The 115,343-nt window shown below is 38.2% G+C and carries 111 protein-coding genes and 2 pseudogenes (1 of these 113 running past the window's edge); 33 read left to right on the top strand and 80 right to left on the bottom strand.

The annotated features are described in order from the left end of the window. Positions 1–103, top strand: partial view of a 1,4-dihydroxy-6-naphtoate synthase gene (locus tag BrL25_RS13250; protein ID WP_018673529.1) — the 3' portion only. Its footprint begins 755 nt before the window's first position; the window shows 103 of its 858 coding nt (coding positions 756–858); the start codon falls outside the window, past its left edge; its stop codon occupies positions 101–103. A 205-nt stretch (positions 104–308) separates the two neighbouring features. Next, on the top strand, positions 309–869 hold the full coding sequence (locus tag BrL25_RS13245) for a metal-dependent hydrolase (RefSeq protein WP_018673528.1): 561 nt from the start codon (positions 309–311) through the stop codon (positions 867–869). A gap of 143 nt (positions 870–1,012) precedes the next feature. On the opposite strand, the gene BrL25_RS13240 is transcribed toward BrL25_RS13245, so the two are convergent. From BrL25_RS13240 to BrL25_RS13140, 21 genes are all read right to left on the bottom strand, one after another. Next, positions 1,013–1,705, bottom strand: a complete 693-nt coding sequence (locus BrL25_RS13240; protein ID WP_018673527.1) for a M24 family metallopeptidase — start codon at positions 1,703–1,705, stop codon at positions 1,013–1,015. Between the two features lie 461 nt (positions 1,706–2,166). Then, positions 2,167–3,522, bottom strand: coding sequence for a class I adenylate-forming enzyme family protein (locus BrL25_RS13235; RefSeq protein ID WP_018673526.1), 1,356 nt, complete (start codon positions 3,520–3,522; stop codon positions 2,167–2,169). A 25-nt stretch (positions 3,523–3,547) separates the two neighbouring features. Then, complete coding sequence (locus BrL25_RS13230; protein ID WP_018673525.1) at positions 3,548–4,696, bottom strand: cysteine peptidase family C39 domain-containing protein; 1,149 nt, start codon at positions 4,694–4,696, stop codon at positions 3,548–3,550. 31 nt (positions 4,697–4,727) lie between these two features. Next, complete coding sequence (locus tag BrL25_RS13225; RefSeq protein ID WP_018673524.1) at positions 4,728–5,297, bottom strand: hypothetical protein; 570 nt, start codon at positions 5,295–5,297, stop codon at positions 4,728–4,730. 32 nt (positions 5,298–5,329) lie between these two features. Further along, on the bottom strand, positions 5,330–6,292 hold the full coding sequence (locus tag BrL25_RS13220) for a hypothetical protein (protein WP_018673523.1): 963 nt from the start codon (positions 6,290–6,292) through the stop codon (positions 5,330–5,332). A 69-nt stretch (positions 6,293–6,361) separates the two neighbouring features. After that, on the bottom strand, positions 6,362–8,074 hold the full coding sequence (locus BrL25_RS13215; RefSeq protein WP_018673522.1) for a thiamine pyrophosphate-binding protein: 1,713 nt from the start codon (positions 8,072–8,074) through the stop codon (positions 6,362–6,364). A gap of 35 nt (positions 8,075–8,109) precedes the next feature. After that, positions 8,110–9,300, bottom strand: a complete 1,191-nt coding sequence (locus tag BrL25_RS13210) for an aldehyde dehydrogenase family protein (RefSeq protein WP_018673521.1) — start codon at positions 9,298–9,300, stop codon at positions 8,110–8,112. A 40-nt stretch (positions 9,301–9,340) separates the two neighbouring features. Next, entirely contained in the window at positions 9,341–10,456 is a 1,116-nt protein-coding gene (locus BrL25_RS13205; RefSeq protein WP_018673520.1) for a class-II aminoacyl-tRNA synthetase family protein, read from the bottom strand. Further along, a complete protein-coding gene (locus BrL25_RS13200; RefSeq protein WP_018673519.1) occupies positions 10,456–10,719 on the bottom strand; it encodes a phosphopantetheine-binding protein in 264 nt (87 codons plus the stop codon). Before BrL25_RS13200 ends, BrL25_RS13205 begins: the two co-directional genes overlap by 1 nt. 19 nt (positions 10,720–10,738) lie before the next feature. Beyond that, a complete protein-coding gene (locus BrL25_RS13195; RefSeq protein WP_018673518.1) occupies positions 10,739–11,746 on the bottom strand; it encodes a MupA/Atu3671 family FMN-dependent luciferase-like monooxygenase in 1,008 nt (335 codons plus the stop codon). 25 nt (positions 11,747–11,771) lie between these two features. Continuing rightward, positions 11,772–12,584 carry an ABC transporter permease gene (locus BrL25_RS13190; protein WP_018673517.1) on the bottom strand — a complete coding sequence of 271 codons (813 nt, stop codon included), beginning with the start codon at positions 12,582–12,584 and terminating at the stop codon, positions 11,772–11,774. A 2-nt stretch (positions 12,585–12,586) separates the two neighbouring features. After that, positions 12,587–13,408 carry an ABC transporter permease gene (locus BrL25_RS13185; protein WP_018673516.1) on the bottom strand — a complete coding sequence of 274 codons (822 nt, stop codon included), beginning with the start codon at positions 13,406–13,408 and terminating at the stop codon, positions 12,587–12,589. Next, positions 13,386–14,387 (bottom strand): ABC transporter ATP-binding protein, encoded by a 1,002-nt coding sequence (locus BrL25_RS13180; RefSeq protein ID WP_018673515.1) that lies wholly within the window; start codon positions 14,385–14,387, stop codon positions 13,386–13,388. Before BrL25_RS13180 ends, BrL25_RS13185 begins: the two co-directional genes overlap by 23 nt. Before the next feature lie 60 nt (positions 14,388–14,447). Beyond that, positions 14,448–15,590 carry a beta-ketoacyl synthase N-terminal-like domain-containing protein gene (locus BrL25_RS13175; protein ID WP_018673514.1) on the bottom strand — a complete coding sequence of 381 codons (1,143 nt, stop codon included), beginning with the start codon at positions 15,588–15,590 and terminating at the stop codon, positions 14,448–14,450. A 180-nt stretch (positions 15,591–15,770) separates the two neighbouring features. Further along, the gene (locus tag BrL25_RS13170; protein ID WP_236848040.1) at positions 15,771–16,349 is read right to left on the bottom strand and encodes a beta-ketoacyl synthase N-terminal-like domain-containing protein; all 579 of its coding nucleotides are present in this window, start codon (positions 16,347–16,349) and stop codon (positions 15,771–15,773) included. Positions 16,350–16,686: 337 nt separating this feature from the next. Further along, complete coding sequence (locus BrL25_RS13165; RefSeq protein WP_018673512.1) at positions 16,687–17,562, bottom strand: radical SAM/SPASM domain-containing protein; 876 nt, start codon at positions 17,560–17,562, stop codon at positions 16,687–16,689. A 380-nt stretch (positions 17,563–17,942) separates the two neighbouring features. Beyond that, positions 17,943–18,908, bottom strand: coding sequence for a helix-turn-helix transcriptional regulator (locus BrL25_RS13160; protein ID WP_018673511.1), 966 nt, complete (start codon positions 18,906–18,908; stop codon positions 17,943–17,945). A 244-nt stretch (positions 18,909–19,152) separates the two neighbouring features. After that, the gene (locus BrL25_RS13155; RefSeq protein ID WP_018673510.1) at positions 19,153–20,889 is read right to left on the bottom strand and encodes an ABC transporter ATP-binding protein; all 1,737 of its coding nucleotides are present in this window, start codon (positions 20,887–20,889) and stop codon (positions 19,153–19,155) included. Beyond that, the gene (locus tag BrL25_RS13150; RefSeq protein WP_018673509.1) at positions 20,858–22,723 is read right to left on the bottom strand and encodes an ABC transporter ATP-binding protein; all 1,866 of its coding nucleotides are present in this window, start codon (positions 22,721–22,723) and stop codon (positions 20,858–20,860) included. The genes BrL25_RS13155 and BrL25_RS13150 overlap by 32 nt, the downstream gene beginning before the upstream one ends. Positions 22,724–22,911: 188 nt before the next feature. Then, positions 22,912–23,571: a class I SAM-dependent methyltransferase gene (locus BrL25_RS13145; protein ID WP_018673508.1), complete on the bottom strand. Its 660-nt coding sequence runs from the start codon at positions 23,569–23,571 to the stop codon at positions 22,912–22,914. Positions 23,572–23,789: 218 nt separating this feature from the next. Then, positions 23,790–24,605: an aminoglycoside adenylyltransferase domain-containing protein gene (locus BrL25_RS13140; protein ID WP_018673507.1), complete on the bottom strand. Its 816-nt coding sequence runs from the start codon at positions 24,603–24,605 to the stop codon at positions 23,790–23,792. Between the two features lie 228 nt (positions 24,606–24,833). Here BrL25_RS13140 and BrL25_RS13135 point away from each other — a divergent pair, with 228 nt between their 5' ends. Further along, on the top strand, positions 24,834–25,385 hold the full coding sequence (locus BrL25_RS13135; RefSeq protein ID WP_018673506.1) for a hypothetical protein: 552 nt from the start codon (positions 24,834–24,836) through the stop codon (positions 25,383–25,385). A gap of 344 nt (positions 25,386–25,729) precedes the next feature. Continuing rightward, entirely contained in the window at positions 25,730–26,098 is a 369-nt protein-coding gene (locus tag BrL25_RS13130) for a LysR family transcriptional regulator substrate-binding protein (protein ID WP_018673505.1), read from the top strand. Here BrL25_RS13130 and BrL25_RS25680 read toward each other — a convergent pair. The 5 genes from BrL25_RS25680 to BrL25_RS13110 form a co-directional block, all read right to left on the bottom strand. Continuing rightward, positions 26,085–26,261, bottom strand: a complete 177-nt coding sequence (locus tag BrL25_RS25680) for a hypothetical protein (RefSeq protein WP_018673504.1) — start codon at positions 26,259–26,261, stop codon at positions 26,085–26,087. The genes BrL25_RS13130 and BrL25_RS25680 overlap by 14 nt on opposite strands. A gap of 211 nt (positions 26,262–26,472) precedes the next feature. Further along, entirely contained in the window at positions 26,473–27,453 is a 981-nt protein-coding gene (locus BrL25_RS13125) for an ABC transporter substrate-binding protein (RefSeq protein ID WP_018673503.1), read from the bottom strand. Positions 27,454–27,655: 202 nt separating this feature from the next. After that, positions 27,656–28,291, bottom strand: a complete 636-nt coding sequence (locus tag BrL25_RS13120; RefSeq protein WP_018673502.1) for a restriction endonuclease — start codon at positions 28,289–28,291, stop codon at positions 27,656–27,658. 285 nt (positions 28,292–28,576) lie between these two features. Further along, complete coding sequence (locus tag BrL25_RS13115) at positions 28,577–29,398, bottom strand: hypothetical protein (RefSeq protein ID WP_236848039.1); 822 nt, start codon at positions 29,396–29,398, stop codon at positions 28,577–28,579. Positions 29,399–29,791: 393 nt separating this feature from the next. Next, positions 29,792–31,762, bottom strand: coding sequence for a methyl-accepting chemotaxis protein (locus tag BrL25_RS13110; RefSeq protein WP_018673500.1), 1,971 nt, complete (start codon positions 31,760–31,762; stop codon positions 29,792–29,794). A gap of 426 nt (positions 31,763–32,188) precedes the next feature. Between BrL25_RS13110 and BrL25_RS13105 the strand changes: the two genes are divergently transcribed. Next, on the top strand, positions 32,189–32,557 hold the full coding sequence (locus BrL25_RS13105; RefSeq protein WP_018673499.1) for a YybH family protein: 369 nt from the start codon (positions 32,189–32,191) through the stop codon (positions 32,555–32,557). A gap of 30 nt (positions 32,558–32,587) precedes the next feature. Here BrL25_RS13105 and BrL25_RS13100 read toward each other — a convergent pair whose 3' ends face one another. The 4 genes from BrL25_RS13100 to BrL25_RS13080 all read right to left on the bottom strand — a co-directional run bounded on the left by BrL25_RS13100 (position 32,588) and on the right by BrL25_RS13080 (position 34,845). Beyond that, positions 32,588–33,142 carry a GNAT family N-acetyltransferase gene (locus BrL25_RS13100; RefSeq protein WP_018673498.1) on the bottom strand — a complete coding sequence of 185 codons (555 nt, stop codon included), beginning with the start codon at positions 33,140–33,142 and terminating at the stop codon, positions 32,588–32,590. Positions 33,143–33,176: 34 nt separating this feature from the next. After that, entirely contained in the window at positions 33,177–33,800 is a 624-nt protein-coding gene (locus BrL25_RS13095; RefSeq protein ID WP_018673497.1) for a TetR/AcrR family transcriptional regulator, read from the bottom strand. Between the two features lie 224 nt (positions 33,801–34,024). Continuing rightward, positions 34,025–34,351: a hypothetical protein gene (locus tag BrL25_RS13085; RefSeq protein ID WP_018673495.1), complete on the bottom strand. Its 327-nt coding sequence runs from the start codon at positions 34,349–34,351 to the stop codon at positions 34,025–34,027. Between the two features lie 23 nt (positions 34,352–34,374). Next, the gene (locus BrL25_RS13080) at positions 34,375–34,845 is read right to left on the bottom strand and encodes a hypothetical protein (RefSeq protein ID WP_018673494.1); all 471 of its coding nucleotides are present in this window, start codon (positions 34,843–34,845) and stop codon (positions 34,375–34,377) included. A 1,073-nt stretch (positions 34,846–35,918) separates the two neighbouring features. Here BrL25_RS13080 and BrL25_RS13075 point away from each other — a divergent pair. Together BrL25_RS13075 and BrL25_RS13065 are read left to right on the top strand one after the other, a co-directional pair. Then, positions 35,919–36,491: a hypothetical protein gene (locus BrL25_RS13075; protein ID WP_018673493.1), complete on the top strand. Its 573-nt coding sequence runs from the start codon at positions 35,919–35,921 to the stop codon at positions 36,489–36,491. An 818-nt stretch (positions 36,492–37,309) separates the two neighbouring features. Beyond that, positions 37,310–37,666 carry an MmcQ/YjbR family DNA-binding protein gene (locus BrL25_RS13065; RefSeq protein WP_018673491.1) on the top strand — a complete coding sequence of 119 codons (357 nt, stop codon included), beginning with the start codon at positions 37,310–37,312 and terminating at the stop codon, positions 37,664–37,666. A gap of 60 nt (positions 37,667–37,726) precedes the next feature. Here BrL25_RS13065 and BrL25_RS13060 read toward each other — a convergent pair whose 3' ends face one another. Continuing rightward, a complete protein-coding gene (locus tag BrL25_RS13060; protein WP_018673490.1) occupies positions 37,727–38,830 on the bottom strand; it encodes a hypothetical protein in 1,104 nt (367 codons plus the stop codon). Beyond that, complete coding sequence (locus tag BrL25_RS13055) at positions 38,814–39,347, bottom strand: RNA polymerase sigma factor (protein WP_018673489.1); 534 nt, start codon at positions 39,345–39,347, stop codon at positions 38,814–38,816. The genes BrL25_RS13060 and BrL25_RS13055 overlap by 17 nt, the downstream gene beginning before the upstream one ends. Before the next feature lie 556 nt (positions 39,348–39,903). On the opposite strand from BrL25_RS13055, the gene BrL25_RS13050 reads away from it, so the two are divergent. Next, positions 39,904–40,647 (top strand): suppressor of fused domain protein, encoded by a 744-nt coding sequence (locus BrL25_RS13050; RefSeq protein WP_018673488.1) that lies wholly within the window; start codon positions 39,904–39,906, stop codon positions 40,645–40,647. A gap of 186 nt (positions 40,648–40,833) precedes the next feature. On the opposite strand, the gene BrL25_RS13045 is transcribed toward BrL25_RS13050, so the two are convergent. Next, positions 40,834–41,712, bottom strand: a complete 879-nt coding sequence (locus tag BrL25_RS13045; RefSeq protein WP_236848038.1) for an IS3 family transposase — start codon at positions 41,710–41,712, stop codon at positions 40,834–40,836. Next, positions 41,709–42,017 carry a transposase gene (locus BrL25_RS13040; RefSeq protein ID WP_099327224.1) on the bottom strand — a complete coding sequence of 103 codons (309 nt, stop codon included), beginning with the start codon at positions 42,015–42,017 and terminating at the stop codon, positions 41,709–41,711. Before BrL25_RS13040 ends, BrL25_RS13045 begins: the two co-directional genes overlap by 4 nt. A 245-nt stretch (positions 42,018–42,262) precedes the next feature. Between BrL25_RS13040 and BrL25_RS25165 the strand changes: the two genes are divergently transcribed. Beyond that, the gene (locus BrL25_RS25165; protein ID WP_018674135.1) at positions 42,263–42,406 is read left to right on the top strand and encodes a hypothetical protein; all 144 of its coding nucleotides are present in this window, start codon (positions 42,263–42,265) and stop codon (positions 42,404–42,406) included. Between the two features lie 490 nt (positions 42,407–42,896). On the opposite strand, the gene BrL25_RS13035 is transcribed toward BrL25_RS25165, so the two are convergent. After that, complete coding sequence (locus BrL25_RS13035; RefSeq protein ID WP_018674134.1) at positions 42,897–43,328, bottom strand: hypothetical protein; 432 nt, start codon at positions 43,326–43,328, stop codon at positions 42,897–42,899. A 46-nt stretch (positions 43,329–43,374) separates the two neighbouring features. On the opposite strand from BrL25_RS13035, the gene BrL25_RS13030 reads away from it, so the two are divergent. After that, positions 43,375–44,169: a hypothetical protein gene (locus BrL25_RS13030; RefSeq protein ID WP_018674133.1), complete on the top strand. Its 795-nt coding sequence runs from the start codon at positions 43,375–43,377 to the stop codon at positions 44,167–44,169. A gap of 804 nt (positions 44,170–44,973) precedes the next feature. Here BrL25_RS13030 and BrL25_RS13020 read toward each other — a convergent pair. From BrL25_RS13020 to BrL25_RS12980, 9 genes are all read right to left on the bottom strand, one after another. Beyond that, the gene (locus BrL25_RS13020) at positions 44,974–45,993 is read right to left on the bottom strand and encodes a restriction endonuclease (RefSeq protein ID WP_018674131.1); all 1,020 of its coding nucleotides are present in this window, start codon (positions 45,991–45,993) and stop codon (positions 44,974–44,976) included. A 1,590-nt stretch (positions 45,994–47,583) separates the two neighbouring features. After that, positions 47,584–47,835: a hypothetical protein gene (locus tag BrL25_RS13015; protein ID WP_018674129.1), complete on the bottom strand. Its 252-nt coding sequence runs from the start codon at positions 47,833–47,835 to the stop codon at positions 47,584–47,586. A gap of 21 nt (positions 47,836–47,856) precedes the next feature. Then, the gene (locus BrL25_RS13010; RefSeq protein ID WP_018674128.1) at positions 47,857–48,267 is read right to left on the bottom strand and encodes a hypothetical protein; all 411 of its coding nucleotides are present in this window, start codon (positions 48,265–48,267) and stop codon (positions 47,857–47,859) included. 640 nt (positions 48,268–48,907) lie between these two features. Then, positions 48,908–50,746 (bottom strand): DUF2357 domain-containing protein, encoded by a 1,839-nt coding sequence (locus BrL25_RS13005; protein ID WP_018674127.1) that lies wholly within the window; start codon positions 50,744–50,746, stop codon positions 48,908–48,910. A 56-nt stretch (positions 50,747–50,802) separates the two neighbouring features. Then, positions 50,803–52,629 (bottom strand): McrB family protein, encoded by a 1,827-nt coding sequence (locus BrL25_RS13000; protein WP_018674126.1) that lies wholly within the window; start codon positions 52,627–52,629, stop codon positions 50,803–50,805. Positions 52,630–52,632: 3 nt separating this feature from the next. Next, on the bottom strand, positions 52,633–53,826 hold the full coding sequence (locus BrL25_RS12995) for a DNA adenine methylase (protein WP_018674125.1): 1,194 nt from the start codon (positions 53,824–53,826) through the stop codon (positions 52,633–52,635). Positions 53,827–54,567: 741 nt separating this feature from the next. After that, the gene (locus tag BrL25_RS12990; RefSeq protein ID WP_018674124.1) at positions 54,568–55,779 is read right to left on the bottom strand and encodes a macrolide family glycosyltransferase; all 1,212 of its coding nucleotides are present in this window, start codon (positions 55,777–55,779) and stop codon (positions 54,568–54,570) included. Between the two features lie 159 nt (positions 55,780–55,938). Continuing rightward, positions 55,939–56,067, bottom strand: coding sequence for a hypothetical protein (locus BrL25_RS25675; RefSeq protein WP_018674123.1), 129 nt, complete (start codon positions 56,065–56,067; stop codon positions 55,939–55,941). A gap of 518 nt (positions 56,068–56,585) precedes the next feature. Then, positions 56,586–56,900, bottom strand: a complete 315-nt coding sequence (locus tag BrL25_RS12980; protein WP_018674121.1) for a YolD-like family protein — start codon at positions 56,898–56,900, stop codon at positions 56,586–56,588. A 230-nt stretch (positions 56,901–57,130) separates the two neighbouring features. On the opposite strand from BrL25_RS12980, the gene BrL25_RS12975 reads away from it, so the two are divergent. Beyond that, positions 57,131–57,925, top strand: coding sequence for a hypothetical protein (locus BrL25_RS12975; RefSeq protein ID WP_018674120.1), 795 nt, complete (start codon positions 57,131–57,133; stop codon positions 57,923–57,925). 384 nt (positions 57,926–58,309) lie between these two features. Here BrL25_RS12975 and BrL25_RS12970 read toward each other — a convergent pair whose 3' ends face one another. Beyond that, positions 58,310–58,657, bottom strand: a complete 348-nt coding sequence (locus BrL25_RS12970) for a hypothetical protein (protein ID WP_018674119.1) — start codon at positions 58,655–58,657, stop codon at positions 58,310–58,312. Positions 58,658–58,712: 55 nt separating this feature from the next. On the opposite strand from BrL25_RS12970, the gene BrL25_RS25670 reads away from it, so the two are divergent. The 4 genes from BrL25_RS25670 (at position 58,713) to BrL25_RS12960 (ending at position 61,546) form a co-directional block, all read left to right on the top strand. Next, on the top strand, positions 58,713–58,991 hold the full coding sequence (locus tag BrL25_RS25670; RefSeq protein WP_018674118.1) for a hypothetical protein: 279 nt from the start codon (positions 58,713–58,715) through the stop codon (positions 58,989–58,991). Then, positions 58,988–59,146, top strand: a complete 159-nt coding sequence (locus BrL25_RS26535) for a tyrosine-type recombinase/integrase (RefSeq protein ID WP_018674117.1) — start codon at positions 58,988–58,990, stop codon at positions 59,144–59,146. Before BrL25_RS25670 ends, BrL25_RS26535 begins: the two co-directional genes overlap by 4 nt. Positions 59,147–59,242: 96 nt before the next feature. Further along, complete coding sequence (locus tag BrL25_RS25660; protein ID WP_236847658.1) at positions 59,243–59,563, top strand: tyrosine-type recombinase/integrase; 321 nt, start codon at positions 59,243–59,245, stop codon at positions 59,561–59,563. Between the two features lie 453 nt (positions 59,564–60,016). Then, positions 60,017–61,546 (top strand): thiol-activated cytolysin family protein, encoded by a 1,530-nt coding sequence (locus BrL25_RS12960; protein WP_018674116.1) that lies wholly within the window; start codon positions 60,017–60,019, stop codon positions 61,544–61,546. A gap of 465 nt (positions 61,547–62,011) precedes the next feature. On the opposite strand, the gene BrL25_RS12955 is transcribed toward BrL25_RS12960, so the two are convergent. The 4 genes from BrL25_RS12955 to BrL25_RS12940 all read right to left on the bottom strand — a co-directional run bounded on the left by BrL25_RS12955 (position 62,012) and on the right by BrL25_RS12940 (position 67,046). Continuing rightward, complete coding sequence (locus tag BrL25_RS12955) at positions 62,012–63,265, bottom strand: TOPRIM nucleotidyl transferase/hydrolase domain-containing protein (RefSeq protein ID WP_018674114.1); 1,254 nt, start codon at positions 63,263–63,265, stop codon at positions 62,012–62,014. Beyond that, positions 63,262–64,617: a hypothetical protein gene (locus tag BrL25_RS12950; protein ID WP_018674113.1), complete on the bottom strand. Its 1,356-nt coding sequence runs from the start codon at positions 64,615–64,617 to the stop codon at positions 63,262–63,264. The genes BrL25_RS12955 and BrL25_RS12950 overlap by 4 nt, the downstream gene beginning before the upstream one ends. A gap of 95 nt (positions 64,618–64,712) precedes the next feature. After that, the gene (locus BrL25_RS25655) at positions 64,713–66,071 is read right to left on the bottom strand and encodes an SEC-C metal-binding domain-containing protein (RefSeq protein ID WP_018674112.1); all 1,359 of its coding nucleotides are present in this window, start codon (positions 66,069–66,071) and stop codon (positions 64,713–64,715) included. A 78-nt stretch (positions 66,072–66,149) separates the two neighbouring features. Continuing rightward, a complete protein-coding gene (locus tag BrL25_RS12940; RefSeq protein WP_099327251.1) occupies positions 66,150–67,046 on the bottom strand; it encodes a hypothetical protein in 897 nt (298 codons plus the stop codon). 391 nt (positions 67,047–67,437) lie between these two features. Here BrL25_RS12940 and BrL25_RS12935 point away from each other — a divergent pair, with 391 nt between their 5' ends. The 5 genes and pseudogenes from BrL25_RS12935 (at position 67,438) to BrL25_RS12915 (ending at position 72,051) form a co-directional block, all read left to right on the top strand. Continuing rightward, entirely contained in the window at positions 67,438–67,704 is a 267-nt protein-coding gene (locus BrL25_RS12935; RefSeq protein ID WP_018674110.1) for a hypothetical protein, read from the top strand. After that, complete coding sequence (locus BrL25_RS12930; RefSeq protein ID WP_018674109.1) at positions 67,701–67,997, top strand: hypothetical protein; 297 nt, start codon at positions 67,701–67,703, stop codon at positions 67,995–67,997. Before BrL25_RS12935 ends, BrL25_RS12930 begins: the two co-directional genes overlap by 4 nt. A gap of 106 nt (positions 67,998–68,103) precedes the next feature. Next, complete coding sequence (locus tag BrL25_RS12925) at positions 68,104–68,763, top strand: helix-turn-helix domain-containing protein (RefSeq protein ID WP_018674108.1); 660 nt, start codon at positions 68,104–68,106, stop codon at positions 68,761–68,763. A gap of 675 nt (positions 68,764–69,438) precedes the next feature. Next, positions 69,439–70,225 (top strand): annotated as a pseudogene (locus tag BrL25_RS12920) (recombinase family protein). Between the two features lie 299 nt (positions 70,226–70,524). Beyond that, positions 70,525–72,051 (top strand): recombinase family protein, encoded by a 1,527-nt coding sequence (locus tag BrL25_RS12915; RefSeq protein ID WP_018674106.1) that lies wholly within the window; start codon positions 70,525–70,527, stop codon positions 72,049–72,051. 238 nt (positions 72,052–72,289) lie between these two features. Here BrL25_RS12915 and BrL25_RS12910 read toward each other — a convergent pair whose 3' ends face one another. Both BrL25_RS12910 and BrL25_RS12905 read right to left on the bottom strand, forming a co-directional pair. Next, complete coding sequence (locus tag BrL25_RS12910; protein WP_018674105.1) at positions 72,290–72,511, bottom strand: DUF7667 family protein; 222 nt, start codon at positions 72,509–72,511, stop codon at positions 72,290–72,292. A gap of 77 nt (positions 72,512–72,588) precedes the next feature. Then, complete coding sequence (locus BrL25_RS12905; protein ID WP_018674104.1) at positions 72,589–72,786, bottom strand: helix-turn-helix transcriptional regulator; 198 nt, start codon at positions 72,784–72,786, stop codon at positions 72,589–72,591. Positions 72,787–73,207: 421 nt separating this feature from the next. Between BrL25_RS12905 and BrL25_RS12895 the strand changes: the two genes are divergently transcribed. Continuing rightward, the gene (locus BrL25_RS12895; RefSeq protein WP_018674102.1) at positions 73,208–73,801 is read left to right on the top strand and encodes a M23 family metallopeptidase; all 594 of its coding nucleotides are present in this window, start codon (positions 73,208–73,210) and stop codon (positions 73,799–73,801) included. Between the two features lie 640 nt (positions 73,802–74,441). On the opposite strand, the gene BrL25_RS12885 is transcribed toward BrL25_RS12895, so the two are convergent. Beyond that, positions 74,442–75,164 (bottom strand): geobacillin-26 family protein, encoded by a 723-nt coding sequence (locus BrL25_RS12885; protein WP_018674100.1) that lies wholly within the window; start codon positions 75,162–75,164, stop codon positions 74,442–74,444. Positions 75,165–75,270: 106 nt separating this feature from the next. On the opposite strand from BrL25_RS12885, the gene BrL25_RS12880 reads away from it, so the two are divergent. Then, a complete protein-coding gene (locus BrL25_RS12880; RefSeq protein ID WP_081621659.1) occupies positions 75,271–75,384 on the top strand; it encodes a helix-turn-helix domain-containing protein in 114 nt (37 codons plus the stop codon). 123 nt (positions 75,385–75,507) lie between these two features. Here BrL25_RS12880 and BrL25_RS12875 read toward each other — a convergent pair whose 3' ends face one another. Next, positions 75,508–75,846: a YolD-like family protein gene (locus BrL25_RS12875; RefSeq protein WP_018674099.1), complete on the bottom strand. Its 339-nt coding sequence runs from the start codon at positions 75,844–75,846 to the stop codon at positions 75,508–75,510. 311 nt (positions 75,847–76,157) lie between these two features. Here BrL25_RS12875 and BrL25_RS12870 point away from each other — a divergent pair, with 311 nt between their 5' ends. Further along, entirely contained in the window at positions 76,158–77,378 is a 1,221-nt protein-coding gene (locus BrL25_RS12870; protein ID WP_018674098.1) for a Kelch repeat-containing protein, read from the top strand. Positions 77,379–77,745: 367 nt separating this feature from the next. Here the strand turns inward: BrL25_RS12870 and BrL25_RS12865 are convergent, their stop codons facing one another. The 4 genes from BrL25_RS12865 to BrL25_RS12850 all read right to left on the bottom strand — a co-directional run bounded on the left by BrL25_RS12865 (position 77,746) and on the right by BrL25_RS12850 (position 80,999). Then, positions 77,746–77,997 carry a hypothetical protein gene (locus BrL25_RS12865; RefSeq protein ID WP_018674097.1) on the bottom strand — a complete coding sequence of 84 codons (252 nt, stop codon included), beginning with the start codon at positions 77,995–77,997 and terminating at the stop codon, positions 77,746–77,748. A gap of 13 nt (positions 77,998–78,010) precedes the next feature. Continuing rightward, on the bottom strand, positions 78,011–78,697 hold the full coding sequence (locus tag BrL25_RS12860) for a hypothetical protein (RefSeq protein ID WP_018674096.1): 687 nt from the start codon (positions 78,695–78,697) through the stop codon (positions 78,011–78,013). A 186-nt stretch (positions 78,698–78,883) separates the two neighbouring features. Beyond that, positions 78,884–79,555: a DNA-methyltransferase gene (locus tag BrL25_RS12855; protein ID WP_051088631.1), complete on the bottom strand. Its 672-nt coding sequence runs from the start codon at positions 79,553–79,555 to the stop codon at positions 78,884–78,886. A 254-nt stretch (positions 79,556–79,809) separates the two neighbouring features. Then, positions 79,810–80,999, bottom strand: a protein-coding gene (locus tag BrL25_RS12850) for an IS3 family transposase (RefSeq protein ID WP_099327250.1) whose coding sequence is annotated in 2 segments (ribosomal slippage) — positions 79,810–80,711 and positions 80,711–80,999 — 1,191 coding nt in all. Because the reading frame shifts where the segments join, the coding sequence is not laid out codon by codon here. 199 nt (positions 81,000–81,198) lie between these two features. Between BrL25_RS12850 and BrL25_RS12845 the strand changes: the two are divergent. Continuing rightward, positions 81,199–81,818 (top strand): annotated as a pseudogene (locus BrL25_RS12845) (site-specific integrase). Positions 81,819–82,075: 257 nt separating this feature from the next. On the opposite strand, the gene BrL25_RS12840 reads toward BrL25_RS12845, so the two are convergent. Both BrL25_RS12840 and BrL25_RS12835 read right to left on the bottom strand, forming a co-directional pair. Then, positions 82,076–83,509 (bottom strand): DNA sulfur modification protein DndB, encoded by a 1,434-nt coding sequence (locus BrL25_RS12840; RefSeq protein ID WP_018673670.1) that lies wholly within the window; start codon positions 83,507–83,509, stop codon positions 82,076–82,078. Between the two features lie 561 nt (positions 83,510–84,070). Next, entirely contained in the window at positions 84,071–84,796 is a 726-nt protein-coding gene (locus BrL25_RS12835; RefSeq protein ID WP_018673669.1) for a S24 family peptidase, read from the bottom strand. A gap of 143 nt (positions 84,797–84,939) precedes the next feature. Between BrL25_RS12835 and BrL25_RS24800 the strand changes: the two genes are divergently transcribed. From BrL25_RS24800 to BrL25_RS12805, 7 genes are all read left to right on the top strand, one after another. Further along, on the top strand, positions 84,940–85,080 hold the full coding sequence (locus BrL25_RS24800) for a hypothetical protein (RefSeq protein WP_018673668.1): 141 nt from the start codon (positions 84,940–84,942) through the stop codon (positions 85,078–85,080). A 232-nt stretch (positions 85,081–85,312) separates the two neighbouring features. Next, on the top strand, positions 85,313–86,413 hold the full coding sequence (locus tag BrL25_RS12830) for a hypothetical protein (RefSeq protein ID WP_018673667.1): 1,101 nt from the start codon (positions 85,313–85,315) through the stop codon (positions 86,411–86,413). Further along, positions 86,403–86,618, top strand: coding sequence for a helix-turn-helix domain-containing protein (locus BrL25_RS12825; protein WP_018673666.1), 216 nt, complete (start codon positions 86,403–86,405; stop codon positions 86,616–86,618). The genes BrL25_RS12830 and BrL25_RS12825 overlap by 11 nt, the downstream gene beginning before the upstream one ends. Continuing rightward, positions 86,615–87,760 carry a tyrosine-type recombinase/integrase gene (locus tag BrL25_RS12820; protein WP_018673665.1) on the top strand — a complete coding sequence of 382 codons (1,146 nt, stop codon included), beginning with the start codon at positions 86,615–86,617 and terminating at the stop codon, positions 87,758–87,760. The genes BrL25_RS12825 and BrL25_RS12820 overlap by 4 nt, the downstream gene beginning before the upstream one ends. Positions 87,761–87,805: 45 nt before the next feature. Next, a complete protein-coding gene (locus BrL25_RS12815; RefSeq protein WP_018673664.1) occupies positions 87,806–88,228 on the top strand; it encodes a hypothetical protein in 423 nt (140 codons plus the stop codon). Positions 88,229–88,255: 27 nt separating this feature from the next. Then, positions 88,256–88,555: a hypothetical protein gene (locus BrL25_RS12810; protein ID WP_018673663.1), complete on the top strand. Its 300-nt coding sequence runs from the start codon at positions 88,256–88,258 to the stop codon at positions 88,553–88,555. Positions 88,556–88,569: 14 nt separating this feature from the next. Then, positions 88,570–88,758, top strand: coding sequence for a hypothetical protein (locus BrL25_RS12805; protein WP_018673662.1), 189 nt, complete (start codon positions 88,570–88,572; stop codon positions 88,756–88,758). Between the two features lie 122 nt (positions 88,759–88,880). Here BrL25_RS12805 and rlmD read toward each other — a convergent pair whose 3' ends face one another. Both rlmD and BrL25_RS12795 read right to left on the bottom strand, forming a co-directional pair. Then, complete coding sequence (rlmD, locus tag BrL25_RS12800) at positions 88,881–90,521, bottom strand: 23S rRNA (uracil(1939)-C(5))-methyltransferase RlmD (protein ID WP_018673661.1); 1,641 nt, start codon at positions 90,519–90,521, stop codon at positions 88,881–88,883. 35 nt (positions 90,522–90,556) lie between these two features. Next, positions 90,557–91,447, bottom strand: coding sequence for a diacylglycerol kinase (locus BrL25_RS12795; RefSeq protein WP_018673660.1), 891 nt, complete (start codon positions 91,445–91,447; stop codon positions 90,557–90,559). Between the two features lie 183 nt (positions 91,448–91,630). On the opposite strand from BrL25_RS12795, the gene BrL25_RS12790 reads away from it, so the two are divergent. Continuing rightward, positions 91,631–92,596: an ROK family glucokinase gene (locus tag BrL25_RS12790; protein ID WP_018673659.1), complete on the top strand. Its 966-nt coding sequence runs from the start codon at positions 91,631–91,633 to the stop codon at positions 92,594–92,596. 141 nt (positions 92,597–92,737) lie between these two features. Here the strand turns inward: BrL25_RS12790 and BrL25_RS12785 are convergent, their stop codons facing one another. From BrL25_RS12785 to BrL25_RS12735, 11 genes are all read right to left on the bottom strand, one after another. After that, complete coding sequence (locus tag BrL25_RS12785) at positions 92,738–93,922, bottom strand: ABC transporter permease (protein ID WP_018673658.1); 1,185 nt, start codon at positions 93,920–93,922, stop codon at positions 92,738–92,740. Beyond that, positions 93,915–94,649 carry an ABC transporter ATP-binding protein gene (locus BrL25_RS12780; RefSeq protein WP_018673657.1) on the bottom strand — a complete coding sequence of 245 codons (735 nt, stop codon included), beginning with the start codon at positions 94,647–94,649 and terminating at the stop codon, positions 93,915–93,917. The genes BrL25_RS12785 and BrL25_RS12780 overlap by 8 nt, the downstream gene beginning before the upstream one ends. A gap of 249 nt (positions 94,650–94,898) precedes the next feature. Further along, positions 94,899–95,648, bottom strand: a complete 750-nt coding sequence (locus BrL25_RS12775; protein WP_018673656.1) for a sirohydrochlorin chelatase — start codon at positions 95,646–95,648, stop codon at positions 94,899–94,901. Positions 95,649–95,868: 220 nt separating this feature from the next. Next, positions 95,869–96,213, bottom strand: a complete 345-nt coding sequence (locus BrL25_RS12770; protein ID WP_018673655.1) for a hypothetical protein — start codon at positions 96,211–96,213, stop codon at positions 95,869–95,871. Positions 96,214–96,531: 318 nt separating this feature from the next. Next, complete coding sequence (locus BrL25_RS12765; RefSeq protein WP_018673654.1) at positions 96,532–97,515, bottom strand: ABC transporter ATP-binding protein; 984 nt, start codon at positions 97,513–97,515, stop codon at positions 96,532–96,534. Positions 97,516–97,540: 25 nt separating this feature from the next. Beyond that, entirely contained in the window at positions 97,541–98,329 is a 789-nt protein-coding gene (locus tag BrL25_RS12760) for an ABC transporter permease (protein ID WP_018673653.1), read from the bottom strand. Between the two features lie 11 nt (positions 98,330–98,340). Further along, positions 98,341–99,120, bottom strand: coding sequence for an ABC transporter permease (locus BrL25_RS12755; protein ID WP_018673652.1), 780 nt, complete (start codon positions 99,118–99,120; stop codon positions 98,341–98,343). Positions 99,121–99,305: 185 nt separating this feature from the next. Further along, positions 99,306–100,586, bottom strand: a complete 1,281-nt coding sequence (locus BrL25_RS12750; RefSeq protein WP_018673651.1) for an ArsB/NhaD family transporter — start codon at positions 100,584–100,586, stop codon at positions 99,306–99,308. 219 nt (positions 100,587–100,805) lie between these two features. Beyond that, positions 100,806–102,323, bottom strand: coding sequence for an HlyD family efflux transporter periplasmic adaptor subunit (locus tag BrL25_RS12745; protein WP_018673650.1), 1,518 nt, complete (start codon positions 102,321–102,323; stop codon positions 100,806–100,808). 85 nt (positions 102,324–102,408) lie between these two features. Next, positions 102,409–103,875: an ABC transporter permease gene (locus BrL25_RS12740; protein WP_018673649.1), complete on the bottom strand. Its 1,467-nt coding sequence runs from the start codon at positions 103,873–103,875 to the stop codon at positions 102,409–102,411. Between the two features lie 119 nt (positions 103,876–103,994). Beyond that, positions 103,995–104,678, bottom strand: a complete 684-nt coding sequence (locus BrL25_RS12735; RefSeq protein WP_018673648.1) for an ABC transporter ATP-binding protein — start codon at positions 104,676–104,678, stop codon at positions 103,995–103,997. Between the two features lie 452 nt (positions 104,679–105,130). Here BrL25_RS12735 and BrL25_RS12730 point away from each other — a divergent pair, with 452 nt between their 5' ends. Continuing rightward, positions 105,131–106,348, top strand: a complete 1,218-nt coding sequence (locus BrL25_RS12730; protein ID WP_018673647.1) for an MFS transporter — start codon at positions 105,131–105,133, stop codon at positions 106,346–106,348. Positions 106,349–106,435: 87 nt separating this feature from the next. On the opposite strand, the gene gatB is transcribed toward BrL25_RS12730, so the two are convergent. From gatB to BrL25_RS12690, 8 genes are all read right to left on the bottom strand, one after another. After that, positions 106,436–107,875: an Asp-tRNA(Asn)/Glu-tRNA(Gln) amidotransferase subunit GatB gene (gene gatB, locus BrL25_RS12725; RefSeq protein ID WP_018673646.1), complete on the bottom strand. Its 1,440-nt coding sequence runs from the start codon at positions 107,873–107,875 to the stop codon at positions 106,436–106,438. A 1-nt stretch (position 107,876) separates the two neighbouring features. After that, positions 107,877–109,355, bottom strand: coding sequence for an Asp-tRNA(Asn)/Glu-tRNA(Gln) amidotransferase subunit GatA (gatA, locus tag BrL25_RS12720; RefSeq protein WP_018673645.1), 1,479 nt, complete (start codon positions 109,353–109,355; stop codon positions 107,877–107,879). A gap of 20 nt (positions 109,356–109,375) precedes the next feature. After that, entirely contained in the window at positions 109,376–109,666 is a 291-nt protein-coding gene (gatC, locus tag BrL25_RS12715; protein ID WP_003335653.1) for an Asp-tRNA(Asn)/Glu-tRNA(Gln) amidotransferase subunit GatC, read from the bottom strand. 207 nt (positions 109,667–109,873) lie between these two features. After that, positions 109,874–110,743 (bottom strand): DegV family protein, encoded by an 870-nt coding sequence (locus tag BrL25_RS12710; protein ID WP_035312276.1) that lies wholly within the window; start codon positions 110,741–110,743, stop codon positions 109,874–109,876. 204 nt (positions 110,744–110,947) lie between these two features. Then, complete coding sequence (locus BrL25_RS12705) at positions 110,948–111,496, bottom strand: RNA polymerase sigma factor (RefSeq protein WP_004432758.1); 549 nt, start codon at positions 111,494–111,496, stop codon at positions 110,948–110,950. Between the two features lie 165 nt (positions 111,497–111,661). Beyond that, positions 111,662–112,351 (bottom strand): GNAT family N-acetyltransferase, encoded by a 690-nt coding sequence (locus tag BrL25_RS12700; RefSeq protein ID WP_018673643.1) that lies wholly within the window; start codon positions 112,349–112,351, stop codon positions 111,662–111,664. 244 nt (positions 112,352–112,595) lie between these two features. Beyond that, entirely contained in the window at positions 112,596–113,441 is an 846-nt protein-coding gene (asd, locus tag BrL25_RS12695) for an archaetidylserine decarboxylase (protein WP_018673642.1), read from the bottom strand. Between the two features lie 88 nt (positions 113,442–113,529). Then, complete coding sequence (locus tag BrL25_RS12690; protein WP_018673641.1) at positions 113,530–115,023, bottom strand: methyl-accepting chemotaxis protein; 1,494 nt, start codon at positions 115,021–115,023, stop codon at positions 113,530–113,532. Positions 115,024–115,343: the final 320 nt, after the last annotated feature.

Genomic DNA, 115,343 nt, shown 5'->3' with positions numbered 1-115,343 from the left:
TGCTGATCTGGGGGAAGATGGCTATGCTGCCGTGACTGCTCTCTTAAGTCGAGCTGCACAAGAAGGACTTGTACCGGAGTTTGATCTGAAGTTATTGCGATAATCGGTTCTCTTACCTAAGTAAAAAATGCTTATTCCTTTAAAAAGTAAATTATTTCAAGAAAGACTGCCCACCTGCAAAGAAATATGATAGTATTAAAAAAGAGAACAAAAGTTCTCTTTTTTAATACGAAGGCTATTCAAAGAGCGGTATCATCTGTCGTACGAGTCATTCCCTCTTTGTTTACAGCAAAAAGAGGGGGGGCATCTTGAAGTATAAAACACATATTGCTTTTTCAACGTTGGCTGGTGTATGTGTAGCGAAGTTTTTGGATATTCCATTCCAAACAGACTATGTGATAGGACTAGCTGTGGGAAGCTTATTGCCCGACATTGACCATCCAAAATCTTACATAGGTAAAAAACTCTCCAAAACATCGCGGATAATGAGTAAAACAGTAGGACATCGCGGACTGACACACTCTCTGCCTTTTTGGCTTTGTTTATTCGCCCTCGGATTCTTTATGAAAGAGAATGTATTTTTAGGCTTGTGGATTGGGTATCTCTTTCATATCGTAGGGGACCTATTAACAGTCGCCGGAGTACCGCTGTTCTATCCCTTTAGTAAAGCTAGAATAAAATTACCTCTAGCTTTTAAAACAGGAGGTCCCGTAGAAAAAGTCGTATTTATCGCTTGCCTTCTGCTCATTGTTGTATCAATGGATGCAAGCATGTTTGCTGAGCTAAGCAGGTCTTTATCCATTCAACTGCAATCCTTATTGAAAATGGTGTCAGAGCTAATCCATTCGTTGCTGGCGAATGAATTGTAATCCCTTACCTGTACGTGCATTTTTGTGGTACAAGCGTAACAAAAAAGAGCGCCTCATTTTTCGTACGCTCTTTTTTGTTATTTTCTTATCGAAAGCTCATTCATTCTTGGCTTATTTTGTTATAAAGTCCAGCCGCTCCAAGGTTATTCGACTGTTAATAACTGCTCAAAAAAACCTCCGATCTCACGCTCACGATCGATAAAATGCACCTCTAAGATCCAATCTCGCGGTCTACCATCCTTATCAGTCTCTCTCATTTCAATATTGTTATCAGCATGAATGTAATTCTCTACTTCATCCCCTTGAATTCGCTCATGCGGGAATTCCCCTATTAGATGACCAGCGTGTGGGCCTCCATATTCCCATCCATACTGCTCAGCGAGACAACACATAAATTCGAACAGCTCACTTCCGGTAATATTTGGTCTTGATAGAAAAAAGTCTTTACCATCCTGCCAAGCCTGAGCAATATCATCACGTAGCTTTATCTTATATGGATCATTTCCAAGCACGTATGTCCGACCAAAATCAGCTTCCCATTCTTCAAAAATCGGGCCAAAATCAAGAAAGATAATATCTTCCTCAGAAATCATTAAGTCCGGTGGATTTTCACGATAAGGGTACAGCGTATTTTTACCCGCTCTTACAATCCGTTTATGCCAATACTTTTTGATTCCATACATTTGAAAGGCCAATTCATAAATTTCTTTATTAACCTGCTTTTCAGTTACTCCACTTCGCAATATTCTCTTCTCTTCTACCTGTTTGAATAATTCCTCTGCTTTTCTTTCCGCTTCACGTAATCCTACATGTCTCTCTTCTGGTGAACGTTGCACAGCTCCTACACCTCTTTCTATCATAATAGAGTAATTGCATAAGCATTATGGCTATTTCACTGAAACAAATCGTAAACAAAGCCCCTGTAATGTAGCGATAATATTTTGTTCAATATGATCATCAATTTCTACGTTCTGTCGTGCAAAAGGAAGTAAAGGTTCATACTTGCCAATCAATACTGAATAGTAGGACTTTTGAATCGGAAGCAACCAATCCAATAGTTACAAAAATTCCGATTAATATATTCAATTTTTCATTTCAAAACCTCAACTCAGATATAATGATTGTAAAAGATTGTTTTTTCTTTTTCTATAGCATTATACTGTTTTCTTACTTATTATCAGATCAAAACGAAAAAAAACAAACTCCTCTAATGTCAGTAGCATAAGAGGGGTTTGTCGATAGTCTGAACCGTCATTTCTCCATGAATGACGTCCCAGTTCCTTTTCCTTACAAGTGTCTACACGAAACTTCCTTGACCAAATCGGACTTCTGCTATCGCTTGTAGTTGATTTCGATCCGTCTTTCCGTTAGCTAGGACCGGTAAATCAGGAATCATTTCATAAAAACTCGGTCGGGAAGGCTCGTCTACTCTATCTTTTACAAATAGGTCTATATCTCTTTTCGTAAGAGACTCATCACCCACCACAAAAGCACACAATCGATTGCCACGTGTTGGATGGGGAATTCCCACAACAGCTACGTCTCTTATTCCATCGTGTTCTCTTATGGTTCTTTCTACATATTCTGGGCTGACATTATATCCATTGACAATAATGATATTCTTTTTTCTTCCCAAAATAGTCACGTACCCTTGCTCATCTCTGATTGCCATATCACCAGTAGACAGCCATCCATCGTTAAGCATCGAGGCATCTACTTGTCCATCGGCATAATACCCTAACATTATAGAAGGGCTTCGAACCCACAACTCTCTATCCTCAGAAAAGCGAATTTCCGTTCCAACAAGTGGTTTGCCAACCGTTCCGTAACAATAATCATAAGGGCGATTCAGTGATACATTAGGACCTGCTTCCGTTAATCCGTAACCATCCAATATGGGAACACCTGTCATCTTCACCCACTGTTGAACGAAGGCATGGGTAAGTAAATCGCCTCCACATCCCCATCCCTTTACTCCTATATCTACAATCCCTCTCTGCTCTTTTAATAGATAAGGAAGCATAGATTGATAAAAGAAAGGAGCGCTTTCTACCCACCCAACCTTCTGTTCCTGTAGCACGGTAAGTATAGATCGAGGACGTAAATTAGCAGGAATGACCAAATCCATGCTATTTTGTTCCAAAACTCCCACAATACTTAATCCATATGCTCCCCAAAGTGGCAATGTGAAAAGAAGTCGTTCCCCCTCCTTATACTTGAATACTTGTGTCGTCTCGCGTTTCTGATATTCAATTCCCTCTTTACTCCATGCTACATATTTAGGTATCCCTACAGTAGAGCCTGAGGTTCTGCAAATGAGGGCGGTGTTACTAGGCATATCCCTTTCCTTTACCAAGGATAATCTCTCAATTTGTATCTTGTAATGATCGCTCGTATAGCACACATAGTCAGCTCGAACTATCTCCAGCTGTTTGTCTAATTCGGCTACCTTTCCTAGCATGACAGGAACCGCTTGTAGTTCTTTGCATGCATAATAGGAAATTAACCAAGAGATGGGCTCATGAATAGCGATTGCAACCAAATGACCCGCAGAAACTCCCAGACGATTCATACTAACCATAAGCTGTTCTATTTCTTGTTTAATAAGGGCTGTATAGGATGTACTGCCAACAAAAACCTCATAATTAATCAAGCCGCTTCTTCCCTTCCTTGGGAGATCATATTTGGATTGTTTTTATGGGTTCTACTAAGGAAATATGAGAATGTCTGTGAAGAAATTCAATAAAAAATTGATTCTCTTGCATCCCCACCTGCTCTACTGACTCAATTGTTGTTGTTAAAAACTTTTTAAGTGGCGACTGTCGCATAATATGCTTCATCAGACCAATGTTGGTAACTTCCCATCGTTTTACAATCTTCTCAAACTGGGCCAATTCCTCCTCATAAACAGAACCGTATAGCATTACCAAATCTTTAAGCAAATCCAGATAGTAGTAGCGCATCAGTTTTATTTCCAGAACAGCTTGGCCATAATCAGAAAGATGACCTCCATTCAGTTGATCATCATATTTATAGGAGCTCAAATCCTCTACTAGCTGATTAATTGCGCTTCTTCCAAAGTAATGTGTGTCGTTACCTTCTCGAACGATGAGCCCCCGAGTATACTCAAAAGCAACTGTAACAGCTACACTCTCCATCAGTTTCATTACGTCACTCTTACCTATTTTGCAAATTTCATGGAGCTGTAGCATTTGAAACTCTTTTTTACCCTGTACTTTCGTATTTTTTTCTAATTGTTTAATAGCCCGATCTCCACGCCAGCAGGCTTCAAAGTCTTGAAGCTGTATACTCCCAACATAATCTCCTGGGACACCATCATAAATCAATGCCTTTTGCTCATCTATCCCATATACAGATATCCAATGCTTAGTAATTCCGGGGTGAAGACTATTGTAATCCATCAGATACTTATCACTATGATAATATTCGCTGTAAGGCAGGTGAAAATATGTAGCACCAATCAATGAAAGATGTTTATTTTGAATATTATGAAGAATAGCCAGCTTCCCTTCCTCATAGGTTCTAAACGACATGTTCTCTATTTTATAGCCCATATGCTCTGGACTGACTCCATAGCCCAGCTTACTTAAACGGAAAGAATCTATATATTCATCCCATAAACCATATCTCATGTTAATTACATCTTTTTTCTTAGAATAAACCGTTACGCTATACATCTCTATATTGGGATGTAAGCTAAGAAAGCTAGTCATTCCCTCATGCCTTAATCGCTCATGCAGGATGACGTGAAGGCAAATGGAATAATACGGAGCTTTCCTTTCTGGTTCAAATGGTCGTATTTTCATTGCTGTACGCTTCCTTTCCAACGTGTAGGCTCTATACGTTACACAGGGTAAGAGCAATTACAATCAGATATGGATTTCTTGGTAGTATGACTTGCTTGATGTGCTCTGAATGTCGAAGAGCTACTTTCTGCAACCAAATGGTTCTTGGGAGTTCAGTAAGAATCATGTTCTCTACATAATAGGGTAGAGACATTGCTATCTGTTCTCCAAACAGTGGTGTTCCAGTTTTATACTGTTTCCAGTTAGTTAAACCAAATCGCGCCTCTTCCTCCATTCCATCCACATATTGAATTGTAAATTTATCCTGATAATCGCCAAACAATGAAAAACCTAGGAAAGCTAAGGTTTGAAAGGAATTTGGAGCGTTTACTTCAATGATTTGGCCATCACAACTTATAACATCATTATCAACCGTTTCAGTTAATGGGAAGGCAAAAGGAATTCCTTGGTATGAAATTACTTCATCGCTTGGAAATATCTCTCCCGGAATGCTACTGTGTACATGATCCAACTGAGCATCCAGCGTTGGGTCTTGGTTTGATACTCCCTTTGCATTGAAAACGGATGCCAAACCAATTATATGTGCCTCTGTCATACTCATTGTTCAAGCACCTCAATCGCTTTTCTATCAGTCTAGAAATAGGTAGTTAACTTTTCATAAACTTCTTTTTCTTTTTCAATGATTTTATCGACCCAATCAATCTGTTTTTGGAAAGTAGTGCTTCCCGTAACCTTCGCCTTAATCAAATAATTTCGAAACACAGCCCACATATTTACTGTCTCTTCTACTAAAGTAATAAGTGCTGGATCTATCTCGTTGCGTACAGGGCTTGTTTGGTCTTGATCTGCATATAAAACAAACTCTAGAAAACCATCCCGATAGTTTATTACTCGTTTTAACATGTCAAATATTTTATCCAGATGAATTCCTAAATCTTTCCCATGCAATATCATATCCTGCTGACAAGCAAGCAATGCTTTTTGTCCGCTGAGATAGCCCTCATATCCAGGATCAGTACCAGTAATTTTGTCACAAACGGACCTAAATTGCTGTTGAAGCAATTCCTCGCTGATTTGTAAGGATGGTTCGGTCAATGTAAAGCTGTACCTACCTTCTACTTCATAGGCTTGCTTGGTAGGTTCGATCGGGAACCAATCTGAAAATTCATATGGCCACAAATCTGTTATATAAAAAAGCTTAGATGCCGAATCATAATCTTGAATTAAAACAAAATGAGAGAAGATTTCCATATCTGTATACCATGGAAAGAATCTACCATCCACAACAGTAAAAAGCTGTCGATTTTGACTGATAGTTTCTTTGACCACATCCAATAGCTCACGCTTTTCGTAATGAAGAAATTCTGCCTTGTAAATTTTTTGTAACGTACCAGGAAAAGGTATCAATACCTCTTCCTTTGCTGCTGTGAAATCATCAATGCTTCGATAATAAAATCCCCATCTGTCGGACAGTAGCCAATGATACGGCACTCCAAATCCTTGAATATAAGAACAAATGAGATACTCTAAGCAATCTAAAAATTCCTTTCGCTTGTTATACATGACTGGATGGTGTGTCGGAATAGCCAGATTCATGGGATTCCTCCTAGCTTATTTGGACATCTACATACATTGTTTCCATTCGAACGCTCCCATGAGACATACTTATTGTTCTTTGTCTCCATATTGCATCATCACTGTAATTGGCAAGTCTTGATCCCAGTTAACCACTAATTCTAGCAAAGCAATCTTATTTTGTTCTGTATACAGCCTTGCTTCTTTTAATGCCTCTTGGTATTCATTTGACGTAGTCAATTTTTTATAATAACCGCCAACCGATTGAGCCAAAGCAGCATAGTTTAGCTCTATTTGAAAGCAACAGCCTATTTCCATTTCACTCATGCTTTGCTGAAATCTTGGCCAAGAAAATCCACCATTATTTATCACTATAAAAGTGATACCCAATTGATGCTCGACAGCACTACCCACAGCTGAGTATCCCATTTCAAACGAACCATCCCCGAGTAAGGCAATAACATGTGCTTTTCTATCAGCAATCTTCGCTCCTAAGGATATGCCCATCGGTAAACCCAAGGCTGTTTGTTCACCGGGAACAACTGTACGACTGGGCGGAGCAACCGTATAAACAGGATACGAATATCCCCACATATCATGTAAACCATTATCCTGAACCAAAACGACATGCTCTCCAAATTCATGCTCGATTCCCTTTAGCATACTTCTTACAGGTGCCTTTATGTCTTCTATTTCTGCCCAAACTGACAGAGCTTCTTGTTTTACTTCCTGCATTCTTTTTATCCACTCATTTTTGCTATTGGTACCACAATCCATATTCTCGCATGACATTCGCCATAAGTTTTGCAGAGAAAGCTGGGCATCCCCAAGTAGCCTGTAATCGGCATGAACCGAACGCTCTAGCGACTCATAATGGCAATCAATATGTACAAAGCATGTATTTGATAGGGCTTCCTTCCAACCCATCAAAGCTGTTTCCTCTAATTGAGTTCCAATCGCTATAATCATATCTGCTTCGAAAAGGAGCTTCTTGATTTGTGGTAACGTATACAGCCCTACATTTCCAAAAGCATAAGGATGTCTCTCATCTACGATTCCTCTTCCAGATGCTGTAGTAAAGATGGCTAATCCATGTGCCTCTGCTAAGGAGATTGTTAATTCAGACACGAATGGACGATGTTGACATCCCCCTCCTAACAGGATGATAGGACGTTTTGCTTTCGTTAGCTGATTGAATACATTACGCATACTTTGTTCTTCTGGCTGAGAAAAAATAGGGCCTTGCTCATCAAGGTTCTTTTTATCAGCAGAGAACGATCCACTACCTAGCTCCTCCCATGTGAGATCATCTGGAATTTCAAGATAGACTGGACCCGGTTTTCCATTAACAGCTACAAAAACAGCTCGTCGCAAAGCCCAAATGGCTTTCTCTGGATGCTCCACACGATAGCACCATTTCGTCACAGGTTGCATCATAGCAATAGAGTTGGTTTCTTGAAAGGCTCCTTCACCGCGCATGTTCCGTGCTGTGGCATTTGAGATAACTATTAGGGGTACAGCAGCAGAATATGCCTCTAATACACCCATTATGCAGTTTGCAATTCCAGGTCCCGGACTGGTAACTAGCACCGCTGGATTCCCTGACACCTGAGCATGTCCCATTGCCATTCCAACCGCTATCCGCTGGTCGCGTGCCGTGAAAATATGTAGTCCCTCTTTTTTATATGCGGATTCAATTAACCCTGCACCATCTCCCACCATACCAAACAGTTTGGTTATGCCTTGCTCTACAAGTACACTCGCATAAGCATCCCAGATCGTCAGACTTTTTATTGCCTCCATTACTTCACATCCTTCTATCGTTATGGATTATGTAGTTATTTTCTACCAAATACGGCTGATACTTCTTTGGAGATTAAAAGAGGACGACTAGTAAAATTTCCTTGGTGACACACATAATTCGCTTGTAAACCATAGCCACCAAACGGATGATTTCCATTTTCAATATCATATAAGCTCAAATTCTCTGAAACGATATGGGTAGAGCGTAATTTTTCTACTAGCTCTGGCACTCCAAAAACAGAGGCTCCAAGAGTACTCTCTACACGTTCAGGCGCATGTAACCAATCCACTACCTCTTGTTCATCTCGATAGGTTACAACATGAAAGATTGGGCAGAAAAACTCAATAACCTCACCAATTTTTTCAAGGGGGGACACGACAACAGTCGGCTCTACATAATTTATGGACAAATCCACTGCTCCACCATAAACAATACGGTCTTTCATTTGTGTGAGATAATCCTGTGCCTGCTCGGACAATCCCTCGTAAAATAACGGAGCAATTACATTCCCCGGTACATTTCGTTTACCAATCTGCAATTCTTTAATCTCCTGAATCAATGTAGCTAGAAAACGCTCTTTCATGTTCTCGTGGACAAAATAAACGTTGGGGCACATACAATCCTGTCCCGAATTATAGACACGAGCAGCTACAGCTCGCTTGGAAGCATCTTCTATATTTGCTTTTTCTCCAATGATAAATGGATTAATTCCAGCTCCGAAATACAAGAACAAAGCTTGTGGATATGTTTGTTGTACCTTCAAACTATTTTCATAATTCCCAGTAAAGACAACTACATCTGATTGCCCTGCCTGTTCTCTAAATTTCCGTTGGGAGATGGGGAGTAGTTGGGATGGTATATCTGCCTGCTTCATCAAGAAATCATGAAGCTTTACCATTGTAGATAAAGCCTTTGTAGAGGGTCTGATCAAGATTTCCTTGCAAAATAAACTTGGGATAGCGGCATATAACACGTAGGAGTACAACAAAACATTTGATGAATGATAAACTGCAATTCGATCAATAGTAGGGGGATTGTAACGCTCCACTTCCTCTTCAGCTCCAAGCAAAGTCGCGATGGAAGATTCGATCTCAGCCTCAGCACTATCATAAGTAGCAATCTCCGTCAAAATATCTAGCAGCTCTACTTTGTTCGTTCGAATTCCTGAGATAAGCTTGTCCAATCGTTTTAATTGCACGTCTCTTTCCTTTGTAGCAAAAATCATAAGTAGTAAGCCTCCTTCTATTTATCAACAGTAAAAAAATTTATATATCCAAAATTTCTCTTATCTGAATAGGCCATTCTTGAAGTTGAGTACCATACACAACCAGCAAGGCATATACCCATCGGTCAATCCCAAAAGCTACGCAACCTGAATGCAATATCGAACCATTTGGTTCCGTAATACCAAACTCTTTACATAGCGTGTCTTTCACATTATTAAAGGAAGCAATTGAAAAGCTACCTGTGTCAGTTGAAATAATCAGCTCATATTTCATGTGAGCCATCAACTGATACTGACTTTTCTCAGCGTGATGAGGAAAATAAAAAGGATCATGTGCCGTCTCTACATAACCACTAAATCCTAATTTAACAAATAATTTCCATATTAAATCTAAAAAAAAGGACCTGGTTTCCTCTACAAAGGATTCATTTCCCATAAAAACAAACTCTCTCATTCTAAAATTATGAAGTCGATGTTTTCCCAGACGCCATGGAGCCTCATGCCGGAAACAAACCCCTTCTGTACTAAGTAACAATGGTTCATGCAAAGTCTGATTGGAATACTCCTCATAGCAATGAAAACATAGAGCTGGCGAAAGAAGATGCTCACTGCAACGAATATGTTCTTCATAGTTATCTGTTTGACCAACCTGATTAAGCACTTCATACTCATGAGGAAATTCGGCAACCACATATAGGTTTTGTGGAAAGTTTTTCACATACTGACATTTTTCCAGTGTCTGTCTTGGAATTAAAGAAGAATAAATTCTCGCCCTTGCCTGTTTAGATACTGCGTATTCCGTAAAAAGGCGCTGTAATGCCTCATACAGAGTAACGGCAGACTCTTTTCGAACCAACTCTGAAAACTCTGCTAGCATTTCTTCCTCATTGACTCGTACTTTTGTGATGTCTCCATCGGTCTTTCGAATGATTCGATTAGGAAAAGATCGGATACTCTTTTGTTCCTCTATCATGGTTTGAATAACCTGATCAATATGTGTTTCTTTACTTTTGTCGACGATGTCAATTTCAATTTGCTTTGTTTCAGGATAGAAGGAACAATGGGAAATCCCCTCAAGACTATACATTAATTTCGAAGTAATCGCTTCTGCTTGCGATTGAGAGAGGGTTCCAGCTACATGATACTGTTTTTTCATTAGCACTCACTCTTTTCTGTATAAACTACTTGCTCTGATTGTCGTTCATTAATTAAACCAGTTATTTTCTCCAGAGTTCGAAAATTTGCCAGTAAGAGATCTTCCTCACTGAACTCCAGATCAAATGCTTGCTCTAGTGCAACTATTAAGCGAATCGTAGTCATGGAGTCTAAACCCATTTTGGTTAGGTCATCACATTCAGCAATAGGTTCCTTGATCTCAAGCATGTCTTGTAGGATGGTACGTATCGTAGCTTCTGTCATTTCCTTTCATTCCCTTTCATTAAATGATTTGGACGTTCGCCTCTTTTACAAGCGAATGCAAACGTTCCAAGCTCTCCATGATCTTCTGTCTTTCTAATCCAAAGTCAACCAGCGCTGCAACCTGCGTGACACCTATCTCCTCTAGCTTCTTCAATACAGTCGTACAAGTCTCTGGGGTACCTAGCAGGGAATAATGAGGAGAATACTTCTTAAGCATCATCGTTTTCGCAATCTCTTCTTCTCGTTTACTTTCATAATGGGGGGTAGCCTCTGCCAATGACAGGAAAGCGTGCTGGTACTCATAAAAGGCATTCTTTACGATCTGTTCTACCGCTTTTAGATCATGATCCAGATAGGTATGAAGCAAAATGGTTACATCTTTGTCTTCTACGCTATGACCTCCATCGCGTAATCCAGCATGATACAGCTCAATCTTCTGCTTTACATCATTCATATCATTAAAAATAAAATGAGTTAACAAATGGTATCCACGTTTCCCAGCTTCATAACAAGTCTCTTTTGAAGAAGCTACGGTTACATAAATCGGGATTTGTTCCTGGTAGGGTTTGGGATATATTGTTATATCTGTTTCTCGGTCATTCCAAAGGTTTTCAATCCTTTCCATTCCCTCCCACATTCGTTCTTTTCGATGATCGAAATGCTCTGGATTTTCTTTAAAATCGTTGGGATTCCAGCCAGAAGCAAAGGAAATGCTTACTCTCCCCTTTGACAATTGATCCACCATTGCCCATTCTTCTGCAATTCGAATGGGCGAATGGAGAGGCAATATGACACTTCCTACCTGAATGCGCAGTTTCTTTGTTTCCCTTGCTACAGCCGCGGCAAAAACGGATGGACTAGGAAATAACCCACCAAAGGTATGATAGTGCCTCTCAGGAAACCAGACACCATACCAGCCATGCTCCTCCGCAAATTGGATTACTTCGAATAAAAATTCATAGTGATCCTGCATGTTTTGGGCTGTAGAATCATTCAAATTCGAAAAGAAGCTAACTGAGAATTTCATTACTGTTCCACCTCTCTATGAAAACTCAACTGCTTGCACTTGAATAATTCCGAACTGCTGCCTTCCACAATACCCGAGTCAAAAGCAACAATGCTAGTGGAGCAAGGATACCCCACATCATATTCGCTGTGCTTAATTGATTTAAGAGATACAATGGTCCGAAGTTGCTCGCTAAAAATAACGGAATAATGTAAATACCAATGGTCTGGATTGTCTTACTATAGATTCTCGCTGGCATATGCCCAAATTCCCAAATGTCATTGCTCAAGTCATTCACAGCGGATGTTTTAATAAACCAAAACGAAAAGAGATGCGGGATCAACATGACCGTATAACTAATTACAATTCCTCCGATTAAAAATAGGACGTAGCCTGCGATATTGGCCAAACTAACCTCAATTCCTAATCGACTCCATCCCATCACCAGTAGCACACCTCCGACTACTAAGTTGGGAATCGCCAAGCCGAAGTCTATATATCTCATTGTAGTAAGGAATTGTAGAGATATTGGTTTTGTAATATATAAATCGAGTTTTCCTTCGTGTATATAATCCTCTGAGATTTTGAAAAAGTTAACGACGAAAAGGCTTACGTATACCCCTGTCACCAACATAAATGTTCCTGAGAACAATAGAATGGAATCTCTGCTTAATCCTTCAATAATCAAACCCGACTGGTATATGACGAAGATATAAATCAACTTGGATAATACAAAACCACTCTCCACAATGACCCCGACAAAAAAATTAAAACGATATTCCATTTGGGCCATCAGACAATTTTTACAGAAGAGATAGTAAATTTTTAATATTTTTTTCAATTCTTTAACCCATGCCATGTTTATCCACCTATAGCGATATATTTTTTAATACCGATACCCCATAACAATTTGGAGAGAAGAGCAAAAGCCACAATCCAGAATACTTGTAGACCCATACCTGTCACTAGTTCCATCCCCTGGTACTTTCCAATAAGTACATCTACTGGATAATTTACCGTATATTTAAATGGCAAATAGTTCAGAAAAGAAAGAATCGTATCATCAAAGACATCCAGTGGAAAAATCCCCCCACTTAAAATCACAAGCAAAATTTTCGGAGCTTCAAATATATAAGAAACATTCTCAAGCCAAAAGGCTATGGTAGTAATACTAAAGAAGATAAAGAAGTTTAATACGAGAGCAAGTAAAAGTGTAATGAGAAAATAACCGATATTAACCAAGTTAATTTCTACTTGAATCAGCCTATTTAAGATGAACAAAATGAGAAAGATTAAAATAAAGCTGACAACAATATATATGAGTTTAGAACCAAGAAACGAATAGATTTTGTAAGGAAGATATCCAATTGGTCTAATTATAAATTTGTTAAGCCCACCCTCCTTTATATCTTCCGCTACATCATACTCAAAACCAGCTTGAATGATCTTGGCTGTCACTGCTGCAATCAGTGTATATGTAATCATCTCCCGATAGGTGTACCCAAAAACGGTAGCACCGGGACTTTGACTATCAAAAATAGCTGTCCATAAGTAGGTTAATATAGTGATGGAGAATACACTTCCCACAATTCCCAAAACAAAATTAGCTCGATATTCAACTGCTGACTGTATGCCTAATTGAAAGGTATGAATATATTTCCTAAAACTGCGCAACCTTCTCATTTTTCTCATCCTTCTTATACAAAATCGTAATACTATCTTCGATGGGGATATCCTCTACATTAATGTCACTTACAGGCAAATGATCTAGTATCAACTTGGAGTTTTGCTTTAAGGACTCGCGATCCAGCTCAATCAAACTTTCAAATTCATTGTGTTCTCTCACAATCCCGTAAGCCTCTACAGCTGATTGTTGAACAGGAGAGGAAAATTGAATTTTAATGAGCTTCTTCTGGTTCAGCAATTCATTTACTTTGTTTAAGTTGCCATCATAGACAATCTTTCCTTGATTGATAATAATAGCTCGTTTGCAAAGGTCTTCTACGTCTTTCATGTAATGCGTTGTCAGGATGATCGTAGCTTTCGTCTCTTCATTGTAATACTTCAGAAATTTACGAATGCTTTTCTGAGAGATAAGGTCTAATCCAATGGTAGGCTCGTCCAAGAAAATAACCTTAGGTCGATGAATTAAGGCAGCCACCAATTCTAGCTTCATTCTCTCCCCCAAGGAAAGTCTTCTCACTTGTACATCCAAAACGTCCTTGACATCAAGTAACTCTGTTAGCTCCTCCAATGTTTTTTGATACTCGCGGTCCTCTACTTCATAAATGAATTTATTTAAATATAGGGATTCATTAGCGGGTAGATCCCACCATAGCTGACTTTTTTGCCCCATAACGATAGAAAAATTCATTTTAAATTCCTTCTTACGCTCCCATGGAACATAACCCATCACGGTTGCTTCTCCACTTGTTGGATGCAAGATGCCCGATAAAATTTTCAGGGTTGTTGTTTTTCCAGCACCGTTTGGTCCAAGAAAAGCCATCATCTCTCCCTCATCAATATCAAATGAAATCTTCTGTACCGCTTCCTTGATCAGCTTTTCCCGATGGAACAGATTTTTAATAGAATTGAGTAACCCAACTTCCTTTCTATAATAAGCATACTCTTTCTGTAGATTTGAAACGTGTATAAAACTCATACTTTCTCCTACTTTCCGACACTATCGTATAAATTTTTTATCATCATACATTCTCCATGCTCATTGTTGCTCACGGTTTGCTGAAGTGACTACCATCGACACATAATTTCCGCAGAAGCCAAAACTATTGATAAGCACAGATTCTACTGTTGCCTTCATACTGTGTCCGATTACTGCATGAACAGGACAAGCCCGATCGAGGTTTATCAAACCAATAGTTGGTGGGATTACTTTCATTTGCAAAGAAATGATTCCTGAAGCCAATCCCATTACCCCTGAACAGCGTAACAAATGTCCAATAGCACCTTTATGGGAGCTAACTGGGATCATATTCCCCTCTTGTATAGCCTCCACAATGCCCACTGCCTCAACAAGATCACCTTGTGGTGTACCTGTTGCATGGGCCTGAATGCAATCGACTTTTTTACACTTTGCTTCCTCTAGCGCCTCACGCATCGTTTGTATCGTACTTTCTTTATCCAGCTCAACCATATTTGTTTCATATCCACTAACAATATGACTAATTCCATCTATCCATGCTAGTGGCTTTTTCCCACGATCTTGCAGGCTTTCCTCTGACTCAAGTAAGATGATTCCTGCCCCTTCTCCTACTAAAATTCCATTACGATCTTTGTCGAAGGGACGTGCTGCCTCTGTCGAAATAGCCTTAACAATATCGAGCGAAGCATATTCATATTCATTTAACAACTCTGCTCGTGCAATCATTACCATATCGAGCTGTCCCTGTGAGACAAGGCTTTTTGCCATTGCGATCGCAGAACTAATGGAAGAACACGCTGCTGATACACGTAATACGGGTGTTTGCTCACGCCATCCAAAAGGGAGGAACTCTAAAGGGTCTTTTACCCAGACCTCTGCCCTTTCTCCAATTGCAGATGAAGAATCCCCACACACAACTGGTAAAATAATAGCTTTTTTGCAGCCACGCCACGTCTCTAGTTTGCACTCTGCTTGTTCCACTGCCTCTTGTAAGGCTTTGTTCAACCAAAATTCCGCTATTGATTCCTCTAATTTGTCGCTTTGAAAGTCAACTTGTCCACCTACTTGGGATCGAAAACCTTGAGCATCAAATCTGGTTAAAGAGGTAAGCGCACTTTTCCCAGAAAGCAGACCTTTAGAAAACAGCTCAAAACCGAATCCATAAGGAGAAACGATACCCAGACCAGCGATACCTACTCTCATTCCCTGCTCCCCCCTATGATTTGGTAAAGTAAATTGCCCAGTTGTCATGATCGACATAACCAAACCGTGGCGATGAATTCTCTGATTCAAGCCAGACCATTGCCTGCTCTAGCTTACTTCCGTATAAACTGTCATTTCCCGGATGCCCAAATGTCCAATCTGCTAGTTTTCCGACTGGTACTATCCCCCTAGGGTAGACTCTTTCATTAACGCCGCAACACTAATACTTCCAACAAAATCGTCTGTTAAGGAAGGCTCCCGATCTATATCAACTACTATCATTAAATCAGTACGATTTTCCCTTATCAGATTGTACGCCCAGCCTAAACCACTCAAGCCACCATACTGATCAGTCAATGTTGCAGAGGGCCCTTTAAAATTGAATTGCAGGGTAACAAGTGCAGTTGGAGAGCTTGAATCGATAGCTAAGCTCTGATGCGGTCTGATTCTTCTGCGCGGTTGATGAAAAGCATTTAGATAAGAATCAATTTCTATAGAGACAGCATTAGGCACATTCATAATGACTCCTCTTCGATCTGGCTCTGGTAAAAGATTTTTCTGTTCTAATAAAGAAACAACATAAGCGACAGATTCCAGAAGAAACGGTGTCAATTTTTGATGAATTTTAAACGGTTTTTGTGTATGTATTGAAGTGAAAGCTGTATCATCTATTTTGCCAAACCATTTATTCGAGCTTATTTGTTCTTTATCTATCAAGAAATGATATCCGGTCACAACTGTAATCGATTCCCTATCCATCGGCTTAACCTCTCTATATTTTTTGAATAAATGGTATTATTTACTAAATTGTTTACATGTTATCACGATATTTTTTAAAAAACAAGTTACTATAATTGTATATTTTTTGTACATTTTATATATTTTTCAATAAATTTCGGAAAATATATTGACTTTTTTTATCAATTCAACTCGCAATTCCACTCTCGTTCTATTCCGGACACTATTAAGAGTAAGTAAGGTTTCGCTAATTCCATATTTTATAAATTTTATGTAACAACAAAAAAGAACACCTATAAAATGACAGGTGTTCCTTGGTGTTACTTCTACATATAGTCTCCATAATCAATGATATACACTATGCACCAAATCGCTTTCTATATCCACATTTCCTACATAATTCCTCGACAGCTTCCCTTCTAGAAAATCCATCAAAAAGATTATTTGCTCTCTCACTCTCTACGATTTCAGAGAAAGGTGTAGTTTGGACATTTCCCAAATTAATCACACCTTCTCCATCCAAACAGCACGGTACAACCGTTCCATCCACAAGGATTCCAGCTTGACTACGAAGGGCATGGCAAAAGCCTTTTCCATCATCTTCGGGTGCGTGCAAACTCGGCCATTCAAATTCATGATCCTGATTGAGATAAATCCGTTCAGCAATCTTGACTCCGCTTCCAGGAGCCACTTTTTCTTCAATTTTATAGTTTAAATGAAATTCCTTTTCCAATACCTCTAAGGTCTCTCTGTTTCTATTCCTTTGAAGGTTCGTTGCGTTATCTTGATCCAGATTCCAGAGACGAAAGGATATGATCACGTTATGCTCGGCCGCCTCTCGAACAAAGGATAGAATGTTAGATAAATAGTTATCACGATCAACGGAACCTTCATGACCATCAAAGCTATGCAACGAGAAGTTCATTTGACGCAAGGCTGGCTTGCCCAGTAGCTTGATACGATTCTTTTGAATAAGGGTTCCGTTTGTCGTGATGTTGACCTTAAATCCCTTCTCATGGCTCACATCCAGCAATTCATCAATTTTAGGATGAAGGAGCGGTTCTCCCTTCACATGTAGATAGATATGCTTCGTGTGTGGTTTAATTTGGTCCAAAATAGTAGTAAACGTGTCTAGCTTAATAAACCTAGCTTGTCGACCTGTTTGTGGACAAAAGCTACAGGCAAGATTGCAAACACTAGTAATCTCAATGTATACCTTTTTAAATGTCTTCAAGACTTGTTCCTCATTCCATCTATTCTATAAAGAAGTGATTTTTATTTTTCCATTTATCCTACTTGTCACATGGACAAATCTAATATTCGATACCTTCTTACCTTCGCTTATTATACATGAAAACTCAAGGATGATTTCAATTTGAGATTTTCGTTGTGATAGATCGATATTTTTTTAGAAAGGTTGTATACATTTGTGCCCTTCATACGTAAATAGTACAGAAAGGAGTAGAAAATGAACAATAACAACTGAAAGGCGTATCATACGCGAGAGCAATTGTTTTAGATGCATCAGGATAAACATGAATGACCGCCTTAGCTGATCACCAGGCGGTCATTTTCACATTAAAACTCATGTATATGACATGTCTAAAATCCCATTTACTTTAAAGCATTCTTGCCATATTGACTGGGATTAACCCCATATGTCTTACGAAATAAAGAAGCAAAATGACTAAAATTATGATAGCCCACGAGCGATGAAGCTTGGCTGACACTAATGCTATTATTCTCCAATAATATCCTTGCCTTTTCCATCCGTTGCTGTCTTACAAATTCAAATACAGTCATACCAAACACTTCTTTAAATCCAATTTTTAGCTTGTAATCATTAAGTTGAATAAGTCTCGATAGGGCGAGCAGGCTGGGGGGCTGTCCCAGCATATTGACTAAAATATCCCTAGCTAAGTAAATTCGATCAATATCGTCTTTTTTTAAACTAGTGCTCTTTTTGACCTGCCCAATTTCCATTTCATAGATAAATAATGCCAGAAGCTCTAATGTTTTTCCTTCCATATAAAGCCGCTTAGCTGAACCGCTGTACGAACAATTACGTAATTGCTGTAACAAAACCTGCATTTTAGGACGAATCGTATCCTGAAGGTGGAAGAAGGGTTGGTCAAACCTAACCTCTACATTTTGAAAAAGATTGCCCCATAGCTTTGCATCCATACGTAGCTCCAAGTGAGTAAAACGTTTTTCCTTGCTATGTTCAGCATGAAATTTGGTATCGTTTAAGTAGACGAGCTGAGCACTGCCTGTTTCCGTTACAATATCCTTATTTTGTCCATCAACCGAGAAATACCCTCCTCCATCTATCGTAAAAGCAAGCTCAAGATGAGGATAACGGATGCCTACATCAAATGAAACGTCCTCATATAAAACCATATCGCTGATCTGCAATTCCATGCCATCACGAAGCTGAATGCAACTGAAATGGCCTTCGCCAAGATGAGACGGTATCCTTCCGTAATGCTCAAATGACTCTACAGGTGAGTGACCCAGAATTTTATTCAGGACATTCTCATTAAAATCTGTAAACTCTGTATTTTCAGCTCGAACAATCATTTTCTCCCCTCCTATCTGTATATACAAGGGTTGTGATATATGGCTATATTTATTGATAATAATTCTCATTTATGAGTAGTTTATCACATCATGGCTATGTATGTATGCCATAAAATGTTGATATCCCACATGTTTTATAGATAAATAAGACCTGAGGGTATGATCTCCTCAGGTCTTGGCTTTCATCTTTACGAATGAAAGATATATGAAATACACAGAACTGCCCGATCTTCAACTAGTTTACTTAATTGGATACTCCCCATCCACGAGCTTCTTGTTGCAATCTCCACATTCGGGCATACAATCCATCTACCCCTAGGAGTTCGTCATGTTTTCCCTGTTCCCTGATCTGTCCGTTCTCCAACACAATGATTTGGCTTGCTGTTTTCACTGTTTTTAGACGATGGGCAATCGCAATTACAGTTCTACCCCTCACAAGTTGGTCAATCGCTTTTTGAATCTCTGCCTCATTTTCAGGATCTAGTGATGCAGTCGCCTCATCTAATAATACGATGGGGGCATTTTTTAAAATAGCTCGTGCAATTGGAATCCGCTGCTTTTCGCCGCCTGAAAGCGTACTTCCCCCCTCTCCAACCAACGTATCATATCCCTGTGGCAGCTTGGAGATAAAATCATGGCAGCAAGCAAGTCTAGCCGCTTCCTCAATCTCATGCTGGGATGCATCATTCTTGCCAAATCTAATGTTATTTGCAATGGTATCTTGGAACAGATACACATCCTGAAACACCATAGATACCTTGCGTAGCAACTCCTCAGGGTTCATACGGCGGATATCCTCGCCTCCCATGCTAACTGCCCCCTGATCAGGATCGTAAAAGCGAGCAATCAAGCGAAGAACCGTACTTTTCCCACTTCCTGATGGCCCGACCAATGCGGTGAACGAGCCTGCTTTCATGCGTAAGCTTACGTCACTTAGCACAGCTTTATCCTGATAACCAAATGTAACGTTATGTAATTCAACATCGTGGCTCTCTGGTGGCTGAAGTTCTCCAGACATAATTGGTTCGTTTAACAATTGTACAATGCGTTCTCCAGCCTGCTCGTGATAACGAAATTCCGCATAATTGACAAGCGCAGCTGTTAAAGGATCGAAAATCCGTGTACCAACGATTAAGAAGGTAACAAATGTCATGAGATCAAGACTGCCCCCAAGTAATAGATGAACGCCTACAATCACCATCACAGTAAGTCCAGCTCGTAAGCATGCAATCGCACTTAGTACAATCGGTCCAAGCAATCCCTCAATGAGGAGACTGCGCTTCATCAACTCTTTACATGAGTTCTCCAGACGTACAAATTTCTCACCAGTCAAATTATAAGCTTTAATCACCCGGATCCCATTCAGATATTCTTGCAACCGATTAGCCGCATCTATCTTGGCTCGCATATGCTGACTGCCAAGCTTTCGCTGTAATCCAGATGTCATGAATACCAGAGCGATCGCTACCGGAAACACCAAAAACATAGCGGTAGCCATACGCCAGTCTAAGAAGGACAACCCGATCAAGGCAAGTAAAGGCATAATGAGTGCGCCGATCATCTGTGGGACAACGTGCGAAATCCCGTGCTCCACTAATGAAATATCCCCCATCATCATGTTGGCAAGGTCCCCTGGATCACGTTTGTTTAAAAATCCAAGTGATAGTTTTCTCACATGTTCTGCCAACCTTGTTCTGCCATCCACCGCTGCGTTATAAGCTCCACGAAATTGTGCTCGGTATGCCGGAAGCTCACACAGATATAAGAAGACAATAGACACTCCCAGACCTGCGCATACCCACCATAGCCTTACAAAGTCCATTTCTATACCCGAGCTAGTAAAAGGTTGGAAGATCAGACGAGCTGCTTCCACCAATAGTATGAAAGGCAAAATTCCCACTACATTAGCCATTGTGGTATAGATAACTGGCTTAATCAGCGTTCTAGGATTACCCACTGTGATGTTGTGCAACATGCTCATGACCTATGATCCCCTCCTCTTCCATTCCGATTTGCCAGTGCTCCGCGTCTGTATACGTATGCCACATCCGATTGTACAACCCTTTAGAAGCCAATAATTCGGCATGTTTTCCACATTCCGAAATACGCCCTTCATGTAGCACGATAATTTGATCAGCATCTTGAATGGTAGACAATCGATGAGCGATCACAATAACTGTTTTTCCCTTAATCAGTTCTTTGAGGGCAAGCTGCATTTCATATTCATTCTCAGGATCAGCAAAAGCAGTCGCTTCATCTAACACAAGTACAGGAGCGTTTTTTAGAATCGCTCTGGCCACGGCAATACGTTGCTCCTCTCCTCCAGATAAGTACACGCCCCCTTCTCCGATCAATGTATCGTAACCATTGGGAAGCTTGCTGATAAAATCATGACACTGCGCCGCCCGGGCTGCTGCAATCACCAGCTCTGGAGATGCATCGGGGCTTCCGACTGCAATATTATTAAATACTGTATCGTAGAACAAAAAGGTCTCCTGAAACACAAACGCCACCGTATTCATCAAGTCCTTCACAGCTATTTCTCTAATATCCACCCCGCCAATTCGGATCGTTCCCCCCGTTACATCCCAAAAGCGTGGTACCAGATTGGCGACCGTTGACTTACCAGCACCCGAAGGACCAACTAAAGCCGTCACTTGATTCTGCTTAGCTGTAAAGGAAATCTGTGAGAGTATTTCGTCACCGGCAGTAAGGGTAGAAGAGCTGTTACTAGATTTTTCACGGGATGGATACGAAAAGCAAACGTTATCAAACTGGATATCAAATGTGCGAGGCTTTTTCGGATTTTCAGGCTCTGGGATTGGCTTTTCTGCGAATATCTGATCAATTCGCTCAACCCCCTCACCTATTTCCCGCAATGTTGAAGTCAAATACATCATTTTAAACATGGAAGAAGAAATTCCAGGGGCCATCACTAAAAAAAACAACAAAGTAGAAGCAAATGCTATACTTTCTGGCTGCCCACTTAGTAGAAAAACTCCGACTGGCAGAAAAAATGCTGCAAAGGAGCCTAGTGTCACCTTGAAGATCAAGAATCCCTTTTCCACCTGATTTGTAACATTCACACAATAATCACGGTAGAGAATCATATCTACATGAAACTTGCGGAACGAATGCACAGTCTGTCCAAAAACCTTGATAGCTGGCATCCCCCTCACGTATTGAACGGCCGATCCATTCATCCTCTCCAGTGAATCGTAATAAAGCTTGATACTATCTTTCATTTTTGGTCCAGTCATGAGAAATAACTGGGCACCAAATCCAATTAAAATAGGTATCATGCAAGCAATCGCAAGCCAAATATTGAGGTAAAACATGACAACGATCATCAGAATCGTAGTAACCAGCACGTGGACTAAATCAGGTAGCTGATGAGCGATAAATGTTTCTACCTTTTCTACATTCTGCTCCAGCGTCTTTTTGACAGCACCTGTAGTTGTTCCGTTCAACCAGCCCAGTGGCAATTTTCCAATATGGGAAGCGAGACGAACACGCAAACCGTACAAAATGCGAAATGCCGCAAGATGCGAAGCCATTCCCCCTGCATACATTGTTACTAGACTCACAAGAAGGCCAAGTAAGGCAATAACACCCCAACGAATCATATAGTCACCGTTGGACAAGGCAGGGTTGGCAGCATACTCCAATAATTCCTTTAGAATAAAATAAACCGACGCATAGGGCACCAGCATACTAATTGCGCTCACTGAAGAGAGCGCAGCCGAGACGATTAATAATCCACGCTTTTCGTCCGCAATTTCAAGCAGTCGAGGAACTCCCGTTTTTTGCTTCACTCGATTCCCTCCCTTCTTCTTTTTGCCAAAATGAAATGAATCATGTACCGTTACATGACAATGATAGCTGTTCGACTACATTTTCTCTGCCACTTGCGGGTGAAAGGCAACCACTTGACGGATTTTTTTCCATTGTAAAAAAATAACCACCGAACAAGCGCGAGAAAACACAAAAAACCCGCCATTACTTAGGCGGGTTTTCTTGCAGAGTAAGCACGAAGTGAACCTGCTCTTGTCTTGAAATCACCTATTGGTCGAACCTCTTCAAACCCGGTGTCTTCAAGGAGTTCAGGAATCACATCTGTAACATGATCTGCTGTAGTCTCAAAGCCATCTAATAGCTGCACGGTAAAAAACGCTGCTCTCATTACTACATTATGAGGCTTACCAAAGTCAATAATGTGTACTTCTCCACCCGGACGCAGGGTTCGCAGTAATTCGTGTATCGTGTTACGTTTCATCTCCCGAGTAAGATGATGGAAGAACAGACTAGAAAAAGCGTGGTCGAGGTGATTATCTTCAAAGGGGAGCTCAAACGACATTCCCTGTTGAAACGTAAGAGCTACTTGATGTTCCTCTGCCTTATTTTTAGCTATTGATAGTATGTTAGGATCGGCATCTAGTCCAATTACCTCTGCCTCTGGCTGTGCTTGTTTGAGCATAAGAGTTAAGGTACCTGTTCCGCAGGCTAAATCCAAAATACGCTGCTCTGGCATCAGGTTAGCTTGATTTACAAGATGTCCTTTGAATGCCTCTTCCTTCATTCCCCACAACGCAGGGTCATAAAGGCGGGTCAACCAATGAAATTTTAAAGCCGGAATATAGCTTTGATTTCCTGTGCTTTTCATCTATTCTCTTCCCCTTCCACCTGGAATTTCCATCCCAATGCTTACAAGCAAGTTGCGAAAAGCACATAGTAGCAAACCGACAACTTATTACTTAAAAGTATGGTAGAAAACCAACGGAGCGAATTATACATAATCTAGGAAGTGACTAATCTGTTGGAAATATTTTCATAATTAAATGATAGTGATAATCATTATCCTTGTCAATATTCTATTCCGTCCTATAATTCCAAATGACTATCATTAGTAAAAAAATGCAGATTACAAAAAGTAATCATGTATGCTATAAAATTTCTTGCTTCTTGTGCTCTCTTTACTCTGGAAGAAAAATGCGATGCTCCATTTTCTCTGTTACGAATTCTCAAGGATTCTTTGAGAAGTAGGTGCCATTCAGCAGGAAGGACTTGCAGTGCATACTCTACCGCTTTCCCTTTCGCAATAATCTCTTGATACTTTAGCGTGTAATATATGCGGCACAATGTCACTACAGCGTCCTCAATCCATTCATCAAACAAGAAGTAAATACGACTTTTCCCTTTTTTTGCCCAATATTCATTTATGTTATAATTCATTGTCTCCTTAACATCCTGCCATTCTGTAGCAATCCCTAAGTCATCTACCCTTTTCCCCACAATCGTTATTCCATGATGCTTTAATGTCCACCATGTCACATGATTAATATCCCAGTGCCCCTCTTTTTTAAAAACCCCACTAGCACAGCATGGGTAAGGCTGTAAGGATTTATTATCCCGTCCGATGTCCTCAAGGTTGATATACATGCCGTCTAATTTCTTTGCAAGTGAGTTATCCTTCTTTAGCTTATGATGTAGCTTCCTTATTATTGCAATCTCTTCATTCGTTAAGCTTCTTTTAACGATTGTAATAAAGTCTATATCACTTTTATACTCGTCAAATGCTGACAAAGCGATCGAACCATAGAGATAAATCCCATCTATAGCATCAGGTAATTCCGACATTAATAAGTCACTATATTCTTGTAATAAGGGGCTAACCTTGTTCGGTATTTTTACATCCATAGTAGAATCCTCATTTCCTTTTAAGTACCTGCTAACTAATATACCAAATATTTGTAATATTCATCTCTATTATGTTACATTTATAAGATAAAAAAATCCCATTAAAAAGGAGTTCTCATATGATACCGAATAATAAGTAACGTGTTGTCTTTTTCTTTAAAGCGCGATCACCACCTTCATATCCACTCATTTTATTGTTATTAAAATGAAAATATGGAGGAATACACAATGAGTAAACCAGAAATGAATGTTGCTTTAGTCTGCGGGCCTGATTCTGATATGGATACACAAGCGATCCGAGCTACTTTGGAGTATTTTGGTGTAAGAGTCTTTACGTATTGGGTAGGTAGACCGAATGATTTCACTGCTATCTTATCAGGTGAGGACTTATACCCGAATACTGACATGATTATTCTCAACTTCCACGGAGATGAAGGGAAATTCATCATGCCGGAGCTAGGAGAGGACGTGTATGATGCAGATGAGCTGCCTGGCAACTTTGGTCCAGAAGAAATTTCCCGCTTTGCCAGATTGGAAGGAAAAATCATTGTTGCCAATGGATGCTCTCTGGGCAATCCTGAACTGGCAAAAACATTCCTACAATGTGGTTGTCAAGCGTATATTGGCCCAAATGACTATCCAGATGGAAATGCTGCACTGCTATTTGTTTTGCGATTCTTCTATGAGGTAATTCAAAACAAGAAAAGTATCCAAGAAGCATTCCAGTTAAGTAAAGCAATGGATGAAAACATGGCGATGTATCAAATCTATGAAAACTGATAGCTGAGCAACAAAACAAATGAATATAGCATTTAAAAAGCCCTGATCTACTTCAGGGTTTTTTACGTCTACGAATCGTTCTTTGCAGATAAAAGAATCTGGGGATTTAATGACATATAGACAAGCTCTGGGGCTTTACTACCGATTGGCCAAATGTAAACCAACGTCGCTGGATGCTTCTTAAGATACTCTTGTGTAGATTTCTGTACCGACATCCCCGCTTGTAAGCGACATCCATTCCTAATAAAAAACCTCTGAGAATAATCCCAGAGGCACACATGTTTATTTGATGCTTCATTCTTCGAGCACGTTGAGTAAACCAAGACTACTTACTATTGGCAAGGATGATTTCTAAGTTTCACCAAAAATATCCAAAAATTGAGTTTATTTTCTTCGAAGGTACGTACGATGAGATCATAGAATGGTTAGAGACCGGGGTCATTGATATCGGATTTGTTGTTCATCAACACCTTGATCCAAAGCTACATGTTGTCCCCTTAATAAGAGATCCGATGGTAGTCGCCTTTCCAAAGGGAATCTATCGAGCTCAGGTCGAGGATATTTTTAAGCAGGCAAAGATCACACCCATGATTCGCTTTAAAGTGCATGACTATAACACCGTAGCAAATATGGTGCAAGAGGAGCTTGGAATTACAATAGGTCCGGAATTATTTCTTAAAAACCAGCAAAAAATTCGTGTCAGACCTCTTTAGCAAATGCATTGGCGTTGTGTAGCATTAGCTTGCCCTTCCATTCAGTGTGCATCTCCAGCAGTTCAAGCCTTTCTTGGGGTTGCACAGGGAGCATTTGAAAAGTAAGCAGGTTCATTACATCATCAAAAGGACGTAGCCTATTTGGCTCGCCCCTCTTTTTCATAGCTCGAATCTTCCAACCGTAATAGCAAAGCTACAGGATCACTTCTTTCATTGTTATAGATTTATAAATTTACATTATGGAGGAAAAAATATGGCGGTCTACCAAAATAAGAAACACCCCACCTACTGATATTATCCCTACAGGTGGGGGTGTGTTCGAGTCAGCAAGATAAAATGGTATCCTGCTCTGTATATAAGAAAGCGTCGAAAAGCTACTTTTTATTCTCCTTGCTTCTTTCAAGTAGCATGTCAACGATTAGATCAATTTGTCCAGTAATGGCAATTGGATCATAACGATAAAACGTATCAAAGTCGTTATAGAATAACGTATTGTTTTTAGATGCCTTTAGGTTTTTCCAAACCGCTGAAGACTGTAATTGCTTTAATGCTTCTCCCTTATTCTGAGGATCATAAGTGGTCAAGAACATGTAATCCGCAGCATATTGTGGTAGCATCTCCATGGACAGCTTTAACGTCTGCTCCTCTGCTTTATTCTTAGCATGTGGCATTTTCAGCTTCAGTGCGTTGTAGATTGCTTGTCCACCTCGACCAGCGTTGTCTCCGAAGATCCACAGTTCACCCTTATCCGTCAGTTCATAAAGTCCAAAGGTAGCATTCTCGTCAATAACACCCTTTAACTTCTCACGACCCTCCGCTGCCTTTTTATCAAAAGCAGCGATAAACTCCTCTGCTTTTTCCTTTTCTCCTGCAATGTCACCAAACAGTCTTACCGTTTCATAGATGTTAGTGGCAGTACCATATGGAATGTGCAAAGTAGGAACTATTTTTGACAAAGCTTCATAGTTTTCGTCCTTCATAACAACAATTAAATCAGGCTTTAGCTGCAATGTTTTCTCTGTACTAATAGGCTCTCCGATATCAGTAGCCCCTTTTAGCAGGTCAGTTAAAAATGGATTTTTGAAAGTAGTTGGTTCAACACCAACAACATTTGCCCCTACAGAAAGCAATTCACCACCATAAAAATCAGTAACGATTCGTTTCGGTTTTACGGGAATCCTCACAATTCCTTTCTTTGTTTCAAAGCTACGCATTCCCTCAGCAGCAGTTGTTTCCTTTTCCTTTGGTGTAGGAGCACCACTGTTTGGACTGCTCGTTCCACCACAAGCAGTCATCAGGACAGACAGCACAATAATCATGGTTGTTATGAAGAAGAATGTTTTTTTCTTTAACATGAAATCTCCCCTATATGTATTTACAAGGATTTTTTTGATAATGATTCTCATTTTCGTAGTAAATGTATCAGACAACGTAATCTGGTGTCAATATGCAAAGTTACTGAATATCAAAACCGTTTGAAAGCCTTCAATAACAAAAAAGCTACTCTTTTAGCAAGTAGCTTTTTTGAACATCTTCATTATTAGGTTTGCCTGTAAACTATATCCCACGTATTAACTTCTCGGCCTTTTTATCCTTCTTCATTTCTCGATTTGAATCTGCATAATCAGTCCATGAATCCAAAATTACTCTTGGCTCTGCCTCAATCAAATCCTTTGCTTTTTCTACATTTCCTTGTTTGAAAGCTTCGATAATAGAGATTAAATCAGTACGATCTAACAATTTTACATTATTAATTCCAGCCAAGGTCTCACATGAATCCGTATATGTAGATGTTGCAATCAGAATTGACTTCTTCGCTTTATAGAATCTCATAGAGGAATATACCTCTTGTACACCACTAATTCCTACTAAGTTATCAATCCTATATCGTTTCGCTTGTATTACATTACGAACCCCAGAACGATCTGTAAAAACAAGGTCAGCCCCAAAATCTCTGCTCCCCACTGTTTTATAAACCTCTTTATAGCCTAATGCATGAAACAGTCTATACAAATATATCTCAAATTCTGAGCCATCAAGCATTTTATCTATATCATGGATATCTATAGACAATGGATCAATATCATTTGTTATTTGTCTCGTATTTGGAGATTTTTTGGGGAAACTCCCGAATTTCAGAAATATTGCAACACCTATAATCAGAATCAAAAGCAAGAAAAAAATCAATTCCATCTCGTATTCTCCTATCAATGATTTTTCATACTTAACTATAAGAAGTACCTGCGATCTGCTTCGAGGACTAGTATGCATCCACCAATAATCCCCATTTTAACCCTTGATTATTATATAACAATTGTAAAAATAAGTAACTTAAAAAAGAAAAGCACCTCAATGAGATGCTTTTCATCGTATATACATACCTACAGCCGTACCACAGCAACTATTACAATGCCGTGACAAACAGTCTGGCAGTGTTGTTCTGGCTCCTAGTGAATGCAGGTCATTTCATTCTATAAATTATTCATTCTCCGTAACTTTAGAAATAAAGTCTCCTGATGCAAATGTTACATCATTTGGTCCGATTTTTTTATGCTTCCATTTCGACTTATTCGTTACTTTCACCTTGTCTCCTACTTTATAGGTGTGAGCCTCCGTAAAGGTAACATCAACTATCTCCGTTTTTCCTTCATTGTTTTTGTATTCTACTGTAGCATAACCAAAATCACTATCTGAATCTGTGACCGTTCCGATTATAAAGTCTTCCGCTTCTTTCTCAGCAACTTTAGAAATAAAGTCTCCTGATGCTAACGTTACATCATTTGGTCCGATTTTTTTATGCTCCCATTTCGACTTATTCGTTACTTTCACTTTGTCTCCTACTTTATAGGAGTGAGCTTCCGAAAAGATAACATCAACTGTCTCTGTTTTCCCTTCGTTGTTTTTGTATTCTACTGTAGCATAACCAAAATCACTATCTGAATCTGTAACCGTTCCGATTATAAAGTCTTCCGCTTTATTCTCAGTACCTTTAGAACTATATGAAGAATATATATCAACTGAATCGCCTATATTTATATTTTTAAGCACATTAGCAGGCACATTTTCAGTAAAGATTGTAAGCCCCTGATTTGTTTTTTCAGTAACAATTCCTGTATACTTCTCTCTTTGCTGTTCGAAAAGAGTTTGTTGTGAATTACCTTCTGCAACGGAAAGACTCGAAGGGATAGCTGCATTCGCTGTTATAACCTCTAACCCTGGAAGATTCGCCCCCAATAAGGCTCCGACACTTAATACGCCTGTTAAAACTAGCTTTTTCATAGTTGCATCTTCTCCATTCATTAATTTTTTGCTAGATCTAGTCAAATTTTCATCTAATTTCCTCGAGGTTGTAATAATTATAGTTACACATTGTTTTTTAAGTCAACAAAAAAAACCTTACACTTTTGTAAGGGAAAAATGAATATATAGACACAGATATATATAGTTCATTCTTATTGATACATAACTTTCGCTTCTACGCTTTCTTACTATTTCTTCAAAAATTCCCTAAAAGCATACTCCATTTTCCCTATAGAAAATCCCCTCCTAGTCAATACAGCAAGGTGTTTTGCTTCTTACTGTCTACTAAGAGGGGAGAATATCAGAAACGATCTATCACTACTTCTCCACCCTCATAGGTGATAGCTACAAATGACTGGCTTTCTCCGTTTTGTATTTCGCCAGATCGTTCCCCTAGATTTTAAACTTTGCCAATAATCCCTGAAGCTCCTCAGCCATACCTGCCAAGGAAGCGGCTGCATGGGTGATTTCCTCCATTGTCGCAAGCTGTTCCTCCGTTGATGCAGAAACCTCCTGCGTGCTTGATGCCGCTGTTTCTGCGACCTCCGTAATCATTTCCATGGAACTAACCATGTCCTTCGATCCCTCTGACAATTGTTTAATCGCTGCTGTGACCTCCTGAATTTGGGCTGTCACCTGCTCTACAGTTACTTGAATCAGTTCGAAGGAATCTCCAGCCGTATTAATCAGGTTGATCCCCTCTTCCGCTTCTTGGGTGGCCAAATCCATCGAATGGACAGCTTGATTCGTCTCCTCCTGAATGCTCATAATCAGCTTATCCACTTGTTCAGCCGAATGAGTCGATTGCTCTGCTAATAATCGGACTTCATTCGCAACAACAGCGAATCCCCGACCATGCTCGCCTGCTCGTGCTGCTTCAATAGCTGCATTTAATGCTAACAGATTGGTTTGCGTAGCGATATTTGCGATAACGTCAACAATTTTACCGATTTCCTCGGAACGCTCACCCAAGCCTTTAATGACGCCTGCCACCTTTTTAACTGTATGATTAATGGAACTCATCTGTTCTACTGCTGTCTGAATCGAATGACTGCCTTCTGTTGCTTTAACAGATGCTTCAATCGCTTTAGCTGTTACCTCTTCAGAATGGGAGGCCATTTGCTCTACACCCAGTGACATACGTTGTACAGTTTCCGTGGTCTCTTCTACGCTATGAAATTGCTTTTCGACCCCCGTGGCTAATAATTGAATGGTCGTGCTGATTTGCTCTGTTGCTTTACTTGTTTGATCTGCATTTGCAGTTAACTCTTCAGCCGAAGCGGCAACCTGATCTGCACTAAAACCTACCTGACCAATGAGAGTGCGAAGATTGGTCTGCATCTGTTGAAACGATTGAGATAGCATTCCAATCTCATCCTCCCCGTTCACGCTGATCGTTTCAGTCAGATCCCCTTCACTAATTTTGCGGGAGGCTTTTATTAATCTCTTCAGCGGATTGGTAATGGAAAGAATGACGAAGATCATCAAAATTGTACCTGCCAATAAAGCCGCTACGATAACGACTAGGGTTCGGGTAAAGATAGGCTGAACTGTCTCTTGAATCTCTGCGGAAAACATCAGACCAGCTATCTTCCAGCCCGTTACTTTATTCGTTTCATACGAGATGAATTCATTTGTTTCATCTAGCTCGATCTGACCTGACTTCTTCGCAAATAGCTCCTCTTCCCACTTCTCCTTAAAATCAGTTCCGCTTTTTATCGTGGGATGAACCAAATATTTGCCTGTTTGATCCACGATAAATGCGTAGCCCTTTTGCCCAATTTTAACCTGCTGAACTACCTTTGCGATATTATCTAAATTCAAATTCATCGCTACTACTCCGGAATTATCCTCAAGTGTTCTCGCAATGGTTACGACCACCTTGCCCGTCGATGCCGATACATAGGGCTCTGTAATAATCGTTTGCCCTTTCTTTGCTATTGCATCTTGATACCAAGGTCTATTTCTTGGATCATAGTCCTCAGTCATCTTCTGAACAGGCTCTTGAATCATCACTCCCTCTTTGGTCCCAACATACACACTAACCAATTCAGGATGAAGGGCATAATATTCTTTCAATCTTTCTCTTATGGGAGCTTGAGCTCCCCCTTGTAAAAACGGTTCGGTTATTTGCTTGGAAAAGTATGTGATATCATGGATTTTTGGATCAATCGTATCGTTGATAATCTGATCCAGCATATTTACGCTTCTTACACCAAAGTTGTTAATTTCCTCACGCATTTTGTCTGCTGCAATTTCATAAGACATCAAACCAATTACAATACTTGGAATGATTAAAATGATTGCAAAGGAAAAAATTAATTTCCTTCTAATCGTCAAAGTTAACCTGAATTTCCATCCCATATTATAATTTTCCTCTCCATGCGTTTTTTCGTTGTGTAATGTTTATCGGATAAAATTTTCACTGAGAATATAGCAGTTACATATTTTTTATTATGGTAATTAATGCCAAGCACAAAACCTTACAATTTCAGGCATTAACGGGTTTTTTAGCCGGTAAATAGAATGAAAGAAATGAGCGAATTTTATAGGTTGATTTTAAGGAAACGATACGATATAATTTTAATTAATATAATATTCAGATAATTAATAAGGTGGTCATTATGAAAATTCAAGCGAAAAAAGTAGAGCAAGTTTCTCCAACTCTTATGACCTCCGTATAGTGAATGAAAATTGACCCAAGCTTTCTACTTAGGGTCAGCTTTTTCGTTTTTGCTTTCACGATAAATCTTTAACTTAAAATTCAAAACAAAAGGAAGCGGTACGTACATGGAGATACTGGATAAATATATAGAGGCAACGAACACCCACAACTTTGATGAAGTGAAAAAATGGTTACATCCAAATGCCCTTTACTACTTCTCAAATTGTACCTGTACTACTCACCAAGAAATACAGGCATACTTTGAAAACGCTTGGTCAATCATCCAAGACGAGATTTATAAAGCACAAGATATCCAATGGCTCCATAAAGGTACTGACTCTGCAACCTGTACGTATACATATTGCTATGAAGGCTATATGAATGGAAAATACACAAGTGGGCAAGGAAGAGCCACAAATGTATTCGTTAAGGATACCACTGGATGGCTGCTCATTCATGAACATCTAAGTCCGTTACCCGCAAAAAAGATCTAGACTTCTAGATCTTTTTTGCATTACTTTAGCCTAATTGCCAACAGCGGCAGTTGTAGCCACATACTCTCTTTGCAGAATCCCCATGTGGAAAACGTCGCTCCACTTCCCGTCTCTAAAGATGTATTCACGCGAAATACCCTCGTGCTTGAATCCCATTCTTTCATATAGGGCAATGGCTTTTTTGTTAAAAGAAAACACTCGCAATGATACTCGGTGTAGATTTAATTCTAAAAAGGCGTAATCTAATAGAAGCTTCAACGCTTCCATTCCATAGCCTTTTCCCCAATACGCCTTCTCACCAATGTCGATGATGCACTCCGCATTTCGATTTTTATAATCAATTTGGATAAGTGAGACGATCCCAATAGGGGTTTCCGACTCCTTATCGATAATCATATAACTTTTTGATGTGCTTGATCCTAAAATAACCTGATTAACAAATTCTTGTGTGCTATCTAATGTACACAGATCAATAGATGGATTGGTAGTTCGCATGACCTCCATATCGTTTCTCCATGTATGATAAATCGTTACATCATCGGCAGTCATTTTTCTCAGATAAATTCTTGCAGATTGAAACAACATAGTCTTGCTCCCCTTTTTTAGTTATTTCCTACTTTTATTTTTCTGGAATCGGACAAAGCAATTCCTTCAATGAAAATAGCAAAACCCCCATTTGCTCCTTCACCTTTGTTTTTTCCGGCCCCAAATGAGCGGTATCTAACATTAAACCATCGATAAATGAAATGAGATAAAGCGAAATGGATTCAACAGGAATACGCGGACGAATATCGCCCCGCTCTATTCCCTTCTGAAAAAAAGTAGTTACTACCTCAACTATACGTTGGTACCGTGCTGTTACATAGGGATAGCTATCTCTATTTTTGCGGTAATTCGTTGATAGAAAAAACTCCGAATTGGCTAGCAAAAGAGATTGATCAAGCCTTTGCATTTCCTGCTGCTGCTGATTAACCCACTTGGTTATTTGTTGCCAGGACGTACCTTTATCATCTGTACCGAAAAAAAGTACATCCTTTTGATCCTCAGCATGAAGCAGTTCGATGTATACGTGCTCAATGTTATCGAAGTACGCATACAAAGCGCCTCTCGAAACTCCTGCCTTATCCATGATGTCCTGCATCGTCGCTTGGGTATAACCCTTTTCAATAAACACCCGTTTTGCCGCTAGTAACAAGTCCAACTTCTTTTGTTTTTTGTATTCCTCACTTACTCTTGGAGCCATAATGGTTCGCGCCTCCTGTAAAATATACATTTATGTCGTTTTTGTCGGTACGTTTATTATAAAAGACATTAATGTCAGTTTCAATAAAAGGAAGCAAAAAGATCCCATTATATCTTTTCATTTACATCATTTTATGAAAAGAAAAAGCACCCAGATAGGTGCAAGTAAAAAAGAGCAGCTTTATCGTAGCCGCCCCAATTATCATATATTTTATCCTAGCTGGATTATTTAGGTTGTCCCATAAATTCTGTAAGCATTGCAAAATTTCCTTGATTCCCCATACCCTTAACCATTCGATCAATTGATTGTTTCGTAAACAGAAAGTTTGTTTCTAAGGTAGAATACACCAACTCCCGAGTGATTGCGGAAGCATCAAGAATATGTGCAAACTCTGGAACATTGTCGCGTATTTTTTTATCATACTCAGCGGTAATGAGATTCCCTGTCAATTTATCAGAAATCAAATAGAGAAAAATATGAAGCTTTGATTGCTGACCAGATGATAAGTTCTGTTCTGTCAGCCAATCATAGTAGGTATATTTCTCGTGCAAAATGAGTTCCTCCTCGTTCATTCCTAAGCAACGAACCAGAGTAGCCACTCAATAGTAACAACGATTTCCTGGATTGTTCCATCCGAAAGATTGGAGTTCGCTTTCAAAAAGTTCCTTACTTGATCTTTCACATAAACAATAGCGTATTCTTCTTTTTGTTCCCAACCCTTGACGAGTCGCTCCATGAAATCTGCTATTTTACTAGACCATCTTTTAAATGATTGAGCCGCCGTGGGAGACAGCTTACTAATTGCTTGTTCTAACACGGCGCCCCCTTTTCTAATGTGTGTAACAACTGTTTTTACACTTTCTTTCGTAATATGTGTTTTCCATCCATACGTCCCTACCTGTTGAGCTCCAACCTCACTGTTCGGTACTACTACAGCCTGCTGAGCTGAAGACACGGTCGACGCTGAAACTGGAATTGCTAGAGATACAGCCAATACTGACGTAGACAAAAGACTTAAAATCGTTTTTTTCGATAGTTTACGCATAAATCTACCTCCATTCAGCATTTACTTACATCATTATCATAATTAGGTAATAATTGTAAGTAAATGGGTCTTATCTACCAAATGTTAGTCTTTTGCTATGATAGGTTAACATTTAGTATACATCCATTAGATATAGTATTAGTTAACTATACGATATGAATAAAATGATAGAGCTCTACCATGTTTTTTAGACATATAAAAACTCTGACAATTTTGCATCAGGGCTTTGTTTTTCCTAGGTTTTTCCCCGTTTATTGTTGCTACACCTATCATCATAATCTAGTAAAGAAAGGCTACATTACCCAAATAAAAAGGTAAATGCGATACATACTAGTTCACCTGTAATAAAAAATAACATTTTTTCCATAACCAGTTTTTAACTTATACAAGATGTAACGAACATACTACACAGAATCTAAATACGATTACATCCCTATGGTGTTAGTTTGTAAATCAATTATTTAAGTGACAAAATGCATACAACTATGAACCATTATACCCAGTGAAATTAGGGGTAGGATATAATTTCGTGTCGTTTTTTGTCTAAATTTAAAGAGGGTTTCTAATTTTTTATTTTAAGGGAAATTTCAAGACGCGATGCAAAATAATCATACAGGGGAAAGAAAGCTGGTTTGCAAGTGCATGATGCTTTTTACTAACACAGAGGAATGTTCTAAAAAAAGACTAAACTCAAGATAACGTCTCCACCAAAAAATGCTATTCAGGTTAATTGGTATTACTCATTTATAGGATATAGGAATAAACTATATGATCCGAAACACTTTGGGATATGAACAGTCGTGTTTTAGCTATTCATTAAAAGACAACTAAGATGTTTCACTCTGTTAATATGGGGCGATTTTTATTAAGTGGAACAACCAGATAAGGATTACGAAAAAAGAATTAGAACACCAATTGGTTTATGAACTTACTTGAACTGAAAAACCAGAAGATTTGACGGGATCGGCTGTTGGAGGAAACGTTTTAGAAATTTTTGGTAATAAACAGTGTTTTTAATTGGTTATTTTTGTAATTTTTGTTATAATAAAACAAAAAGGAGGGTGATTCTTTTGATGAAAAGATTTTCGTTAAGCTTACTTGCACTTCTTACCACACTAAGTATGTCCACATCTGCTTTTGCATCAATTGAGAGTAATACTAATTCTCCTATTGAACAAAGCGCAGAATATACTTACACCTACAATGGAATAACCTTTACTGGACTAAACCCATTGAGTGAGAATCAATTGGAAAGTATGTATGAGAGCTTGATGAAAGAAAATAGAACATCAGTCATTGAAGGACCTGGTGGAAGTACCGAAATTGTGTATGGTCCAAAATACGACCATTATAACCATAGTGCCCACAGAGAAATGGCCGACATCATTGTTTCTTGGGTAGCAGAGAAGATTCCAATTCCAACAAAAAAATTTAAAAAGGCACTCTTAGGTTGGACTATTGCGAAGCTTTCTGCATGGAGTAAGGAAGTATTAGCTGATACCTATGTTGGGTATTGGGTTTGGAAAGTACAGGATTCCGACATACAATCTGATATTTACTATGAGACCGTTGTTCATTATAAAGACAAAAAATTTAAAAAACCTAAAAAAGTAGAGTATTACGAAATAGATAGGAAAAAGTGGTAATAAGTAAATTCTAAAAAAGGGAGCATTCCTCCCTTTTTTAGAGATTTGGAGGAGACTTTATGGCCAATGAAAAGAAGTACTCCATGTTTATCTTTTTTGTTTTCATTAGTCTATTTATTAAATTAAATTATTGGGTTGATTTCCTTCTGGTCAATTTCTATCTTGCAACTGTAATTGAACTCTTAGTAATTTTTCTTATCATTACTTTGTTTGATTCCTTTCTAACAAACGCAGTTAAGAGCTTTTGTGAAAAATTCAAAATCAAGCTTTTTTATCTATATCTGGTCTACATTGTTTTATATTTGCTGGTGTTTGGATTGATAATCCCCTTACCAGCCTAGATAGCCAGCTTAGGAAAAATATAAACTCTACGATTTTACCCAAGTATGTAGAACCGGTGATTTTATTACCCTCTGCAAACGCCTGACCAGTAACAAAGTATACGCAATCGGAAAGTACATCAAGGTACTGTAAAAATAGCAGCCTATCGTATCTGTCTCACTATGCCAATACTCCCCCGGCACAAATCCATCCATTACTGCTCTGCATAAAAGATCAATCTATTTCCCTGTTGATAAATGAACATGAATGAACATGAATTAAAATCATAATAAACCAACCCAATCCTATCCCTCCCTTAGTCCCCCCAGCTTGTTTTCTCTCAACTCAGTATCTCAACTAGTCTCGCTCCTTCTGTTTCTCTGATGATAAAATCCTTGTATAAATCTGCAATCTCTTTTACCACTTAATAGTCCCATACGTCGTAGATAGCCTTAGCGTGGTAAAATGAAAAAAATGCGTGCAGAAGGGAGCTTATCATGGAAAAATCCACACTGGAAGCCTATTGTCTGAAGCACCCGGGAGCGGTTCATGATTACAAGGTGGAATGGGAAGCAGATCGTTATCAGGTAGGGGGAAAAATGTTTGCAATGCTTGGTGGAGATTCTAACGGAAAGCCTATCCTATCTTTAAAATGCGATCCAGCCCGATCCGAACAGCTAAGAGAAGCATATGAGGGGATTATTCCTGGTTACTACTTGAATAAAAGTCATTGGAATTCTATTTATTTAGATGCCAATATTCCTACTGAATTGTGGGAGAAGCTGATTACTCATTCTTATGAATTGATTTTTCATAAGCTACCTAAAAAAATGCAAAAGGAATTAGTAAAATAGTGCTGCCTAAAGGACAAAAAAGCTACCGACAATGTATATTAGTCAGTAGCTTTTACTTATTTACCGAACGTGGAGACCCCGAACATTACCACCGTCCGATCTATCAATCGCTCTATCAGTAAATATAGATACGGCCGGTTTCCCCGGACTCTGAAATACATAGCCTCCCCAATGATCACCACCATCAACCTTATACCCAGTAACGTCTATTCCAGTTATGTTTTTAATGAGTGGTTTGCCCACTGACATCGCTTCGTCTATTGATTTGATACTATAACGATCCGTTTTATAATTTACACTATACACTTGACCTGTTTTTTCTCCAATCTGAACAGAATATTTGTCGTAATACTTATCTTCCTTATTGGAGAGCGTCCACATATCTTCTTTTTCATTGGAGAATTTTTTTACATGATTAAATGAGAAATCATTTTTATTTGAAAGTTTCATTAACGCTTTTTGAGCTATGGACACATACTTTTTATCCACATTACCCAGATTGTAATCTAAAGAGAAATCGGTCACTTTATTGGTATTCAGATCAACATGCACGTACTGGTTAACTTCTGCCTCAAAAGACATGCCTGCTCCTGATTTGTTTTTATAGAGACTGACCGTTTGAAAATTATCATGTAGATTCGTTTCCTTAATCCGATTTCGTGCAGTCTCTACATATTTTTGATACATATTCGTCAGCTCATCGAATTTATATGTTGCCGAGACGCCATTAACATCTGTGGTTCCAGCTTTAAACCACACAATTGCCTCTCGATCCTTTGTCTCTAAAGTAGAGTAATCTGTGTGTTTCTCCAACTTTTCAAAATGAAAATCCTTATTAATGCCAAACGCTTTTTTTATTTCTTTTTGAGCTGCCGTAATATACTTTTGCTCTATTACATCCTTACTTCCTGATGTGTCTATTGAAGAAGAGTTTTCTACTGGAGAAGAGAATGGCTTCATCCAGATAAAAGCAACTAACGCTGCACATGTGATAAGCCCTTTTGCCGCCCATCCAAAATATTTTTTCCGCCTTTTCAATTTTTGCATCATTCTTCTCTCCTTTCGTATGTTCTCTAATATCACTTGGTTCCGCTCCCTAGAAAGGATCTGATCCGGGAAATGATTTAAATCTTTCAATATAATTTGTTCATCTTGTGACGGCATCGTTGATCACCTCCGAAACAGGAACATTCCTATTTTTTTGAACAGCTTTCAATGCCCTATGCAAAGTGAGATTTACTTTGGCTTCGCTCCAGCCCAATACCTCTGCTGTCTCCTTACTAGATAATCCCTTGATACCGCGCAATATCAACACGTCCCTATAAGATCGTTTCAACTGATTGATGATGTCATAAAGCAGTCGTTTATTCTCACTTAACTCTAAGGATTCTTCGGGTGTTTTATCGGGCGAAACAAGATGCTGCAAGAATATATCTGGCAGCCAGCTTATTAGTTTTGTTTTACGCTTTTCATCAATGGCTACACTTCTAGCAATGGCAAACAGCCATGTTTTGGGATTTGCAATCTCGGTATGCTGGATAGCCTTTAGGGCACGAATAAAGGTCTCTTGTACAAGATCGTCTATATCTGTTCGTCCCGTATAATAGACGAGAAAACGATAAATATCATTGCTGTATGCTAGAAACCATTGCTCGATACGTGCGCCAGCATTGTCATCCAATTGTGTTCCACCTCCTTATCACTGTATAGACGGAAAAATTTCTGACTATATTTCACTTTTCATATAAAAACTTTTAAGATGGCAATTAGCATAAAGCATTGTTCCTTTTTCATTTTTTTACACGTTGTAATGTTACCACCCCCACTAGTACCTTCTAAATCAATGCTCTACAAAACTCCTTATACTTCATACTATTTAACTTATTTTATAACCTTGATCCGATATTACGTTCTCCAATGGAAGTACCTTAATCAAAGATGTTATGGCGAACGCAAAACAATGTCATTCATGGGGAAACTTGAAAATTGAGATTCCTAATTTTACTTGCCATTTTATAAAACATTTACTTAAATATAAGAGTGTGGTGTCGAAATGTGTCATTTAAAGCCATTTTAATACTATATTGTAATATTTTCATAATCTTCAATTTAATATATGTAAATGAAATATATAGGTTGAAGAATGACTAGAACAGAATTCGCTTCTATAAGAAACACAGGAAGATTTACAGAGAAGTCTGTTGGAAAACAAATAATGAAAAAGGTGAGGTTTTTAGATGAATTTTTTTAAAAAGATATTCGGTGGTAAGAACAACGGAGAAAAGTCAAAGGACGGCACCACTATTTACAAGTATGAAGAAACAGCTAGTTATTCACCGCCAGCTCCCATGGAATATGTAGAAGAAATCGTTGAACATTTTGAAACAGTATTTTCAGGAAGAGAAAGCAGTGTTTTTCATGAAATTATATCAGATACCATACATATTGATGTGAATGTAATGAAACCTACTGAAGAAGAGCCATTTTGGGTCTTATATACAACTGGTATGAGTGATTTACCAATGACGATACCAGATGAGATGCAAGAGCAGCTTGAGGATAAATTCGATCGGGCAGAAGTTATGATGTTTCTTCCTGCTTCTTGGGAACTGACGGAAGAATCGATACAGGATGAAAATAATTATTGGCCTATCAGACTGATGAAGCAAATGGCGCGTTTTCCTCATCAGTATAATACCTGGTTGGGATATGGACATACCATCCCCAATTATCAAGACTATGAACCATATGCAGATGGAACTGGGTTAAATGGAGTTGTCATATTTCAGTTAAAGGATGAACTCAGCGTCATTACAACTAAGGATGGCAATAAGGTTTATGCCTATTTCTTACTTCCTTTATATAAAGAGGAAATGGATTATAAATTAGAGCATGGCATGGATGCACTGATGGAAAAAATATCAGAGTTAGGAAATGAAGTGCTGGTTTTACATCCGAATAGAAGGAATACTTGTGAGTAGTTGAGTTAGTTAGCTGTCAAGAGTAGATGTTTTTTCAACATTTAGATTTACATGTTGGAAAACTACTCAGGTTACGTTTGATAGTCATACTGTGGTTATTTTCTAGATTTATAAAAAAGGCAACACAAAAAGCCCTTGGAATTTGATCTTGCCCCTGTCAAGTAGACAACTTTAAACAAGCCCCATCTAGGCTACCTGAGTTCGGTATTCTATCGGACTCAGGTTTTTTAATCGAGATTGAAACCGTTGCTGATTATAGAAATTAATGTAACCGTGAAGAGCTTCTTCCACTTCTTTATCTGTTTGAAACGAATGAAGGTACAAACACTCTGTTTTTAAATGCCCAAAGAACCCCTCAATACAGGCGTTATCTAAACAGTTACCTTTTCTAGACATACTTGCTACGATTTTATATTGCTGAAGGAACTGGTTATACTGCTTTGAGGTGTACTGGTATCCTTGATCACTGTGTAGGAGGACTCCGCTTACATCCCGCTTTTTAGTCGCTAAATTTACGGTATCCATTACGAGTCGTAAATCATTACGTTTGCTTGTTTTGTAGGCAACAACTTCGTTGTTATACATGTCGTATATGACAGACAGATAAAGACGGCGACCATTAAATAGTATGTAGGTAATATCTGTAGCCCATTTCTCATTTGGCCGTGAGGCGCAAAAATTTCGATTCAGCTTGTTTTCGGAGATGACAACCTTCTCTTTGCGCCCAAAGAATTTTCGTTTTTTACGGATTAGCGCTTGTATCCCAAGTTCCTTCATAATGCGATACACACGTTTATGATTGACTTTTAGCCCGTACCTTCTAAATAACCACACTTTTATTCGGGGATACCCGTAAATACCTTTGACCTCTTGATGACACTCCATGATCATTTCTCTTAATTTTTCATTTACCAATTGTTTTGAGGTGGGGTGTTTCTCACGAGAAAGCCACTTGTAAAAACCACTACGAGATACTTTCGTAATTTTACACAATAAAGTAATAGAATACTTTTTAGACAATTCTTTAATAAGCTCGAAAAAACAGCATTTATCTTTCGGTTTCACCTCTTTTCTAGACCTAGCCACTTTTTTAAGAATTCGTTCTCTGCACGTAATCGAACTATCTCTTCCTCCGTACTCTCTGGCCTTATTCGTGGTCTTCCTCTAAGAGGATTTTTTGTTCTCCCGCGTTTTTCATCTAGTCCCTGTATACCTTCCTTTCTATAATGATCAACCCATCTTCTTAAAATAGAAGGGTCACTAATGCCGAGATCCCTTGTAAGTGTTTTGTACCCTTGTTCACCGCTCAAATAAAGCCGTACGGCTTTTAACTTAAAATCCTTTGAATATGTTTTTCTAATTTCCCCCATAGAAAATTCCCCTCCTAGTTAATACAGTAAGGGGTCTTGCTTCTTACTGTCTACTAAAAGGGGATAATATCAATTCAAGGGTGCATTTATTTTGATGCAAGTGAGGATAGGCTCTCTTCATGTGTGGAACAATCTCTATATTTAGTTGGTGATAAACTGTGGTAATTTATAGAAATATTTTACCCCAAAAAATCACATAAAGTATATAATGTGGTAAATGAAAATTATTAAAAGGAGGGAATATTATGAAAAAAATATCTGGTATATTAGTATTTTCATTAGCTATGATAATAGCTTTAGGTATAACAACAAATATTGAAACCGCGAGTGCTAAAGAATTAATCTCTTCCAAAAAGACTCAATCTTATTTTGTTGATCCAGGTCATTAATTCGGGTATTTTCGACTTCTAAAAGGGAGAACGCTAATAAATTTATAGCGTTCTTTTTTTGTGATATTTTCGTAATATTTTGTCGAAATATTACAAGTGTTTCATTCTCAATGTTTTCAGATAGTCCTAGCAACATATGGTAAAATAATACATAAATAGAAGAAAGGAGGTGTTTGTAATTAGTTTATCCTTACTATTAATACAAAAGGGCGTTCCCTCTGTCGCTAAACTACTGGGAACGCCCCCACCTTGAGCAACAAAAAATGTTACTCAACAATATTTTACCACTCACTTACAGGATATGAAAACAGAAAATTCTCAACTAGAAAACGATTTACAGAGGCTTATAGAAATCATCCGCACAGAATTAGAACAGTTGTACTGCAACAAAGAGTATTTTGCTAGAAAAAAAGCAACCTATCAAGGTTGCCGCCAACAGTAAAAAAAGTAGTAATGTATCCAGAATCCTAAGATAAGGTGATACCTATTATTATTTTGTAATCACCCTTAGCAACTGATCAATCTTTTCTTTATCGGTGGGATTTTCGGATAGCGCTTCTAAACAAGCTATAAGAGTCTTATTATCCTCTGTATTCAATTGGATACCTAACTTTTGCTGATTCAAAAAGAAATTTACCAATACGTATGAATAACTACCTACTAATGAACTCTTCTTAGAGTAAGAAGTGTACTCTACCAAACTTTGTAGTTTACTGGAAAAAGATATAGCTAGAATATATCTTGTATTCCAATCAGAATCACGTTTAAGAGACTTTGCAATGTCAGCTAAATTAGATGTAAAGTTAGTGTCAATTGAAGATTCTATTTTTGCCATTTCAATGTAATTTTTTGTATAAAAATAGACATTTGAAATGACTAACACTACAAGAATTGTGAATAGAATGATTTTATTTCTTTTCAAATTAAAAACCCCTTTACAAAAAAATATCCCATTGAGGAGGATTATTATGAATATTGCTAAACCCTTTCTGGTAATAACACTAGGTTTGTCTTTACTTATACCAAATTCATCCGCATTTGCAAATAATAGCAAAAATATAACAGAAGATCAAAGGAAAGTGTTTAAAGAAACCTTCCAGTTTTCGGACAAACATATAGATGATCTTAGTAATGAAGATATTAAAAAATATCTTTCCTATGAAGACCCAATTGTCTCTAAAAAAGAAGAATACTTTGAGATTACTTATAGTAAACAGTCCAAGCCGAAAGTAGAAGAACTCTCACAAACAGAGGCAGAAGAGAAAGCTGATTTACTAACACGAAAAGAGGACAAAAACACTCCAAATAAAATAGATGCTCTAGGTTCAGATGTGGAAAAAAATGATATTTTGAAACTAGAGACGTGGCTTATTAAAAATAAAGGTGATAAAGAAGCTCAAACATCCGCTCGATTTGAGTTTTTAAGTACTCCTGACTACAGTGATTTTCATGAGGATATTTTGGCAATCGGAACTAGTCAGAACCTCGCTATCGTAAAAGGATCAGAAGATTTCGTTTTTAAATATGACGAATTTAAGTTTACCAGAGAATATGATAGATATGGTCATCCAATATATGATTGGGTTCCAGAAAAAGAAAAAAGCACACGTGCAGATCAACGCGATTCAGGAGGATATGCTTTTAAATTTGATCTTCCTGATACAGGAAATCGTATTCGTGACATGAGAGGATATATGAAGGTAGATGTTACCCCGAGAAGTAAGAAATGGAGGGGAGAAGTTTATGACATATATAGTCATTAACTTCATTCCACTTCCTCTGTGAAAATAGGGTTTTCTATTCCATTAGGTGGATCGTTCGAAATAGATAAAGGAGACGCTATAAAACTAACTGGACATGTGCAAGAAGAGTATAATAAGTAATTAGGTTACAGCGGTAAGTAAACGCCCGAAATTGTAGGTTCGGGCGTTTGTTGCTGTTCGTTATTCTCTTTTTGTCTATATAACTTGCCGTGCAATACGGGAAAATGTGATTTAAAAATTTGCTCCCTAACGTTTGTTGGGAGCTTTAAGTAGGTGAAAACATGAGAAATAAATCATTACTAATAACTTTTGCCTTAGTAGCACTAGCAGAATTGATTTGGTTATTTTATATCAAACAAAATAAAAGTATTACTTGGACTGTGGGTATTCATATTCTAATTATTGTATTATCACTTGATTTCCTTATTAACAGAAAAAAAGACCACTATAAAAATTATAGGTATCGTTCATTTTTACAAGGTATCATCATGGTTGGACTAATTGCTATCCCTCTATTTTACTTAAACTACATGTAATCCCCTATAATTAAGATACGTCCGCATCCTCAAATCTGGGCGTTTTTTGTTGTCAGTGAATTATTTATTTCCTATTTCCCACAAGATAAATTACTTGTTCTACGGCTCCTGCCCTCTTCCGTTTAGAAAAATTGGTTATGCTGATCCGAGCAAAGCTTGTTTTTTCCTTACCACTTCGTTAGACCACTATGGAGAAACCCATTTACTACTTTCGAGGTGACGTTGCGGTTTTCAATCAAAATACACGCACATTTAGTTTGCAAGGTTTTTATTCTTCTATATTTAACATCCATACCCTTTTTAAAGGTATTTCAGTTTTAATGTCTTCACTCAATTTATCGTAATTTTCAAAGAGTTGCTCTATAATTTTCTTTGAATCCCATAGTCTTAACTTAAAAAACTGTTTTGGAATTTCTTTTGTCACAGAGGTTTTAAATCCTGTCCAGGAAACCAACAACCCATAGTCAGCATTAAAGTTACTCATTGTTCCTATTAATTGATCCATCGTAGGTCTATCAATAGGTGAATCAGTGGTTTTTACTTGAACACAAATTTTTGGTGAACCAAATCCTAAAATATCAGAAGCTGCTAAGATATCTACCCCATTATCTGCACCTTCTGGACTTCTATAGGTTGTGAATCCCTTGGCTTTTAATATTTCTTCAACCAAAATCTCCATTTTATGGCCTTTAAATTTTTTGATTATATAATCAGATATTCTATCAAATATGTATTCATCTAAATCAAATCGTATCTCATCATCTGATTCATCAATTTTTTGAGGTATAGATTTATCCTTTATATTCCAATTGTTTTCATACATTATCTTTATTCTCTCTTCTGCATTATTTTTATGTATCCTACATACGGTCATAAAAGCACCCATTGAATATAAGATATCTTGTTCAAATTTATCTCTTGGAATATCGATTGCAAACCACTCTACCTCTCTATAATGGTAATATGGACTTCCTAAGCTTTTATCATAATTGTAATCTCCTACAATCTTACCAAAATGTATCGTTCTATTTATCTTACTTGGGAGTACAACCCAATCTCCTATTTCCATTCTATGGGCTATGGGATATATTTGAGAGGCCCAATTTATAGCTGTTTTTTCTTTTTCTAGATCATACTTGTCTACTAGAAACATATAAAGATCTTCTTTTTTGTTGAATTTTTTCAAATTTATATCTAAATCATCCCAAGTTAGATATATTCTCCTGTCGTTTAAAAACTTATTTTCATATTCTCCGTTTGATCCCGCTCTAAATAACCAAATACTCAACCTTAGTTCCTCCTATTACTATATTTTTATATATTATATAGTAAAACTTACCATTCAATGGGTCCCCATGCAAAAAGATTTGTTATTATTTTTTGATTAACTTACCATCTAGAAGGCCTAGTCTTTAAAAACACTTTGTTGTTTTAAGCAAATTTTCTTTAGTCAAAATTACAAAAAAAACTCTGGTTAATAGTGAACAGGAATCCAACAGATTTTAATCTTATCTCGCTCTCGAAAACAATGAGCCATCGATTACATAGGGTTAATCAGAGGATTACAATTTCTTAGCAATATTAACGCTATAAATGGAATCTTTGATTTCTTCAAAGAAATTTTTAAGTATTATTGTGAACAAGAAAAAGATTTGGATTTATCTCTTCTGAAAAAATTAATGGAAGTATATAATATGGTAAATAAAGTGATAAGGAAGGGGATAATTGATGAAGAATTATTTAGTTCTTATCACAACTGTTTCGCTTGTATTATTAAGCTCTCTTTTTACCATAGAAATTACGGGTAAACTAGAAGTTCATAATGTAGCAAGTAGCATCAAACCATATACTGATGACCCACAGGGCTGATAGTAAGAGGATTTTACAAGTTCATTTTCATTAAAAGCGCTATTATCTTAGCGTTTTTTTGTTTGTAAGTATGTAATTATTTGTCGAAATTTGAGGAACGTTTCAATTTTTTTATTCCTCATCAATTATCAAAACAATATGGTAATTTAATATACAGGAGAAAAAAAGCAGGAATTTCAATTAGTCCATGGTCTTTGACAATACAAAGGGGTGTTCCCTCCATCGCTAAACTTACGGAAACACCCCACCTTGAGTTACAAAAAATGTTACTAAAGAATATTCTACCATTCACTTACAGGTTATGAAAACAGAATTCAAAACAACTTAATAGCAAAAATCAGGGTAAAAGTGTAAATGTCAATATAGCCTGGCTACCAGTAGCTATTTCAATCTATAGTATATAGTATCTACGTATAAAGATAGCTGAAAGGAGAGAGTAACTATGGGTCTATCTTTTTTTTACAGCTGTCGTCCTGTTTAGTTTATTAGGTTACCTATATTTCAATTCTGAAGTAAACCCAATGCTACTAATCTTATTAGGGATATCAGCTTTAATAAACGTGTATCGTGGGTTTAGGGAATTTAAAAAAGATCGTAGGAAATAAAAATAAAAATTTACAGATCAGTATCGATAATAAGTATATAAACACACGTCAGAATCTCTTGTATTCTGACGTGTGTTTTGTTATTCGGGTTTAAGTTACACTTTTATCTACAAACTAAATTACTTGTTCTGTGGCTCCTGTCCACTAGCACTCCTTATCCGATCGGCAAGTTCTTCGCTTGCTTCTTCCTCCCCGAGGATATATTAAATCCTTTAAAATCCTTTAAAATCCTTTAAAATCCTTATATATCAAGCATGCCAAACTCTCCACATATCCCGTATTGTTAGTGAATAAATCTATGATGAGAAGATTTTACGAAAGTACATTGTTATGCGATTACTAATAACAACTATCAATTCAAATACATAAGTTTGCACTTTAATGGTCAAAAATGTGGTCATTTTTTATTTATTACTTTCATCTCCAAGAACATAATTAAAGTAAATATTTTCAACTAACCCCTCTATTTCTTTGATTTTCTTACTGGGTCGATCCACTATTTCACTTAGCACAGACTTTAACATGCTGTAAACAACAACAAACAATAAAACAAAAAAAGTTAAAACGATTCCATAAGCTAACACTATATTAAAGTCATCTAAATTTTTTAAAAACAATCCTAAAATATGATTCCATAGAGGTACAGTAAATGCCAAAAAAGTTCCTGGGATAATTATTCATGTAAATTTTCTATTATCCGCTTCTTTATTCAAGAGTTTCAACAGTTCTTCTATTTTTTTCATTGAATTTATTCCACTTTGGTCTAAAAACTCCTTAAGCATACTTACTCTTTTATTATACAAATCTTCACCGCCCCAAATAAAATTACGTTGGTCAATTAGAAATTTACTTTTAATGATTTTTTTTGCTTGGATATTTAACAAAACAAAAAATATTATAAATAGAGCAATGAAAATGCAAAGTGTAATCTTTAAAATCAAATATTTCATGAATATTACAGGAAACAAGTTAAAAATCAGTAGAGTTCCACTAAATATAAACATGTAATAAGTAAACTTCATATGCTTAAATATTAGATTGTACGCACTTAGCTTTCTGTCATAAAACTTAATAACTACATTTACCATTTAATTCCTCCTAAAATAATTATCAGCTATACATTAAGAGTTGTTTTCTGATCTCTTTCCTCTATAGTAGTTTTGGCTTTTATAGGTAGCTTTTCATAAACCTAATTAATCTTTCTTGGTAGAAATGAAGTAATGAAGTTTAGTATTTGAAAAAGTGCAATTCCAATATCACAATCATTAACAAGGGTAATTTCTCCAGGATGGATAGCATGTTTCCAATAACTCTAAATGTTCTTGAACTTTTTGAATCCCTTCGCTACCTTTATGTCATCATCAATTTGTCTACCTTTTTCTACAATATGCTTCATTAACAACTGGACTGCCAATCTTAACAAAGTTACCGTGGCCATTGGTGATTGATTTACTATTTCACTGGCTTCTAGATAAATTCTTTAACATCTCAGGCATATCCTGATTTGAATTTGGTACTACAACAGATAAAGGAAAAGTTAGTTTTCTTGTCTATCCATATTGAAATTTGTTTGCATCTGTAACAATACTGATAAATTAGTTTTAAATGTATTAGATGTGGAGCATTTGACACTCTTAGTTCTATGGGCCTTTGCATCAGATGCAAAGAAGCCTTTGATAACTAATGAGACTAGAACAATTATTCTAGTCTCATTGGTTATATGAAGATTCAAAATAAAAAACCCAACTCTTCATTATATGCAGTTCCTTGGGTAATTGCATTGAATACTTCCTTTAGGTATTCTACAATACTCGAAACTTGTCCCTCGCTCTCACTTCCTGGTCTTAAGGGAAAGGCACCTATAGAGGGAATCAGATAAGGGTAATCCTCATTTGGCTGTCTAACGAAAATTAATTTGTCCGATAATATGATGTTGTCTGGATACAAAATATAGACACCCCTAGATCCTAAAATTGCATCCCTATAAGCATGCGCAGTATGGATGTCGTTTCGTTTATAAGCCCCCTCATCACGATCCTCTTCTAGCATAGCCTGAAGTTTTGTATAATCGATCTTATACTTTGAATCAAAGTGAAGCCAATGTATGTCTTCACCAAATATTAATTTCATACTGAAATCGGGATGATAAACCCCACCGTCATATGAACCGTTCCATTCCCCACTAAGATATTTCTTGAAATCCCGATTGTAGTACAAGAAGATATCCATATTGTTATACCTGAATGGTACATTGCATTCAACTTTTTGCTTAAGATTAAGAACAAATCCCCGATCCGTTCTCTGAAGAAGGTGCGAGCCGATGTCTGGATTCTCACCGCAAATTCTTTCTAAAATATGAACAAGTTTGAAGAAACACCAGTATTCATACAATTGATGAATAGGTCTGAGGTCTGCCCAAACAGAATCAAACTCGGTAATTTCGCTTTCAAGTTGAATACCCAATTCAAACTGCTGCATGTAGGTAAGTATTTCCTTATATCCGTTCCTACGCTGCATAATCATAGAATTAGACAGGTACATAAAGGAACCGACTTCATGAAAGAAAGGATGCTGAATATATTCCTCCAACAGCCTCTCGCTTGCTTCTAAAAATGTATAGCTTGGTTCATATTTCTTCTTGTTCAATTTGCACTTAAGTTTATAAACAAGAAACTCTAATTCATGCAAACAAAACTTGATGTACCTGTTCTCATTAGTATCCACTGTAGATGACGTCCGTCCCTCTGGCATCATGTCGGGTGAATAACCACAAGTATACCGTGAAAAACGCCCTCCCTTTCTCCAAGTTACATCCATGAAGTTTTGCTGTAGCTCAATCATATCCACATTACTAATTTGGGATGGATCATCCCAATGAAGTTCATGAATCGTTCTTGAATGGGGATTGGACAAAATCGTTTCAATTGCCGCGGGAAGACGGTCAGCCTCCATTAGTTTCCTTAGATGTAGTAAAACCACTTGATTGGAAACTTCCTCTACCTGCTTTGACACAAGAGAAATTTCAGTAGGCTCATCCAGTTTTAATATCAACTCTGAATGAATTTCTGCCAGTTCGGACAATAGAACCCTAAAATCCTCAGCATAGTTCAATTTATAGGATATCACTTCGATTTCTATGCGCTCTGATGAAACATCTTCAGCAAAAAAAAATCTCATTACCCCTGCAAAGCTTTTGAAATGAATGCGCCCCGATAATTGTGTTATTCCACCATACTCCATCCAAGTCTCTGGACTATTAAATGTTATATTATGTCTTAGCTTTAAGTTTGCAAAAGGATATTGCAAATTACCTGTTGCTTTCCTCCGACTAATAATCTCTCGTTTAGATAAAGGTATTTGGAGAATGAAATCCATTTCACTTTCTTCACGCACTTGAATTTGACGAAACAACTCTGAGTTTTTATCCTCAACTGCTAATAACGGTGGATTTTGGTTCTGAAGCCATAAATCATCATCGGAAATAGAGTAAAATTCATGATGAGGAATGGAACGAATTAAAAATTTTTCCCCTTCTTCAATCAACCCGTTAACGCTAATACTTAGCAAAAGATGACCACCGGATATTAAGCAGTCAAATCCTCTTGAAAATTTCGATATCGGTCTCAGCATACAAAGCCACTATATCCTAACGTCATAAGCTGATTCTCCATAGCCATAACCTTCTTCAACGTCTTTGGAAAACGAACTTCATTCCCTTTCCTACAGAATACTTGAAGCTCACTCAATGTTTTGCTAAGTTGCTTTCGATTACCGTGCAACTTAGGCAATATCTTTTGCATTAACATTTCGTCAAATAGGTTATTTTCATCAATGATCCAGTTCAATGAGCCTCCTAAAATCCTTTGTAGATGGAGAGCTTTGATATAATAATCCATACATTCTGTTACAATACGGTATCCAAACGGATAAGAGGACATAATCTTATAAGCCTCTTCCATGAAGTTAAGTCCACTCGATGGAACTACTACAGTCTCACCATTTATATTTAAACCCTCAAATTCATCGCCTAATAATGATTTTCTAAATGCCCTGAAGCCTCCCTCTAATAAAAAGGAATTAACTTGTACTATTGATAATTCAGCCACTGTTATAGTAGAAGATGTGTTATCTCTTAAGGAGGAGGGTGGCGATGTATTCATTTCAATAACAAAAGCACGATCAAGTACCTTTGGAGAAAACATATAGGTTGTTTCGTCAATATTTACAGTACCTACAAAAAATACGTTTTGCGGTATATATAATCCACCAAATTCAATCGCTTCTAGAATATAAGAAGTATACTCAGAATTATTTTCAAAATATTTAAGCAAAAGCTCCAAGTCATTTTTTGAAAGCAAAGGTTGATTATGAAGCCCTTTATGTCTCGCAGTTTCCAAAAGTGCTAAAAACTTTGCAAAATACATTTCAACATGAGATAAATTCATTTCATCGAATAGAACAAAGAAAGGGATATTCTGATATGTTCCCGAGCTTGCTTTCAATAACATATTGATTAAAGGTGTGGGTTGATAAACTTCTCCCTTTTCTCCAAATGGATTCTTATAACCGATCAAATGGCGCCCATCTTTCCATCCAGCTTCCACCGCTATGAAGATAACGTTAAAATGGGTATCATTAGTTGGATTAAGTAGAGATGCTAACCTACGGATACCATATGTCTTACCAGTTCCACTTGATCCGGTCAGAATCAAGAAAGGTTTTGTCGCCAAAGACAGTAATAGATGAGTATCCACTTGTACAAGTTTACTTTGCCAATTATTACTTATGGTATTATCTACCCAATCAGCAAGTATAATATCCTCTCCATCAAACCAACGTATCATTTGATCATCTGTCACGTTAAACACTTCATGAAAACCATAAAACACACATTGGTCATTAAAAGAACGATAAAATTCACTTTCCTCAAGGTCGGGTTTATCTTTCCATTTAATTTTCTTCAGCCGATCAAACAATAATTGTTTTATTAATCTACCAACTTTGCCGTTAGCAAGTAAGGGCGAGAAATCGTAAGGAACATTGTCGGATCTTTCAGCTGTAAATGGAGCGGCTCCCGAGTGCAAAAGTAATCTCCGAACATTAGTAAACACTTTAACATCAGAGAAGCTGTCTTTATGAAGCACACCTTTCATTACTTCAGAACGAGATTCTTTAAACTTCCTAATAAGCTCATAATGTGAAAATATTACAGCCACAAGACAGAATAACTCAATCAACTCAGGAAAGTTACTGATTTCCTTCCAGTATGTTGGTACTGTTGAGGGATCGGTTTCAGTAACACCTAATGCAGCATTTATTTGAGGACGATTAATCTTATGTGAAGCTTCATAAGTTCCATCTAAATACCCCTTCAATTGATCATTTTTTATAATATCAATTACTTCAATAACTCCAAATTTCGTTAATGAAACCTTTAAATCTTCGAGCAATCTCTAAACCCTCCTGACTACTATAATAGCTTCATTTACTTCGCGGCTCTTATCTTCTTTTCTCCCCATCGTACTATGAACATATTCGAAGTAAGATGGTTCAATAATATAAGTTTGACCAAAAGATTCTACAGCTAAATCTAGAAGATCGGGCAAACTTATCATTCCTGTATTACTGTAGCTTAGAACCAACTGACCTTCAATCTCTCTAATCTTAAGAAACATTCTTACGAAGGCATCTCTCACCTGAGTTCGTATACAAAACGGTGACTGATGCCTATCATTTCTGTATCTACCTTTATATCTAACTGATGGGTAGTCATATCTTACTAATGTTTCAATTGCGTGATAGAATCTAGAGTAATGAACAAAACAATATGGTGGATCAGCATATACGGTGGTTCCATTTGGTACGCGATCTAGGCAATCCATATAATCTTCTGCATAAACCTGATGATTTCGGGTGTTGGGTCCAAGCATTTGTTGAAAATCTCCCATCTTTTTCACGAAATACGGAACCACCTCTCTCTCCCTATATATGGAAATGTCTTTCATTGAGGAATCCGTATTAGCTTCTCTGTATTGTGCATAATGCCCTGTACTCTGGGATGTGTAAGACATAGCAAACATGAGACTAGCAAGAGCTCCATAATAAACAGAAGGATTCTCAACCTGATAGTAGTCTATTGCCTTACGTAATCCGTCAATCCAAAGGCACTGATCAAAAGACCAATAAGTTCCGGAATAATATTTTGTATATAAATGATACGGTCTATCCTGGAAATCCTCATTTATAAGCTCTTGTTGAGCTATTTCTAAATCGACAAATTCCTGTCTCGACAATTCCTTATTATAATGGAACTGATACTGAGGATAATCGCGTCGAAAAGCATTAACATGTTCGACAGCTCGGTCTATAATCTCTTTCGTAATATTAGAATATTGTTCCCAGTGATAATCGCCTAGATATGCTTTCGCTAGCACACCTGAATATTGTTGTATGTCATTTGAGATCATTGGTAAGCAATTCCGCAATGCACCGGATAGAACACTTGATCCAGCAAACAAATCACAAACAGGAGTATTTTCAGAGTTGTGTACGGAGCCAATTGCCATAATAACTTGATCTAACATTTTTCTTTTTGATCCCATATATTTAATCATATGGGGAACATTGTGGTCATAGTTTAATATCATCGTTGCGTTTCCTTCCTATTTATAAACAGACAATCCTTATTATAATTCGACAACCAATCCGAGAACTCCTATAAATTGTACTTTATATACAAGAACTAGTATTCTAATATTACACTTTTTGATCGAAAAAAAACAAACGTTCGGCACAATTAATATACCAAACATCTGTTTGTGTGTAAAATTATACTTTTATTTACATCCAATGATTAAAAGACTTTATTCTCTTAATTATTTTTACTATGAGTCTAATTGAGTAAACTCATATTCACTTTTGGAATTAGAAGATTGATAAATAGGGCTAGACGTTCCCTTTTATTTGTCTTTACAATATGTTTACACTATACTCTCCACATGCCCCGTTTTTGGGGACATACTATCTATATTCATTTCATCCACATTAGGGAGAGCCTTTTGTACGTGATAAATTCGTAAAATGTAAATTTTACAGTACCGAAATTCAGTCCATAGCTAAGCTAACGGGTCAACGCTCTCAATCTTCGTCTGCGGTTGCCGGTGCAATATGAGCTGTTGAACCTTGTGCTTTTGTATCTTGTGCGGATAACTCAGATGCGAACTCGGATTGTGTTTCTTCGATAGTAACGCCTGGGAGCTTATTTAATTTCGTAGACTGTACTTCTGCTTTTGATGCTTGATTGTTCCAATTTATATGTGTGATACTCGTACGCCATCTTCCATGAAGGAATCAGATTGCTTTCATTAAAGCTGGTGTGATGCTACATTTTATACTTTAGAAAACAAAGTCATAATACGACTTGCGGCTTCTTTATACCCGCCAGCGTCACGGAAGGAATCGCCTATCTGTTTAGCATGTTGTTTATAAGTGGGTTCGTTCAACACTTGCAACAAAGCGGATTTCAAAGCTTCAGGGGTAAGCTGACTCTTATCTAGAGTTATACCAGCCCCGAACTCCTCTACCTGCTTCGCAACCATTGGTTGGTCTGAGCTTAATGGAATCATGACAAGTGGTACATTATAATAGAGAGCTTCACTTGCACTATTCATGCCGGCATGTGTAATAAAAGCATCCGCTTGCTGAAGCACCTCTAACTGGGGAACATACGGCTCAATGATAAAATTATGTGGAATACCGTCCTCTAACGAACTCATATCCGTGCCTTGACCGCTCGATAACACAAATTGAGCCGGGATGTCTTGAAGGGCTTCAAAGCAAAGTTTGTAAAATTCTATATCTTTGTTCAAAATACTGCCCATGGAAATGTATATAACTTTGTCATATTGAGCTCGAAGTTGTTCAAGCGGAAATGAAGGAGTATCAAGACGCGGTGTAATGGAAGGTCCAGTAAACATATAGCTATCGTCAAGCTTATCAGCATCTGGTTGGAAATCACGGCTTGTAAATACAATCTTAATTTGACCATACTGGCGAGTAATATCTTCAATGGCAGGTACAGCTACGTTACATGCACTAGCGATGCTCTGCGCTGTCTTCGTTACTCTTTCATAAAGTGCTTCTACATCTAAATCTCCTACATCAATCTCTTCTACAATTTTGTTTAGAGGCCCAGCAAAAGCAAAGTTTGTAACGGAGCAAATAGTCGGAATACCTAACTTTTTCCCTAAAATTTCCCCTCCCCAACCAAATAAGGAGTCAAAAATTACGTAGTCAAAAGAATCGTTCTCTACCTGCCTCAAGATTTCCGGAATATGTGGTTCAATAATGCCTCGCAGCATAAAATCGGTGAATTGAAGCGGATGTCTAAATTCTGTTGGATTAAAACCAAGATCTTTAAATTTTTGTTCATCCAATTGATAGGCCAAAAATTGTGCCCCAGTCTGGGCAAGCCTAGCCCGATATTCTTCTGAACACATATAGACGACTTCTTCTCCATTGTCGACTAGCTGCTTCACTAATCCTAATGTAGGATTAACGTGACCTTCTGCTGGAATCGTTACATACAATACGCGTGCCACTTACTACACCTCCCAAAAAACATCAAAATAGAAAATATTATCAGAAATAGAAAATCATACAATTTTATTATAGATGAGGGCAAATATAGGATCAAGACTAACGTTAAACCCCAGCACATTGAATAATGGTGGCTGGGGATATTGGTAATCCATCAATTTCTACACTTTGTTCAAATGCTTAGACAAATACTTGATAATACCATCCTCTGCATCATGCGAATATTCACATACCATGGCACCGGCCAAGTTTTTTCCTTCACGTAGATGACTTTTGTCTGTATCCCTCATACGTTATAAACGTATCTCCACCATACAAGTAAGCTGCCTTCGCCTTGCGTCTGACAGACCACTTTAGAAGAATAATGAAACTGCCTACGGTTCCATGATACAAGGATACACCTACGACGCTTATGTTGCGGGTGGGTCAGAATGTGAGGGTGGTTGCTGACCGCCTCGATCATACCAATGTAGCTATGACCCTGAATGTCTACGCTCATTACATTATCGATATACAACAAGAAATTGTTGCTCATTTTGATTGAATTAATGAAGCTTTCGAACGCCAACAAGATAGCATGATTTCCATGTGATCAATCCGTGGTCAAAGTCAAAAATCAAGGGTTTGTGTGGTCATCACAACATTATATAGAGATGATAAAACCCCTTGTGTTCCAAGGGTTTTCGTCGTTTCTATGGAGCTTATTCACAAATCGGAAGTGTCACAATCTCAAAATGTCCCTTATGCGGTAAGCGTAGTTGAGGAAACGACTTTCTTAATTAAATTACACACCAACCTTCACTACATCCTAAACAGGTATCCACCAGAAATCCTCATCATTCTTCAACTTGATCTGTTTAAACGTTGAATTAAACTTATCTACCCATCCCCAAGCGGATTCTACCACGCCTCTGCCCTCTTTTGTCTCTTTCCACCAGCTAATTGTAAGAGCATAGTCATACTGACGTGAGTCAGATATCCGATAGCAAAACTCGGCTAACTCATCCTCTTCGATGACAGGTTTCTCAATCAGTTTCTTATCCTCGTGATGCTGACGTATCATCTCGGCGTGTTCGGGCAAGATGAATTTTGTTACAAGCGGATCAAGTAGTTTGCTAGCCATATAAACATCACCTTAAATATGAATGTGTGTTCTTGTTTTATTGGACGATGGGGAGATTATGCAACGAAAAAATAATGACAAAAATACATAAGCAATATTGTATTATGACAATTTTATGGAAAACTCTAGAAAAAAGTCGAAAAGTAGTCTATTGTTAAACTGTTAATTGGTATTTTTTGCTAATCAGACAGTTGATTGTAAGTATTTTCATATGAACTAGGAGGACTATTATGCTAAAAAAAATGACAAGTTTAATGATGGTTTTTGCGCTAATTTGTAGCATGTTCGGCATTCAAAGTATTCAGTCCGTAAGAGCTGAATCAAGTAACCTGCTTTATGATGAAAAAAATCCGATACTAGATATCGAAGGCAATGAAATCGGAGAAGAAATTGAAAAGGTTTATAGGGAAGTAACGAAAGATTCAGAAGAAACCTTAGTAAAATTGATAACCATAACAGAAAATAAATACTATAATGATGAAAACGAAAACACTACTGACCGAAAAGTTACCGAGATTAAGATAACTAATGATAAAAAGTTTTTTATTAACGGTGAACAATTGTCTCAAGACTTTTTAAATCAACCAGTTACAGCAAGTGAAGATAGGGTTTCCTTTGCAAAAGCCTTTAAAGGTGAGAGTGGCGGTCGTGCGGGGGTAATCACTTATAATGAGATTAATGACGACTATTATTATCTTAAGGCTTTTCCAAAGGTAAATGATTTTTTAGAAGAGCCTAGCGGTAAAGGATTAGTAAAATATAGCAATGGTAATGGTAATGTATCCAAATTCATTAGATATGCAGACAAAGTTGATAGTAAACATGCAGATATAATAGATGCACAAGTCACAATTGCATCAATGATAGGTGCGGCTTTGGTAACTTGGGAAACCGTCATTTTGCTACTTCCAGAAGCAGGGGTTGCAGGCTGGAATGCAGTCAAACTCTACAATGCCTCGAATGCAGGTAAAGAAGCTCTTAAAGATGCGTATGACCTACTAAAAAATAAAATTACACCATACTAAGGATTAACTATGATAGATATTATTATCTGCTTACTTATACTAGCCTCAAGTATATATGCTTTATATAAGGTGTGGGGAAATAAAAAAGCAAGAGGAATAGCAGTGATATTGTTGGCTATAACCCTTAACATGGTTTATAAAGCAATAAAAGCTTATCTTAGCCAATAAAAACTTTACTCTGAATTGCCTGATTAGAAAAAATCTCAAGGGTTTTGTTATTTCCCCCTTTCAAAAAAGGGGGATTTCTCTATTTTAAGGGTTATCAAAACTTGATATGATACGTGCTCCGAAACCCTTGAAAAGTCAACTTGATCAGGGGTTTTGTCATAAAAAACAATGAATTTACCTATGATTTCTTTTCCAGAACAACTAGTCTACACCTTCTCATTTTTGATTTGCTTCAAGAAATCTACGCTTCAAATCCTCGTTGATATCTTTCCACCAACTCCAGTCTTTTTGATTTCGTTGTTCTCTCATTTGCAAAATTCTTTGCTTTCTTTCTTCTGATGAGTTACTAAATTGAGGATCTTCGTTATTTCTCTTTTGCTCAATCCACTCTTTCCAATATTCCAGATCGTCATGACCTAAACAATACTCACAAATAAAGTAATATTCATCTTTACGAAGAAAATTGGCTAGAATTTCTCTAGGTAAATGGTCAATTTCTGAATCCAAAACGTTTTTACAGCAATGATCACATATGGATATATCACACGAAGGAACTTTAGACATTTTTATCTCTCCTATAAAATATTCATTTACATTTAAATATAAAAGGAGTGAAATGATGGAATTTTTATTCAGGAAATTTAAAATCTTATTCTTGGCTGTAGCTTTACTACTAACGACTATAATTACTCCGAGTTATGCAACAGAAAAGGAAGTAAAAGGAATTATCTCTACATACAACATAGAATTACATAATGAATCAAATGATTCAATAGAGATTATAGCAGAAATTAAAAGACCAAAAATCTCTTACAAGGAAATTCTGGTATATAACGAAGAAGAAATTCGGCAACTCTTCATTACTCTGGAGGATGAGCCTATCACTGGCGTACGATGATTACATTAGCTTTGACAACTGGATTAAGGAGAAGAGAATTAGTAGCGCTTGAATGGAAGCATATTGATTTAGAAACAGGAACTATTGAAGTGAAACAAAGCATTTCTAGTACAGTTAATGGATCTGCAATCATTACAGAACCTAAAAACGAATAAATCAAAAAGAAAAGTTAGTCTCCCTGATTCAGTCTGTCAACAATTGAAAGAATATAATTTACATTGTAGAAAAGAAAAATTACGTCTATGTGACTCTTGGAAAGGTGGAAATGTTTTTTTGTATTCTTTAATGCTGAAGGTAAGTCATTTTATCCAGAATCACCATATCTTTGGTTTCGAACTTTCTTAAAAAAGCACCATTTGCGATATATTCGATTCCATAATTTGCGTCTTACTTCTGCAACGATTCTAATTAATCAAGGAGTCCAAGCCAAGATAATTTCTGAAAGACTTGGTCACCCAAGTATTTCTACCACGATGAATGTCTACGGGCACGCCCTCCAATCAGCAGATGAAGAAGCTGCTAATAAATTTGAATCCATATTTCAACCCAAAGCATCTGGCACCACAAAATAAGACACCAGATCAATTATCCGGTGTCTTTTACTCTTTTGTGATATAGTTTTATGATTTAGGTCAACAGTTCGTCAACAATCCATTATTTCGATACCTGTTACACTCAAATCCAAATCACTGTTATATAGCAAAAATCACTGTTATATCAATGTTTTAAGATACCTGTTCCTTTTTTAGCAAGCAAAGCCACACTCTCCACATGACTAGAGTAATCAAAATCGACAATTAAGATACGCTTACTCGCTAGTTAATTCCTTCACTGATTAGCCCAGGAAGATACAACTAAAGCACTATTTTTAACATGCATTATTATGGTTCCTTTGACTTTTAATCTTCCTTCGGACACTTTCTTTATAGAATTTATAATAATATATTACTAACTAGTTGAGTCTCCGGAACTATACTAAATACCAAAAATAGACGGTATGATTTACCAAAAGGAGTTGATGTTTCTTGAGAATTCTAAACCGTTTAAAAGCAACAAAATTACTCATTTGTTTAAGCACAAGTTTATGCATTATTAATTATCCTTTTATTTCCTTTGCTGAAAAATCTAATATTAATGTAGACAGTGAAACAAGCAAGCCTATTGACATTGATACTGGAATAGCTAACTTAAACTATAACGTTCACGATATTTTAGCAGTAGATGGTGATCAAATAGATAGTTATGTTCCAACAGAAGGTGTTAAATCAAATGGTAAATTTATAGTGGTTAAACGAGAGAAAAAATCACTTACAACTTCACCAGTGGATATTTCTATTATTGATTCTGTGGCGAGTCGTACCTATCCAGGCGCAATACAACTTGCAAACGACTCTTTTGTGGCAAATCAACCTACTTTATTAATGGCCAAGAGAAAACCATTGAATATTAGTATAGATTTACCTGGGATGAAAAGAGAAAATTCAATAACTGTTGAAAACCCAACATATGGTAATGTATCTGGAGCAATTGATGAATTAGTATCTACTTGGAGTGAAAAGTATTCAACATCAAATACTTTACCTGCAAGACTACAGTATGCAGAATCCATGGTTTATAGCAAAAATCAAATAGCAAGTGCTCTTAATGTTAACTCTAAAATTCTTAACAATTCACTGGGAATTGACTTTAATGCTATTGCTAGCGGAGAAAAGAAAGTGATGGTTGCTGCGTATAAGCAAATATTTTATACGGTAAATGCAGAGCTACCAGACAATCCATCAGATCTCTTTGATGATAGTGTTACTTTTAAGGATCTGACCCGTAAAGGGGTAAGTGATGAAGCTCCACCTGTTATGGTGTCAAATGTAGCTTATGGCAGAACCATTTATGTGAAATTAGAAACAACCTCTAAGAGCAAAGATGTACAAGCTGCATTTAAAGCCTTACTCAAGAATACCAATGTAGAAGCTAGCGGACAGTACAAAGACATTTTTGAAGATAGCTCCTTTACTGCTGTAGTATTAGGAGGAGATTCAAAAGAGCATAACAAAGTTGTTACAAAAGACTTTGATGAAATACGAAATATTATTAAAGATAATGCAGAATTTAGTCTAAAAAATCCAGCATACCCTATTTCATATACTAGTGTTTTCTTAAAAGATAATTCAATCGCTGCTATTCATAATAATACAGACTATATTGAGACTACCTCTACAGAATATTCTAAAGGTAAAATCATTCTTGATCATCATGGTGCATACGTTGCTCAATTTGAAGTATCCTGGGATGAATTTTCATATGATGAAGATGGAAATGAGGTACTTACCCACAAAACTTGGGATGGAAACTCCAAAAACAGAACAGCTCATTTCTCTACCGTAATACCACTTCCACCTAATTCTAAAAATATAAGAATTTTGGCCAAAGAATGCACAGGTCTAGCATGGGAATGGTGGAGAACGATTCTTAATGAATACAATGTTCCATTAACTAATGAAATAAAAGTTTCAATTGGAGGAACTACATTACATCCATCAGCTAGTATTAGCCACTAGAAAAGAGAAGTACCCATTGGAAAAACAGTACATCTCCTTCTTTCAGAGGCTAGCTAAACATAAAAAAGGATTACATGATTTTGGATGTAAACCTAAAGCATACCAAGGTAATGAATCAGATTAGCGTAATGTAAATCGGTCACACTCTCCTTACGTTTAATCATTTATCAGATTGAAGGATTGAAAACGGCTAAAATTCTTGCTACACAAGGACTTTAGCCGTTTTCTTTATTCTTATTTTCTCTCCAACCAGCAAACCTACTCCACATGTGTCGAGTGTCCAGTAGAAACAAGCTTACGATGTGCCCCCACTTACTATTTGATAATTTGTTCAGATTACATTCAATACAACTAGATGATTTAGTATAATACTTCAACGTCGTTACTAGAAGCTTATTTATTATTATTTTATCCGCCTCAACTATGGCATGGAGATTGAGATACTTATTTAAGTTCCAAAAGCATTTAAAGGAACTCGAAATGAGTATCCCCTTCCATGCCAAATACGTGATTTCTTAATCGTTGTTTGTTGCTTTCATCACTAAAGAAAATAAAAGCGGCTAGAGATTTATTCCATCCTTTATTAGAATTTCGAACTGAACTTGACATACCCAAGTTTTTCCCAATTTCAACGAGATCAATATTATAAAAACCTTCTAAATCAGGCGTGTGTAAAACAAGTCTTATATCACCCATTGTTGCAAATTTTCTCAGTAGATGAGTTATAGCAACAGGATGTTTTAAATTTGTATTCTCATCCTGCTCAGGAATATCATCATCGATTATTACAACTACTTCTTTTTTTAATTTTAGAAACAAATAAACAAAGAAAGGTATGAAGGCCTTGCCGTTTGGATTAAAAATTTCAATCGAGCTCTCAAATTCATTTTTCATTGAAGATAAAGCTATGATATCCGAAATCCCCTCGACAATGATTACCTTCTTATAAAATAAACATCTGTAAAACTCCTCACTCTTTAAAGATTGTTCTACAAAATTATCAAAAGCTAGAGGATAGTTTAATAAATCTAATTTGTATTTAATTGAGGCATCAGTTTGTATTCTATTAGCTTCACGAATTTCTTCTATTTCGGAAGATGCCAACCCGTATAATTCTTTCATCTCATCATTTGAAACTAGGAATTGTGTATGAGAATTAAAGAAAATTATATCCTCTAAACTGACCATTAATATGTTAAGTAGTCGGGAATTATGTGTTGCCACTCTCACTATAAAACTACTATCGACTAATAAACGGAAAAACTCCGCAATTACTTTTAAAAACTCTTCATCCAAAAAATTTTCTGGCTCATCAAAATATACTGCTTTAATATGATTCAAATTATAATTCGTGAATATTGCCATCATATTGAATAATTTTTCTTGCCCTTTAGACTTCTTTTTGAAGAGATTTAGTTTTCTTTTAATGTCATTACAATACAAAACTACTTTCTGTACTCTATCGGATATGCTTTCCTCCTCAGTTGCTCTACCTGATTGACCACGAGAGGCCTCATCCGTATAGCTGTAAGACATTTTTTCGATATTTACAGATACTTGATTCATATGTCTAGGTATTATAGGCATTCCATCTTCCGTAACCAAAATTGCATGTTGTTCATGCACTTTTAATGCTTTATTTAAAGCATAAGTTTTCCCAGAACCATTCATACCGATTAAAAACCTTAAGGACTTCGTATTATCGTTAATATAAGTCATTTTCTATACTCCATTTGGATAGCATAACAATATTTTAGATATAGAAGTTTCAATTCAGCAGAGGCCGAGAGTGCACCGTCACGAATATTTATTAATTTTCTAACTTCTTCTGAATTTATATTAAATCTCTCCAGCCTAATGTTTGTAAGACTTTCAATTTTTATTATGAACTCTCTCAAATCTGCCGCATTTTTCGGCTCGATAAATGATAAACCTAGATCAATTGCCCTATTAAATGCTCTTTCTCTTACCAGATTAGCAAGCATATAATCTGGAGTTAATTTTTGATCCCAATTCCAATCTACTTCAAGCTGCATTGCCGACATCGCTGGACTAATGATGCTCTTTGTATTTTGGGGTACAAAGTTATATTTATCTACTTTATCTTTAATTGAGGCAGGCAATTTATTATATTCAGCCTCCCAAAAAACGACTTTATCTTTCAGGACGTCAATTAAGTAACTATTTTCTAAATTATTTTTATCGATCATTTGAAGATCATAAAAATAGTAAAACTCTTCAAGCACGTTCAATACCTCTGGCTTAAAGCAAATGAATCCTTCTATTGTATCGCCATTATAGTGCCCTGGATTATGTTTACGGGGCTTAAGCTCACCTAAGTCAATTACATGAATATTTCTACTATTCCCTTTCCCTTCTTCATTAGATAACGATATTTTGATGCTTCCGAGAATATAGATTTTATTATCTGCCTTATCCACTTTAAGAATTGCATCAGTCAATTTATACGGTTCAGATTTTAGGTCAATGAAATGATTGTTATGAGTCCGATATTCAAACTCTGCTACCAACTCGAACTTGGGATAAATATTGCTCTCAGGATCATTTATATAGCTATTAAATACTTTCTTTAGTACAAGCAATTTGATGTCATTTGTCGATTTTAATACAGGTAAGCCCTGCAAATTTGAATATTCGTCATTAAAAAAGGCATTTACATAATCCGAATTAGTGTACTCATACTCATTAATCTGATCTGAGCTTAATAATGGATTAAGCTGATATAAATTCCTTGACTTATATTTTCTATAAGTAATAATGTTGTGGATGAATGCTGCCTCATTAACTTCATCCCTAATAGTAGTAGGTTCATTAAGTCCAAAAGCCATATTATCTTTCAGCCATGTCTCATTTATTTCAATAGTTTGGTGTTTTAATACTAGTTTCAAGTACAAATCTTCCCCGTATTCAACGGTAAAATTACCTTCTTCAATTATTGCTGGTATATAATCATCATCCTCAAAACTCTCAAAAATTGACTTAATTTCACTTATTAAGTCTGGTAGAGTATCAATTTGTTTTAGATGTTCTAAATATTTTTTTGGCTTCAAAAAAATCACCATCCTGATTTTATTCTCATGATTTATATAAGTGTCAATGGTAACTCAAGGAAAGTTACACTCGCGATTCTCATTAAATATTATCTTCAGTTGCTACAACACCTCTTATATTTCTTCCCACTGCCACATGGACATAAATCGTTTCGACCGATTTTATTAGCCCCAGTTTGTTTTTTAAACGATGCAATTCTTGATTCCGCATATTCGACTGACTTTTTTTCAATCTCCTCTTTTCTTGCATCTGGTATGTCATCTTTTGTTAGATAAGAAAAGTCAACATCAATCAATACACCATCGGTTGAATAAGTCAGATAAAGACCTAACCTTTCACTATCGTTTGTTCTAAGTAATGTAGCCAGTATATAGTCATTGACATACTCATTTGAAAAAGAAGTTATGCCTTCTTGATTACAAGCAATGGTTATCTTCGCTTCTCCAAATAAGCTCAGCGGCATTAATCTTCTAGTTTCACTTTGCCTTTTTAAAACAGTTTTAATTTGTGTATCTATTTGATCTCTAGTTTCTCCATCTAAATCAAGGAGAGAACTTACAACTTTACATCTTCCCTTTTTTGCTTGATTATCCAGCATCTTAATTATATCTTCTATCATGACTGGGATATTTTGTTTGGGTTTATCAGGTGTTTCTTCATCAAAAATTAATTTCACAAAGTAGTTATCCAATTCTTCACGATACCCATGCCATAAAACTCGACGTCCACCGCTTTCTTGTGCTCTAGTAACATAGTGATTATGCTTAATATACATACCCAAATGATCTAGTTCATCAAATAATTCGATTTCTTCTGATTGAGCAGCTTCATATCTTTGTTCAATAAAGTGTGTAAACTTACTTGGAGAGTCAAAGTAGTCTAAATAAACCCTTAAGTCGTCAACTGAGATACTCCATACTGGCGTTAGGTTGAGTTCAACCCCAAGTGGAGTAAGTTTTGATGCTCTAGCGGCAAAAGAATTAAAATTATCGATTGTAATACCACATATGGTAACTTGTCTAAAATCCGAACTCCTTAGATTCCGTATTGGATTATGCTGTTCATCATAAATTGTAACAGTGTCTGCACTAAATAAATAATCAATAAAACGTTTAGCTTGATCCCTCGGGCTTTTAATAAGAGTCTTTATAGACTGAATGTAAGCAGGGAAATCGGTACTAGGTGGTGTATACGTAAAAGACCCCGCTTTAACTTCAATGACTATAAGATGGTCGTCAAAAATGATAATTCCATCGTTTTCGCACCATTCCTTCTTTCCTGACTTACCTGTACTGCTAGGATAATAAATGGATTGGAAGACTTCAGCCCCACTTAACAGATTACAAAATAATCTGAAGGGGAGTTCTTCAGAAACTTCCTTCTGCTTTGTGTTCCATTCTTGCTTATATTCTGGCTTTAGACGGAGTATTAATCTTTGAATAACTCTGTACAAATTATCAAATAAACTATACAGATCAAAGCAGTAGTAATTATTATCAATACAAATAAATGGCCTAACCTCAATAGGTAATCATCTTAGAGGCCACCCAGCATACTCTCCAGCTGCGAAAAAGTCTTTCTCTTCTCCAGGCTCCCACGCTAATTCCCTTAACAAGGAATCAGGTAATCCTGTTATTTTTCTAACATCAAACAGATCAAAACCAAATAACCTATTGGTTACAGATTCCTTTAATTCTCCTAAGCCTTTTTCATTTACTACTGCGTCCATTGCTTCTCTTGGATCTCTAAATGTCAGTTCTGTCGCTAATTTTCGCTCGACTGCTTCTAAAGTCTGTTCTCTTAACTCCTCCATATCTAACATGAGTTGATTAAATCCTTGCATTAAAGAAAATTGTAACTTTCTTATTCCACTCAAAAATTCCTCAATCCCAATATTGAACAATTCAGTAAATATATCACCATGTGGCGATAATAAATCACGTAAATGCTTGATTTCATGAACAGCATACCTATCGCCTCTAACTGTAGTTCTTAATTCCTGAGCTTGGACATACAGCATATCGTACTCAGGATCATAATTAGGATCATTTTCTTTTAAATATGCACTGTGAGTCATGTGAAAATAATGAAAACTACTGTAAAGCTCGGATACCTTTGTCGATAACTCACTTATTACTTGGGCGTCTAGCTCCTCTCTTCTTTCAAGAGGGGGAGTTGAAACTATTATGCTTTGTACATAATCAACCATTCTTACGGCAACTGTATCATTAAAGTCATGCTGAAATTCAGAAGATTTATCAAGCATTGAAACCAACATCCCATAATACCCCTGAACCAATAATTGAAGAGGATCACATCTTACAACTAAACTACGAATGCTTTTTACCAGTTCATCAATCTTTTTGTAGGTGTCTGGAAAATCACCTGCAAGCTTAGCCATAAATCGTTCATGATCTTCCTCACTCATGTTGTTCCTCATAACAACTGTATTTCCGAATTGGGCCATTTCGAATGGACCAAATGAAGTATATTGATCAGGCTTTTGACTGCGCCTCTTCTTAGACGATTTCCCCACAATCTATCACTCTTCCTTTTCCGTTTTCCAATTACTTCTATTATACAAAAATAGTAAGTTCATAACTACATTTGATGCGTTACGGTGCGAACAATTCATTCTTACAAAAGCGCACCACACACCAGAAATAGAAGTAAATTGATATAGCGAAGCCAAGCTTTTTTCTCTCAAATATGACAATTTCAAGATTTTATCCCTAGAAAGAATATATTCCTATGTTATCTCCTATATCTGACTGCCTAATCTATATATAGACACTACAAAGAATAGGAGCTGAATTGAAATGATTCATCCCGTCAAAGAGTTCATTGCAAAAACTCGCTTTACTCACAATACATTTGCAGTATTACACGGTATATCATTCCAAAGACTTAAAGATTGTCTGTACGGCTATACTTCCTCAATCCCACAAAAAATCATGTGTGTCATGGTTCAAAATGGCTACAATGAAAAAGACAATCAGGCTCAGTATCTTAGATGGCGTAGATGGAAAGCCGAACAAGAGCTTCATACCCCCGCTGCCGTGACAGAAGGGAGAACGAATCCATGAAAAGGTTGCCGTTAGATACTGTTCTATCCCTGATGCGGCGCGAGAACGTGCTCGGTCATGGATTTGATCTTGACGAACTTGCCCAAATATTCGTCAAACACATCAAAGACACGTTATCACAGGATCAGGTAGAGATCAGCCTTGCTCATTACCTCGCCAAATCCAAACACAATGACGTCGTCCATCGAAATGAAGTATTAGCGAAGGTTGCTCGGTTCCTTAATCAGTACGGTTGGCAGTTATCTGATTATCATGCTGACTACTACAAAAAATATTTGAAGTTGTTTCGATAAACCTATTCCCCCGCCATTGTGCGGGGGTTATTTTTTGATAATCTTAACTGTCAGATTTGCAAGTCGTATAGAGAAAGTAAGACAGCTAACTAAGGAGGAAGAGAAAATGAAGATGCCAGATTACTTGATGATACTTGCAGAAGGAGCTGATTTCGAGATTTGCAGCAATAGGGGATATGTAATAACCCCAAACTGTGTCAGAAGGTGTATAAGGGTACCCCAAGAGGAGAAATTAGTTCTTTTCGAGATTTACAGTCATTTTAACGAGGAAAAAGGCTATGCTTTTCCAACACAACAAACATTAGCACTATATTTAGGAATTTCTGCGTCAACGGTCAGTAAACACCTGAAAAGCTTAGAGCAAAAAGGATTTATCAAAAGCAGAGGAGGGAAAGGAAAGTCCAAAATCTATTTCCCATCCTTTGATTTGAAGAATAACGTATATCTTATTCTTAGTGAGTGGTTTTTCTTTGCTATTAGAGTGATTAGAAAAAAACTCCATGATTCAATGGGCGCTGAGTGGGCAAATCAGTTGCTACAATTCGTTAATGTAAAAACCTCTAACGAGAATGACCTCTACGGCAAATTTCTAATTAAACTGCAACAGGAAATGGGCTTTGCCCGTGAGGAGGATGCCATTTTAGAATTCTTGAACTACATGAAAAATTATGTTGAACAGATAACCACGCAATTTTTGGCGATAAACTGGGAAGAGGAAATAAAAGTGGCAATAGAAAAAAAAGAAAGAATCGAAAAAAGGACGTAACTACAGAAGAAAAAATAAAGTGAACAACAGTAGGCCAACTTTGCCAGATGACGATGATGATCTTCCCTTTTAGATACCATTGAATTTGTAAAAGTTTGCAGCATAATTTTGAAAGGGTAATGTGCATAATTGCACGTTGGCTTGCATTCATGCATACTACCCTTTGATTTTCGCATACATACTAATATCAGTTATCAATATCAGTAAAGACTATGAATCAATACTATTTAGACTACCGCTTCCGAGGAGGAATAAAAAATCGAGGAAGAAGCTAAGAAAGAAGTAAACTGAAAAGACTCTATTCACTAGTACCAAAAAAGAACCCCCTCCCCTCCGCCACGCACCAAACTTGCTCAGAAAATTTCCCGTAGGAATCATGCCGCCCCAGCGCCCGAGAGGGCGGTCCTTTCTTTGCCTAGGCACTGGGGCGGGTATGAAGTTTGTACGCAGATTCATTTTGAAAATATATTCAAACCGTCTGTAGCCCCTTTACACTCAATATTCCATGTGTTTATCTAATCCCTCAGCAATTTTGTTTCGCCCTTTGACAACAGCATATTGCAAGCTTGTGATCTACCCTCCAATCGCCCATTTTCATTACTGGGCCATGTGTGTGGCGGGTGATTATTCTAAGGGCGTTACGATAACCGTAATTTACGAAACGAGGGATGACTTATGAAAGATCGTGTTGTCGGTTATGTTCGTGTTTCAACAAAGGGACAAGTCAAGGACGGCTACTCCCTTAGTTACCAAACGGAAGAAATACAGCGGTTTTGTAACCTCCACAACCTTGAACTGCTGGACATCTACAAAGATGAAGGCATTTCAGGGGCAAAGGTGGATGAGGACGAGCTAACAATAGAACGTGAAGGCTTGCAGGAAATGTTAACTGACTTGAAATGGCAGGACGTAAAATATGTTGTTGTCCTGAATACTTCCCGCCTTTGGCGTTCGGATATAGTCAAAGTGTTGATTCAACGAGAGCTTAAACGGCACAAAGTCGATGTTAAAGCCATAGAACAGCCCTTCTACAGCATCAATACTAATGACCCTAGTGATTTTCCTTGTCATCGGTATGATGGAGCTTTTAGACCAATATCAGAGGTTAGAGATAGCTCTCAAACTTAGTCGTGGACGACGTAAGAAGGCTCAACAAGGAGGTTACGCAGGGGGGCGAGTTGCTTATGGGTATAATGCCAAAAAGGGACAGAAGTCGATTGAAATTAACTGGGATGAAGCGTTAGCCGTTCGACGGTTGTTTGAACTACGGGAGCTGTTCCCAAAATGGTCATTGTCCGAACTAGCTTATCAATTAAATTACGATGGTTATAAAACAAAGCAAGGTAGCCGATTCACTAAAGTTCAGGTAAAGCGAATCTTAGACCGCGAGGATTTCTATAGGGGCTTATATTTCTATGGGAATGTAGAAGCTCAGGGATGTCATACGCCAATTATTTCATGAATGTTCTAGCAGAAATACGCAGAAATGGACACTGTAAATACAGTGCCCCGAAACATTTAAAATTCACTTATCGGTGTCATCGTCTATAGAAATCAATCCAGACTTAATTAAAGCAATAACAAGTTCCCCCAAAACATCCTGAAGGGGCTGACTACCGACAAATTCATGTTGTGCTTTATTCATTCGTTCCACCCCCTCATTGGCTCTATACGAGACATTAAGGGGATTGTTAAGGCTTAACATTGGTGGGGGCATATCGTATAGCGAAATTAGAGTCCTGAAAAGGAGGATAAATAGCTATGCGCTGTGCAATATACGCAAGGGTTAGCACAAAAAGAGATGAACAGCGTAACAGTCTTGATAATCAAATAGCATTCACTACGGGAATTGTAGCCGAAAAAGGTTGGCAGTTAACCAAAACATATATTGATGATGGCGTAAGTGGGACGACTTTTTCAAAGCGCAAAGCCATCCAACAGTTGATACATGACGCTAAAAGAAAGTTCGATGCTGTTATAGCCAAATCTGTTTCTCGGTTCGGTAGAAACTCTGTTGAAAGTATGACTGTAGCAGATGAACTTGAACGCCTGGGCATCCGACTTATTTTCCCTGAAGATAACTATGATACTAGTACGAGTGATACGAAGCTTATGTTTAGGCTGAAAGCCATTTTAGCTGAGGAGGAAAGCCGAAAGCTCTCAGACCGTATTAAGATTGGAAGGCAGACTAGCGCACGTTTAGGCAAGTATCAAGCATCATTAGTCGCCTACGGATATAGACGAGGGGAAAATGGTCAGTTAGTCTTAGACGAGCAATACAGCCTAATCGTCAGGGAAATTTTTGATCTGTACCTTTATAAAGGTTGGGGATGGTATAGGATCGCCAGTTTTCTCAATACACGTAAAATCCCAACCCCTAGAGCAGTATCAGGCGGTAGTAATGCAGGGACTATGTGGCATGAAAGTAGTATTCGTGTCATCTTGGAAAATGTCGTTTATACAGGAGCACTTGTCCACCATCGTGAAGAAACTATTGATTTCATATCAAAGAAACGAAGAGCCATAGAGCCAGATAAGCAAGTCGTAATCGAAAATGCTCACCCTGCCATTATTACAAAAGAAGAGCTTCTTGCCGCCTTGGAAAAGATGAGAACAAAGGGCAGACATAAAAGTAATGGACGAGAAAGTCTCTTTGCACATATTGCCTGCTGTGCTGACTGTGGTAAAGGCATGATGTTCCGCAAAGATCGAAACAAACGAGAAGGCGGGGCCTACGTTTGCGGCGGTTATGTTAAACATACCTCTTCATATTGCTCTTCTCACATTATTGGAAACCAGAAACTTCGTCAGATTGTAATTGACGACTTACATGAGCTAATCTCAAATAATTTGAAATTGGAACAACTATACAGAGTTGTCGGCGGGGAAATCGAACTCCATCAAAACTCTTATTCGAAAGAGTTACAAGGAGTAAACAAACAACTTGCCAAATTAGACAGTGAATTCCGCTCCTTACTCTCATTGTTCCAACAGAAGATAGTTGGAATTGAACAATTTAGATCAACCAACGCAGTCATTGAGGCCGAACAAAGGCGTTTAACTGAACATAAGGTTGAGCTAGAAAGAATGATCGAATCAAAGAAAGATACAGATCGCTATTTGCAAGACTTCCAACGGCAAATCAACAAAATTGCTAAGCTGGACATTAAAGACGAGCAGATACTAAAACAAGTCATCCAAAAACTCATTCATAAGATTGAAGTTCATAATGACGGCAGTATCAAGATTCACTACAACATAGCCCGCCCCTTAAATATCGGGGCATGAAAAAGCGGGGGATTACTCTTTCCCCCGCCAAGTTAGTAACACTGAACACTCCACATGCCCCGTTTGGGGGTATAGCTGTTCCACCTTGAATTCCGTGTTACAGAAGTGCGGAAAATCAAGGTGGAATAGACTTTGATTTATAACACCTATCATTCTAGTTCATTTAAAAAACTTAGTGGCGTTGTCAATTTGGTTGTCAGTTGTCAGTCCCTTTTCAATATGAAAGTGGCTCCCGTTTTCATCTCTCTATCTTCTCTATCCTTGAACATAGCTCGTGCTGCCAGTCCATGTCGTTCGTCAGACTGGCGATCAAAGATAAGTTTTTAAGTTTTGCAATTTCCCAAGCTCTTTGAGCGTTTGCACTCAGACAATGGTTCTTTTCTGTTAATTCTGAGTCAGTTAGTTCTCTCTTCTTATTGATGAACCAAAGCTCTGCCATACGTTGGTGAACGATCCACATCTGCACCAGCTCCTTAATCTTGATGGTACAGTGCATGTTCCTGTCAGGAATATATTGCTTGTCCGAATAAAAAATCTTCATTCCAGGAACCAAATATCGTCTATATGTACGTTTAATGCTTGCGCTATATCCGCTGCTGTTTCCAGCTTAGGGGTTGTCCCATTTACTATCTTGCTCATAGCGCCGTGAGAAACTGGTTTTTTCATCAGCCTAAGTAAATCTTGCTGTTGCATGTTTCGCTCGGCCAAAATCACTTTCAACCGACTTTTTATCAACTATCCTCGCCTCGCTTCCCTTATTACGTTATTACGTTATTACGTGTCGGCTTTGTCGAATCCTTTAGCGAGAAAACAGAGGTTTTGATGAAAAATACTTATATGTGACTTAAAAAGAGAGGAATGGTAAATAAATATGTTCGATATAAAAAAGTACTTTATAGATAGAGATCCCCGCTTGAAACCTGAAACACTTGAGAAATACGCGCAGTGTGCCGAACGGCTCATTGCCATCCAGGATGGTCTAGGTCGTGAGCTAACCGATAGTGAGAAGCGAACCCTTGCATGGCTCTTTTCAAACATACATCATATCTTTTTTATAAACATTGTGATTTTATATAAAATCCACAATAGCCCACAATCTGGACAAAATAATGTCGAATATACTGAAAACATCATTTATTAGAGGAGAGATAAACTTATGACAATATACTGTAGACATCCATTTAGAACGACTGAAAAAGTCACCATCTCGCCGGGCTTTGGCTGCCATCCAGGACATCCAGGTTCAAAAGACTTGGTGTTTCCAGGCATTACATTTGGCACACCAGTTTATGCTATGGAATCAGGTGTAATAGCTGATGTAAGAACAAACAGACTCCATTGTCCAACTTCAAACTGCCCACAACATGCTAATAATGTTGTGGTCCGAGGTCAAGATGGTTTTTTCACAGAGTACAATCACATGACACGAGCTAACAAGGTTATTCCCAGGTATTCCATACGTTATCCATTCCGTATGTTTGAGATTAAGCTTCCACTAGAGATAGGAGACTTCGTTGAACGAGGGCAATTAATCGGCTTTGTAGATAATTCTGGTTATACTACAGGGCCGCATCTTCATGTTGGCCGATATACACCTGGTGATGATAAAACTTGGTGGAGCAGGCCAACTTGTGATTGGATGATACATGGTGTCGATTCATTAGATAAGTTACCACCTATACGTTGTCTTCCTCCTAAGCCTTACGTTATACCTGGCTACTATAGTGTAAATGCTCCCTTTTATATGTAACTTTGAAATAAAGATTGGTTAAAAATATCCCACAAATTCTTATTCTATAGCACATAAAAACGAATCCGTTTTGAAAAAAGTTCTATCAAAATGAATTCGTTTTTTTTGATTGAGCATTCTATTTTATAAAAAATTTGATTAAAACTCAGTTAGTATTCTTTAATCAAAAATGGGAGAAGCATCGCAACATTTTTATAAACGTCGCGACTTTACTTTAAACATCATGACTTTATTTCAGAGCCACAGCTATACCCCTACCCCACAGGCAGTGCATTCTATGGCTGTAAGATTTCCTTCCAAATAGAAAAAGCCGCCGGCTGTCCGACGACTAATTGCGTTTTTTCACGGCTTGTACCAACGCTATCACCGCGATTACCAGTGTAATAGTTTGCCCGGTATCTTAAAACGAGCGCGTGAAAAGACTTTAATTAAATAAATTTTAGATTGTATATGAAATAGATAAGCATGATAGACGAGTATGCCACTACTACAACATTTACAATATAGAGTACTTTTCGTAATTTTTCAAATTTACCCTTAAAAAGAAAAGGCTGGATTACTATGTTAATAATTAAAAAAAAGGGTAAAAGCAGTAAAATCCACTTGTTTAAAAAAATACTTGCTATTATTTCACTCACTACTATTCTCCATCCATAATAACATAAAATGCACGTGCTGCTTTTCTCTCAGCTAGAACCACATCCGCAGCGTTAACGGCCGCTGCCATGCCAAAACCAGCACCTGCAAAAAAGGCGATCATTCTATCAGCCCCCCAACCTGATTTAATGCCTTTTACACTTGCCATAAAGGCCGCGCCTGAAACAGTTGAGTTCACCACTAACAGAGCCTCAGCTTTCATTAACTCATCAACTTTATCCTCATAATGAAACAAATCGGCTTTATTACTTGAGGTTTGCTTTACATAGGTCCCTTCTTTACCGTTCCCAACATCCCAATATTTTTTTTTACCACTCTTATCGATTACATAATAATAACCAAAGTATAGATCACGTGCTTCCCGTACTATATCTTTCGCCGACCGCTTTTGTCTGTCTTTTTCTTTCTCTATCTGTTCCTCAGGGTCTGCTATGGAGACCTCCGTTAGGGTGCCATCTTCATCGAACTCTATAGTATGATTCATTTTATCGTATGTAGCCTCAGTAATTCCATTTTCACTTTCTACTCTAACTACTCTTACGCTATCATTATCCTCTAAAATCTCAATCTTATATTTAATTCCTTGACTGTCTTCAAGGGTTTCTGCTTCAACAATTTGATGAGATTCATCCAGAGCAAAAACAGGAATACTAGATGAGGCCATTACTGATAAAACAAGAGCACTAGATAAAATAACTTTTTTCATTTTTTCCTCCTTGGGAATATATACTAATTTTTTTACATAAATTAGTATAATAGTTATTGTTTTAAATATCAATAACATTTTGGAAACATATATGGCATGAGCAACAATGACACCGGGACGGTTGCAGCTAGATAACCTTGCGAAAATATGCGAAGTGCTTGGCGTTGAGATTACGGATGTACTCGAACTTTCGGACGAGCGTCTCTACATACATAGATAAAAACTGTTTAAAAAACTATTGAACGTTAGATACAAACACCTCGCTATTGATAGCCTGGTGGGGTGTTTGCTGTATCCCTGCCTCACCAGGCAATACATTCTATGTAGTTATAAGATGCACTGCTTAGGCTTCTACATTGACCACATCTTCTACAGGTATCCACCAGAAATCCTCGTCATTCTTTAGCTTGATCTGTTTAAACGTTGAATCAAACTTCTCTACCCATCCCCAAGCGGATTCTATCACGCCTCTGCCCTCTTTCGTTTCTTTCCACCAGCTAATGGTTAATGCGTAGTCATACTGACGTGAGTCAGATATCCTGTAGCAAAATTCGGCTAGCTCATCCTCTTCAATGATCGGCTTAGGCACAAGTTGTTTGTCTAGGTGGTGCTGACGTAACATTTCAGCATGTTCTGGCAAGATGAATTTCGTTACAAGCGGATCAAGAATTTTGCTAGCCATCAAAACATCTCCTTAAATACGAATATATGTTCTTATTTTATTTGAGGATGAGGAGATTATGCAACAAACAATTTTTGACTATCATAATTAAAAAAGAAAATATTTTTTAAAAATATACAAAATACACCAAAATTAATTACATATTTTTCAATATATGTTTTGTTTTATGAAATTCAATCTCGTATAATGCAAATGTGTCGGCCGACATAGCTAATATTTTACAAAACTTTTTATTCGTTATTCTTACATACACTCATAAGGAGGTAAGCACTTTTCTCTTTCTATACAGATAGAGTAAAAGTGTTAGACAAATGAACCTAAAGAAAATAGGATTATTCGCTTTAGCGATGATTATGACTTTGTTTAGTTTTCAGACGCATTCGTTTGCAGCAGAAGAAATGGAATGGGTTAAAAAAGCACCAATGCCGACAGCTAGATACAACCATGCAGGTCTAATCTATAATGATAAGATTTATATACATGGCGGAACTGAAGGTAATAATTCCTTATCTGATCTCGAGATGTATGATCCTGAGTTAGACACATGGTATAAGTTACCTAGTTCTTCTATAGGTAGATCTGTAGGAACATTCGTAGAACACCAAGGTAAATTTTATGCTATCGGTGGTCGTGTCTCTAATGCTGACACTAACATTGTTGAAGAATATGACCCAATCACTAATAGTTGGAGTCGGAAACAATCCATGCCACAAGCACTTAAAAATGTTAAATCTGTTTCTTTAGAAAACAATATTTATGTATTTGGTAATACCACAACAGTATATGTATTTAATCCTGAGACAAACAATTGGATTACTAAGAATCCATTGCCTTTTAAGAGTGATCCAATCTATTTTAATTTCTCAGTTTTAGACAACACTATTTACGCAACCGAATATAGCCCTAGTGGAGACGCTCCAAAAATTTATTCTTATGACCATATAAAAGATACTTGGACATTTGTTGATGACGCTCCTTCAGGTATTGTCTTAACTCCAAGAATGATTTATGATGAAAAACTCTTCATTATAGGTATAGATAGCACTGAAATTAAATATTATGATTTAAATTCTAAAGAATTAATTACACACCCTGTTTCTATTACTCCATTAAAACGGAGTGCTTTTATGGGAATAGTAAGTGGTAAACTGTATGCGATTGGAGGTACCTACATCGTAAATGGACATACATCTGGTGCTACTCCGGATGTGGAAGAATTAAATCTTTCTGAACTAATTAATCCAGACCCGAATCCCGATCCTAATCCAGAACCAAACCCTGATCCAAATCCGAATCCAACTGGAAACGCACTCTTGGTTATTTACATGGATAGTGGTTTAATCAAAGAATTTGAGATGACAAATGAGGAAATCAGAAACTTTACCGAATGGTATGAAGGTAGAGCAAGGGGAAACGGTAAAGAAGCATACATCGTTAATAAGAAATACAACATCGGACCTTTCAATTCTAGAAAAGACTTCATTAGTTACAGCCATATTGAAAGCTTTGAAGTTCAAGAATACAGTAGATAATAAGATACCCCTTCCAACATACGGAGGGGGTATCTTACTTTTTAAGGTGATTGGTAAGTTGTTTAAATAACTAAAGATGAACGGAGTTTAACTCCACTCGTGGATTCATGAACGTTGGTTGCAAAATTTCATGAAAATAAGCAAAATGGTTGCAGAGATGATTGTCAAGAAAAATGAAACCCCTCCCTATCAAGGAGGGATAAGCTTCGTTACAAGTGGATCAAGAATTTTGCTAGCCATCAAAACATCTCCTTAAATACGAATATATGTTCTAATTTTATTTGAGGATGAGGAGATTAGGCAATGGGTAAAATTACATGTTTATTAATGAAAAAAAAGACAAGGGAGAGTGTACTCCTTGTCTTTTTTACTTCTGATGATCCAAACCTTTTAAAAGGTACACCAATCCAATGCTTAAAAGTATTCCCCCAGCTAATTGATAGGAGAATATAAAGTTCTCCATTAACTTCAAATATTCCGGAGGATCAATACTTTTAAATCCTGAGATGTAAGCGGATGCTGCATCCCTTCCCAATATTGGGCTCTCACTAGTGACGTACCAACCGGCTAAGCAAAGTATTAAAGCTATTCCCTTTTGTACAATTTGAGGAATGGACATGTTTTCTCCTTTCCTACAGCTTTACAATATAAACATTATATTCATCGCTCTCTGTAGGATAGTATACATTAAAATTACCATAAGCTGTATGCTTAAATTTATACACGTCTGTATTGTTATGCGTTATAACTTGTCCGTAGTGTTTTGCTGGGATATCTACAGGAATACTTACTGTATACGTATGTGAGGTCGCATATTCAAAACCCAATTCGGCTTTGAATACTTTAGGAAACTCAGCAGAAACGGAAGACGAAGTTCTAGTGCTTCTCTGTTCATTAAAATCAAATTTAACATCTTTTAAAGTGGAATTACTATTATTTTTTACTTTTTTCTCTTTAAAAAAGTGCTGGATGTTACCATGGTATCCTAGATAGCTATACCCGTATAATGCAGGTGATATGGATTTTTTTTCTTTAGTTAATTGTTGTTCTTGAAATACGGTTGATTCGGAATATTTCTCGGATTGGAATTTTTCGGCATCTTCTTCGTTTTCAAAATAAAATACATTTGCAGTTTGGCCATTTGATGCTTGAACTTTATCCACTTTATATGGCTGGGCCTCTTTTGTAAAATCCTCTTCTGCAGCTACAGATACTGATTTAGTTTGATCTGCAAAAGCAAAAGCAATTGGTGAAGGCGCTATACTTGTGATAGCAAATAGAGCTAAGAAAGTGGACAACATGAAAATCTTTTTGAACATTTTTATTCCTCCTAGAATTTGTCAGATAAAGTCTTATTAATAGATTATCAAAAGTTTGTTGTAAAATAATGTCATATTTTGAAATTTATTATATTTTATTTTCAGATTACACTACTGATCCCTTTTCGACATAAACACTTTGCTTCTATGCATAATTTTTCCCTCTCTATGTATAAGAACCACCCCCTATAAAGGAGGCAATCCTTGTCTACTACTTGCCAAATTAAAATAAACCTCATCTATTTCAAAACCTGTTATTTTACGGCCAAGCTTATTGGCCGCTTCTACTGTTGGGCCAGAGCCCAAGAAAAAATCTGCTAACATTTCCCCTTCCTTGCTACTGTTCAGAATGATGTTTTCCATAAGTTTAGCAGGCTTCTCGGTGGGATGAATGGTTTTTTGACTTGCGATTCGTGGTATTGGCCAGATGTCAGTAGCACGACGATTCGAAACACGGCGGGCCTTGTTCTTCCCCTTTACAGCAAATATGATAAATTCATGCTGATAACGGTATTGCCAGCCCATGCCCATGTGTACTTTATTCCAGACCAAACAGTTCTTTATCGTAAATCCGACGCGCTGCATCCACAAATACAAGAGTGGATACATGCGCCAATCGATAAACACGTAAATATGTCTACCTGGCTTTAGAACCCTATACGCTTCTCTGAGCCACTGGAAAGTGAATCGCTGATAGTCTCGTGGATGTAGCTGATCGTTTGCGATGATGTTAAATCTAGGCTTTTTCGTCTTGGTGAAATTTGTCCCACCAAAACCTAGATTGTAGGGCGGATCGGCAATGAGTAGGTCGATAGATTCGTCTTGTAGTTGTTGTTTTGCTCCAGTTATGCAATCCATGTTATAGATCACCGTAAACAGCTCCCTTGATGTAGTAGATTATGTCGTAACAGGGAAAAGAAAAAGTGCCAGTTTTTAACCAGCATTTTCTAAGAACTATTTATTTTGTGCTTCCTGCCCACTAGCAACCCTCAACTCATCTGCCAATTGTCCGATCCTTGAAGCTTTATCGGCCATCCCCATTTGATTGTAAAAAGCCCATTGCCTGGTCTTACCTGGTCTTACCCCTGTCAAGTAGACAGTATTAAAAAAGCCTAAGCAGCCAGTGTGTTTCGGTATTCCACCGGAGCACACTGGTTTAATTTTTTCTGGAATCGTTCATGGTTATAAAACCATATGTATTTTTTAATGGCTTGAAAGAGTTCTTCTTCTGTTTTACACTCAGAAAAGTACAATGTCTCGGTTTTGAGATGCGAAAAAAAGGATTCAATGCAGGCGTTATCGAGGCAGTTTCCTTTGCGAGAGTGGCTGCCTTTTACGCCAAGTTCCTTTATTAGCTTATTGTACTGCTTAGACGTGTACTGGAAGCCCTGATCAGAATGCAGGATCGCTTCCTGCACGTCTCTTTTTTTGCTCAGTTGTTCCACAGTATCTAGTACGAGCTGTAAGTCATTTCGATGAGAAACCTTCCAACTAACAACTTCGTTGTTATAGAGATCCTGGATGACTGAGAGGTAGTAAAAGCGACTTTGAAACGATACAAAGGGGATATCTGTTACATACAAATGATTTGGCTTGTCCGTTTTAAACTTACGGTTAAGTAAATTAGGATTAATAACAGATACTGTTTTACCAAAATAACGTCTCTTCTTTCGGATAATAGACCGAAGGTTTAGCTCCTTCATCAACCGGTATACTCGTTTGTGATTCACATTCCATCCCTTCTTTCTTAATGCAATTTGCATTCTTGGATATCCGAAGTATGGATGAGCTTGGTGGATCGCTATTAGATGTTCCTTCAGATTTTGATTCTGCTCTTGTCTGAATGATGGTTTTCCTTTTTCGTTGAGCCATTTGTAGTAACCGGATCGAGACACTCTCGCAATTTCCACTAACCAAGTAAGGGGATATTTTTTACGCAGCTCATTTATGATTAAAAACCGATTTACTTTCCATACCTTCCCCCCAAATGCAGATTCGGATTGCGCTTTTTTAGGTATTCTACCTGCGCTTTAAGATAATCTCTTTCTTCTTCCACAGTAGCAAATTTGGTGCGTGGACGACCAATAAAAGGGTGGTCACAAGAACGGCTCTTCCCTCGTTTATCCATAACCCCTTCTCCGCTATTGAACTTTCGAACCCACTGCTTAACCTGAGTTGAACTTGGTATTCCTAATGCTTTAGTTATCGCTTCATAGGACATCCCTCTTTCTTGATACAAATTTACAGCCTTCAGCTTAAACTCCTCGGAATAACGTTTGAATTTTTGACCTTTTTTAGCCATAGGAAAATCCCCTCCAATAGAGTGTACCACCCACCGTCAGGTGGGCGGGCTTTTTACACTGTCTACTCAAAGGGGATAATACCAGTTCCCATGTGTTTTAGATACACAAACCAAGTGTGTATTCCGGACCAAGCGAATAGGCGTGTCGTTTTAGATGCGCCTGATGGTTTTCTGTATTTTCAAAAAGGAGGAGTGCATTTTGAAAGGGCATATTAGAAAAAGAGGAAACAAGTGGTCGTTTGCCATAACTTTAGGTACTGATCCAAAGACAGGTAAGAGGAAACAAAAAACAGTATCTGGATTTAACACAAAAAGAGATGCTGAAAAAGCTTGTAACGAAATGATAAATCAATTAAATAAAGGAACCTATATAGAATCTACTAATACTACGCTAAAAGATTTTATTGCTGAGTGGTTAGAAACGCAAAAGATCCCCATAAAATTTTTGAACGTGTAACGGAGAGAGTTTTTGAAGTTGATGGTGCCCTCAAATTAAGACAATTGTTTGGCGAGAGTTATGAAGACCTCGATTTAGTTGTCTGTAACGCTAATGGAAAACTCATCCATCCTAGAAACCTAACAACTCACTTCAACAAATTAGTTAAAGCAGTAGCTATTCCTAAAATCCGTTTTCATGATCTAAGGCACACACATGCGACTCTAATGCTTCAACTCGGTGAGCATCCAAAAATAGTTTCGGAGCGTCTGGGCCATTCCGGTATTGAGATGACAATGGATACCTACAGTCACGTACTACCTAATATGCAAAAAGAAGCTGCACAGCGATTTGAAAATTTTATGCATAAAAAAGAAACTTAAATTGCCGGTTGTCAATTCGTTGTCAATCAGCAATTTAAGCTCAACAAAACACTATTAAATCAATGTAAGCAAAGCCACACTCTCCACATGCCCCGTTTTAGGTGGCTTTTTATTTTAACTAATCCTGTTCACACTAATGCTAGTCTAATCACAATATTAAATGAATTAATCAATGCCAGGCTACTTAAATATCCCTGGATTATCATAATTGTGTGAGCAAAAAGTGGTCATTACTCAATTCATATGAATAAAAACAATTACTTATGACGACTCGGAAGATTAAGTTTCCATCTAATCATATCTGCTATAATTGGGAAAATATCATTGTGCTTACTACCAAAACGCATCCAACCAGTTTCTTCATCATAAAACCCTACATCTCGATTACCACTAGAATTATCTGGTAGGTACACTGCAAGATCTTCCAAACCATACTTTTGGATTTCATCAAGCTTAAGCTGATAGTAGCGCCACATTGGGTTATCATGACTAAAATCTATTTCTGTTATACCATCCAAGAATCTGTTCAGCAGCTCATTATCCGGGTATCTACCAAATGCAAAGTCGTAAGTTAACTTCGCAAGTGCTTTAAGCACGACAGGTTGTGCAGCAACTGTTTTTCCCTTAGCATTAGTATCCCCAAAATCAGGAATTTGAACTACAGCTTCCCAAAAACGTTTAGCCACGCCTAAGCGAGGAGTAACCAAAGCTGGTGTTGCACTATTAATATTCGTTTTATTCAAAATTAGATGAGCATTAACTGCAACAATATCTTTCCTCGTGAATGATCCATCATCATTTTCCCAATCAACTTTATTATCTCCTAAAGAAACTTTCACATAATTTCCTTCTATTAGATGATCCTTAATGAACGCATTAACAGGATTAGAACTGTCGAACTCCAAAGCAAGGCTTTTTTCAACTTTTTTAGCTAAGTTATTGAGATCATGAAATAACTGTCTTTCTTCTATAATACCGAGTCCCAGGTGAATATCTAAACTGATAGTACATTCACCTCTGGTTAATTCATAGCACTCCATCCAAACAGCTAATTCATCTTGTGGTAAAAAACGATCATCACGATTATGAGGGAAAAGTGATTGTTTTTTTGGAGGGTATTTTTGTTCTAGCCTTACTTCTTCAAGAAATTCTATTACTATCTGTATAGCTTTTCTACGATGTTGACCATCTACTACCCATAAAATATCTCTCTGACCCATCCAAAGTCTAACACCAACCCCTTCTTTTTCTGGTGTTTCTATTGGATTTACACGAAGATTAATACCATTAGGGCCAGCAGTTCTTAAATTAGCAACTATAGGTTGCAAAGCCATATATGGCTGCTTACCTATCATCTCTTGTAACTTTAATCTTGCATGCATAATTGAACTATTATCGCCAGCGTTCAATTTAACAGTAGTAGAAATTAGTCCTTTTAATATGTATCTCGCAAGTTCAGTTGCATGTTTTACATCAAGTTTTCTTTGGGCTACGGGTTCCCCGTTTTCACTTCGATCATTAGCAACTTCGGACATTCTATAAAAATCGTACATAGGAATTTTCGCTAATAATGTTGCATTCCCAAGATTATTGCAAAGAAATGCTTTAATTTGTAATTCAGTAGTGTCCCCTCGCTTAATAAGGTCGCTTAGTTGTACTGTACCTTCCTGATAATTATTTGAAACTACCATTTTCAAAACTCCTTTCTAATTCCCCATATTATATGTAGACTATTATTCTATAAAAATATCACTTTGTAAATACCCTGGATTTTTTTTTATGATACCAGGATTTTTATTTTTATAACCCAGGTATAAACATTAAATTCCCAGGATGTTTTATATCAGTTATTTCTATAAAAAATATTCATACTATCTTATATTTTAATTTTCCACTTTTTAACACAGCAATTAATTATTAATAAAAAACACAATAAAGGTAATAATCAAATAATTAAAACGAAATAAGAACTGGACTGGTATTATCTTCTTTGAGTAAAAGTATAAAAAGCCATTGCTAGGAACTTAGTAAACAGTATCATCCTTATGATGTCAAAGAGAGTTTGTTGTCTTAGATAGAGTACTAAAAATAAATTCAGCCTTTACAACCTTAAAACTGGTCAATTTATTAATATAAACAGAATGCTTATTTATACGAACTGCACGAAGTCGACCGAGAGACGCTCTTGGCGGCTCTCGTATCTCTTGTATATTAATATAAACAAATTTTTTAATGGTATCTAAAATCTCATTTTAAAACTCTATTCTAGTAGCTGTTACTTTCCACATATGTTTTATTGCCATTTTCTCTATTTCTTGAGCTTCATAATGCGATCTTTCACTAATTAACATCACTTTATCTCCCATATTAATTACTCTCCTAATAACGTAATTTTCCTCATCACTTTCAGCCAAACTAACAAGTACAATATCCCCATTATTAATCGCTTTTCTATAATCGATACTAACAATCGATCCCTTAGGTATAACTGGTTCCATCGAATCATCTTTCATTTCAAAGCCAATTAAAGATAACAAAAACTCGGGACGAGATAAATCAGGGACCTCTTTTTTTACATCATCCAGATATTTTTTAGATTTCTCAAGAATTTCTAATGCTGAGTTATTATTAATTTTATTTACTGCATTTTTTAATTGTTCTTCTGGAAAGTATTTTTTCATTGTGAAAATCGTCATCTCTTTTAGTGTCATAGATACATTATGAATAAACTCCTTTATAAAATCTGGAGCTTTTTCAATGTAACCTTCATATCGAAACTTCTCTACATCACCTCCACAAACCTTTGCTAATGCAACATTAACCTCATCAGAAGCTGGCGCTTGCTTTCTGGTTTGTAACTTACTAATGTAAGATCTATTAATTTTTACTCCGTATTCATCTTCACATCTATTAGCTATTTCTTGAAGTGTTAATCCACTTTTTTCAATCATGTCTATAAGCATTTTATAATAGTCCATTGGATTTCTCCTTATTTAAAAACGATTAAAATGTGATTTTTAAATCACACTGTTGACAAATTAATATCAACATTATACCATGAAATTATAGATGATATTTTCATCAACATAAGTTACAAAAAAGTAACAAAGAGGGTGATTAAATGAAAACTAACCAACTTAATAAATTATTCAATGAGATCGAAAAGTACTTTCAGGCACTCTCAAAAACTAGAGCTATTCAAATTTCATTGGAGAAAAAAATCAAAATGCAGGTGGATCTAGCCCGGCAAGCCATGAAATGAGCGCAGCCGATACCAGTGTGTAACGCTGGCTTGGCCTTGATATGGAGAGGCGAGATGTGCCAGGCTGGTTTAGCGGACAGGTCGCTTTTTGACCTGGCTGATAAGCCTTGTCCTGCACACTCGCAGAGGCTCCATGTCAGGGCTGAGGCGTTAGCCCCTTGGTTCCACCGAGGTTGCCCAGCACCCATATAACATGCTGGGCTGTAATTACAACCAAAGTGAGGTAGATGCCTTGATACTGAAAGCAATTGACACAATCGAACTTGGATTAATAGTAGAAGATTATCAAACTGCTTTTTCTGCTTATCTTGAGCAATTTGAAAAACTAAAAAAAGCTGCTCAAGAATCAATGGATATCCAAACCATCTCGATTGGTAACCTTGTACTCACCGTTGAGCGAACCGGTATTCCTTTTTACACTTACAAATTAACTAGTAAAGACTTTTCTATCTGCTTTGTAAAAACCGAGATGAATTCTAATCCACCTATTGTAGTTAAATTCTTCTCTGAATATTTATGGTCATACGGTTGTAAGCAAGCTTATCAAAATTTCTTGAACTGGTTTTCTAATTTTGATGCGATTCTATTGACTAATAAACTTTCACGCACTGATATTTGTGTGGATACCGATGAGGTAGTTTTCAAGCAAATTGATTCTAAAGGAGTGGTTTCTAGAGCAAGAAAAAAAGAAGAACGATTCGTTCCAAGTGAATTTTCTGAGGGTCGTGAATTTAGTGGTCTAAAGATCGGAGCGAGAGGCAGTTTGCACTGTCGTATCTACAACAAGCTTATAGAGTTAACTGTGTCTGGGAAAACATGGTTTAAACAAATTTGGCAAGAAAACGGCTGGGATGAATCAAAAGTTGTTTGGCGAGTTGAATTTGAAATAAGAAGGCATATTTTAAAACAATTTGCTATTAACACCATAGAAGAATTGCTTCAAAAGGAGGATAGATTGTGGGCATATCTTACTGGGGAATGGCTTTCTATTAGACAACCTTCAAAGGACAATGTTAGTAGATGGAAGGTTAAGAGAAAATGGAAGATCATTGAGAGCGCAGGACTGAATTATCAGCCTTCCCCACTAGTTAGAAAAGTAATTAAACAAGGGAACCTCTTACAATTACTGAATCAAACTGCTGGGCTAATGTTGTCTGTAGCAGCACTTAGTAAGCACGATAATATTGAGGACACCAGTAAAGTAATTCAATCATGGGTCGAAGTAAAACTATCCCATAAAAACTCAACGTTCAATCAAGAAATGCATCTAAGAAGAGATAGATACTTATTACCTAATCAAAATGAACATGGAGAGATGGAAAATGATCAATAATACCCAAACGAAAAAAATTGAAGATTATCCCTTGGTTTTAAATGCTTCAGATTTGTCAGAAATAATTGGTGTATCTAAACGTGTGGCTTATGAGATCATGGAGCGAAATAACTTCCCTCTTATTCGTATAGGTCGATGCAAACGAGTTGCTAGAGACTCATTCTTTTCTTGGCTCAATATGCAATCTGGTAACTCAATCGTATGAAAGGATACTTTAGAAAACGTGGTAACACATGGTCGTTCACTGTAGATATAGGAAGAAAACCAGATAGCTCCAGAGAGCAAAAAACAAAAGGCGGTTTCAAAACAAAAAAGGAAGCTGAAAAAGCATGTGCTGAATTAATTACCCTTATTGGAAGAAATAATTACATAGAACCATCCAAAAAAGCGATATCTGACCTTATGCTCGAATGGTTAGACTATCAGTTAAAGGCTACTTTACGTTTATCCACTTATGAAAACTATTCAAAAGCTATTTTAAAACGCCTAATCCCTGCATTTGGACATGTTAAATTAGGAGAGTTAAAACCGGTACACATCCAAAAATACTATAAAAGACTTCAAGATGAAAACCTTACTCCGGAGTACATCACATACTTACATGCAATTATGCGAAGTTTTATGAAGTATCAGATTAGGATACAGAATATTCAATCTAATATTTTTGATTTGGTTGATCCACCTACCATACGAAAAAAAGAAAAGGTAGTGTGGTCAATTGAAGAAATTAATCGCTTTCTAAGTATAGCCAAAGAAGAAAAAAATCATAACTTTTACATGATTTATCTCATTGCCATCTATACAGGATTACGTAGAGGTGAGGTTCTAGCCTTACGTTGGAAAGATATTGATTTAACAAATGGAAAACTCAGTGTTTGCCAAAATCTCTATTATTCGAAAGGGGGTGAATTTCATTTTTGGGAGCCAAAAACAGGTCGCTCTAATCGTCTCGTATCCATTCCTGAATCCTTGGTAAAAGAACTTCAAGTCCATAAAGAATTACAACAACATCATATAACTAAAGTCGGAGAAATCTATGACGATCTTGGTCTAGTCATTGCAAATGAGTTAGGAGTTCCTATTCATCCAAGAAGCCTAACAGATAATTTTAGAAGACTAATAAAGAAAAGTAATGTTACTAAGATTAGATTTCATGATTTACGACATACTCATGCAACAATCCTTTTACAGTTGGGTGAACATGTAAAAATCGTATCTGAGCGTCTTGGTCATTCTGATGCCTCCATGACAATGAATGTTTATAGTCATGTCACTAGGGATATGCAAGAGCAGACAGCTAGAAGATTTGAAGAAGCCATGAAATTAAAAAAGCTCATTGAGTTTTAAACATTACTGATTTTCTACTAATTAAATAATGATGGAGGTAATTAAATGAGCAATAGAGTAAAATTTCTTTCAACAATTTCTGAACATGGGTTTGATATTAATAAGCCCTTCGATATCAGATGCTCTGGAAATGAAAACGGAGTAACCCTTTCCATATTAATTCAAGGAGATGAGAAAAATCATTGGAACTCAGATATTAGACTGGCCGCAATAAAGCAATTGATCTGGGAGCTAGACATAAAAAGTGAGTGTAACGCGGATTATAATATATTCCAAAAATATATGTTAACGATACTAGACTCAATAGGAAATGTAATTAGTTGGGCTACTCCCTATGATGAAGAACGCAATATAGAAAAAGTAAAACGTTTTATAGAAGATTCCTTAGTAACAAAAATTGTGGAAGACGCTACTCAAGAAGGATTAATTGATCAATATGACGATGATGATATTGATTTCTCTCTTTGAAAGTTATTGGAAGGAGTTGATTCTACAATGAATCGTGAACAAGCAATTTTTATCGAGTTAATGATGGATCTAGATTTTTTCGGAGCAACAGAGGCAATAATTTTTGCGTTTGATGATTTCATTCGGAATTTTGATATAAAACAACTTTCTGATTTAGAAGTTCATCAAAGAGCGAAGGAATGTTTATTACGATACCAATCTGTACTTTTGAAAGATGATTTTCTTTATGAGAAACGACAAGATGTTTTAGAAAAACTAGATTTAGAAGATGCAGTTTGGGAGTTTTTAGATGAAGATAACAAACCTACATTTGAACAAAAAATTTAAAGGAGTGTCCCCTAATGAATACAGTTAAAGTAATACGCGATGGAAAGTGGACTGAAGTTGAAACATATGAAATTATTAAAGGTGAAAAATTTCGTATGATAGAACCTTCAGGAAAGATTTTCTCGGAGATGTTAGCAACTAGTGCTCCTATGTTAAAAGATGGGACATGGGTAATAGATGCCCAACTTATAAAATTCTTTTAACTGCAAATCTACATGCTAAAAAACTATATATTTAAAGCTTCTGTGGTCAAAATGTGGTCATTCTCCCTATCCTACCAAATAATCAAAACAAAAAACCCTTGTATCCCAAGGGTTTTCGCCATTTACTTCAACGTAAGCAAAGCCACACTCTCAACATGCCCCGTATGCGGAAACATATCCACCGGCTGCACTTCCACAACCTCATACTTCTCCGCTAACACCTTCAAATCCCGCGCCAACGTAGACGGATTACAGGACACATATACCACTTTCTTCGGCTGCATTTGCAAAATGGTTGTTAATAAGGCCTCGTCGCAGCCTTTGCGCGGTGGGTCAACGACGATCACATCAGCGACAATCCCTTGCTTGCGCCAGTTGGGAATCACGACCTCGGCGGGTCCCACTTCAAAGCTTACGTTGTCCAAACCATTTAGCTCCGCATTTTTTTTCGCATCAGCAATGGCCTCTGGTACAATTTCTACACCGTACACGCGCTTGGCCTTCTGAGCTAGGAACAGCGAGATTGTTCCGATACCGCAATAGGCATCAATTACGGTCTCATCTCCTTCTAACCCTGCGTATTCCAGTGTTTTGCTGTACAACACATCTGTCTGTTCGGGGTTCACCTGATAAAAGGAGCGGGCCGAGATTGCGAACTTAATTGGTCCAATATAGTCGTAAATAACGTCATCGCCCCACAGCGTGAAGGTTTGGTCTCCAAAAATAACGTTGGTTCTGCGCTCGTTAACGTTTTGGACGATACTTTTCACTCCTGGTAATTCCGTACGGATAAGCTGGATGAGCTGTTCTCTCTCTGGCAGGAATGCTTCTGTCGTGATGAGCACTACCATGAGGTCTCCTGTTTTGGCACCTACTTTTGCTACTACATGGCGTAATAAGCCTGTGTGCTTTGCCTCGTTGTATGGTTCAATTCCTAAGCGTTCTGCGATTCGCTTCACTTTTGCTACCACTTCATCGTTGGCTTGATGCTGGATCAGGCATTCGTTGATATCGATAATATCATGTGATTTTTCTGCATAGAAGCCACCGATTAACGCGCCATTTTCCTCTCCAATGGGCACCTGTGCCTTGTTACGGTAACGCCACGGGTCTGTCATTCCTAGGGTAGGAAGCACCTTCACAGCCTTTGCTGGTTCAGCGTTATGCGATGTAGCTAGGGATGGATTAGAGGAGGCTTTGTCAGAAGGAGATGCTTCACCATTCGTCGTTCCTACTGCTGTTGCCTCTTTACTGGATACTGCATTTGTTGTCGTGCTCTGTCCATGTGCCAAAGCATCTGCTTCCCGTTTTCCAGCCAAGCCCTTCTGCTCCTCACCCTCGATTGAGAATCCACCAATTCGGCGCAGGTTATCCATGACGATTTGTTGCTTGTGTCGTAGTTGCTCGCTATATATTAGGTGTTGTAAGGAACAGCCGCCACAACGATCGTAGACCGGACAGGGTGGCTCCTCTCTATGATGGCTTGTAGCTGTTATTTCGAGCAGCTGAGCATAGCCAAAGTTCTTTTTGGCATGAATGACCTTTGCTTTGACGGTTTCGCCAGGCAATGCACCTTTTACAAACAAAGTATAGCCGTTATATCTACCGACCCCTTCCGCTTCATGGTTAAGACCAGTAATTTCTATGTCCACTACCTGCTCCAGCTGTACAGGGTAATTCTTAGGCTGTTGCTCCTTTGATCGATTCGTTTCTTTTCTCTGTTTATTACCGCGTTGCGATTTTCCTGTTCCTGATTTTCTCACTCTGTCTAGCTCCTTTAATATTGCATAAATCTATGTCATGGTACAAAAATCTCAAAATGATTGGCAAGGGTGTAGCACTCGCAAGGTAGTTCTCCACCCAATTCTCCATCCAGATTTAAAAGTACCTGTTGTTTGTCCTTGGTTGTTGCTTTGATATAATCCGATTGAAAATATAAAACATGGGGGTCTTTGATGTGGTCTCCTTTAATGGCCATACTAACGATACGTACGATTTCTGGCAATGTCGCCTTTTTTAAAACGATACAATCGAGCTTTCCATCTGAGAGACTAGCTGCAGGAGCTATTTTTTCAAAGCCACCTACAGAATTGCTATTCGAAATGAGAAAAAGCATAACTTCCTCATCGACCATGACCTGATTACGTGTCTCGATACGAATATGTGTTGGAGTGATAAACGGAAGCTTTTCTATTCCTTTTAAATAGTAGGCAAGCTGACCTACCACGGTTTTTAATTTACTTGGCACTTCATAGGTGAGTTCGGTTAGTGTTCCACCGCCAGCTATATTAATGAAATAACGGTCGTTCATTTTGCCAACGTCCATCTTTTGGGTGCGACCGGCTGCGATGATTTGACTTGCTTTTTTTAACGATTTTGGTATACCTAAGGCCCGGGCAAAATCGTTGGTTGTACCAGCAGGGATAATGCCAAGCTTAGGTCTATTTTTCTTTTCCGCCATGCCATTGATTACTTCATAAATAGTGCCGTCCCCACCGGCTGCGATGACAAGGTCAAATTGTCTGGATACGGCTCGGGCAGCCTCTCTGGTAGCGTCCCCTTCCCCTTTGGTAGCATGACAAGAAGTTTCATATCCGGCCTTTTCCAGCGTCTCTAAAATCTCTGGCAACTGACGGCGAACAGCTTCACGCCCCGAGGTCGGATTGTAGATTAGACGTGCTCTCTTCACTCGCGTCCCCTTCTTCCGTTACGTATATATTTTCGAATTTTATCATGATACCATACCCATCATATCCTGTATGACCATTTTTGGGAATCATTATGCGGTTTGTCACATGATTTTGCCTATTTTATCCCCTCTGCTCATGGTACTATTAGTGAAAAGATGACTTGTGCGAGGGGTGTATGAAGTTTGACGAAGCGTATGATTGTAGGAGTGGATATCGGGGGAACCACGATTAAGATAGCTTTACTAGATCCTAACGGGAAAATTATTACAAAAACCCAAATACCTACTCCTGTTCCTGAGGGAGAAGATGCGATTATTCAGCAGATGACAAGTACAATCGACCAACTGATGGCCGAGCAGGGCTTCACCAAAGAAGACGCCTATGGGATTGGTATCGGAGTTCCTGGGCCGGTAGATACGGACACGGGCTTTGTATATGAAGCGGTGAATCTTGGTCTAAAGGATACTGCGTTGAAGGCTAAAACAGAAGCTTTGACTGGTCTACCCACATATGTAGAAAATGACGCCAACGCAGCCGCTCTCGGTGAAATGTGGTGTGGTGCTGGACAAGGAACAGATAACCTGGTTGCTATTACACTCGGTACAGGTATTGGCGGAGGAATTATTATCGACGGCAAGATCGTCCATGGTGTAAAAGGAGTCGGTGGCGAAATTGGTCACGTAACTGTTAATCCAGATGGTCCACTATGCAATTGCGGTAAAAAGGGCTGCATGGAGCGATATGGTTCAGCGACAGCGATTATTTTAGGGATAGAAAAAGCGGCGAAGGAAGGACGCAGTACGTATTTAGCTAAGCAGCTAGCAGAGAAAGGCTCCTTAACTGCCAAGGATGCCTTTGATGCAGCGGCAGAAGGAGATATAGCAGCTCAAGAGGTCATTGACCAGGCTGCGTTTTACACCGGATTTGGTCTGTCTCACATAGCTAACCTACTGAACCCTGCCAAAATTGTGATCGGTGGCGGTGTATCCGCAGCAGGTGATGTTCTATTCAGGCTGATCCGTAAGTCTTTTGATTCCTACACATGGAAAATTGCCGCAGATTCATGCGAAATTCTGCCGGCTACACTTGGAAATGATGCGGGTGTAATTGGGGCCGGCTGGCTAGTAAAGCAGGGGCAGTCCGTGTAAATTGAGTAGCTTTTTCTATCAATAGCTGATAGATATAGACAAGCGCTGGACTTGTTATCCTGATTCTGTGATTTGAGCGAAGTCCTGCTGATTGGTTGTAACTATAATACAAGCTTGGCTCCGCTAAGAGCCAAGCTATTTTTATTTCACTAACAAATTCTCCCGTTTAAAGAACTTCGCTGCCACCTTAATGGCTATGATTACATAGCAAAGCGAGGTGAACACTACTAGAAGGGCATGCATAGGTTGGAGCTCCCCATAGAAAATCTCTTTAAAAATCGCCACCCCATTAAAGATCGGCAACATATAGTACGCATATGGAATGTCAATCGGATTAAGAGGCATCATCAGGTAAGCAGGTACTAATCCTACCAAGACAAGTGGGGTCATGTATGTCTGCGCTTCCTTAAAGGATTTAGCAAAAGAACTAATACTTAACATGATGCCAGCAAACATAGCCGAAAGTAATATGAGCACCACAAACAACACGATGATCGAGCTAGTGGTGAAAAATTGCAAGGAGAGTCCTCCAGCATCGTGATTCATTGAGATAAACGAAAAAATTAACGAAACACTAATCACCGAAGCTAGCGAACTGACGCCACTCATGATCATGACGGTAAATAACTTCGCTGTTAACACGCTATTAGCGGTTATCGGGGCACTTATCAGTGTCTCTAACGTACCTCGTTCCTTCTCTCCCGCAATTAAGTCTGTGGCAGCTGGTAAGCCCCCAGAGATTAAAGAAGCAATCATGAGGATAATCAGAACTCCAGATAAAATACTACCAGACACCTTTTCATCGCTTGCTACGCTTTCAAAATTGGTATGCATTGGTTCGATCGCTTCAATCGACAAGCCCACATGCTGCAAACGCTTAGAGACAACTTCTCTTTCATATTCCTTTATGGATTTTTCAATTAACGTTTTGGCGTAAGTAGACTTTTGATTAGAAGGATCATACCAGACGGTGATATCAACAGCCTCACCAGCTTGGAGCTTACTCTGCAATTGCTCCGGCAATTTTATGAAAGCTCTCGCATTACCATTCTTAATTGCTACTAAAGGATCTTCTACCTGAATCATTTTTACACTATCATTTTTTTGTAAGATTTGTACAAAGGGATGCTGACTATCTGCATTAACAATCAGCGGCACGAAGGATTGTGCTTCTTTGGCTACTCCATTCATAGAAAATGACATTAGAAATACAAATAATGGTACAACTACCAATGGTATGACTAAAGCTCCGATCCACGTTTTGCGGTCCCGTATGAGGTCCGTCATTTCCTTTTGAAAAACAATCCAGATATGCTGTCTATTCATTTTCTTTCTCACCTCCGACCGCTCGCATAAAGATGTCGTCCATATCCTGTAGATCATAGCGTTTACGCAAAGCCGGGATCGTCCCTTCTACAATCATCTTCCCTTTATGCATGATTGTTACTCTAGAGCATAGCTTCTCTACTTCCCCCATGTTATGTGTGGAAAATAGTATCGTTTTATTCTGCTGTTGTAATTCTTTAATTAAGCGTCGAAATACACTAGCTGCTGTAATATCTAAACCTGTAGTAGGCTCGTCAAACAAAATTACCTTTGGATCATGCACTAACGACCTCGCAATCGCTACCTTCTGTCGCATTCCTCGGGAAAAAGGACCTACACGACGATCCAAGAATTCACTCATGTCCAATTGCTTACTAACCTGTTCAATTCGCTGATCTAAGAGCTTCTGATCCAACCCATGTAGCTTCCCTATGTATTGAATATTCTCCCTTGCTGTCAACCTAGCGTATAGCTCCACATCTCCGCCGAACAACAATCCAATGCGTTTACGGACTTCCATCGGATGTGTTTTAACTGAGTAACCATCCATGATAATATCGCCGTTGGTAGGGGTCAAAATTGTTGCCATCATGCGCATCGTGGTAGTCTTACCTGCTCCATTTTCCCCTAGAAGCCCCAGTACCTCTCCTGGTCGACATAGTAGTGAAAGCTGATCGACAGCAACGACATCTTTAAATGCTTTTGTCACACTCTGTACTTCAATCATAGATACCCTCTCTTTCTGAAAACAAACGCGGTTCTACCTCATTCTACTCGTTTTCCCCGACTTCTTCATTTTATGTAAGCATTCCTTTGCATTGTGACTACAACATCATTTTTTCATAAATAAGTACAACCAATCCTTGCATGAATCATTGTTGCACTTCTCCTATTTTACATCAAGTTTCTCCTACTGCCTTACACAAGAAAAAAGAAGGCCTCTGTTGTTGAGCCTTCTTGTAGATTATTCTATCTTCTACGCATTATGCACCTGTTCATCTACAACTTCTTGTAACCATTTCGCTACAAAAGGATGTGGCAGGTATGTTTTACCACTATAGGCATAGTTTAAGCCATCCAAATTGGAGGGGATGACCTTCTTAGTGAAATATCCTTCGCTCAAGAATAACGGGATAACAATTGTTCTGCCTTGATTGATTGCTTCTTCTGCCCGAGAGCGAAGATTGTCCGGATGCAGAGTTCCATAGGTAGCCTCAGAGAATTTCAAGCGTTCCTTCAAAGTCTGTGTCATACTCTGTAATACTTCTTCCCACTTCCGATGATTTTCTCCTTCGTCTGCTCCATGTCCAACTAGGAACAGGATCTCTTCTTGTGGGTCCGAGGAAAGCTCGCGAATCCGCTCTTCTAAAATATCCAAAATAAACGGGTGATCGTTCATTGGTGGGCAATAGATCATTTCCATTGTTGTGTGTAATCGTTCCCACTCATCATCCAATTTATTATCGGTAGCACCTAACAAATAGCCGATCTCATCAATATGCGTACTGCCTTCTGCAACAAAGAGGGGAATCGCAATGACTTTTTCTACACCGCGAGCCTCAAGTTCTCGTAGACCATCCTCAACAAGGCGTCCTTCTACCATTTCCAGAAAACAGGTGGTGTAAGGTACCCGGATGTCTAAACTAGCAACTGCCTGATCCACAAGCTCCACCCATGCTGCACTGCTGGAACCATGACCTATAATGAGTACTCCGACTTGTTTCATTCCGTGCTTCGCCCCTCTATCTATGTCGTTTCTTGTTCACGATTGTATATGATTAACCGCTAAATAAGAATAGTTATCAAGTAATACAAATTCTATTATGCAAAACTTCGAGGGGAACTGCAATAATTCAAGTGCTGTAAAAACGCATTGTCACAAAAATGTGATATTTTAGCCCAGAATATGTACGATTTCTACTCTGTATCGACGACAATTTGACATCTCATACCAAAGAGGAATATTCTTCTTTCCACTTTTCTATAGAAAACGTTGTAAATAACGTAGTGAACGATTCCGCATCGTTAAAATAGTGGCGAGATTCTTTTGCCTGAGGATTTTGTTCTAAAAAGAGAGTAGCTGCTATTTGATTTACAGGTACCCCTTCCTTCTCCTGATCGTACACTCCTTGTTGGGCTAGAAGCTTCTCGAAAAAACGGACATAGGTAACAGTAAGCGTTTTCGTTTCTTTTCCTACTTGATAAATGACAACTGATCGCTCAAAGGTGTCCGCAGGTGATCCCCCTTTTCCAGCGGGCACGCTTTCCCCTATAACAGACAGAATTTTCATTATCTCTTCCCCTTTTTTATTCGCACACTCGTAGACCCATATTCTATATTATAGAATAGAGTGATTATTTCCACAAACTAGTTCATTCCTTTTTAACCCATTACAAGGGCCTTTACATGTCCAAATGTCTAGTTTGAGCAATTTTTTAGCAGGAAATTTATTGCAAAAAAAGATTCAACTATTTAGGTTTACATCTGACCTTGCTAAGAAGTAAAGGGAGGTTCTTGTCGTCATGTGCACATGATAAAGCTGTAAACCGACAAACAAGTGACCCCTTAGCAAAGCATGTCATTTCTTGGGAAATAAATCCGACATTTCTCAGGTCACAGTCAATGGTCTTTCATATACCTTCCGAATTAGCTCCTCCACCTCTGCTTCTTGCATGGATATATCACCAACTTCTCCCCATCTACCAACACTAGTAAGTAAGTCTATAGCAGTAATCAAGCGTTTGTCATAAAGAAACGTTACTTGTTTATCAATCACTTCATAGGTAACACCTGCTGGCAATGGCAGTGGATGAGGAATGTCCTTATACTCAATCTGTAACATACTAGGTAATCCAATCTGCTCACGTAGCTGATCCATACTACCATCTGAGATAATCGTACCATGGTTGATAATCATCACTCTGGAACAGATAGATTCTATATCATCCATGTCATGTGTGGTGAGTAAGATCGTTTTCTGTTCTTGTTTATTGATCTGTTGTAAAAAGCTCCGAATATTGGTTTTCGCTACCACATCCAGCCCAATTGTTGGTTCGTCCAAAAATAATACATCCGGATTATGTAACAAAGCAGCTACCAGATCAGCTCTCATACGTTGCCCTAGTGATAGTTTACGTACAGGTGTATCAATAAACTCTTCTATATGTAAAAGATCATCATATTGCAATAAACGAGAGCGATACTGTGCCTCCTCAACCTTGTACATTTCCTTGATAATTTCAAAAGAATCACGAACAGGCAGATCCCACCACAGTTGAGTACGTTGCCCAAAAACTACACCAATCTGATGAGCTAGTTTTTTGCGCTGACGCTCTGGATGTAGCCCGCTAACCCTGATTTCACCGGAAGAAGGATGCAGAATGCCACAAAGCATTTTAATGGTTGTGGATTTTCCCGCTCCGTTTGGTCCAATGTAGCCGACCGCTTCTCCCTTGCCAATCTCAAACGAAATATCATGAACAGCATGCACAATTCGCCTCTCCCGTGAAAAGAGACTGCGAATAGAGGAAAACCGCCCCGTTTTTGGTTTCGCCAGCTCAAAATGTTTATAAATTCCTCGTGCTATGATCATCGTAATTCCCCCTTTCCATCTTTTATTAATTGCCCGTACTGTGGTAATGTCTGATACCAAAATTCCAAAAGGAAATTGCCGCTCCAAGGAAAACAAGGGCAACAAGTGGACTAATCAATACTTGTATCCAGTTCCCTCCCTTATCTAGTAAGTAGGAAAGAGCTGTGTAGTTCACAAAAGCAATCGGCATCAGTGTAAAGAACAGTGTCTTTAACCATCCCGTATATAAGCTAATAGGATATTTAGACGCATTCATTGGAGCATAGAATAAAAACACCTGTAAATCACTGATTCTTCCCATCCAAAAGCTACATGTAGCCACGATCAGCGATAAAGAAAAGCAGATAAATGCCCCTCCCATTATGATAATAGGCAACCACATCAGGATACTTGTGACATCCTGCCCCTGCCTCACTAGCTGAATCAGAGAGTAGCCACAGACAAGCATACCTTGTCCCAATTGACCTAGTCTTCCAATATCAATATTACGGCTTAATAACAACATTAATGGAGAGAGGGGGCGAATTAATAAACTATCGAATTCTCCCTGTAAAATGTATCTTTCAAACTCATGTATTTCGGAAGCAAACATTCGAAACATCGCCTCTGAAATGGTAGCACAACCAAAAATTAAACCTAGCTCATAGAGGGTCCATCCTTGGATGTCAGTAAACTTCCATAATAACACTGTTATTCCAAGAAAATCGACTAAAAGTAAGAGTCCTATCATCAAATTAGAGATAATGAAATTCCATTTATATTGCATACGCGAGCGGATACTTGCTCGTAATAATCGTCCATAAATTCTTAGCATCGCTCTCCCTCCTAACCACCTTGGACTTCCAAGTGTTTTTGTGCCAGCCTAGCCAAGATCATATTACATAAGGTTAACAAGATAACCCATACCACCTGGATAAAGATCGCCTGTGGGCCCTGCTTTTCTAGTAGGATCATGCTTGGATAATAAAGAATACCTGCATAGGGGAAGTAAGATAGGATCATTTCCAAAGAACGGGGAAAAAACTCCAAAGGTAGCATTTGACCACCTAGTAATAGCATTAAGGACTGATTAAAATAGTGAGCCCATTTTACTTCGGTACTCCAAAAAGCTAAAATGCCTACCATGAAATATAAATTAAGACCAATACCAACCGCACAACATGCCGATAAGCCAAACCATACTATGGTTATGAAATTCGTAGGTACGTAAAAGCCAACAACACAAGAAAGAATCAGATAAATCGGAAGAAAACGGTGAAAAAAATTATAAACAATCCGGCCTATTTCCTGACTCACTGTATAAAAATAAAAATGAATGGGTTTCATGATATGTAGGGAGATTTGTCCCGTACGAACCCATTCAGGTATAGAAAGTCCTGGAGTTAGAAAAGTAGTGATCCATAGCATACATTGGGTGAGAACTAAATAAAAGAGAACATCATGTAAAGCAAGAGGACTGAGCGCTTCTTTGCCATTCATGACGCCTGTCCAAATCGCCATCATGACAAAACCAAAAATACAGCTTCCTATCGTGTTAATAAAATGAGCCATGCGATACTGAACGTTTGCTTTGTAGGTTTTAATAGCCAGTACATAATAAACCATAGCCTCCCTCCTTTACTTACCTGTGTTGTTATTCAGAAAAATTAGTCAAGAGTTTCATATTAGCAAAATCTATTTTTTTTGTAAAGAAGAAGGTAAGATCCCGTTAGAAGTAGAAAAGCCTACCTCGTCTAATAACGAAGTAGGCTTTGTTTGCTTACATTCACATAACAACTTTCAGTCAAACGCTAGATTAAATAGCGGAGGTAAATATACAGGGTTGAAATCACGATGGATAGAATCATCAGTGGAAAACCAATTTTCAAAAAGCCAAGGAATGTTATCTTTTCTCCTTCTTTAGCCGCAATACCAGCTACGATCAAGTTAGCACTCGCTCCAACTAGAGAACCATTACCACCTAAACATGCCCCTAGTGCCAGACTCCACCACAAAGGTTCCAGATTGTCTATACCCATTCGTCCCATCTCCTGAATCATTGGGATCATGGTTGCAACAAACGGAATATTGTCCACGAAAGCAGATGCAATCGCACTCAACCACAGGATTAAAAGAGCAGTTGCCGTAACGTTTCCTTTCGTTAGATTGACCGCTTCCTGCGCGAGAGATGCAATAATTCCTGTCTCGACAAGTCCTGAAACGAGTACAAACAACCCTACGAAAAAGAAGATCGTTGTCCACTCTACCTTGGTTAAGGCTTCCTCTAAATAATGCTCGCCCGTAATTAATAACAATAAAAAGGCACCGACTAACGCTACTGTAGCTGATTCAAGATGAAGTACTTGGTGTAAGAAGAATCCAATAATCGTCAGCGCTAAAACGAACAGTGATTTTACTAATAACGTTCGATCTGTTATTTCAGCAGCAGCATCCAGCTTCATGAGCTTTTGGCGCAGTTCTTCTTGCGTATGCAATTGCTTACGGAACATAAAAGCAAGTACCACAATCGTGACCACAGCTATAAACATAGAGATAAGGGTCAAATTATTGATAAAGGCCACGAAGGAAAGCTCCTTAACAGCACTTCCAATCATGATATTAGGCGGATCACCGATCATTGTTGCTGTACCTCCGATATTTGACATCAGGATTTCTGACATCAGATACGGAAACGCAGATACCTTTAATTTTCGAGTAATACTAAACGTAACAGGTACCATCAGCAAGACAGTAGTCACGTTATCTAAAAAGGCAGAACCTACAGCAGTAATGAGCGATAACGCAATTAAAATATACAGTGGGTTTCCCTTTGCCTTTTTCGCTGCCCAGATCGCAATAGCTTTAAACAATCCTGTCTTGGCTGTAATCGCAACAATAATCATCATTCCGATCAATAACCCAAGCGTATTAAAATCAATATGGTGTAATGCGGTTTCTTGGCTAACAATTCCTAGCATAACCATACATACTGCCCCCACCATCGCAATAATGGTGCGGTGAATTTTCTCTGAAATGATAATGGCATACGTAACCAAGAAGATTACAAGTGCAATGATCGCCTGTTGTTCCATATCTGCCTCCCCTAAGCATTCTTGTACCTTCTGTTAAATGATTTGTCCATTTTTCTAATCCGTCATCCATTTTACCTAATATCTACTATAATCTCTAGGCTTTATAGGTAAAAAAAACCTGCAAAGTACCGTTTTTTCTTTCCAAGAAAGGAAAAAGCGAACTCTGCAGGCTAGTATCGTACTCTACATGACTACCTTTTATATTAGTGGTTACTTTCTCTACATACCCTCTGGATTCGTGAGTACTACTTCATCTCCATCTTTCAAACCGCTCACAATCTCCACATATTCGGCGCCTTCAATACCTATTCCCACGTCTTTTGGCATCGGGTTTCCACTTGGGTCCTTGACCATAACCGTACCTTTGCCTTCTTCCATTACTTCTACAGCATTAACTGGCAAACGCACCGCATTCTCTTTCTTATTGATATAGATATCACAATCACCGCTCATACCATGCTTCATTTGACTGCTATCCTCAACAGCAATTTTCACTTCGAAACGAACCGATTTGTCCTGCTTGCTTCCCTCTTTCGGTAGTTCTGTTACCGTACCTTTAAATGCTTTTGTTCCAAAGGCTGTGATAAATACATCAACATTTTGTCCCACTTTGACCTGTGGGAAATCCAGTTCATCAACAGCTGCTTTAAATGTGACAGAAGAAGTATCCATGATGATAGCCGCAGGATCACTGCCAAGCGCTTCTCCTACTTTCACATTCAATTTCGTAATCTCACCGCTAATCGGAGCAACTACTCTTCGTTTGGATAAATCACGCATCTTTTGGTCCATACCAAGCTGCGCTTCTTTCCAGTTTAATTCTTTCTCTTCAATTTCTGTTTTATCTGCTTCTCTATCCATTTTCGCTAAGAGCTGATTTTTTTTTATGGTATCTCCTTTTTTAAACAGGACCTCACCAACTTTACCTGTAGTACCCGCCAAAATTTCGATATCATCTGCTTTGGTAAAAGGAGAATTTCCCTGACTTGCGTATTTCAATCCTTTAGCATCCGTATATTCAACAGAACCAAGGTCATTTACATACAAGCCTCCTGTATTTTTGACCAATACGTCAACAGCATGCTGAGCCATTTTTCCGTCTTGCTTGGTTCCTTCCATATCAATACGGTCGATTTCACCATCTACATAAGTCATTGAGCTTGGTAAAAATACCTTCACTTTCTGCCCTTCCCGTAACAATTCAGCTTCGTAAGGGGAGAAGTAACCTGTAATCTTTATATAATTGGGATCGGTTACCTTGGCTATCACCGTCTCAGGTGATACACTGTCCCCACGTTTAACCGATATTTCTTTGACAACTCCACCTGCATTAGCCTCAATACGGTCTTTTCTATCTTTCAAATCCTTTATTTCTTTCTGCATACGGGCCATCGACAATTTTTGTTTCTCGATTTCGAAGCCAGCATCTGTAGCCTCCATGGTAAATAACAAATCGCCTTTTTTAACACGCTGCCCTTCCTTAACAGCCAGACTCTCTACTTTACCACTTACATCTGGCTTCACTTCCTGACGAGCCGTAGCTTCAACTGTACCTGTCGAATACACTGTTTTCTTCACTTCACCCAAATCTACCGCTACAGTCTGAAGTGCAGGTGGTTCAACAACTTCCTGTGATGCATCCGTAGCAGGAGCAAAATATTTATACCCTCCATAGCCGCCACCCGCTAGTACGAGCACGGTGATGGCTGAAATAATCATTTTTTTCTTAATAGCCATGCGTTAATTCCCCACATTTCTTCCATTTATATTTAAAATACCTTTCTTTATCAAAACAATCACCTAAGCAATAATTACAGAAACGCTACTGAGAGCGAATAGCCTCCAATGGGCTTAGACGGGATGCCCGGATGGCAGGAAGAATCCCCGCTAATAACCCGATAACAACCGAGAATAGAATGGCAAATATAGCAAGAGACGGAGGTACCAATGCAATTTGTGTTACTACCTCTTCTTCTGGTCCCATGCCTCTTCCCATTCCCATTCCAAAATTACTTAAAACATCGCTATTTTTACCGAGATAATTGATGATCGCTACGGCTCCATAAGCAAGACCTAAACCAGTCAGTCCTCCGATTAAACCGATTGAACCTGATTCAATCAAAAAGAGCCAACGAATATTATACACGGTAGCACCAATAACCTTCATAATCCCAATTTCCTTGGTTCGCTCCAGAATGGACATGATCATGGTGTTTACTATACCGATCGTTGCAACTAATAAAGAGATAGCTGCGATACCACCAAGCACTAATTGAATAACAAAGAAAAACTTATTTAGTTCAGCAAGCTGACGTGCTGGCGAATAGTTCTCATAGCCGATTTTTTGTAAATCCTTAACGACCTGCTCTACTGCTTCCCTTGATCCTACCTTTACATTGATTGAATCATATTGCAGAGCTGGCTTCTGATTGCGATTTTTGGAACGGTTCGGTTTGCTGCCACCCATTTCCATATCATAGTCGCTTTGTTCTCTCTTTTGTTCCATCCAGGTATTCAGCTCATTAACCATCTTCATAGGTACATAAATAGTGCTACCTCGATAGCTCTTTTCATCCTTTTGCATCTGACCGACGACGCGAACACGTATTTCCTTCTTTTCAAACTTAGGTTCGTTGTCGATCGTGTATTCTCGTCTTAGTTCTAACATCGCCGTTTTCCCAACCATCTCTATGATTCCCGATTCTCCAGAGCCACCCATTTCATATCTGGCTCTATTTCCACTCTGGTTAGCATTGCGTTTTCTAGCTTCACGGCGGTCCTTCTCCACATCTCTCATTTGTCTTGGTATTTCGTAGGAGATCACGATTTCATTGTTTGCCCCAGTTAGATACTCACCCTTTTCTAGCTCCTTTGATCTCACAGGTGCTTCTTGTTGTGGATCAACCCCAATGATTTGGAAATGCTGTGCCTCTCGACGCCCTAGCTTTAAGACGGCATTTCCCATAAATTCTTTATGTGGCATAACGGCCTCAATCCCAGGAATAGCCTTTATTTCCGGTATACTTTTACTATCTAAGCGTTTCATTTGATCTGGCGTTCTCTCAGTGGTTCCATCTGGCATCAACCAAGCTGGATACACTTCAAGCTCAGTTAAATTACCGAAGTTTTCTAGACTTTTAACAGCATTCTCTTTTAGACCAATACTAAGAGATAGCATGGTCACAATAGCAGCGGTACCAATCATAACCCCAACCGATGTCAGCACCGTCCGAAGCTTCATACGCCAAAGATTGCGCCAGACGATACGTAGCGAATCAAGCAGTTTCACAAATTACACCTCATTTTTCCCCTTGCCTTTTTACCAGATAAGAGCAAATAAATTCTAGTCTCTATTACGCGAAAGCTCAGGCTAGTCATCCTCGTAGGCCTGAGTATTGCCACATCCCTTTATTGCTGAATGTAGCCATCCCGTAGAAAAATTGTCCGATCAGATTGGCTTGCAACCTCCTGATCATGTGTGACAATCACAAAGGTTGTACCACTTTCCCGATTCATTTGACGCATGAGCTGTAAAATTTCTTCCTCTGTTGCTGTATCCAGATTCCCGGTTGGCTCATCCGCAAGAACAATTCCCGGTTCATTGACCAAGGCCCGCGCAATACTGACACGCTGTTGCTGACCACCACTTAGCTCATTAGGCTTATGATGCTCTCGCTTTTCCAGTCCCACTTGGTTTAACATCGCTATCGCTTTTTCACGTCGTACACGAGGACTTACTCCAGAAAAAACGAGCGGTAGTTCCACATTTTCAACTGCTGTCAAATTAGGCAAAAGATTAAACGATTGAAACACAAATCCTAAGCAACGCCGTCTAAACAAACATAGCTGATTCTCGTTAAACTTAGAGATCTCTTCCCCATTTACATGAATCGTTCCTTGTTCGGGACGTGTTAACCCAGCCATCAGGTTAAGTAGCGTTGATTTCCCTGAACCTGATGTTCCGCATAACGAAATAAATTCGCTTTTTCCAATATGCAGGTTGATATCATGTAAAACGGGGACCTGAAACTTACCTGCCTTATAAAAATGATTGACATCTCGTACCGTTAATTCACCGATGCTATTACTCACTTTCTCTTCACCTCATAGCTTCCCTCTTCCTAATATTTTAGATAATTTTTCCACTATTCAAAAAATGTCATCCTCCAAAAAGTAAGATTGTTGTTTTGACTACGCATGTACAGGAAAAAGTTTCTCTTTGAAAAGACGCTTTAGTAGACCAAAAAGTAACATTTTTTCTTGAACTCTACTAATTTTTTGTTGAGAAATGCTGGAATTAATAGCTCATACCATTAGCTATTAATAGGACGATGGTAATACATGATTGTTACAAAAAATCAGTTTTATTCTTTGACATGTTTACTGTTCATTGCTACACTGTATCAAATACCTGAAAATTCATGATACGGAGTCGATACCATTGTAAAACCCTTTTCAAGAAAAAGAAAAAACAAATGGAAACTTAGTTTGTTGAAGACAGAATAGCTCTGTCTATCTTTCTCATGAAAAGAGGTTTTTTTGTCATGCTTACCAAACAAGTACGCTTTCTTTGGGTTGGCCAAATGCTTGCCAACGCTGGCGACGTTTTTTATATTATCTCTCTGCTTACCCTCGTTTTTGAAATGACACATTCCGCTGTCTATACCGGCTTCGTACCGCTTACCATTATCCTAGCGCAGACAGTGAGCAGTTTTTTCGCGCCCCTTATGCAACGCCGTTTTTCCCTATCTACCCTACTGTTTTTGTCTCAATTTGCCAAAACATTATTTTTAGGTCTGCTTGTTTTTGTAACGCAATGGTCGTCTTTTCCGTTGCTTGTAAGTTTAGGTCTCGCCTCTTTGATTTCCTTTTTGGACGGATGGGCTACTCCTGCTCGTAATGCCCTGCTACCACGAATAGCACAGCCTGTACATCTGCTGCGATTAAATAGTTTGTTCGCAACCACCGATCAAGTGATTCAATTTGTGGGTTGGGCACTAGGGGGAATGCTCGTAGCTTTTTTAGGAATCACATACCTTTTTGCTGTTAGTCTTGGATTATTCATCATTTCAACAATCTGTATGGCTTATCTACATGATCCTATCTCTCAAGCAACAACAAGTGCTGATGGCTCTTCCAAAAAAGAAGCACTACTTCGCGGCTGGAATTATATCCTCCATTCCCGCACGCTCCTTACACTCACTTGTATGGATGTTCTAGAATCCTTGGCAGGGGCCATCTATGTAGCTGCCATCATGCTATTTTATGTGTCTGATGTTCTAGGCAAAGGTCAAGAATGGTGGGGATATCTCAATGCCAGTTACTTTGTCGGTATGATTGTCGGAGGCTTGTTATTAGTAGTTATTGCGACTCGTGTATCTCGTTATTTTCTTTCTTTTTTACTAGGAGCTGGGCTATTCTCTGCCCTAATAACACTAGGCTTTGGAGTTACGCATAGCGCCTGGATTGCCTTATTCCTATCATTTTTATTGGGACCTGCCACACAGATTCAATATGTCAGCAAGCAAACCTACTTTCAAAGAAGCGTGGACCCTCTCTATTTGCCTAACGTTCTATCGGCAAAAAGTACAGTGGAATACGTGGGCTACGGCTTATCAGTTCTAATCCTGACCAACGTGGTTGCGATATATGGTGCGGCTATGGCCTATCTAGTAGCTTCGAGTATACTTACTACGAGTATGTTACTCGGATTTATCATGCGCCGAGCATTTAAGATTGAGCTACAGAAGTTGAATGGATAATAGGTAGAACATAGAAACAAACAAATACACAAAAGCTCCTCTTCCTGTCATAGTAAAGCTATCGAGAGAAAGAGGAGCTTTTTTCATTTACAATGCTTCTAGTGATTCTACCAACAATTTATTGACCAGACCTGGATTTGCTTTTCCTTTCGTCTGCTTCATAACTTGGCCCACTAAGAAACCAATTGCCTGTTTTTTACCTGCTTTGTAATCTTCTACCGATTGTTGATTAGCCGCAATGATTTCATCGACGATGCGTTTCAATTCGCCTTCATCGCTAATTTGCACCAATCCTTTTTCTTCAACAATGGTTGCCGGGTTCTTGCCTGTCTCCACCATTTCTGTAAAGACTGTCTTGGCAATTTTAATTGAAATGGTTCCCTTTTCGATCAGCTTCACCATTTCTCCCAAACCTTCAGGCGTCATTTTCACGTCTGAGAAGTCCAGATTGTTTGCATTTAGGTATCCAAACAGATCCACCATTAAAAAGTTAGCAACCGTCTTTGGATCGGCACCTGTTGCTACTGCGGCGTCAAAGAAATCTGCTGATTCACGTGTCATAGTTATAACTTCCGCATCAGATGTAGACAATCCATATTGCTCAATATAGCGTGCCTGACGAGCATCTGGCAATTCAGGGATAGAGGCCTTAATACGCTCAATCCATTCGTCAGTAATCGTAACGTTAACCAGATCAGGGTCTGGGAAATAACGATAATCATGCGCTTCTTCTTTAGAACGCATTACGATGGTTTTTTTATTAGCATCATCCCAGCGTAGCGTTACCTGTTTAATTTCTCCGCCGTTTTGGATTACTTCTTCCTGACGTTTCACTTCATATTCCAAAGCAGCCTGTACATTGCGGAAGGAGTTCATGTTCTTCAATTCCGTTTTTGTACCTAATTTGGTCTCTCCTACAGGACGGATTGATACGTTAGCATCACAGCGAAGGGAGCCTTGCTCCATTTTCACATCAGATACTTCCGTATATTGAATGATTGCTTTTAACTTCTCCAAATAAGCTTTGGCTTCTTCTGGTGAGCTAATGTCTGGCTCTGTAACAATCTCTACTAACGGCACACCTACACGGTTGTAGTCCATCATTGTACCGCTTCCGTATTCGCAGTGCGTCAATTTACCAGCATCTTCTTCTAAATGGAGACGATTGATACGGATACGCTTGGTTTTGCCATCTACTTCAATATCAATCCAACCGTTCTTACCCACTGGTTGGTCAAACTGTGAGATTTGATATGCTTTAGGAAGATCAGGGTAAAAATAATTTTTACGATCAAATTTTGTATCACGCGAAATTTCACAGTTAATCGCTAAGGAAGCCTTCACCGCGAATTCTAATGCTTGTTGATTCAGTACTGGCAATACACCCGGATGTCCTAAACAAATAGGGCATGTGTGTGTATTAGGCGGAGCACCGAATTCGGTTTTGCAACCGCAGAAAATTTTACTATTGGTCGATAGTTCAGCGTGAACCTCTAAACCAATGACCGTTTCGAATTTTTGGCTCATGTTACACTTCCTCCCTTCCCAATTGTGGCTTGTTCGGGAACAGATTAGTTGATTGCTCGTACGCATGTGCCGCACGTAGAATCGTGGATTCGTCGAAAGCTTTCCCAATCATTTGCAAGCCAATTGGCAACCCGCTATCAGAGAACCCGCATGGAACTGAAATAGCCGGAAGACCAGCTAAGTTAACCGTTACCGTACAAATATCCTCTAAGAACATTTGCACCGGATCATTCATTTTCTCACCAAGTTTAAAAGCTGGGCAAGGAGTAGTCGGATGTAACACAATGTCAAAGTTCGCAAAGATTTCTTCAAAGTCTTGGATAATCAAAGTACGCACTTGTTGTGCCTTTTTATAAAAAGCATCATAGTAACCAGAAGACAAGGCATATGTTCCTAGCATAATGCGACGTTTGACTTCTGCACCAAAACCTTGGCTACGAGATTCCATGTATAAATCCAACAGGTTTTCTGCGTTATCAGCGCGTACACCATAACGAACACCATCAAAACGCGCTAAGTTAGAAGAAGCCTCTGATGAAGCTAATAGGTAATAGGCTGGTACGGCATATTTTGTGTGCGGCATTGATACCTCACTCCAAGCAGCCCCCATGCTTTCCAATTGCTTCAAAGCCGCTAATACCGCATCGCGAACCTGTGGATCAATTCCTTCTCCCAGTAACTCTTTTGGTACCGCAATTCGTAAGCCCTTCACATCACCTGTCAGAGCAGATAGATAATCAGGGACTTCAAAATCAGCAGAAGTAGAGTCATACGTATCATGTCCTGCAATAGCTTGTAAAACAAAAGCGGAATCCTCTACGTTTTTCGTCAACGGTCCGATCTGATCTAGTGACGATGCATAAGATACCAAGCCATAACGGGATACACGTCCATAAGTTGGCTTCAAACCAACCACACCGCAGAAAGCAGCCGGTTGACGAATAGAACCACCTGTATCTGATCCAAGTGTAAAGAAGAATTGGCGAGCAGCCATCGCAGCAGCAGACCCACCACTAGAACCACCTGGTACATATTCTAAATTCCACGGATTGCGAGTTGGGTAGAAACCAGAGTTTTCATTGGAACCACCCATCGCGAATTCGTCCATGTTTAATTTAGCAAACACGAGTGCGTCAGCTTCCTTCAGCTTTTGGCTGACTGTACCATCATAAATAGGATCATAGTTAGACAAAAGCTTGCTTGCGCATGTTGTTTGTAAGCCTTTTGTTACGATATTATCCTTAACACCAGCCGGTAGGCCGAACAAGAGGCCGAGATCCTCTGTACCTTTAGCTAGCTTTTCATCCATCGCTCTTGCTTGGCTAAGAGCAGCTTCCTCGTCAACGAGCAAAGTCGCTTGTACATCCTTGTCCACTTCACGGATGCGTGCAAGCGATTCATTAGCTAGATCTGTGACAGATAGCTCTTTCTTTTTTAGCTCGCTATGTATATCTGCTAAGCGTTTATCAAATAGGGACACAATGTCTCCCCCTTTCTCTCCTATTCAAAAACAGCCGGTACCTTGAACTGTCCATCTTCTTGATCTGGTGCATTGCGCAGTGCTTCTGCATTAGATACGGAAGGACGGTTTACGTCAGGGCGCATAACGTTACGTACGTCAAACGCATGACTAGTTGGCTTCACATTGGTCGTATCCAATTCGTTTAATTGGGCAGCAAAATCTAAAATCGCATCCAATTCACGTGTGTAGCGCTCCGCTTCCTCCTCCGTTAAACGTAGTCGTGCCAATTTAGCCACGTGTTCTACTTCTTGTCGGGAAATCCTACTCATCTCTTTTCCACCTCCAAATGACCTAGTTGTACGTTTCTACATAACATTGATATTACTTGAAAAATCCAAGGTTAGTCAATTTGACCTCTTACTTTTTCTTCTTTTCATTAAAGCATGAAAGGAGGTTTCTACTATCCTTTATCATTTCCTATCTGTTAAAAAAACGCCGCATGCTCTTCTTTCAAGCAAAACGGCATTATTACGAACTTATTTATTATACCAAGTTAATCCCATGGCCCCTGGGCCCACATGAGTAGCAATAACTGGTCCAAAATGACTTATTGTAACAGTTACATGTGGATAGGTTGATTCAATGTAAGCCTTCCATTCCTCTGCTTCTTCTTGAACCTGCGCTTGAATAATAGAAACCTGCATAGGTTTGCCTGCTTTGGCATCTGCCTCAAATAAATCCATGATCCCAGCCTTAGCTTTGACACGCGTTCTTACCTTTTGATATGGAACAATCTTTTTATTCTCAAACGTTAGGATTGGCTTGATTTTAAGCATGTTACCCAACATCAATTGAGCCGCTGACAAGCGACCTCCGCGGTACAAGAAATCTAAATCCTCAACTAAAAAGTACGTTTTCATTTGCGTACGTATATATTCGATACGTTCCAGAATCTCTTCTCGTGATTTACCAGCTTGTGCCATTCTAGCTGCTTCCACGACAACAGCACCCATTGCATATGTAGTAATTTCAGAGTCAATTACATCAATTGGAAAATCATCAACCATAGTGGTCGCTGTTACCGATCCCTGATAGGTTCCACTAATACCACTTGACATATGGATAGCAATTGCTCGTTTATGAGTTTTGGATAATTTCATATAAGCTTCTAAAAATTCGCCTACCGGAGGCTGAGACGTCGTTGGCAACTGATTACTCGTTTTTAGCTTTGAGTAAAAATCAGCTTCCGTTAATTCTACTTCTTCGCGATACGCTTTGTTTCCATAAACCACTTGCAGAGGCACTATTGTAATCTGTAATTCTTCTTGAAGCTCTTTTGGAATATAACTGGTGCTATCTGTTATGATTGCAATTTCTGACAAAGATAGTCCCTCCACTTTCTTCATTCATATATGATGCTTAGAGAGGCAACCCTATTCATCTCTTATTAACGTTAATCGCTAGAAGTCGGATTTTATTTATATTCAATTATTGTAACATAAAATAGTGCCATATGATAAAGCCTATAGTCCCTGGAACTCCTGTTTAAAAGATTTATTGAATCCAAACAAAAAGGATAAAAAAAATAGAAGACCCTGCCTATGAGTCTCCTATTTCAGCTTTTTCCCTGTATATAATTTACGTAACTCTTTTAATCCACGGTGGGAAATCGTTTTAACGCTTGCTTCTGTTTTTCCTAGGATGTCAGCCACTTGTGCAATCCGAAGATCGCCGAAATAACGCAAGGACAAAACATCACGCTGGTCGCGTGTCAGCTTTTCTAATGTTTCACGAAGAAGGAGCGTCTCCTCATTTGAGAGAGCATGTTCTTCCGGATTCCATGTATTATCAATACTGCTCTCAAAGAACTCCGTATGATCCATTGGTAATTCTTTCTTTTTTCGACAAAAATCAATAAATGTATGATGGGCTATGCTAAAAATCCATCCGGCGAACGGACTTGTACGGCTATATTGTTGGAATTTTTCCAAAGCCTTAATAAATACAACAGTCGTCAAATCGTCGGCATCCCAGGTATTATGTACGCGGCAACGCAAATAACGATTTACTCGGTCAAAAAACTCATCATACAATTCATGGAATTCGCGATCCTCATAGTATTCAGTTGTCTGAGTTTTAGCGTGCATCGGTACACCCATGTTCAACACCACTTCACCTAATTGTTGTTGAGGAGGCACGTAAGATGATAGCATTCTGTTTGCCAAATCTCTCGTGCCGTCCCTACATGTACAATGATACATGGTTACTCTTTCATCAATCTTACACAAACCTTAAGATTATCTTAATTTAATAGTAGAAATTTGCTAAACTTGGAGGTTAGCGAGCAATTCGGCTTCCATTTCATGCAGAATTTCCGGTTTTACGTTATTTATTTTTCCGTATTTTTCCTTATAAACATCTTGGACAAAACGATACCACTCTTCCTGTAAGAATCCGTCCGTGTCCTTTGTCCATTTCACTAGTAAATGAAGTGGGACCTCTTTCGTATTCTCCCATAACGGTGGTTGCTTGTAAGGAATACCTTTCACAGGTACCAATCCGTTTCGGTTAAAGAATCGCAATCGGCGCTGAGTCAATATCTGTTCTTCCTCATCGTGTGCATCCTCTTCACGCTCTGTCTCCAGTACAAAACCAGTCAGCTTTGCATCATGCTTTTGTGCATCTTCTTGCAGAATTTTCTCAATTTTATTCATCATTTTACTACCCACGCCACCGCTTTGTATAGCAGGATTAACCATCATATATACAATAAAACCTAAATTCCATGTTGCTAGGTAATGAAATGTGCTAACGGCAACTACTTGTTGATTCTCATTCGTTCCGACTAACAGATGAAAAGTATCTGGAGCTATCGGCCCTTTATTGGTCAGGCCTTTTAACAATATGTCATTAGGCTCACGTAGATCTTCGGTAAACATTTGTTCATACAAAGCTAAAGCGTGAGGGATTAACGGTGATTCAATGTCCTTAATATCATGCCAAATGATCTCCATAGCTTATTAACTCTCCTTTTCTCGATGTGTTGTTTTATTTGGTCGATTCCCGTCAATGAAATCTGTTACTGCCAGTTATGAATTGTTACTCGAATGCTCAAACGACATATATCTATTCCAGTATATCGAATAAAAATTACCTCAGCAAATTATGAAACAATTTCGGCTACTAGAAAACACAAAAAATCCCTTCAGCTCACTATCACCAGGATAAGTAGCAAAAAGGATTTCTTTTTATGTGTTCCTATTCTACAGTTACGCTACTCGCGATTTTTTGGCCCATTTTTAGCACACTACCTTCTTTAATTCCTTCTGCCCAATTCATTTCGCCTTTTTCAAATAGCAAAATAACAGTGGAACCAAATTCAAACCAGCCTAGCTCTCTGCCTTTTTCAAAGAGAGGTGTGCCACCAATCGCTTCACAAACTTGTTTTCCATTTTTTACGTTCGTGGTCTGTGTATTATAAGTTACTTTTACGCTACCTACAAATAATGCTCCTACCTTTACCACAGCTACATTTCCACATGCCTTACTCTGAACATAAGTGATCAGCCTTTCATTGCGTGCAAAGAGCTGTTCTACATGCTCGACTCCCATATTATTAACAGGATAAAGCTTGCCTGGAAGGTAAGAGTATTTAAACAGCTTGCCTTCAACTGGCATATGAATGCGATGATAGTCACGTGGACTTAAATAGATGGTCATAAAGGAGCCACCATTGAAGCGGCATGCCATATGTTCATCATTGCCAAGCAATTGGCTGACCGTATACGTTTTTCCCTTTGCTTGGATTAGTGTTCCTTGTTGGATTTCCCCCATCTGAGACACTTTCCCATCAACTGGACTCACTACCTCAGCATTCAAATCGATAGGTCTCGCTTCTGGTTTCAGGCGGCGTGTAAAAAATTCCTTTAACGAGCGATACTCACGAACAGGCTTTTCAATTTCCGACACGTCAATCTGATAATGATTGATATATTTTTGGATGGCAAAACGGCTGAAACGGGAGTTAGCCACTTTTCCCATTTGTCTAGACATTACGTTTTGCGGAAGTTTGTTTATAAGCCCTTGAAACACACGTTTCTTCATAAGACCTCTCCTACTCATGGTATACATTGCTACTCTACCACGACAGGAGGCTCCCGGCAAATATTAGCAGAGGCCTTCTGCATGAGCCTTAATGCAAAGACTGACGTAAAGAGTGTGAAAGCTCGTTTAATTGGTGAATTTCCTCCGTAATACTGTTAATTTTATCACGTTGTGTCTCCGCTGAGGCGAACAGTTGCTCTAAACTAGCTACGGATTCTTCGGTGATGGATGTAATACTAGAAACTTCATCTGTTACTTCACTGGACCGTTGCTTTACTTGCACCATGCTGACCTGTACCAGTTCAACTGATCCCATAAAGCCCGCCATTCCAGTACGTACCTTTTCCATGGATTCAACTGTCTTGTTCGCCAGTTCTTGCCCCTTAGAAACAGAGGTTTCTCCCTCTTTCATATGAACGACAGCATTTTGGGTTTCCTGATGTAGCGCTTCCAAAATTCTAGCGATCTGTTGTGTAGCACCTGCGCTCTGTTCTGCTAGCTTACGTACTTCGTCTGCTACTACGCCAAAGCCTCGACCATGTTCACCTGCACGCGCAGATTCAATGGCTGCATTTAGAGCTAGAAGATTGGTTTGCGTAGCAATTTGATTAATCGTCTCTACAATTGCTTCTACCTGACCAGCTTGTTGATTTAACTTATGAATAGTGTTTGACGCCAAGTCGACCGTACTGACAATATGTTGCATTTGAGCCGTAAGATCGGACATCATATCAATTCCTTCAGAAAGACGGCGGTTATTGCGCAATGCTTCCTCTTTCATTTCATTTGCTTGTTCATTTACTTTCTGTATTTCATGATCAATGGATTGGATATCCTCTTCCACTTTCACAGTAGAATGGGCTTGCTGTTCCATACCTGTTGCCACTTCTTTAAAGGCACCCAGCATTTCATCCGTATTTTGTTTGGTGATGTCAGCATTTTCATTCACTTCATTAGAGGTCGCATCCAGATTCTCAATCATGTTCGAAACACGGGACAATAGCTCAGTTAGTTGAGCCTCTTTCACCTCTGCTTCCTGACGAGCCTCTTCTACACGCTGTAAGGATGCACGTCCCGACAAGCAAAGGTAGATGGAAACGATTGTAGTAAATACCACACCAACAAGACGCAGACCCAGGTTAATAAGATCATGCTCACTTTTAAATAAGGTATACCAATCCGTCTGATAACCGATTAGCATAGAGATTATATACAAGAAGCCTGTAAATAACACTACTTTATAATCTAAATAAGCAGACATCAATGCCAACACTACGATTGGTAAGATAGCCATTTCTGGATACGGTGTAAAATGATCAAAGGATAGTGAATAAAAGACAAATCCTACAGCAACCAGATAACGCAACCAAATGCTATCCTTCTTGATAAAATACCATGGTGAAACAAGCAGTGTCACAATGAGTCCTACTGACGTAAGGTTCCAGATGGATATACCTGTAAACCATGAGTAAATGATTGACAGCCAAAGATGGTCCCATAAAATGAAGATCATAAATCCTTCTTTGTTTGTCAACGTATTTCGTACCAAATCAATTGTTCCATTGATCAACCTATTGATCATTCCCGCAGCTCTCCTTTTCCCTACACCACCAGAGGAATGTGATGTAATATAGAACGCCTCTGATGATAACAAAATAAATAGTACAATCCCAACAGCCAACGGATATATAATTTTGTAGGTCATGCTGTGCGGAGCCAATCCAGATCGGCTTACCTAGATTCTCTGTTCTCACAAGAAACAAAACAGGTATAAAGTATGATTTCTTATTTATCTACCATACTTATCGTACCATAGTTGTAAGATTTTCATAGTTCTATCGAAATATATTTTAAAAATTTAAAAAAAGAAACAAATCGGTTATTATTCAAGCATTTTTTACA

The organism is Brevibacillus laterosporus DSM 25 (assembly GCF_002706795.1).
In the GTDB taxonomy this organism is placed as follows: Bacteria; Bacillota; Bacilli; order Brevibacillales; family Brevibacillaceae; genus Brevibacillus_B; species Brevibacillus_B laterosporus.
Note: the sequence above shows the minus strand (reverse complement) of the source record. Positions and strands in the feature narration are given on the sequence as shown.

Excerpts from the sequence above, each read along its gene's own strand:
- BrL25_RS13230 (WP_018673525.1), bottom strand. The coding sequence starts at position 4,696 with ATGAAAATACGACCATTTGAACCAGAAAGGAAAGCTCCGTATTATTCC.
- BrL25_RS13225 (WP_018673524.1), bottom strand. The coding sequence starts at position 5,297 with ATGAGTATGACAGAGGCACATATAATTGGTTTGGCATCCGTTTTCAAT.
- BrL25_RS13220 (WP_018673523.1), bottom strand. The coding sequence starts at position 6,292 with ATGAATCTGGCTATTCCGACACACCATCCAGTCATGTATAACAAGCGA.
- BrL25_RS13215 (WP_018673522.1), bottom strand. The coding sequence starts at position 8,074 with ATGGAGGCAATAAAAAGTCTGACGATCTGGGATGCTTATGCGAGTGTA.
- BrL25_RS13210 (WP_018673521.1), bottom strand. The coding sequence starts at position 9,300 with ATGATTTTTGCTACAAAGGAAAGAGACGTGCAATTAAAACGATTGGAC.
- BrL25_RS13205 (WP_018673520.1), bottom strand. The coding sequence starts at position 10,456 with ATGAAAAAACAGTATCATGTAGCTGGAACCCTCTCTCAATCGCAAGCA.
- BrL25_RS13200 (WP_018673519.1), bottom strand. The coding sequence starts at position 10,719 with ATGACAGAAGCTACGATACGTACCATCCTACAAGACATGCTTGAGATC.
- BrL25_RS13195 (WP_018673518.1), bottom strand. The coding sequence starts at position 11,746 with ATGAAATTCTCAGTTAGCTTCTTTTCGAATTTGAATGATTCTACAGCC.
- BrL25_RS13190 (WP_018673517.1), bottom strand. The coding sequence starts at position 12,584 with ATGGCATGGGTTAAAGAATTGAAAAAAATATTAAAAATTTACTATCTC.
- BrL25_RS13185 (WP_018673516.1), bottom strand. The coding sequence starts at position 13,408 with ATGAGAAGGTTGCGCAGTTTTAGGAAATATATTCATACCTTTCAATTA.
- BrL25_RS13180 (WP_018673515.1), bottom strand. The coding sequence starts at position 14,387 with ATGAGTTTTATACACGTTTCAAATCTACAGAAAGAGTATGCTTATTAT.
- BrL25_RS13175 (WP_018673514.1), bottom strand. The coding sequence starts at position 15,590 with ATGAGAGTAGGTATCGCTGGTCTGGGTATCGTTTCTCCTTATGGATTC.
- BrL25_RS13170 (WP_236848040.1), bottom strand. The coding sequence starts at position 16,349 with ATGGATAGGGAATCGATTACAGTTGTGACCGGATATCATTTCTTGATA.
- BrL25_RS13160 (WP_018673511.1), bottom strand. The coding sequence starts at position 18,908 with ATGATTGTTCGAGCTGAAAATACAGAGTTTACAGATTTTAATGAGAAT.
- BrL25_RS13155 (WP_018673510.1), bottom strand. The coding sequence starts at position 20,889 with ATGAGCATGTTGCACAACATCACAGTGGGTAATCCTAGAACGCTGATT.
- BrL25_RS13145 (WP_018673508.1), bottom strand. The coding sequence starts at position 23,571 with ATGAAAAGCACAGGAAATCAAAGCTATATTCCGGCTTTAAAATTTCAT.
- BrL25_RS13140 (WP_018673507.1), bottom strand. The coding sequence starts at position 24,605 with ATGGATGTAAAAATACCGAACAAGGTTAGCCCCTTATTACAAGAATAT.
- BrL25_RS13135 (WP_018673506.1), top strand. The coding sequence starts at position 24,834 with ATGAGTAAACCAGAAATGAATGTTGCTTTAGTCTGCGGGCCTGATTCT.
- BrL25_RS13130 (WP_018673505.1), top strand. The coding sequence starts at position 25,730 with ATGATTTCTAAGTTTCACCAAAAATATCCAAAAATTGAGTTTATTTTC.
- BrL25_RS25680 (WP_018673504.1), bottom strand. The coding sequence starts at position 26,261 with ATGAAAAAGAGGGGCGAGCCAAATAGGCTACGTCCTTTTGATGATGTA.
- BrL25_RS13125 (WP_018673503.1), bottom strand. The coding sequence starts at position 27,453 with ATGTTAAAGAAAAAAACATTCTTCTTCATAACAACCATGATTATTGTG.
- BrL25_RS13120 (WP_018673502.1), bottom strand. The coding sequence starts at position 28,291 with ATGGAATTGATTTTTTTCTTGCTTTTGATTCTGATTATAGGTGTTGCA.
- BrL25_RS13115 (WP_236848039.1), bottom strand. The coding sequence starts at position 29,398 with ATGAATGGAGAAGATGCAACTATGAAAAAGCTAGTTTTAACAGGCGTA.
- BrL25_RS13110 (WP_018673500.1), bottom strand. The coding sequence starts at position 31,762 with ATGGGATGGAAATTCAGGTTAACTTTGACGATTAGAAGGAAATTAATT.
- BrL25_RS13105 (WP_018673499.1), top strand. The coding sequence starts at position 32,189 with ATGGAGATACTGGATAAATATATAGAGGCAACGAACACCCACAACTTT.
- BrL25_RS13100 (WP_018673498.1), bottom strand. The coding sequence starts at position 33,142 with ATGTTGTTTCAATCTGCAAGAATTTATCTGAGAAAAATGACTGCCGAT.
- BrL25_RS13095 (WP_018673497.1), bottom strand. The coding sequence starts at position 33,800 with ATGGCTCCAAGAGTAAGTGAGGAATACAAAAAACAAAAGAAGTTGGAC.
- BrL25_RS13080 (WP_018673494.1), bottom strand. The coding sequence starts at position 34,845 with ATGCGTAAACTATCGAAAAAAACGATTTTAAGTCTTTTGTCTACGTCA.
- BrL25_RS13075 (WP_018673493.1), top strand. The coding sequence starts at position 35,919 with ATGAAAAGATTTTCGTTAAGCTTACTTGCACTTCTTACCACACTAAGT.
- BrL25_RS13065 (WP_018673491.1), top strand. The coding sequence starts at position 37,310 with ATGGAAAAATCCACACTGGAAGCCTATTGTCTGAAGCACCCGGGAGCG.
- BrL25_RS13060 (WP_018673490.1), bottom strand. The coding sequence starts at position 38,830 with ATGCCGTCACAAGATGAACAAATTATATTGAAAGATTTAAATCATTTC.
- BrL25_RS13050 (WP_018673488.1), top strand. The coding sequence starts at position 39,904 with ATGAATTTTTTTAAAAAGATATTCGGTGGTAAGAACAACGGAGAAAAG.
- BrL25_RS13040 (WP_099327224.1), bottom strand. The coding sequence starts at position 42,017 with ATGGGGGAAATTAGAAAAACATATTCAAAGGATTTTAAGTTAAAAGCC.
- BrL25_RS25165 (WP_018674135.1), top strand. The coding sequence starts at position 42,263 with ATGAAAAAAATATCTGGTATATTAGTATTTTCATTAGCTATGATAATA.
- BrL25_RS13030 (WP_018674133.1), top strand. The coding sequence starts at position 43,375 with ATGAATATTGCTAAACCCTTTCTGGTAATAACACTAGGTTTGTCTTTA.
- BrL25_RS13010 (WP_018674128.1), bottom strand. The coding sequence starts at position 48,267 with ATGGTAAATGTAGTTATTAAGTTTTATGACAGAAAGCTAAGTGCGTAC.
- BrL25_RS12995 (WP_018674125.1), bottom strand. The coding sequence starts at position 53,826 with ATGATATTAAACTATGACCACAATGTTCCCCATATGATTAAATATATG.
- BrL25_RS25675 (WP_018674123.1), bottom strand. The coding sequence starts at position 56,067 with ATGAGGGATACAGACAAAAGTCATCTACGTGAAGGAAAAAACTTGGCC.
- BrL25_RS12980 (WP_018674121.1), bottom strand. The coding sequence starts at position 56,900 with ATGGCTAGCAAACTACTTGATCCGCTTGTAACAAAATTCATCTTGCCC.
- BrL25_RS12975 (WP_018674120.1), top strand. The coding sequence starts at position 57,131 with ATGCTAAAAAAAATGACAAGTTTAATGATGGTTTTTGCGCTAATTTGT.
- BrL25_RS12970 (WP_018674119.1), bottom strand. The coding sequence starts at position 58,657 with ATGTCTAAAGTTCCTTCGTGTGATATATCCATATGTGATCATTGCTGT.
- BrL25_RS25670 (WP_018674118.1), top strand. The coding sequence starts at position 58,713 with ATGGAATTTTTATTCAGGAAATTTAAAATCTTATTCTTGGCTGTAGCT.
- BrL25_RS26535 (WP_018674117.1), top strand. The coding sequence starts at position 58,988 with ATGATTACATTAGCTTTGACAACTGGATTAAGGAGAAGAGAATTAGTA.
- BrL25_RS12955 (WP_018674114.1), bottom strand. The coding sequence starts at position 63,265 with ATGACTTATATTAACGATAATACGAAGTCCTTAAGGTTTTTAATCGGT.
- BrL25_RS12940 (WP_099327251.1), bottom strand. The coding sequence starts at position 67,046 with ATGAGTGAGGAAGATCATGAACGATTTATGGCTAAGCTTGCAGGTGAT.
- BrL25_RS12935 (WP_018674110.1), top strand. The coding sequence starts at position 67,438 with ATGATTCATCCCGTCAAAGAGTTCATTGCAAAAACTCGCTTTACTCAC.
- BrL25_RS12930 (WP_018674109.1), top strand. The coding sequence starts at position 67,701 with ATGAAAAGGTTGCCGTTAGATACTGTTCTATCCCTGATGCGGCGCGAG.
- BrL25_RS12925 (WP_018674108.1), top strand. The coding sequence starts at position 68,104 with ATGAAGATGCCAGATTACTTGATGATACTTGCAGAAGGAGCTGATTTC.
- BrL25_RS12915 (WP_018674106.1), top strand. The coding sequence starts at position 70,525 with ATGCGCTGTGCAATATACGCAAGGGTTAGCACAAAAAGAGATGAACAG.
- BrL25_RS12910 (WP_018674105.1), bottom strand. The coding sequence starts at position 72,511 with ATGTGGATCGTTCACCAACGTATGGCAGAGCTTTGGTTCATCAATAAG.
- BrL25_RS12895 (WP_018674102.1), top strand. The coding sequence starts at position 73,208 with ATGACAATATACTGTAGACATCCATTTAGAACGACTGAAAAAGTCACC.
- BrL25_RS12885 (WP_018674100.1), bottom strand. The coding sequence starts at position 75,164 with ATGAAAAAAGTTATTTTATCTAGTGCTCTTGTTTTATCAGTAATGGCC.
- BrL25_RS12880 (WP_081621659.1), top strand. The coding sequence starts at position 75,271 with ATGACACCGGGACGGTTGCAGCTAGATAACCTTGCGAAAATATGCGAA.
- BrL25_RS12875 (WP_018674099.1), bottom strand. The coding sequence starts at position 75,846 with ATGGCTAGCAAAATTCTTGATCCGCTTGTAACGAAATTCATCTTGCCA.
- BrL25_RS12870 (WP_018674098.1), top strand. The coding sequence starts at position 76,158 with ATGAACCTAAAGAAAATAGGATTATTCGCTTTAGCGATGATTATGACT.
- BrL25_RS12865 (WP_018674097.1), bottom strand. The coding sequence starts at position 77,997 with ATGTCCATTCCTCAAATTGTACAAAAGGGAATAGCTTTAATACTTTGC.
- BrL25_RS12860 (WP_018674096.1), bottom strand. The coding sequence starts at position 78,697 with ATGTTCAAAAAGATTTTCATGTTGTCCACTTTCTTAGCTCTATTTGCT.
- BrL25_RS12855 (WP_051088631.1), bottom strand. The coding sequence starts at position 79,555 with ATGGATTGCATAACTGGAGCAAAACAACAACTACAAGACGAATCTATC.
- BrL25_RS12840 (WP_018673670.1), bottom strand. The coding sequence starts at position 83,509 with ATGGTAGTTTCAAATAATTATCAGGAAGGTACAGTACAACTAAGCGAC.
- BrL25_RS12835 (WP_018673669.1), bottom strand. The coding sequence starts at position 84,796 with ATGGACTATTATAAAATGCTTATAGACATGATTGAAAAAAGTGGATTA.
- BrL25_RS24800 (WP_018673668.1), top strand. The coding sequence starts at position 84,940 with ATGAAAACTAACCAACTTAATAAATTATTCAATGAGATCGAAAAGTAC.
- BrL25_RS12825 (WP_018673666.1), top strand. The coding sequence starts at position 86,403 with ATGATCAATAATACCCAAACGAAAAAAATTGAAGATTATCCCTTGGTT.
- BrL25_RS12820 (WP_018673665.1), top strand. The coding sequence starts at position 86,615 with ATGAAAGGATACTTTAGAAAACGTGGTAACACATGGTCGTTCACTGTA.
- BrL25_RS12815 (WP_018673664.1), top strand. The coding sequence starts at position 87,806 with ATGAGCAATAGAGTAAAATTTCTTTCAACAATTTCTGAACATGGGTTT.
- BrL25_RS12810 (WP_018673663.1), top strand. The coding sequence starts at position 88,256 with ATGAATCGTGAACAAGCAATTTTTATCGAGTTAATGATGGATCTAGAT.
- BrL25_RS12805 (WP_018673662.1), top strand. The coding sequence starts at position 88,570 with ATGAATACAGTTAAAGTAATACGCGATGGAAAGTGGACTGAAGTTGAA.
- BrL25_RS12785 (WP_018673658.1), bottom strand. The coding sequence starts at position 93,922 with ATGAATAGACAGCATATCTGGATTGTTTTTCAAAAGGAAATGACGGAC.
- BrL25_RS12780 (WP_018673657.1), bottom strand. The coding sequence starts at position 94,649 with ATGATTGAAGTACAGAGTGTGACAAAAGCATTTAAAGATGTCGTTGCT.
- BrL25_RS12775 (WP_018673656.1), bottom strand. The coding sequence starts at position 95,648 with ATGAAACAAGTCGGAGTACTCATTATAGGTCATGGTTCCAGCAGTGCA.
- BrL25_RS12770 (WP_018673655.1), bottom strand. The coding sequence starts at position 96,213 with ATGAAAATTCTGTCTGTTATAGGGGAAAGCGTGCCCGCTGGAAAAGGG.
- BrL25_RS12765 (WP_018673654.1), bottom strand. The coding sequence starts at position 97,515 with ATGATCATAGCACGAGGAATTTATAAACATTTTGAGCTGGCGAAACCA.
- BrL25_RS12760 (WP_018673653.1), bottom strand. The coding sequence starts at position 98,329 with ATGCTAAGAATTTATGGACGATTATTACGAGCAAGTATCCGCTCGCGT.
- BrL25_RS12755 (WP_018673652.1), bottom strand. The coding sequence starts at position 99,120 with ATGGTTTATTATGTACTGGCTATTAAAACCTACAAAGCAAACGTTCAG.
- BrL25_RS12750 (WP_018673651.1), bottom strand. The coding sequence starts at position 100,586 with ATGGAACAACAGGCGATCATTGCACTTGTAATCTTCTTGGTTACGTAT.
- BrL25_RS12745 (WP_018673650.1), bottom strand. The coding sequence starts at position 102,323 with ATGGCTATTAAGAAAAAAATGATTATTTCAGCCATCACCGTGCTCGTA.
- BrL25_RS12730 (WP_018673647.1), top strand. The coding sequence starts at position 105,131 with ATGCTTACCAAACAAGTACGCTTTCTTTGGGTTGGCCAAATGCTTGCC.
- gatB (WP_018673646.1), bottom strand. The coding sequence starts at position 107,875 with ATGAGCCAAAAATTCGAAACGGTCATTGGTTTAGAGGTTCACGCTGAA.
- gatC (WP_003335653.1), bottom strand. The coding sequence starts at position 109,666 with ATGAGTAGGATTTCCCGACAAGAAGTAGAACACGTGGCTAAATTGGCA.
- BrL25_RS12710 (WP_035312276.1), bottom strand. The coding sequence starts at position 110,743 with ATGAAGAAAGTGGAGGGACTATCTTTGTCAGAAATTGCAATCATAACA.
- BrL25_RS12705 (WP_004432758.1), bottom strand. The coding sequence starts at position 111,496 with ATGGGTGTACCGATGCACGCTAAAACTCAGACAACTGAATACTATGAG.
- BrL25_RS12700 (WP_018673643.1), bottom strand. The coding sequence starts at position 112,351 with ATGGAGATCATTTGGCATGATATTAAGGACATTGAATCACCGTTAATC.
- asd (WP_018673642.1), bottom strand. The coding sequence starts at position 113,441 with ATGAAGAAACGTGTGTTTCAAGGGCTTATAAACAAACTTCCGCAAAAC.
- BrL25_RS12690 (WP_018673641.1), bottom strand. The coding sequence starts at position 115,023 with ATGATCAATAGGTTGATCAATGGAACAATTGATTTGGTACGAAATACG.